At 45.8% G+C, this 115,343-nt stretch carries 81 protein-coding genes, 1 tRNA gene and 4 pseudogenes (2 of these 86 only partly in view); 47 read left to right on the top strand and 39 right to left on the bottom strand.

From position 1 onward, the window contains the following. The 4 genes from HUX74_RS05615 to HUX74_RS05600 all read right to left on the bottom strand — a co-directional run. Positions 1-341, bottom strand: the 5' portion of a protein-coding gene (locus tag HUX74_RS05615; RefSeq protein WP_061411439.1) for a ParB/RepB/Spo0J family partition protein. The gene continues 544 nt to the left of window position 1, outside the view; 341 of the gene's 885 nt are visible here — the first part of the coding sequence; it begins with the start codon at positions 339-341; its stop codon lies beyond the left edge, outside the window. A gap of 185 nt (positions 342-526) precedes the next feature. Next, positions 527-1,300, bottom strand: coding sequence for a ParA family protein (locus HUX74_RS05610; RefSeq protein WP_117964877.1), 774 nt, complete (start codon positions 1,298-1,300; stop codon positions 527-529). A gap of 421 nt (positions 1,301-1,721) precedes the next feature. After that, a complete protein-coding gene (locus tag HUX74_RS05605; protein ID WP_174646339.1) occupies positions 1,722-2,195 on the bottom strand; it encodes a DUF456 domain-containing protein in 474 nt (157 codons plus the stop codon). Between the two features lie 45 nt (positions 2,196-2,240). Continuing rightward, entirely contained in the window at positions 2,241-3,677 is a 1,437-nt protein-coding gene (locus HUX74_RS05600) for a DUF1080 domain-containing protein (protein ID WP_174646338.1), read from the bottom strand. A gap of 157 nt (positions 3,678-3,834) precedes the next feature. On the opposite strand from HUX74_RS05600, the gene surE reads away from it, so the two are divergent. The 3 genes from surE to HUX74_RS05585 all read left to right on the top strand — a co-directional run bounded on the left by surE (position 3,835) and on the right by HUX74_RS05585 (position 6,617). After that, positions 3,835-4,599 (top strand): 5'/3'-nucleotidase SurE, encoded by a 765-nt coding sequence (gene surE, locus HUX74_RS05595; protein ID WP_174646337.1) that lies wholly within the window; start codon positions 3,835-3,837, stop codon positions 4,597-4,599. 24 nt (positions 4,600-4,623) lie between these two features. After that, positions 4,624-5,769, top strand: coding sequence for a lipid-A-disaccharide synthase (gene lpxB / locus HUX74_RS05590; protein ID WP_117599301.1), 1,146 nt, complete (start codon positions 4,624-4,626; stop codon positions 5,767-5,769). Positions 5,770-5,867: 98 nt separating this feature from the next. Continuing rightward, positions 5,868-6,617 carry a NigD-like protein gene (locus tag HUX74_RS05585; RefSeq protein WP_174646336.1) on the top strand — a complete coding sequence of 250 codons (750 nt, stop codon included), beginning with the start codon at positions 5,868-5,870 and terminating at the stop codon, positions 6,615-6,617. A gap of 117 nt (positions 6,618-6,734) precedes the next feature. Here HUX74_RS05585 and HUX74_RS05580 read toward each other — a convergent pair whose 3' ends face one another. Genes HUX74_RS05580 through rsfS form a run of 3 tightly spaced genes read right to left on the bottom strand, consistent with a single transcriptional unit; the run spans position 6,735 to position 9,951 of the window. Beyond that, positions 6,735-7,577, bottom strand: a complete 843-nt coding sequence (locus HUX74_RS05580) for a phosphatidate cytidylyltransferase (RefSeq protein WP_174646335.1) — start codon at positions 7,575-7,577, stop codon at positions 6,735-6,737. Further along, on the bottom strand, positions 7,567-9,582 hold the full coding sequence (gene ftsH, locus HUX74_RS05575) for an ATP-dependent zinc metalloprotease FtsH (protein WP_016274133.1): 2,016 nt from the start codon (positions 9,580-9,582) through the stop codon (positions 7,567-7,569). Before ftsH ends, HUX74_RS05580 begins: the two co-directional genes overlap by 11 nt. A 9-nt stretch (positions 9,583-9,591) precedes the next feature. Continuing rightward, positions 9,592-9,951 (bottom strand): ribosome silencing factor, encoded by a 360-nt coding sequence (gene rsfS / locus HUX74_RS05570; RefSeq protein ID WP_117599304.1) that lies wholly within the window; start codon positions 9,949-9,951, stop codon positions 9,592-9,594. 217 nt (positions 9,952-10,168) lie between these two features. Between rsfS and HUX74_RS05565 the strand changes: the two genes are divergently transcribed. Both HUX74_RS05565 and HUX74_RS05560 read left to right on the top strand, forming a co-directional pair. Then, positions 10,169-10,239: transfer RNA gene (locus HUX74_RS05565), tRNA-Gln, on the top strand. A gap of 185 nt (positions 10,240-10,424) precedes the next feature. Beyond that, entirely contained in the window at positions 10,425-11,603 is a 1,179-nt protein-coding gene (locus tag HUX74_RS05560) for a phosphoribosylaminoimidazolecarboxamide formyltransferase (RefSeq protein WP_117599305.1), read from the top strand. 88 nt (positions 11,604-11,691) lie between these two features. Here the strand turns inward: HUX74_RS05560 and HUX74_RS05555 are convergent, their stop codons facing one another. The 3 genes from HUX74_RS05555 to rsmA form a co-directional block, all read right to left on the bottom strand. Further along, a complete protein-coding gene (locus tag HUX74_RS05555; protein ID WP_117599306.1) occupies positions 11,692-13,545 on the bottom strand; it encodes a DUF349 domain-containing protein in 1,854 nt (617 codons plus the stop codon). 117 nt (positions 13,546-13,662) lie between these two features. After that, entirely contained in the window at positions 13,663-15,009 is a 1,347-nt protein-coding gene (gene mgtE, locus HUX74_RS05550; RefSeq protein WP_165491386.1) for a magnesium transporter, read from the bottom strand. A gap of 26 nt (positions 15,010-15,035) precedes the next feature. Further along, complete coding sequence (gene rsmA, locus HUX74_RS05545) at positions 15,036-15,830, bottom strand: 16S rRNA (adenine(1518)-N(6)/adenine(1519)-N(6))-dimethyltransferase RsmA (protein WP_117599307.1); 795 nt, start codon at positions 15,828-15,830, stop codon at positions 15,036-15,038. A 135-nt stretch (positions 15,831-15,965) separates the two neighbouring features. On the opposite strand from rsmA, the gene HUX74_RS05540 reads away from it, so the two are divergent. From HUX74_RS05540 to HUX74_RS05510, 7 genes are all read left to right on the top strand, one after another. Beyond that, entirely contained in the window at positions 15,966-16,952 is a 987-nt protein-coding gene (locus HUX74_RS05540; protein ID WP_117599308.1) for a lysylphosphatidylglycerol synthase transmembrane domain-containing protein, read from the top strand. 337 nt (positions 16,953-17,289) lie between these two features. Continuing rightward, complete coding sequence (locus HUX74_RS05535; protein ID WP_117599309.1) at positions 17,290-18,747, top strand: aminoacyl-histidine dipeptidase; 1,458 nt, start codon at positions 17,290-17,292, stop codon at positions 18,745-18,747. 700 nt (positions 18,748-19,447) lie between these two features. Next, positions 19,448-25,333: an alpha-2-macroglobulin family protein gene (locus HUX74_RS05530; protein ID WP_174646334.1), complete on the top strand. Its 5,886-nt coding sequence runs from the start codon at positions 19,448-19,450 to the stop codon at positions 25,331-25,333. Positions 25,334-25,952: 619 nt separating this feature from the next. After that, positions 25,953-26,102 carry a hypothetical protein gene (locus tag HUX74_RS05525; protein ID WP_172726709.1) on the top strand — a complete coding sequence of 50 codons (150 nt, stop codon included), beginning with the start codon at positions 25,953-25,955 and terminating at the stop codon, positions 26,100-26,102. 51 nt (positions 26,103-26,153) lie between these two features. After that, positions 26,154-26,321, top strand: coding sequence for a hypothetical protein (locus HUX74_RS20675; protein ID WP_242496963.1), 168 nt, complete (start codon positions 26,154-26,156; stop codon positions 26,319-26,321). A 669-nt stretch (positions 26,322-26,990) separates the two neighbouring features. Beyond that, complete coding sequence (locus HUX74_RS05515) at positions 26,991-27,581, top strand: RNA polymerase sigma-70 factor (RefSeq protein WP_117599311.1); 591 nt, start codon at positions 26,991-26,993, stop codon at positions 27,579-27,581. Positions 27,582-27,705: 124 nt separating this feature from the next. After that, complete coding sequence (locus HUX74_RS05510) at positions 27,706-28,650, top strand: FecR family protein (RefSeq protein ID WP_117599447.1); 945 nt, start codon at positions 27,706-27,708, stop codon at positions 28,648-28,650. Between the two features lie 113 nt (positions 28,651-28,763). Here the strand turns inward: HUX74_RS05510 and HUX74_RS05505 are convergent. Beyond that, positions 28,764-28,976: pseudogene (locus HUX74_RS05505) on the bottom strand (transposase); the annotation flags it as partial. A gap of 334 nt (positions 28,977-29,310) precedes the next feature. Here HUX74_RS05505 and HUX74_RS05500 point away from each other — a divergent pair. From HUX74_RS05500 to HUX74_RS05460, 9 genes are all read left to right on the top strand, one after another. Further along, positions 29,311-32,658: a TonB-dependent receptor gene (locus tag HUX74_RS05500; RefSeq protein ID WP_117599312.1), complete on the top strand. Its 3,348-nt coding sequence runs from the start codon at positions 29,311-29,313 to the stop codon at positions 32,656-32,658. A gap of 52 nt (positions 32,659-32,710) precedes the next feature. Next, positions 32,711-34,195, top strand: a complete 1,485-nt coding sequence (locus tag HUX74_RS05495; protein WP_117599313.1) for a RagB/SusD family nutrient uptake outer membrane protein — start codon at positions 32,711-32,713, stop codon at positions 34,193-34,195. 244 nt (positions 34,196-34,439) lie between these two features. Beyond that, entirely contained in the window at positions 34,440-37,730 is a 3,291-nt protein-coding gene (locus HUX74_RS05490; RefSeq protein WP_172726695.1) for a DUF5107 domain-containing protein, read from the top strand. A gap of 151 nt (positions 37,731-37,881) precedes the next feature. Continuing rightward, positions 37,882-39,831 carry a hypothetical protein gene (locus tag HUX74_RS05485; RefSeq protein WP_117599315.1) on the top strand — a complete coding sequence of 650 codons (1,950 nt, stop codon included), beginning with the start codon at positions 37,882-37,884 and terminating at the stop codon, positions 39,829-39,831. 62 nt (positions 39,832-39,893) lie between these two features. Continuing rightward, the gene (locus tag HUX74_RS05480) at positions 39,894-41,177 is read left to right on the top strand and encodes a hypothetical protein (protein ID WP_254592832.1); all 1,284 of its coding nucleotides are present in this window, start codon (positions 39,894-39,896) and stop codon (positions 41,175-41,177) included. Positions 41,178-41,506: 329 nt separating this feature from the next. Beyond that, entirely contained in the window at positions 41,507-44,464 is a 2,958-nt protein-coding gene (locus tag HUX74_RS05475) for a glycosyl hydrolase family 28-related protein (protein ID WP_371808674.1), read from the top strand. A 725-nt stretch (positions 44,465-45,189) separates the two neighbouring features. Next, entirely contained in the window at positions 45,190-46,254 is a 1,065-nt protein-coding gene (locus HUX74_RS05470) for a DUF1573 domain-containing protein (RefSeq protein ID WP_117599317.1), read from the top strand. Between the two features lie 130 nt (positions 46,255-46,384). Then, positions 46,385-47,488, top strand: coding sequence for a methylmalonyl Co-A mutase-associated GTPase MeaB (meaB, locus tag HUX74_RS05465; RefSeq protein ID WP_119961792.1), 1,104 nt, complete (start codon positions 46,385-46,387; stop codon positions 47,486-47,488). 24 nt (positions 47,489-47,512) lie between these two features. After that, positions 47,513-48,097, top strand: a complete 585-nt coding sequence (locus HUX74_RS05460; RefSeq protein ID WP_005824006.1) for a Crp/Fnr family transcriptional regulator — start codon at positions 47,513-47,515, stop codon at positions 48,095-48,097. Between the two features lie 16 nt (positions 48,098-48,113). Here HUX74_RS05460 and HUX74_RS05455 read toward each other — a convergent pair whose 3' ends face one another. After that, a complete protein-coding gene (locus HUX74_RS05455; protein WP_119961793.1) occupies positions 48,114-49,025 on the bottom strand; it encodes a DMT family transporter in 912 nt (303 codons plus the stop codon). A 139-nt stretch (positions 49,026-49,164) separates the two neighbouring features. Between HUX74_RS05455 and HUX74_RS05450 the strand changes: the two genes are divergently transcribed. From HUX74_RS05450 to HUX74_RS05435, 4 genes are all read left to right on the top strand, one after another. Then, on the top strand, positions 49,165-49,995 hold the full coding sequence (locus tag HUX74_RS05450) for an AAA family ATPase (protein ID WP_119961794.1): 831 nt from the start codon (positions 49,165-49,167) through the stop codon (positions 49,993-49,995). 11 nt (positions 49,996-50,006) lie between these two features. Further along, positions 50,007-51,020, top strand: a complete 1,014-nt coding sequence (locus HUX74_RS05445; RefSeq protein WP_119961795.1) for a DUF4435 domain-containing protein — start codon at positions 50,007-50,009, stop codon at positions 51,018-51,020. Positions 51,021-51,047: 27 nt separating this feature from the next. Next, positions 51,048-52,325, top strand: coding sequence for a mechanosensitive ion channel family protein (locus HUX74_RS05440; RefSeq protein ID WP_165853602.1), 1,278 nt, complete (start codon positions 51,048-51,050; stop codon positions 52,323-52,325). 335 nt (positions 52,326-52,660) lie between these two features. Further along, the gene (locus tag HUX74_RS05435) at positions 52,661-53,086 is read left to right on the top strand and encodes a DNA-binding protein (protein ID WP_087332919.1); all 426 of its coding nucleotides are present in this window, start codon (positions 52,661-52,663) and stop codon (positions 53,084-53,086) included. Positions 53,087-53,206: 120 nt separating this feature from the next. Here HUX74_RS05435 and HUX74_RS05430 read toward each other — a convergent pair whose 3' ends face one another. Both HUX74_RS05430 and HUX74_RS05425 read right to left on the bottom strand, forming a co-directional pair. Next, a complete protein-coding gene (locus HUX74_RS05430; RefSeq protein ID WP_119961796.1) occupies positions 53,207-54,379 on the bottom strand; it encodes a hypothetical protein in 1,173 nt (390 codons plus the stop codon). A 120-nt stretch (positions 54,380-54,499) separates the two neighbouring features. Next, the gene (locus tag HUX74_RS05425) at positions 54,500-57,205 is read right to left on the bottom strand and encodes a TonB-dependent receptor (RefSeq protein WP_174646332.1); all 2,706 of its coding nucleotides are present in this window, start codon (positions 57,203-57,205) and stop codon (positions 54,500-54,502) included. Positions 57,206-57,440: 235 nt separating this feature from the next. On the opposite strand from HUX74_RS05425, the gene HUX74_RS05420 reads away from it, so the two are divergent. Continuing rightward, the gene (locus HUX74_RS05420) at positions 57,441-60,224 is read left to right on the top strand and encodes an ATP-binding protein (protein WP_117599322.1); all 2,784 of its coding nucleotides are present in this window, start codon (positions 57,441-57,443) and stop codon (positions 60,222-60,224) included. 135 nt (positions 60,225-60,359) lie between these two features. Here the strand turns inward: HUX74_RS05420 and HUX74_RS05415 are convergent, their stop codons facing one another. The 14 genes from HUX74_RS05415 to dxs form a co-directional block, all read right to left on the bottom strand. Beyond that, on the bottom strand, positions 60,360-61,799 hold the full coding sequence (locus HUX74_RS05415) for an NADH-quinone oxidoreductase subunit N (protein ID WP_117599323.1): 1,440 nt from the start codon (positions 61,797-61,799) through the stop codon (positions 60,360-60,362). Positions 61,800-61,838: 39 nt separating this feature from the next. Beyond that, the gene (locus HUX74_RS05410; protein ID WP_174646331.1) at positions 61,839-63,317 is read right to left on the bottom strand and encodes a NuoM family protein; all 1,479 of its coding nucleotides are present in this window, start codon (positions 63,315-63,317) and stop codon (positions 61,839-61,841) included. A 51-nt stretch (positions 63,318-63,368) separates the two neighbouring features. Continuing rightward, positions 63,369-65,282 (bottom strand): NADH-quinone oxidoreductase subunit L, encoded by a 1,914-nt coding sequence (nuoL, locus tag HUX74_RS05405; RefSeq protein WP_174646330.1) that lies wholly within the window; start codon positions 65,280-65,282, stop codon positions 63,369-63,371. 58 nt (positions 65,283-65,340) lie between these two features. Continuing rightward, positions 65,341-65,649 (bottom strand): NADH-quinone oxidoreductase subunit NuoK, encoded by a 309-nt coding sequence (nuoK, locus tag HUX74_RS05400; RefSeq protein ID WP_005823972.1) that lies wholly within the window; start codon positions 65,647-65,649, stop codon positions 65,341-65,343. A gap of 5 nt (positions 65,650-65,654) precedes the next feature. Further along, positions 65,655-66,167 (bottom strand): NADH-quinone oxidoreductase subunit J, encoded by a 513-nt coding sequence (locus tag HUX74_RS05395; RefSeq protein ID WP_005823970.1) that lies wholly within the window; start codon positions 66,165-66,167, stop codon positions 65,655-65,657. 30 nt (positions 66,168-66,197) lie between these two features. Next, a complete protein-coding gene (locus HUX74_RS05390; protein WP_117599326.1) occupies positions 66,198-66,701 on the bottom strand; it encodes a 4Fe-4S binding protein in 504 nt (167 codons plus the stop codon). 57 nt (positions 66,702-66,758) lie between these two features. Continuing rightward, positions 66,759-67,835: an NADH-quinone oxidoreductase subunit NuoH gene (gene nuoH, locus HUX74_RS05385; RefSeq protein WP_009037156.1), complete on the bottom strand. Its 1,077-nt coding sequence runs from the start codon at positions 67,833-67,835 to the stop codon at positions 66,759-66,761. Positions 67,836-67,968: 133 nt separating this feature from the next. Beyond that, entirely contained in the window at positions 67,969-69,558 is a 1,590-nt protein-coding gene (locus HUX74_RS05380) for an NADH-quinone oxidoreductase subunit D (protein ID WP_174646329.1), read from the bottom strand. 15 nt (positions 69,559-69,573) lie between these two features. Beyond that, on the bottom strand, positions 69,574-70,155 hold the full coding sequence (locus tag HUX74_RS05375; RefSeq protein WP_005823959.1) for an NADH-quinone oxidoreductase subunit B: 582 nt from the start codon (positions 70,153-70,155) through the stop codon (positions 69,574-69,576). Further along, positions 70,146-70,496 (bottom strand): NADH-quinone oxidoreductase subunit A, encoded by a 351-nt coding sequence (locus HUX74_RS05370; RefSeq protein WP_005823956.1) that lies wholly within the window; start codon positions 70,494-70,496, stop codon positions 70,146-70,148. Before HUX74_RS05370 ends, HUX74_RS05375 begins: the two co-directional genes overlap by 10 nt. A 112-nt stretch (positions 70,497-70,608) precedes the next feature. Further along, positions 70,609-70,980, bottom strand: coding sequence for a hypothetical protein (locus HUX74_RS05365; RefSeq protein WP_117599328.1), 372 nt, complete (start codon positions 70,978-70,980; stop codon positions 70,609-70,611). A 102-nt stretch (positions 70,981-71,082) separates the two neighbouring features. Next, positions 71,083-72,534: a TrkH family potassium uptake protein gene (locus tag HUX74_RS05360; protein ID WP_117599329.1), complete on the bottom strand. Its 1,452-nt coding sequence runs from the start codon at positions 72,532-72,534 to the stop codon at positions 71,083-71,085. Positions 72,535-72,555: 21 nt separating this feature from the next. Beyond that, positions 72,556-73,896 carry a Trk system potassium transporter TrkA gene (gene trkA / locus HUX74_RS05355; RefSeq protein ID WP_005823949.1) on the bottom strand — a complete coding sequence of 447 codons (1,341 nt, stop codon included), beginning with the start codon at positions 73,894-73,896 and terminating at the stop codon, positions 72,556-72,558. Positions 73,897-73,962: 66 nt separating this feature from the next. Beyond that, positions 73,963-75,867 carry a 1-deoxy-D-xylulose-5-phosphate synthase gene (dxs, locus tag HUX74_RS05350; protein ID WP_034525360.1) on the bottom strand — a complete coding sequence of 635 codons (1,905 nt, stop codon included), beginning with the start codon at positions 75,865-75,867 and terminating at the stop codon, positions 73,963-73,965. Between the two features lie 566 nt (positions 75,868-76,433). Between dxs and HUX74_RS05345 the strand changes: the two genes are divergently transcribed. From HUX74_RS05345 to HUX74_RS05320, 6 genes are all read left to right on the top strand, one after another. Next, complete coding sequence (locus tag HUX74_RS05345; RefSeq protein ID WP_034525358.1) at positions 76,434-77,531, top strand: hypothetical protein; 1,098 nt, start codon at positions 76,434-76,436, stop codon at positions 77,529-77,531. A 162-nt stretch (positions 77,532-77,693) separates the two neighbouring features. Further along, positions 77,694-78,683: a GSCFA domain-containing protein gene (locus HUX74_RS05340; RefSeq protein ID WP_117599331.1), complete on the top strand. Its 990-nt coding sequence runs from the start codon at positions 77,694-77,696 to the stop codon at positions 78,681-78,683. Continuing rightward, positions 78,659-81,184: a bifunctional UDP-N-acetylmuramoyl-tripeptide:D-alanyl-D-alanine ligase/alanine racemase gene (locus HUX74_RS05335; protein ID WP_117599332.1), complete on the top strand. Its 2,526-nt coding sequence runs from the start codon at positions 78,659-78,661 to the stop codon at positions 81,182-81,184. The genes HUX74_RS05340 and HUX74_RS05335 overlap by 25 nt, the downstream gene beginning before the upstream one ends. Before the next feature lie 111 nt (positions 81,185-81,295). Further along, positions 81,296-81,511 carry a twin-arginine translocase TatA/TatE family subunit gene (locus HUX74_RS05330; protein ID WP_005823939.1) on the top strand — a complete coding sequence of 72 codons (216 nt, stop codon included), beginning with the start codon at positions 81,296-81,298 and terminating at the stop codon, positions 81,509-81,511. A 137-nt stretch (positions 81,512-81,648) separates the two neighbouring features. Then, on the top strand, positions 81,649-82,470 hold the full coding sequence (tatC, locus tag HUX74_RS05325; RefSeq protein ID WP_005823936.1) for a twin-arginine translocase subunit TatC: 822 nt from the start codon (positions 81,649-81,651) through the stop codon (positions 82,468-82,470). Then, complete coding sequence (locus tag HUX74_RS05320) at positions 82,467-85,931, top strand: DEAD/DEAH box helicase (protein WP_174646328.1); 3,465 nt, start codon at positions 82,467-82,469, stop codon at positions 85,929-85,931. Before tatC ends, HUX74_RS05320 begins: the two co-directional genes overlap by 4 nt. Positions 85,932-86,251: 320 nt before the next feature. On the opposite strand, the gene HUX74_RS05315 is transcribed toward HUX74_RS05320, so the two are convergent. From HUX74_RS05315 to HUX74_RS05300, 4 genes are all read right to left on the bottom strand, one after another. Further along, on the bottom strand, positions 86,252-87,736 hold the full coding sequence (locus HUX74_RS05315; protein WP_174646327.1) for an MFS transporter: 1,485 nt from the start codon (positions 87,734-87,736) through the stop codon (positions 86,252-86,254). A 140-nt stretch (positions 87,737-87,876) separates the two neighbouring features. Further along, positions 87,877-88,833: a 5-dehydro-4-deoxy-D-glucuronate isomerase gene (gene kduI / locus HUX74_RS05310; RefSeq protein ID WP_005823932.1), complete on the bottom strand. Its 957-nt coding sequence runs from the start codon at positions 88,831-88,833 to the stop codon at positions 87,877-87,879. A 20-nt stretch (positions 88,834-88,853) separates the two neighbouring features. Next, on the bottom strand, positions 88,854-90,245 hold the full coding sequence (locus tag HUX74_RS05305; protein WP_174646326.1) for a PTS galactitol transporter subunit IIC: 1,392 nt from the start codon (positions 90,243-90,245) through the stop codon (positions 88,854-88,856). Positions 90,246-90,972: 727 nt separating this feature from the next. Then, on the bottom strand, positions 90,973-91,626 hold the full coding sequence (locus HUX74_RS05300) for an HAD family hydrolase (RefSeq protein WP_119961803.1): 654 nt from the start codon (positions 91,624-91,626) through the stop codon (positions 90,973-90,975). A 338-nt stretch (positions 91,627-91,964) separates the two neighbouring features. Between HUX74_RS05300 and HUX74_RS05295 the strand changes: the two genes are divergently transcribed. Then, on the top strand, positions 91,965-92,822 hold the full coding sequence (locus HUX74_RS05295) for an enoyl-ACP reductase (RefSeq protein ID WP_117964839.1): 858 nt from the start codon (positions 91,965-91,967) through the stop codon (positions 92,820-92,822). Continuing rightward, positions 92,822-93,526, top strand: coding sequence for an SAM-dependent methyltransferase (locus HUX74_RS05290; protein WP_117964837.1), 705 nt, complete (start codon positions 92,822-92,824; stop codon positions 93,524-93,526). Before HUX74_RS05295 ends, HUX74_RS05290 begins: the two co-directional genes overlap by 1 nt. Here the strand turns inward: HUX74_RS05290 and HUX74_RS05285 are convergent. The 6 genes from HUX74_RS05285 to HUX74_RS05260 all read right to left on the bottom strand — a co-directional run bounded on the left by HUX74_RS05285 (position 93,492) and on the right by HUX74_RS05260 (position 100,849). Next, the gene (locus HUX74_RS05285) at positions 93,492-94,610 is read right to left on the bottom strand and encodes a hypothetical protein (protein ID WP_117599450.1); all 1,119 of its coding nucleotides are present in this window, start codon (positions 94,608-94,610) and stop codon (positions 93,492-93,494) included. The two genes, HUX74_RS05290 and HUX74_RS05285, sit on opposite strands and share 35 nt — an antisense overlap. 46 nt (positions 94,611-94,656) lie before the next feature. Beyond that, positions 94,657-95,538 carry a lipoyl synthase gene (lipA, locus tag HUX74_RS05280; protein ID WP_117599338.1) on the bottom strand — a complete coding sequence of 294 codons (882 nt, stop codon included), beginning with the start codon at positions 95,536-95,538 and terminating at the stop codon, positions 94,657-94,659. After that, positions 95,538-97,751 carry a S9 family peptidase gene (locus HUX74_RS05275; protein ID WP_117599339.1) on the bottom strand — a complete coding sequence of 738 codons (2,214 nt, stop codon included), beginning with the start codon at positions 97,749-97,751 and terminating at the stop codon, positions 95,538-95,540. The genes lipA and HUX74_RS05275 overlap by 1 nt, the downstream gene beginning before the upstream one ends. 201 nt (positions 97,752-97,952) lie before the next feature. Further along, positions 97,953-98,714 carry a sugar isomerase domain-containing protein gene (locus HUX74_RS05270; RefSeq protein ID WP_005823892.1) on the bottom strand — a complete coding sequence of 254 codons (762 nt, stop codon included), beginning with the start codon at positions 98,712-98,714 and terminating at the stop codon, positions 97,953-97,955. A 31-nt stretch (positions 98,715-98,745) separates the two neighbouring features. After that, entirely contained in the window at positions 98,746-99,897 is a 1,152-nt protein-coding gene (locus HUX74_RS05265; RefSeq protein ID WP_174646325.1) for a sugar MFS transporter, read from the bottom strand. Then, a complete protein-coding gene (locus HUX74_RS05260; RefSeq protein WP_117599342.1) occupies positions 99,890-100,849 on the bottom strand; it encodes an ROK family protein in 960 nt (319 codons plus the stop codon). The genes HUX74_RS05265 and HUX74_RS05260 overlap by 8 nt, the downstream gene beginning before the upstream one ends. A gap of 315 nt (positions 100,850-101,164) precedes the next feature. Here HUX74_RS05260 and HUX74_RS05255 point away from each other — a divergent pair, with 315 nt between their 5' ends. From HUX74_RS05255 to nagB, 3 genes are all read left to right on the top strand, one after another. Next, positions 101,165-102,094 carry a TIGR01212 family radical SAM protein gene (locus HUX74_RS05255; protein WP_016274105.1) on the top strand — a complete coding sequence of 310 codons (930 nt, stop codon included), beginning with the start codon at positions 101,165-101,167 and terminating at the stop codon, positions 102,092-102,094. Between the two features lie 61 nt (positions 102,095-102,155). Beyond that, on the top strand, positions 102,156-103,355 hold the full coding sequence (locus HUX74_RS05250; protein WP_117713608.1) for an FprA family A-type flavoprotein: 1,200 nt from the start codon (positions 102,156-102,158) through the stop codon (positions 103,353-103,355). 78 nt (positions 103,356-103,433) lie between these two features. Next, on the top strand, positions 103,434-104,246 hold the full coding sequence (nagB, locus tag HUX74_RS05245) for a glucosamine-6-phosphate deaminase (protein WP_174646324.1): 813 nt from the start codon (positions 103,434-103,436) through the stop codon (positions 104,244-104,246). An 88-nt stretch (positions 104,247-104,334) separates the two neighbouring features. Here the strand turns inward: nagB and HUX74_RS20670 are convergent. Beyond that, positions 104,335-106,089 (bottom strand): annotated as a pseudogene (locus HUX74_RS20670) (AAA family ATPase). Between the two features lie 60 nt (positions 106,090-106,149). Between HUX74_RS20670 and HUX74_RS05225 the strand changes: the two are divergent. From HUX74_RS05225 to HUX74_RS05180, 10 genes and pseudogenes are all read left to right on the top strand, one after another. Further along, positions 106,150-106,869 (top strand): annotated as a pseudogene (locus HUX74_RS05225) (AAA family ATPase); the annotation flags it as partial. 171 nt (positions 106,870-107,040) lie between these two features. Then, positions 107,041-108,033, top strand: a complete 993-nt coding sequence (locus tag HUX74_RS05220) for a DNA-binding response regulator (RefSeq protein WP_254592831.1) — start codon at positions 107,041-107,043, stop codon at positions 108,031-108,033. Positions 108,034-108,171: 138 nt separating this feature from the next. Beyond that, positions 108,172-108,408, top strand: a complete 237-nt coding sequence (locus HUX74_RS05215) for an NVEALA domain-containing protein (RefSeq protein WP_034525331.1) — start codon at positions 108,172-108,174, stop codon at positions 108,406-108,408. Continuing rightward, the gene (locus tag HUX74_RS05210) at positions 108,377-109,444 is read left to right on the top strand and encodes a BF3164 family lipoprotein (protein ID WP_174646322.1); all 1,068 of its coding nucleotides are present in this window, start codon (positions 108,377-108,379) and stop codon (positions 109,442-109,444) included. Before HUX74_RS05215 ends, HUX74_RS05210 begins: the two co-directional genes overlap by 32 nt. Positions 109,445-109,712: 268 nt before the next feature. Next, the gene (locus HUX74_RS05205) at positions 109,713-109,946 is read left to right on the top strand and encodes an NVEALA domain-containing protein (RefSeq protein WP_009037139.1); all 234 of its coding nucleotides are present in this window, start codon (positions 109,713-109,715) and stop codon (positions 109,944-109,946) included. Positions 109,947-110,249: 303 nt separating this feature from the next. Beyond that, complete coding sequence (locus HUX74_RS05200; RefSeq protein ID WP_117652466.1) at positions 110,250-111,317, top strand: BF3164 family lipoprotein; 1,068 nt, start codon at positions 110,250-110,252, stop codon at positions 111,315-111,317. Positions 111,318-111,361: 44 nt separating this feature from the next. Next, positions 111,362-112,248: pseudogene (locus HUX74_RS05195) on the top strand (DUF1573 domain-containing protein). Positions 112,249-112,260: 12 nt separating this feature from the next. Further along, on the top strand, positions 112,261-113,151 hold the full coding sequence (gene lepB, locus HUX74_RS05190) for a signal peptidase I (protein WP_117599349.1): 891 nt from the start codon (positions 112,261-112,263) through the stop codon (positions 113,149-113,151). A 1-nt stretch (position 113,152) separates the two neighbouring features. After that, positions 113,153-115,072, top strand: coding sequence for a hypothetical protein (locus HUX74_RS05185; protein ID WP_120137165.1), 1,920 nt, complete (start codon positions 113,153-113,155; stop codon positions 115,070-115,072). Positions 115,073-115,117: 45 nt separating this feature from the next. Continuing rightward, on the top strand, positions 115,118-115,343 hold the 5' portion of the coding sequence (locus tag HUX74_RS05180) for a transglutaminase domain-containing protein (RefSeq protein WP_174646321.1). Its footprint extends 1,733 nt past the window's final position; the window shows 226 of its 1,959 coding nt (coding positions 1-226); the start codon lies at positions 115,118-115,120; its stop codon lies off the right edge, out of view.

Here is a 115,343-nt window from a genome sequence, read left to right as displayed (position 1 = left end):
GCCATTTCCATGACGTTCTCATCGTCTGCAGTGCGGATATAGGCGGGGATGCTGGTCAGTCCGGCAAGCTGCGAAGCGCGGAAACGACGCTCGCCGGCGATAATCTGGTATTCGTCGTCGCTAAGCTTGCGCAGGGTGATGGGCTGTATGATGCCGATTTCGGAGATGGAATCAGCTAACTCCTGCAACGCAACCGGGTCGAATTCATGACGGGGCTGGTTGGGGTTGACCGTAATCTTCGACAACTCTATTTCATTGATAGAAGAGGAGCCTTCGGTCTTTACTTCATCCATGGAGAAGAGGGCGTCCAGCCCGCGTCCTAATGCATTTCTTTGTGCCATCTATTTATTTACTATTTATTCCCTACGGTCATGACACATTTCTTATCTTTGACACATAGGTACGTTGACGATTTACAATTTACTATTTAGCCATGCGGGGTGATTTTGTTGTGTATTGTAAATATGGTATTTATCACTACCCCCTAATCATTAATCACTAACTGCTTATTCCTTATCCCTAACCGCTAATCCCTTCTTTCGTTTCTGCTTATCAGCTCCTTGGCAAGTGCCATGTGGTTCTTGGCTCCGGTTGAGTCTGCGTCATAGAGAATGGTGGGCAGGCCGTAGCTGGGAGCTTCGCTCAGTTTCACATTACGCTGGATGACGGTGTTGAACACCAATTCCTGGAAGTGGCGTTTCACTTCATCGTAAATCTGGTTGGCTTGGCGCAGACGCGAGTCGTACATCGTCAGCAGGAAGCCTTCGATTTCGAGGGCAGGGTTCAGCTTGGACTTGATGATTTTAATGGTATTCAGCAATTTGCTGATGCCTTCTAGTGCAAAATATTCCGCTTGTACGGGGATGATTACTGAATCGGCGGCAGTCAGTGCGTTGACCGTAATCAGGCCCAAAGACGGGGAACAGTCTATCAAGATATAGTCAAATTCATTCTTCAGCGGAGCGAGTACCTCTTTCAGTATCTTTTCGCGGTTTTTCAGATTGAGCATCTCTATTTCGGCACCTACCAGATTGATGTGGGAGGAGATTACCTTCAGTGTGTCTATCTCCGTGTCATGAAGGGCTTCGCGTACGTCTGCACGGTCAATAATGCACTCGTAGATAGTACATTCCGACTGCTTGATGTCCACACCCAATCCTGAGGAGGCATTGGCCTGAGGGTCGGCATCCACAACGAGCACTTTCTTTTCAAGTGTGGCGAGTGAGGCTGCGAGGTTGATCGTCGTCGTAGTCTTGCCTACACCACCCTTTTGGTTAGCCATAGCAATTATTTTTCCCATAATCTCAATATTTATTGGCAGCGAAATAAGTGATAATTCCGGATAGCGCCTACAAATTTGGAGAAAGATTGCAAAAACGGTTGATAAGTCGGCTGTTTTGTTAATAACTCACAGACGTTTACCGCTGTTTTTCTTCCTGTAAATTACTCGTAAAGCGTTCTTTCTCTGTTTAGTGGGCAAATATACGTATTTATCTTGAAATGAAGCTGTTTTTTTGTCTCGCTTGCAGAAGATTAAGATTTGTAAACCAATGGAAGACATTGGCTTGGACTATTCTCTCTACTTGCATGAGATGTACATCTCGTGTTGTTTGAGACGGGCATCTCATGTTGCTCGAGATGCACATCTCATGCAGATGGACTACTGTGTGGATGGCGGTCGGCAGATAAGTTGTTCCCAGGCGGAAGGAGAGGAGATGGTGTCAGACCAAGGCTTTGACGAACTCCCAGCAGAAGTATGCACATATGACACATTTCACTACTGTGCCCAGCAAGAATCCAAGCAGCGAGCCCAGCCCCGATTTCAAGGTCTGGTCTGTCTTGCTGCCTCCCACCAGTTCGCCGGCAAAGGCTCCGAGAAAGGGGCCGAGGATGATGCCCCAAGGCATGAAGAACAACCCTACGATGGTGCCTATGAGGCAGCCGCGCGTTCCCCACCGACTGCCTCCGCTATATTTGCTGCCCAGCATCGGGACGAAATAATCCAGTATCTGTACAAGGACGACTGCTGCCAGCCATAGAAGTAACTGCGTGGTGGAAAACTGCGCCTTGTCCGTGAAATGTAGAAGCAACAAGCCTGCATAGGCTACGGGCGGTCCCGGAATCATAGGCAGGATGCAGCCTGCCAATCCGACAATCAGACAGAGGATGCCCAAGATGATGAGAAGAATGTCCATAGGTGTATCGTTTCTGTTGGTGAAGATGACAGCGGTTGTTCCCTGCTACTCGAATCGGTTGTATATGACAATGGGGCGGGAGCGGCGTGTGCTCATCGACGGGAACCATATATCGTCGGCTGTGAGGCCGCATTGCTTGATGGCTTCGGCGCAGTATTCCAGTCGTCCGAAGTCGGCATCGACATTGTTTGTACCGAATGTGAATTTGATTCCACGTGCTTTGGCGCGACGGATAATCTCGAAACTGGGAATCCGGTAGCGTGCATTGATTTCCAGAGCGATTCCATGTTGTTGCAATACATCCAATACGCGTTCAATGCGTCCGTCCGTCCAGTACTTGTCGTAATCATTCGCCATAGTGTCGGGCAAGAAGGTAGGGTTGGCATAAATGTCGGCAGGCTCGTTGGTCAGAATCAGGACTGTTTGGTCGACAAGGTGGTCCATATACCGTTCAAGCGTAATGTCATCAAAGAGTGCTTCTTCGGCCCGGTAGATGCGCGAATTACGTCCCTTGTGGTCTATGATGGTCATGGCGTCGGTAAACAGGTAATCGAAAATCCCCAAGGCTTCCTGCGAGAAAGTTGCCGTCCATTTGCGTCCCTCACCTTGTACACCGCACAGGAATGGCATCCCTTTTACTTCATTAAAATAGTCGTACACTTCTTTGTTATCGGCCAGCATACGTCCTACGCCTCCTTCTCCGGCATTGGGGGCGACACCATAGTTGATACCGTAATTCATGGACATGGCGTGTGCCGTTTCCTTCGTCAGCCCTCCTTTCAAGTGAACGTGGTAGTCTATAACTGGGAAATCGCGCTGCTGTAGCCTGATTATCTCATCCGTGCGCTCGTCTACCGGAGCAAGCGTGTCGGCTTCGTTGCGTGCTTCCTTGGCAAGCTGTTCGATGGCGAGATTCCGGAATGACACTTCGCCGTGTATGCCTTGCAAGGCTATGGAACCTTGACTCAACAGTTGCCGGGCGTGCTCCTCTGTGCGATATGGATGTTCGGGTTCGGTATAGCAGACAACTTCGGTTCCGTTAATGCAGACAATGATGTTTTGTCCGCGTACGGTTATCTCGAAGTCAAACCATTCTCCATCTTTTGCGAGTGAGCGATAGAGGTTGCGCACCGAGGCGAGTGAGCCGCTCTTGCGTGTGCCGTCGATGTCTCCGTTACGGAATATCACTTCATAACCGGACTCGCCGTCCGTATGAAAGAGGAGGCCTGCTTCGGAGCCGGGTTGTGTGAGGGCTTCTCCGGTGAGTCGGAAATTTTGGTATTCTTTGTCGTTGAAGAGCTTCCGGCCTTCTGCAATGACCGGGTCTGCCGTGTGAAGCGTAGATGTCCCGTCATTCCATTGGTCAAGTGGCTCGAGAGAACTGTTCCTGCCACAACTTGTCAGGGTTGTTAGAAACAGAATTATTGCGGCAGCTGCCGTCTCGATACGTGCAGCAATGGTAGGATGGCAAAAAGTGTTCATTATAGCATGGATTTTATGAATGATTATATTCCGATTATTGTCGGTACAAAGTTAGCCTTTTCTGAAAATATCTTTGAATACAAAAGAATTATTATCTTTGTAGTATTCAGTTTAAAGCCTTTTTAGCTACTTTTGCACGATAATAAAAAAGAAAGTTATGGAAAATCAGAGACCTTTGATATTGATTTCCAATGATGACGGCATCATTGCGAAAGGTATTAGCGAGTTAATCAAATTCCTCCGTCCGTTGGGTGAGATTGTGGTAATGGCGCCGGATGCACCCCGCTCTGGAAGTGCGTGTGCGCTGACAGTAACGGAACCTATCCACTACCAGCTGGTTCGTAAGGATGTTGGGCTGACGGTATACAAGTGTTCCGGTACGCCGACCGACTGTGTGAAGCTGGCTTTTCATACGGTGCTCGACCGCAAGCCCGACTTGGTGGTAGGCGGCATCAATCATGGCGACAATTCTTCCGTAAACCTGCATTATTCCGGTACGATGGGCGTTGTGATAGAGGGATGCCTGAAAGGAGTGCCTTCCATTGGATTCTCTCTTTGCAGCCATGAGCCGAACGCTGATTTTGAGTCTGCAGGTCCTTACATCCGAGAGATAACCCGGCTGGTATTGGAGAAAGGACTCCCTCCGTTGACGTGCCTCAATGTCAACTTCCCCGATACCAAAGAACTGAAGGGTGTGAAGATTTGCGAACAAACCAAAGGGCAATGGACTAATGAATGGGAAAACTTTGCCCATAGAGGAGATGCCCATTACTACTGGCTGACCGGTGAGTTTGAGAACAACGATGCTGAAAACGAGAAGAATGACCATTGGGCACTCGATAACGGTTATGTGGCAATCACCCCGACCACGGTGGATGCAACGGCATACGGCTTGATTGATGAACTGAAAACATGGTTCTGAATTAATTGACAATTATCAATTGATATGAAGTACTACTTGATTGCCGGTGAAGCTTCTGGTGACCTGCATGCTTCCCATCTGATGGCTGCATTGAAGGAGGAGGACTCGCAAGCGGAGTTCCGTTTCTTCGGAGGCGATCTCATGGCTGCAGTGGGTGGTGTGATGGTGAAGCATTACAAAGAGTTGGCATATATGGGGTTCATTCCCGTATTGCTGCATCTGCGCACCATTTTTGCCAATATGAAGCGCTGCAAGGAGGATATTGTTGCGTGGCAGCCGGATGTGCTGATTTTGGTGGACTATCCGGGCTTTAATCTGGATATAGCCAAGTTTGTCCATGCCAACACGAGGATTCCTGTCTTTTATTATATCTCTCCCAAGATTTGGGCATGGAAGGAATACCGCATCAAGAATATTAAACGGGATGTAGATGAGCTGTTCTCCATCCTACCGTTCGAAGTGGAGTTTTTTGAAGGGAAGCACGGGTATCCGATACGTTATGTCGGCAATCCGACAGTGGATGAAGTGACGGCTTTTCTTGCTTCCAGCTCAGAGACATTCGACGACTTTGTCCGGGCAAACGGACTTCCTACCAAACCCATTATTGCTCTGCTGGCTGGTAGCCGCAAACAGGAAATCAAGGACAATCTGCCCGACATGCTTCGTGCGGCAGCTTCTTTTCCCGATTATCAACTGGTGCTGGCCGGTGCTCCGGGTATTTCCCCCGAGTATTATAAACGTTATGTGGGTGGGGCGGACGTGAAGATTATCTTCAACAAGACATACCCTTTGTTGAGGCAGGCAGAGGCTGCACTGGTCACTTCGGGGACGGCAACGCTGGAAACAGCTCTGTTCCGTGTGCCGCAAGCGGTGTGCTACCATACTCCGATAGGAAAGGTTATCGCTTTCCTGAAACGGCATATACTGAAAGTGAAGTACATTTCCCTGGTCAATCTCATAGCCAACCGGGAGGTGGTGAAAGAGCTGGTTGCAGATACCATGACGGTAGAGCAGGTACGCTCGGAGCTGAACCGCATTTTGTACGATAAGGAATACCGCCGTCAGATGCTCGAGGGATATGAGTATATGGCATCCCGTCTGGGAGAGGCAGGAGCACCCAAACATACTGCCCGCGAGATGGTGGCATTACTGAGAAGGAGGGAAGAATAATCGAAAAATTAAGAATTTGTTAAAATGGGAAAAGCCGGTGCAGTAAATGCCCGGCTTTTGTATTTTCTATACAGAAACAAATGAAAAGGACTTTGATTATGAAAAAGCTACATTGGTTATTCATGGCAATATGTTTGGCAGTGATGCCCGCTTTGCAATCATGTGATGATAACGACGGATATTCTTTGGGTGATTTCACCCCGCCTTTGTGGGCTACTGTGCGTGTTACGGGAAATGCCTTTTATTTAAACTGCGATGTCTGGGGGACACTCTGGCCGGTGAATACGGACATTGGGTGGTATGATGCTGTGGATGGGCAGCGTGTGATTACCATGTTCAATCCTTTGTGGGACGACTATGCAGGGTATGACCATGCTGTGAAATTGTTACGCTTGCAGAATGTTCTGACGAAAGAGGTGGAGACGCTGACTCCCGAAACAGAAGAGGAGTTCGGCAATGATTCCGTACTTATATATAAAGGTGACATTACCATTAGCGGTGGCTATATGAACATTTTTTTCATGCAGAACCTGCCGTCTTCGGCTGATAATAAACATCGCATCAGTCTGGTACGTCCGCAAGAAGATGATGCTTTGTATGGTGAAGACGGATACATCCACTTGGAACTCCGCTATAACGACTATGATGACTTGACGGGTTATCGCAGCCCCGGTGCTGTTTCTTATAATCTGAACAGTCTGGACATTCCCTTTGAAACCAAAGGTATCAAGTTGAAACTCAATTCAGAGGAGAATGGAGAGGTGGAAGTAACCTTTGATTTGAAAACTGTGGGTACTAATGAAAAGTTGACTACTAATGTGGATTTGTCCAATATGCAGTTGAAGTAAGAAAGAGTTTGCGAGAGTATATAGTTAGAAAGAGCACCCGGGATTTTGATGTCATTCACCTTGCCCGGGTGCTCTTTTTATATTTGTTTTATGTAAGTTTGGTCATGTGAGTCGTCGTTAGAACATCGTCAAGGCATATAGATAAACAACTGCTGCAGGAATTGCCATCAGTGCACTGTCGAAACGGTCGAGCATCCCTCCATGCCCCGGCAGAATGTTACTGGAATCCTTTATGCCCAATTGGCGTTTCATGAGTGATTCGGTCAGATCGCCCCAAGTGCCGAAAATGACGACAACGATTGCCAGACCTACCCATTGCCATTCTGACATAAATGGAAAGAAGTGTGCAAAGCCAAGAGAGGAAGCGATGGAGAATATTCCGCCGCCGATGCTGCCCTCCCAAGATTTTTTAGGTGAGATACGTTCGAACAGACGGTTTTTGCCTATCAGCGAACCTACGCAATAGGCACCTGTATCGCTCAACCAGATAAATACGAAAATGGAAAGCGGTAGAATAGGGTTATAGGTTACACTGCCCGTTTCCGAGGAATTTTGAAAAGCAAGTACGTTCAGCAGGGCAAAGGGGAGTGCCACGTATAATTGGCTTAGCATGGAGTAGGCCCAGTTACCCGTCGGATTCTTTTTCTTGAGGTAAAGTTCCGTAATCATCATGTAGAGCAATAGTCCCAAATAAGGAAGGAATACCCGTGCTCCTACAGACTGCTGGGTACAGAAACTCATTAATGCAAGGAAAAGGTAGGCTCCCCCCAATGCAGTGATGGTTTTGTTAATGCTTACTTCGCCGCTTTTGCTGACTAATTGGGCAAACTCATGTACGCTCAGTGCGCTGATAATGGTGAACAGTATACCGAACGAAAGGGGGCTGTAAAGAATACAGCCCACCAATACTATGACGAATAACACGCCGGTAACGGCACGTTGGATAAAGTTATTTTTCATGCTTTTCTTCTTCTTCCTTGACTTCCTTTTCTGCTTCTATGGCTTTTTGCTCTTCTTCTTGCTCTGCTTTTTTTAGCTCGGCAGCAGTCTTGTTTGCACTGATTTCCTCCGAGCGGGAAGCCCATGGACGTTTCCCAAAGATGTGCTCAACGTCTTCGGCAAAGATTACTTCTTTGTCAATCAGCAGTTGTGCCAGCCGGTTGTGCCCTTCTTGGTTTTCGGACAATATTTTCTTGGCACGTTCGTACTGTTCGTTGACCATCTGCTTCACTTCTTCGTCAATCAGTTCCGCAGTCTTTTCGCTATACGGGCGGTTGAAGGAATATTCCTCATTATTATAGTAACAGAGATTGGGGAGTTTTTCGCTCATACCCAGATAGGCAATCATACCGTACGCCTGCTTGGTCACGCGTTCCAAGTCATTCATGGCTCCGGTGGATATTCTACCTAAGAATAGGTCTTCGGCAGCACGTCCTCCCAAGGTGGCACACATCTCATCAAGCATCTGTTCCTTGGTGGTGATTTGCCGTTCTTCCGGCAGATACCAAGCCGCGCCCAAAGCGCGTCCACGGGGTACAATGGTTACTTTAATCAGTGGATTGGCGTATTCCAGTAACCAGGAGATACTGGCATGGCCGGCTTCGTGTATGGCAATGGAACGGCGTTCGGCCTCGGTAGTGATTTTGGTTTTCTTTTCCAACCCACCCACAATACGGTCTACAGCGTCCAGGAAGTCTTGCTTTCCGACAAACTTTTTGCCGTGGCGGGCGGCTATCAAAGCTGCTTCGTTACATACATTGGCAATGTCTGCCCCCGAGAATCCGGGAGTCTGGCGTGCCAGAAGGTCTACATCCACACTATTGTCTATCTTGATGGGGCGCAGGTGTACACCGAATACTTCCTTACGCTCATTAAGGTCGGGTAGGTCTACATGTATTTGGCGGTCAAAACGTCCGGCACGCAACAATGCCTTATCCAAAACGTCCACACGGTTGGTGGCGGCTAAGATGATAACACCACTGTTGGAGCCGAAACCGTCCATCTCGGTCAGTAACTGGTTCAATGTGTTCTCGCGCTCGTCGTTGCCACCCATAGCGGCTGCTTTGGCACGGGCACGCCCTACAGCGTCAATCTCGTCGATAAACACGATACAAGGCGCTTTTTCCTTTGCTTGGCGGAACAAATCGCGGACACGGGAAGCTCCCACGCCGACAAACATTTCTACAAAGTCGGAACCTGCCAAAGAGAAGAAAGGTACGTTGGCTTCTCCGGCCACAGCCTTTGCAAGCAGGGTCTTTCCGGTTCCCGGAGGGCCTACTAGCAAAGCGCCTTTGGGTATCTTACCTCCCAAATCGGTATATTTCTGGGGCTCTTTCAAGAACTCGACAATTTCTTCTACCTCTTGCTTGGCTTCGGCAAGTCCTGCCACATCTTTGAATGTAATCTTGATGGGGGAACCTTTTTCAAACAATTGGGCCTTGGACTTTCCTACGCTGAAGATGCCTCCACCTCCACCCATGCCTCCACCACCGCTCATGCGGCGGGACATGAAAATCCAGAAACCGATAAGGAATGCAAAAGGGAGAATCTGCCATAGAATGGCACCGAAGTAGTTCCGTTTTTTTTCGTAGTTAATAGAACCGTCAAAGTGGGCGTCGTCTCTTTCCTTTTGCAGGAAATTGCCCAGGCTCTCGCGTGAAGGGGCCTCGGTCGTAATAAGCGGATTCTTACCTACGCGACTGGAGTCCTGACGAAATACGTTTCCTACGTGTTGCGGTTTGACGTATGCTTCGACAGAATTGTCGTCGTAGCCGATGACTTTGCTTATATAACCGTCTCGTACATATTGCTGGAATTCATCATAAGAAATATTTTTAGTTGCCGTACCACTTTCATTAGTCAGGTACAACCCCAGCAACATCATTGCTATAATCATATACAGCCAGTTCAGGTTGAACTTGGGCATATTCACTTTATTGGGTTTCTTGTTGGTATTATTGTCCATACGTTTTGATTAATCGAGGTCAGGAATTTGAGTTAATTTGGCGTCTGCCCAAAGGTGTTCCAGATTGTAGAATTCCCTTGTTTCAGGCAGGAAGACATGCACCAATATGTCCGGGTAGTCCATAGCTACCCATTCGGCATTGCGCAGCCCGTCTACGGCAAAGGGCTTGGTGTCGGCACCCTTGCGTGTGAAGTCCCTGATGGATTCTACAATGGCTGTCACTTGGCTGGGAGAGTTTCCTTGGCAGATGACGAAATAATTGCATATTGTATCGTCGATTTTTGTCAGATCTGCGATGACGATTTTTTTTCCTTTTTTATCTTGAATACCTTCTGTTATCTGTTGAATCAGTTTTTTCGTTTCGTTCATTATACAGTATTATATTAAAACTGTTGACAAATATACGTTGATTTCTCATATCAAACACGCAAAAGAGGAAAACTCTTTCAATTTTTGATTTTTTTTAGTTATATAATCCTTTGGATTACGGTATCTTATCAGTTTTTTGCGAAAAAAATACTCGTTTTTGTTTTGATTTATAGAAATCTTTGTATCTTTGCAACCGCAAAACGGAAATAACAATAATTGGGCTATGGTGTAATGGTAACACTACAGATTCTGGTCCTGTCATTCCTGGTTCGAATCCAGGTAGCCCAACTATCAAACAGCTTATTTAAGTCAAAAAACCACTAAAATCGCAAGTTTTAGTGGTTTTTTCGTTACTTTTCAATCATGTACGAAAATTTCAGTGTAGGCATTCGGTGGCAAATTCAGTGACAAGGCTTCTGTAAGCCGGAAATATTCTGTAAATTTGTAGCATTTCAACATTAAAGCAGAATTTTATGGCAAAAGAATTAGCACTGAAGTACGGCTGTAACCCTAACCAGAAGCCGGCTCGCATTTTCATGCAGGAGGGGGAATTACCTATTGAGGTTCTGAACGGACGTCCGGGGTATATTAATTTTATGGATGCCTTGAATGGATGGCAGTTGGTAAAGGAACTGAAAGAGGCGACCGGTATGCCTGCTGCAACTTCATTCAAGCACGTCAGTCCGGCGGGGGCCGCCATCGGTTTGGAACTCGACGAAATAATGAAGAAGATTTATTTTGTGGATAATCTTCCGCTCTCTCCGCTTGCTTGCGCATATGTGCGTGCCCGCGGTGCCGACCGTATGTCTTCTTATGGTGACTTTATCGCTTTGAGTGATGTGTGCGACGAGGCTACTGCACGTTTTATTAACCGCGAGGTCTCGGATGGCGTTATTGCTCCGGGGTATACGGACGAAGCACTGGCTATCTTGAGGGAAAAGCGTAAAGGAACTTACAATGTGATTCAGATAAGTCCCGGCTATAAGCCTGCCCCGATTGAACATAAGGATGTCTTTGGTATCACGTTTGAGCAGGGACGTAATGAGATAAAGCTGAATGGAGATGAACTCTTTGCGAATATTCCTACTCGGAATAAGAATTTCCCGGAAGCAGCGAAACGTGATTTGATGATAGCCCTTATCACTTTGAAATATACGCAGTCGAATTCTGTATGCTATGTGAAGGACGGTCAGGCTATCGGTATTGGTGCCGGCCAGCAGAGCCGTATCCACTGTACTCGCTTGGCGGGCAACAAGGCCGACATTTGGTATTTACGCCAGCATCCGAGGGTGTTGAATTTGCCATGGGTAGAGAAAATCCGCCGTGCCGACCGTGATAATACGATTGATGTCTATATCAGTGAAGACCATGACGATGTGCTGGCTGATGGCGTTTGGCAGCAGTTCTTTACGGAGAGACCTGAAGTGCTGACTCGTGAAGAAAAACGGGCTTGGTTGGATACATTGAAAGGTGTTTCTTTGGGTTCGGATGCATTCTTTCCTTTTGGAGACAATATTGAGCGTGCCCATAAGAGTGGAGTAGATTACATTGCCCAAGCGGGTGGTTCTGTACGCGATGACCATGTGATTGAAACTTGCGATAAATATGGCATTGCCATGACGTTCACGGGTATCCGTCTGTTCCATCATTGATAAGACTTAATAAAAAAGTAGACCCGCCCCTACAGCTATACAGCCGTGGGGGCGGGTCTACTTTTTTATTAAGTCTTATCTTGTTGCGTTATCCTTGATTTTTGATATTCTCGTCCACCACTTTTATCTTTTCTTTTACAAGTTCGATATCTGCTTTCAGCTTTTCCACCTTACGGTTGATTTCTGTCAGCAGACTGTTTCCCTTTTTGGAAGAAGTGGTTAGGAAACCGAGATTGTTTTCATATGTCTGAAGCTCGTTCTTCATATTGTCGAAGGCACGTACCAGCTTCTCACGTTCCCGGTAAAGGGCTTGTGGACTACCTTCCTGAATGGAGCTGATAGTCGACTTGAAGTTGCTTAGCTTCTTGTTGGAGGCGCTGATGTTGAAGCGTTCAAACAATTTGTCTACCTGGCTGTGGTATTGCTTATAGATTCGGTCTTTCTCTTTGAAAGGTACATGTCCTACGCCGTTCCACTCTTTCATGAGGTCGCGTACCAGTTGGGTAGCTTCCTCCGTATCCATTTGGTCATCGATAACATTCAGTTTCTCGATGATGGCTTTTTTCTTTTCCAGATTTTCCTGCTCTACGCTGCGCTGTGAAGAAGTGGCTTTGTTCTTTTGTTCGAAGAAGTAGTCACAAGCGGAGATGAAACGTTTCCATACGGCATCCGAATATTTTTTTGCTACCGGACCAATGGTTTTCCATTCTTTCTGAAGTTTGGTCAGTTCATCGGCGGTTGCTTTCCAGTCGGTACTGTCCTTCAGAGCTTCTGCTTTTTCGCACAAGGCACGCTTCTTTTCCAGGTTTTCGTTCATACCTTCCTTCAGGCTCTTGAAGAACTCTCCCTTTCTACGGAAGAACTCGTCGCACGCTTTGCGGAAACGTTCGAAAATCTTCACGTTCATTTTTTGCGGAGCGAAACCAATGGTTTTCCATTTGTTTTGAAGTGCGATGACTTCTTGCGTCTTGCTCTCCCAAGAAGCAAAGCTTGTCAGTTCTTTGTAGTCAATGGCTTCTATGATTTCGCAAATTACAGTCTTTTGGTCAAGATTGTGCTGTTCCACTTCCTTCAATGCTTCGAAATGTTGCTGGTGACGTCGGTTTACGGTTGTAGAGGCAGCTTTGAAACGTGCCCAGATTTCGTCGCGTAGTTCCTTGGCTACCGGCCCTGTATCACGAAATTCTTGATGTAGCTTCTGTAACTGATGGAAAGCTGAAACTACATCCTCTTCATCCGCCAGCTTTTCGGCAGCTTCACAGAGATGTGTCTTGATTTCCAAATTCTTCTTGAAATCGTATTCGCGGAATTCATTGTTCAGTTTCAGAAGGTCATAGAATTTCTCAACATACAATTGGTAGTTTTTCCAAAGCTCGTTGACCTTAGCTTGCGGAACGAGTTTAACTTCGTTCCATTGCTGCTGTAGTTTCTTGAACTCCGTATAGCTCTTGTTGGCGTCATCTGGAGATTCAACCAGCTCCTTCAGCTCTTCGATGATGGAAAGCTTTACCTGCAGGTTCATTTCCTTTTGCTTCTCCAGTTCGGCTGTGAGTGCACTTCTTTTTTCTTTGATGACGGACATGATATTCTTGAACTCTTCCTCCACACAGTCTGTTTGTGGAACAAAGTTCTCCGCGGCGCCTCCGTTTTCAATGAACAGTTTTCTGGCCGCATCCTGCTCAGCATTGTGCAGCTTGTAGAAAGATTGCTTCAAACCGTCTATTTCAGGTTTTGCCACGTTCTCCACGTCTGCAACCACCTCTTTGAGTTTGGCAAGTATTTCCTCTTTCGTGAGCTTCAGAACTGACTCTACCGGCTTTTTTGAAACGATTTCTTCAGCGGGAGTTTCTGTTGTTGCCGGTTCAGAAACCTCTGCTGTCTTCTTTTCTTCTTCTAATTCCACCGGCTTTTCGGGGAGATTAGTGTCATGAGTGTCCGTCATTGTATTTACTTTTTTAGAAACGGGTTCCTCCCGTTCGGGTTACATTAGGCTACAAATTAATGAAATAAAATGATTACTTCATACAATTTGCCTTGATTTTTTTCTATTTTCTTGTTTTTATGACAGTAAGACTGTGATACCCATGTACAGCATCATGCCTATAATGTCATTGGTGATGGAGATAAATGGGCCGGTGGCAATGGCCGGGTCAACCTTCAGCTTCTCTAAAGTCATGGGGACTAGCGTTCCGAAGATGGAGGCGAACATGACGACTGCAAAGAGGCTGATGGAGACGGAATAAGTGACCGTAGCCGTAGCTCCGAACCGGATAAAATTATAAATGTATACTAGCAGGGAAATGATGGTTGCATTGATAACCGCCACTACAGCTTCCTTAGCTACCTGTTTGAAGGTGTCTTTGGCATCCAGTGAGCTGTTGGCAAGGCCTTGTACGATGATGGCAGACGACTGGGTTCCCACGTTTCCCCCCGTACCGCCAATCAACGGAATATAAAGGGCCATTTCCGGGTGGGCGGCGAAAGTCGTGTCGAAGTTGCCCAATATCATGGAGTTGCCTATACCGCCCAGCATACCGATGAGTAGCCATGGAAGGCGGGCTGAAGTTTGGCGCATAACATTATCGTCCGTTTCTACATCTTGGGACAAACCGGATGCCAGCTGGTAATCACGTTCCGACTGTTCGCGGACTTCGTCCATGACGTCGTCTACGGTAATCTGGCCTACCAGGCGCCCGATGCTGTCTACAACAGGAACTGCCACTAAGTCATACTTTTCGATGATTTGCACCACTTCGTCAATGGGGGTATCTACATGGACGGAGATAGGATCTTTTCGCATCACATGCTTTACCTTGGAGACAGAAGGGGAAGTTATCATTTTCTTTAATGGGAATACTCCTTGCAGACGGTCTTCGTCGTCGATGACGTATACGTAGTAAATTTCATCCAGCTTTTCAGCTTGCAGGCGCATTTCCTTCAGACACTCCGGCATACTCCAGTTTTCATTGACAGTCACCATTTCCGTACCCATCAAACCACCGGCAGTGTCTTCATCATATTTCAGCAGGTCAACGATGTCACCGGCTTGTTCTATATCTTCGATGTGCGAAAGTATTTCCTCCTGCTTGTCTTCATCGAGTTCGCGCATCAGGTCTACGGCATCGTCCGTGTCCATATAATCCACGAAACGTTTGGCAATGGTCTCCGAAGGAAGAAGTTCCAGGAATTCTTTCCGGATGTCTTCGTCCATTTCAACCAGTACATCCGCTGCCGTTTCGTTGTCAAGGAGGCGGTAAACGAAGCGGGCTTCCTCCAAGCCGAGGTCATTGCATAGTTCTGCAATATCCGCCGGATGAAGGTCGGTCAAAAGTGTCTTGACGTTTTCCGCGTCTTTCTGTTCTATCAGGCTTTTGACTTTGTCTATATATTCTTCGTCTATTTCCATGATTATTCGTGTTTAATCACTAACCATTAATCATTAATTGTTCTCAATGCCTGCTCCACTTGGTTGGTCAGTTGAATAAATTCCTTTACGGACAGTTGTTCCGGGCGTTTATTAAATAATACGTCCTCCGTCAGTGGACAGTCTTTGCCGAGTATCGGTTTTATGGAGTTCCGCAGTGTCTTGCGTCGTTGGTTGAACGTGGTTTTCACTACTTGCTTGAACAATTTCTCGTCGCAGCCTAAATCGTGCGTTTCATTGCGCATCATGCGGATGACGGCACTTTTAACTTTTGGGGGCGGGTTGAAGACATGTTCGTGTACCGTAAACAAGTACTCCACTTTGTACCATGCTTGTATCAGTACACTTAGGATTCCGTATGTCTTGCTGCCCGGCCCAGCGGTTATGCGCTCGGCTACTTCCTTTTGTATCATACCCGTACAGCAGGGAATCAGATCCTTATATTCCAGCACTTTGAAGAATATCTGGCTGGAGATATTATAAGGATAGTTTCCCGTCAGCACAAAAGGTTGCCCGCCAAACAATCGTTGCAGATTCATTTTGAGGAAGTCGTCCTCAATGATGTTGTCTTCCAGTTGCGGATAGGCTTCCCGTAGGTAGGCCACTGACTCGTAGTCCAGTTCTACTACTTTGACGTTGCGTTCTTTGGGCAGAAGAAACTGGGTCAGCACTCCCATTCCCGGACCAACTTCGAGGATGGGAATTTCGGGACAGACATCTACCGTGTCGGCAATGTCTTGTGCCACTTTCAGGTCTTTCAGGAAGTGTTGCCCGAGAAACTTTTTAGGTTTAACTACTCTCATGTATCAACTAAATCATTACTTTTGCTCCGTAAACGTAGGCTGTAACGTGAACAACAACCTATCTTTACACGGAGCAAAGGTAGTTCTTTTCAATGAAGAATGAAGAATGAAGAATGAAGAATTTGGGAATATCGTATGAATAAGCTGCTAAAAAAGACGTTGAAAATCATCTTACCCATTTTATTGGGTGGTTTTATCTTCTATTGGGTATATCGTGATTTTGACTTTTCAAAGGCAGAAGAAGTTCTACTTCATCAGACGAACTGGTGGTGGATGTTGTTGTCCTTGTTCTTCGGTGTGATGAGCCATGTGTTGCGAGGCTGGCGTTGGAAGCAGACTTTGGAGCCTCTGGATGCTCATCCCAAAACAAGCGATTGCGTCGATGCCATTTTCGTATCTTATGCCACCAATCTGGTACTGCCCCGTGTGGGAGAGGTTTCACGTTGTGGAGTACTTGCCAAATATGATAATGTTTCCTTTGCGAAGTCCTTGGGGACGGTGGTGACAGAGCGGTTGGTAGATACGCTTTGCATTCTGTTGATTACGGGGATTACTTTTTTGGTGCAGATGCCCGTTTTTTTTCGTTTTTTTGAGGAGACGGGCACCAAGATTCCATCACTGATGCATCTTGTGACTTCTCCTTGGTTTTATGTGGCTCTTTTTTCTATTATTGGTGTTCTGGTACTTCTCTATTTTCTGTTGCGTATGCTCTCTTTTTTTGAAAAGGTGAAGGGGGTAGTCTTGAATATATGGGAAGGTGTGATGTCGCTTAAGAATGTGAAGAATGTGCCTTTGTTTGTTCTTTACACTTTACTTATTTGGCTATGCTATTTTTATCATTTCTATATAACTTTCTATTGCTTCCAGTTTACAGAGCACCTTAGTTTCCTTGCCGGAATGGTGATGTTTGTCGGAGGAACGTTTGCAGTCATTGTTCCTACGCCCAACGGGGCAGGTCCCTGGCACTTTGCTGTCATCACTATGATGATGCTTTATGGGGTAAATGCTACGGATGCGGGTATCTTTGCGCTGATAGTGCATGGCATACAGACGTTGCTGGTGATAGTGCTGGGCATCTACGGGGCGTTGCACCTGGTGTTGGCGAATAGGACAAAGAAATAGACGTTTCTTGTGGTGGGTTCCTATATTGTTATTTCTTATGTTAGAGGACAGAAACAGTTATTTATAGAGAACCACTGTAGTACTCCTTTAAAAGTACTGTAATACTTCTTTGCAATAACTTCGGCATTTCCTTATATGTACTGGAGTCGTAAAGGTTGTTGGAAGATTGGTTTCTTTAAACGATATTGTTGCTTGTATATGGAAGCGGGAGAAATTCCTAAATGATGTAAAAGCCATATTTAAGATAGCCGATGATTTAGTACTTTAGAAAAATCCCGGTTTATTGTACTTTCCGAGAATAAACCGTTATATTTGCGAAAACTAACTTTTTAGAATTATGAGTACAATCTTACAGTTAGCTCCACAGAATGTATGGAAGCACTTTTATTCACTGACCCAGATTCCCCGTCCGTCAGGACATATGGAGAAGATTACCAAATTCCTTATTGATTTTGGAAAAGGCTTGGGGTTGGAATCATTTGTCGACGAGGTCGGCAATGTTATTATTCGTAAGCCTGCCACTCCGGGTATGGAAAACCGCAAGGGCGTCATCCTTCAGGCGCATATGGACATGGTGCCCCAGAAGAACAACGATACTATCCACGATTTTACAACAGATCCCATTGAAACCTATGTTGACGGTGATTGGGTGAAAGCCAAAGGAACTACGCTGGGGGCAGATAATGGTTTGGGAGTGGCTGCTATTATGGCGGTACTTGAAGATAATAACTTGAAGCATGGTCCATTGGAAGCCCTGATTACCAAGGATGAAGAAACGGGAATGTATGGTGCATTCGGTTTGAAACCGGGAACTATGCAAGGGGAAATTCTGCTGAACCTTGACTCTGAGGACGAAGGAGAACTCTATATCGGCTGTGCCGGTGGTCTTGATATTACTGCTACTTTGGAATATAAGGAGGAGATGCCTATGGTCGATTTCGTTGCTCGTAAAATTACGTTGAAAGGTTTGCGTGGCGGTCATTCCGGTTTGGAAATCAATGAAGGGCGCGGTAATGCCAATAAATTGTTGGCACGCATCGTACATGATTTGCTGATTGAGTTTGACTCCCAGCTGGCAAGTTTTGAAGGTGGCAATATGCGTAATGCTATCCCCCGCGAAGCACATGCGGTATTGGTGTTCAATCCTGAGGATATGGACGGTTTGGAAGATTATATGAAGGAATACGAGGCACAACTGAATGACGAATATGCTCCGATTGAAAGTGGTATTACTCTGAGTGTAGAAGAGGTGACTCTACCTGCTGCCGTTGTTCCCTCAGAAATCCAGGATAATATGATTAACGTGTTGATGGCTTGCCAGAATGGTGTGATGCGTATGATTCCTACTGTTCCCGATACTGTAGAAACCTCCTCTAATTTGGCTATCGTAACCATTGCAGATGGTAAGGCCGAAGTTCGTATTTTGGCGCGTAGTTCTTGCGATACAATGAAGGATTTCCTGGCAGACAGCCTGACAGCTTGTTTCGCTATGGCAGGTATGAAGGTGGAATTGAGTGGTGGTTATTCCGGATGGCAGCCCAATGTGGATTCTCCTATACTGCATGCCATGAAGCTGTCCTATAAGCAGCAGTTTGGTGTGGAACCTGCCGTGAAGGTTATTCATGCAGGTCTGGAATGCGGTATTATTGGTGCCAATTGTCCAGGACTCGATATGATTTCTTTCGGTCCCACTTTGCGTTCTCCGCATTCACCGGACGAGCGTGCATTAATTCCTACTGTTTCCAAGTTCTATGATTTCTTGGTGGCTACATTGGAGCAGACTCCTGAAAAGTAGAGAATACTTTATGTTATGAATAGGGGCGGGGTGCTTTATAAGTATCCTGCCTTTTTTATCTGTGACAGTTTGTCCTCTTTCTGCCAGAATGTCTCGGACTTATTACAATGCATGTCAATATCCTTTCACTTTCTCCTTGAAAATTGACTTAAGTCAAGAAATGTGTTATAAAACATGTTTTCTATCCATTTTTTGCTTGCTATCTTGAACAAAGGCTCTATTTTTGTGTTGTAAAACATGAAAACAATAGAAAACTAGTAGATTTTTTAAGGATAACAAGATTGATTTTAGGAGGATAACAAAATGAAAGTGTTAAAGAGTTTTTTTAAGCATGTCGGCGAAGCCGATAAGAACATTTGGGGATATGTAATGCTTTAAGCATTCCTTCCCTTTCGTGAAGTATCGAATTTTAGTTTTCAGGTATTGGTTTAATTTTTTAAGATTATGAAAAAGAAGATTGCAAATTCATTTAAGCACATTCTTACCGCCGCTGGTAAGAATTGGATGGAGGCAATGAGATATTATAGCCTCCAAATGTGAGTACACTAACATTTAAGTATAGAACAAGGGATATGTTTGCAAACATATCCCTTGTTTTTTTGTAGGAGTAGAATAAGATTTTTTATATCTAAAAGTACATTTGTTTGAACTTTATTCACTTCCTTTGTTAATTAATACAAAGACTAACAAACGAATAATCATGAGAGTAATTCAAAGAATTTGTAGCATATTGTTGCTGCTGGTTACATTCGGGGTTTCGGCATTGTATGCGCAGACGTACGATAAGTTGTGGAAGCAGGTGGAGCAGGCTCAAAAGAAAAGCCTGCCTCAAACAGTGATAAAACTGGCTGATGAAATCTATCGGAAAGGTCGGCAAGAGAAGAATGCTCCGCAAATGTTGAAAGCCTACATTTGTAGGGAGACTTATCAAGGGGGGCTGACTCCGGACAGCCTTTACTCCAGTCTGAAATATATGGAATCTTGGGCACAATCGGAGAGGAATCCGGTGAACAAGGCTATTCTACATTCTTTGTTGGCATATGAATATGCTGACTTGATGCGGAAGAATCGCCGTGTCTTGCTGTCACGTACTCTACTGGCTGTTGACGAGGTCCCGGAAGATATCCGTGAGTGGAGTATCAGCCAGTTTGTGGATAAAATAGATAGGTGTAACCGTGCATCCTTGCAGGATTCCATCCGCTTGCTTGATACATCTGCAGAAAAATATGTGCCTTTTGTGGTGTTGGAAGACGGTAGCCGGTTCTATGGGCACGATATGTACCATCTATTGGTAAGCCGTGCTGTTGATGCTTATCGGCAGCTGGATGGTTTCAGTGTGGATTCTTTGGTACAGACCCGTATCGAAAGGATTTATCTGGATATGATGAATGCTTATCGCCATCGTGCCGGTTCGGAAGATGCTATGTTGCTCTGTTCTCTTGATTATTGGAGCTGGAAGCTGACCGGTGGTATCAGCCAGCAGCCTTATCCTACTTTCCGAATGCGTCAGGAAAAGGCTAATCGGGAATATCTTGAGGTTTTGGATAAATTGATAAAGGAATACGGTTCACGAGAGGTTTGTGCCGAGGTTTACATTCATAAAGCCAACCACCTGCGCCGTTTGGAACCGAAACGCGCTGATGAGGCTCTAAAAGTCTGTGAAGAAGGCTTGAAGCGCTATCCTGCGTATAAGCGTATCGATGAATTGAAAAATATCCGTGAACAGATTTTACAGCCTGAACTCATTCTGACTATGAATGAAAGCGGTTATCCCGGCGATTCGGTAAATATGAGACTGCATTATCGTAATGTCGGGGGCTTCACTCTCAACTTATATGCCACTACTTTAAGTGAAGTGCCTTGGATGGACCATGGTATAAATAAAGATACTTATAGAAAATATACCCGGAAGTTTTCTTCCACGCATTTTGGCTTAAAGCCGTTGCCAGGCAAGGATAAATTGCCTGAAGATGTCCCTTATCTTGCCTCGGACACTGTATTTAAGTTCATGATACCTCGGGAAACGGGAGTCTATATTCTTCAAATAGTACCTGATGCTGAAACGGCCCGTACAGATGATAAATTTTTGGTATCTACTCGCTTCAAGGTGCTGACATTGAATTTGGGTGACGACCGTATGGAAGTGGTTACATTGGATGCCCGTAGCGGACAGCCGATTGCTGATGCCAAGGTGAGTTTCTACTCTTCTTATGATGAGAAGAATAGAAAAGTGATGGCAGAGGTACTGACTGATGCCGGGGGGAAAGCTGTATTACCCTGGCAGAGCGGAATCCGAAGTTATGTGGCGCGTAAAGGCAGAGACACAGGTATGATGCCGCAGAATGTTTATATGAATCATTCTTATTACGGTATTAAGGATACAGATTGGAGGCAGATGGCATTGCTGACAGACCGTTCGCTTTATCGCCCCGGGCAGACCGTCCATGTAAAAGGAATAGCTTACAAACAGAACAGTGATAATGCCCAGGTGCTACAAGGAGTTGATTATGAGCTTGTCTTGTTGGATGCCAACCGAAAGGAACTTGCCACCAGGAAGGTGCAGACCAATGATTTCGGCTCTTTTGCTACGGAGTTTGTACTTCCGGCAGCTTGCCTGAATGGCATTTTCAGTATACGGACTAAAGAGCCTCAATCTACCGTCACTTTTAGGGTAGAGGAGTACAAGCGACCTACGTTTGAGATTGCCTTCACTCCGGTTTCGGAAGCTTACCGACTGGGGGGCAAGGTAGTGTTGAAAGGAAATGTCAAGGCTTTCAATGGCATGATGGTACAGGATGTGCCATTGGCATATACGGTGACTCGCCGGAATCCGAGACCTGGCTATTGGAGCAATGCTGATAAACCATTACTGTCTGACACCATACAATTGGATGCCAACGGGGATTTTTCCATACCCTTGACTTTAGAGGTTCCGGTTGTAGATACAGACGGGTATGGAAGTGTGTATACTTATCATGTGGAGGCGGTGGTGACGGATGAGGCTGGTGAAACGCAGTCCGCTTCGTATAACTTGCTGGCAGGCCCTAAGGCTTATTCCTTTGATGTCCGCCTGCCTCAATATGTTTGTAAGGAAGATAGCATGCTGTTCACTTTTAGAGTGAATAATATGATGAATGTTCCTCAAGATATGAAAGGCTCCTATTATCTGTATCCATTAACAGAACGGGATCGGGGGAGGAATATAGGAGACTCTGACCCTTTGACTGATGTAATATTAGAGGGGGACTTCATGGCCAATCGGCTCCAGGATTTTTCGGCTTGGAACAAGCTTCCTTCAGGTAACTATCGTTTGAAACTTTCCGTGCGTGATAGTTTGGGACGTGAAGAGAATAACGGGGCATATGGCAGTGACAGTTTCATGCTCTTTTCAAAGAGTGACAAGCGTCCGGCTGCGTTTACAGATTTCTTTTATTATAAAGAAAATGAGGAATTTGATGTACAGCACCCTGCCGCTTTTCTGTTGGGGACTTCTTATCGGGATGCATATGTGCTGATGGATGTATTTTGTGAGAGAAAACGCATTGAAAGCCGTGTGTTGCAGTTGAATGATACTATTATCCGTATGGAATTCCCTTATAAGGAAGCATATGGCAAGGGAATCACCGTTCTTTTCAGTTTTGTGAAAGATGGTGAGATGTATAGCCATCAGGTTGAACTGAAGAAGCGGCAGCTTGAACGTGCTCTCGGCATGAAATGGGAAGTGTTCCGTGACCGTTTGCATCCCGGACAAGAGGAAGAGTGGAAGCTCGTCATAAAGACGCCTCAAGGTATGCCTGCTGCGGCTGAAATGCTGGCTACGATGTACGACGCTTCACTGGATAAGATTTATAAGAGTAACCAGATACTACGGGTCTTCTATCCGGATAATCTGTATGGAGCATTCCGTGGTGCGAGCCGTTATAATAGCAATTACTTCTCCATTTATTTCCCGTTGAAGGCTTGGAGGGTTCCGGTGTGGTCGTTTGACCACTTCTGTTCTCCTTATATGGATGGAAGGATGCGGATAGTGATGGTGGAAGACAATGCGCTTTTGGAAGAAGTAAGTGTTGTGGGATATGGGACTACCCGGAATGGCTCTTTGACCGGTAATCTTAGAATACGTGGTGCCAACCAGCTAATGCTTGCTTCCAAAGCAGAATCTGGGAATGCCGTTGAAGTAAAATATGTTCCTGCACAAGTAGTGGAAGATGTTGTTTTTGAATCGGAAACGATACCGGTTGGCGAGGCCTTGCAACCTATTGAGGGACTTCGCACCAATTTTGCCGAAACAGCCTTTTTTTATCCTCAACTTCGTACCAACGAACAAGGGGAGCTTGCATTTTCCTTTACGATGCCGCAGAGTTTGACCCGTTGGAATTTCCGTGGTTACTCACATACTAAGGATATGCTGACTGGGATGTTGGATGCTTCTGTTGTAACTGCCAAGGAGTTTATGCTGACGCCGAATATGCCTCGGTTTGTCCGCGTAGGAGATAAAACACAGATAGCCGGAACAATAGCCAATCTGACGGGTAAAGCGGTGAAAGGAACAGCTGTATTCACACTGTTCGACCCTATGACAGAGAAAGTTATTGCTACTCAGCGTCAGAAATTCTCGGTAGAAGCAGGAAGAAATACTGCTGTCAACTTCCATTTCGATGTGTCCGACTGCTATGATTTGCTTGGTGTCCGTATGGTCGCTGATGGAGGCACGTTCAGCGATGGCGAGCAGCATCTGTTGCCCGTATTAAGTGATAAGGAGTATATTACGGAAACGCTTGCTATGCCTATTCGTGGCGAAGAGACCCGTACGTTCTCATTAGACAGCCTTTTCAATCATAATAGCCGTACAGCGACAGACCGTCGTCTAACTGTAGAATTTACAGGGAATCCGGCTTGGTATGCTGTACAAGCGTTGCCGGCATTGAGCCTGCCTGCCAATGATAATGCCATTTCTTGGGCTACAGCTTGGTATGCCAATAGTCTGGCAGGCTTCATTGCCAACAGCCAGCCCCGCATTAAGACTGTATTTGACAGTTGGAAGGCTGCCGGTGGCACGAAAGAAACCTTCCTCAGCCAGTTGGAGAAGAATCAGGATGTGAAGAATATCCTGCTCAGCGAGTCTCCGTGGGTACTGGAAGCTACTACTGAAGCCGAACAGCAGGCACGTATTGCCACGCTGTTTGATATCAACCAACTGAATAACCGCAATCTTTCCGCTTTTACCAAATTGAAAGAATTGCAGGGTGAAGACGGTGGATGGAGCTGGTATAAAGGAATGTCCGGTAGCCGCTATATAACTGGCTATATTACAGAATTACTTGTTCGTCTTCCTCTGCTGACGAAAAATGAACTGCCTGAAGAAGTTGCCGCCATGCGGCAGAAAGCTTTCGGCTATTTGAATCGGCAGGCTTTGGAAGAGTATCGCAATATCCGTAAAGCGGAAAAAAACGGTGCCAAGATTACTGCCAACTCCGAATCGACAATGACATATCTGTATCTGATAGCCCTTAGCGGCGAACAAGTGCCGGCAGACAATCAAGCGGCTTACTGCTATTTCCTATCAAAAGTAGGTGCTAATCTTAAAGATGGAACCATGAGCAGTAAGGCGCAGTCTGCCATCATCCTGAAAGCAGTAGGGCGTACAGCCGAGGCGAATGAATTCATCGCTTCCCTCAAGGAACATCTGGTACAGACGGATGAACTGGGTGCATACTTTGCTTTCCAAGCAAATCCGTATAACTGGGGTATGCTGCCCATCCCTGCCCATGTGGAAGTAATGGAAGCCCTGCGTATGGCAGGTGGCAACGATGCTTTGGTGGAGGAAATGAAACTCTGGCTGCTGAAACAGAAGCAGACTACCAGTTGGAATTCTCCGGTTGCAACGGCTGATGCTGTTTATGCATTGCTTTGTCAGGGTACTAATCTGCTGGAAAGCCGGGGAGACGTACGTATCACGTTAGGTAACAAAGTTTTGGAAACATTGTCGCCTGCAAAGACCATAATCCCGGGTTTGGGTTATGTCAAGGAAACCTTCGCTCAAGGAAGTCCGGAGCTGAAAGCTAAAACCGTCACGGTAGAGAAACGGGATGCAGGCATTGCCTGGGGAGCTGTTTATGCCCAGTATCTGTCACCCATATCTGATGTAAAGCAGCAGGGGGGTGAATTGAATGTAGAGAAGAAACTTTATGTAGAGCGTATATCGGCCGGTGGCAGCAAGTCCTTGCAACCGGTTACGGAAGGGACCGTATTATCCGTCGGTGATAAAATAGTGGCCCGTTTGACTATCCGCTTGGACCGTGCTATGGATTTTGTTCAGTTGAAAGACCAGCGGGGTGCCTGCTTTGAACCTATAGGCTCGCTTTCCGGTTATCGTTGGAGTAATGGCCTCGGTTATTATGCAGAAGTGGAAGATGCCGCAACCAATTTCTTCTTCGACCATTTGGGCAAAGGCGTTTATGTCTTGGAACACAGTTATCGTATAGCCCGTGGCGGAACATACGAAACGGGGCTGGCCACGATACAGTGTGCGTATGCTCCGGAGTATGCTTCGCATTCGGCGGGAGGGATAATTGCAATAAAGTAACAATAGAGTATGGGGCGGAGCGCAATTTGTACAAATTGCGCTCCGCTATTTTAGGTTGATGAGTATTATAGCAGGGAGTAGATTGGGAAATAAGGACTTACATCATCATTCTGGGAACTTTTCTTTTTATGCAATTTTTTCGGGTATTCAATTTGACCGATGGAGAGCAAACAGGACGCACACTTTTTTCTCTATAAAGCCTATTCTATTTAAGTAATATCTCTCATTTTTTACTAAAAAGTTGCATTCCTGATGTTTTATTTTTATTATTAGATGCAGGCTCACGCCGCTTGAGTGGGTATTACAATAGAATCAGTAGCATATGTATAATTAATTAGCCTCCGGTTTGCTGCCTAGTCATTGCCATACAACATCTCCTACAGTCTGCCTTAGCTTGAGTAACAGTCGGTATTTTTCCTGATAAGACATGTTGTATTTAAATCATCCGGTAATCCGGAACATTTATCAAACGGGTACAGGGAGATAATCTAAACAACCAAAAAAGGCGGTTGTGACGTTTCATATCTTTAATAAGAGAAAAGCACACGTCTATAGAAAAGGATTTGCTGTACCCTCTCAAGAACAATGACTTATAAACTAGTTTAAAGCTATCTTTAAAATGAAAGAAAAAATCGAGAATCAGAGAGGTATAAGGAAGACTATTCCATTATACCTGAGATTTGCAGAGTCGGCGAATGGTACCGGCAGGGATATAGGGTTTTATACTGTCAATAAAGAAAAGGAGGTCTGCCGTGCCGAACTGGGCTGATGTGGTATATAAATGTGTCGGTGACTCGAAGGAAGTGGGGCGCTGCACAAGATGTTGAAATATATAAACAATCGTAAGGCCACCATCATAAGGAACGGATTCGGCAAATGGTGGCTGAGGAATCTAGTTGGCAAACTTGGCGGGGACTGGATGACGCTCGACTGCCGTGGGGAGATAATCGGTTATGGGTTGGACGGAGATATACTTACAATTAACTAGTGTACGGCATGATGCGAGCAGTCCGGAGTCAGGGAAACAATAGAACGGGTAGTTCCGTTAATCAAGGTGTATTATCGTGAGCGCGAGCCGGGAATGAACATCTATTCCATCAATGATACGACCGGCAGGTATTTTCCGGAACCTTATTGCCTGGAGTCCTTTGACAACACACCGGAGTATTTTATGACTATCGAAGAAGCTGTCCGATATGTCTCTGGGATGGTGAGAAAAAGGGTATTTCTTAATATGAAGGCTATAAACAATGTCCTAAATGAATATATGAGATTGCTTGATAATCAGGATATGTTATATTCCTTCCATGAAATTAAGGTAGTGAAATAGAATTGATAAGATAATAAGAGAAAGTGGAGTAATACTTGATTTTTTTGTTTATTTTTTCAGGCAAGATAGAATTAAAGTATGGAAAGGCGATAAAGAAATATTATAAAGTTACTATATTTGCATTGACTGATGTCTTTCACTCGTCGGGAGTGCTGGTGCATTCTCTTGCCGTAAGGCGCTTCCTGACTGGAGAGATAGGTTAAACAAGAAAAAAGTGATACATCAACTTTACAAAAAAAGTGATGCTTTTAATTTTGCTTATTACACTTTTCTTTCGTTTTCTACAATATTTGGTTTATATTTGCCCAAAACTTACAAACGAATTTTATGTCTCTTCAAGTAGAACATATGCTGGCTTTCAACAAGCTCTACACGGAATATAGTCGTCGCTTTATCCGTTTCGCTCGCTCGTATGTGCAGACAGACGAGGAGGCAGAGGATATTGTGAACGACAGTTTCATGTATTACTGGGAAAACCGGGCTACGATTGACAACAGCAACCTGGCGGCTTACCTGCTGACCATGGTGAAACACCGCTGCCTCAATCACCTGAAGCGTCAGGTGTTGGAAGAACAGATCAAGTCTGATTTCTACTTTTTGGAGGAATGGGAGTTACAACTGAAGATAACTAGTTTGGAGGTGTGTAATCCTAACATGCTGATGTCGCACGAAATACAGGCGCTGGTGCAGCGTGCCTTGGCTGCTCTGCCGGTTCAGACACGCGAAGTATTGCTGCGGAGCCGTTATCACTCGCAGTCCAACAAGGAGATTGCCGCTGCGCTTGGTATCTCGGTCAAGGCTGTGGAGTATCATATAACGAAGGCCCTGCGGGTACTGAGGGTGGTGCTGAAGGATTACTTCCCGTTTTGGCTATTGATGTGTAGCTATTGGTTGGACGAAATGTCATGTTGGCACTGATAAAGAGCGCAGGTGTTTGACTTTCTTATTTTCCGTATTTATAATTTGTTAACATTATTATTTGCCTTTTCGTTTAGGGTTCTTTCGTTTTCGCTTGCTTATAACTATAGACAACGGAAAGAACATGGAAAAAATAACCTTACATAGATTTTTTGCGGGCGAAGCCTCGGACGCAGAGAAACGACAGATAAAGTCGTGGCTGGAAGAAGACGACAAGCACCAGCAACAGTTACTCGACGAGCGTGCTTTCTTCGATGCCATGCTGCTGGCCGACGACCGACAGGCTGCCTATCTTCGCCGTAGTGTGGCATACAGAACTTTGCGCTATGTGGGGCGTTACTCGGTGCAGTGGGTTGCCGTGTTTGCCATTGCTTTCCTATCGGCCTATTTTTGGATGACTGGACATTACGAAAAACAAGAAGAGGCCGTGAATGTAGTAAGCGTTCTTCAGGGACAGCGGGCCAACCTGACGCTGGCTGACGGAACCCGGGTGTGTCTGAATGCTGGCTCCACCTTGAGTTATCCGGCAGCGTTTGCCGGTGAAATCCGCAAGGTGGAGCTGGACGGCGAGGCCTACTTTGAGGTTAGTAAGAGCAAGAAAAAACCGTTTGTGGTACATACGCAGATGTGCGACGTGACAGTGTTGGGTACCAAGTTCAATGTAGATGCTTACTCGGACAAGAACACATTCTCGGCAGCCTTGATGGAAGGAAAGATAAAGGTAGATAACAATTACAGCCCTACAGACATAATTTACCTTTCGCCCAGCCAGCAGGTCAGTCTGAAAAACGGCAAGCTGGATGTGGCACCCATTGTAGACTACGACATCTATCGCTGGAGAGAGGGCCTAATCTGCTTTACGGACGTAAACTTTGTGGAATTGATGAAACGCATAGAGAAATACTACGGCGTGGATATGGAAGTGGAAAATACCGGTTTGGCCAGACATGTATTCAGCGGTAAGTTCCGCATATCGGATGGCATAGACAATCTGCTGCGTGTCTTGCAGAAAGATGTATATTTTGATTTTGAACGCTCTGAAGACGGAAATACGATATATATACGTTGAAATATTAACCCTTAAATTAATCTTTAATGCCTATGAATATAACTTGAAAAATATTTATTCTTCTATAACCAATTGTTATATTGTGTTAATAGTTTGCTGAAAAATGGCCAAACCTAAGTGGTTTTGGCGGTAAATAAAATGAGTTCTTTGAAAAGTTTGTCAGTAACTTGTGGGTCTGGGTTAATCCCAAACACGCCAATAAATCGTTCAAGCATATAAGCGTTGTGTATGGCTGCCTTGCATGTGAATATAGAAAATGTAATTCCAAACCTCTTGCATGCCGCTTTGGCCAAGTTGATAGCCGCAAGCGATGCATTGAAATGATATGCCATATTACTTTTTAAAGACATTTACTGAATATCCCTCTTTAGTTATACTTAGAAGAGCTAGAAGATTTGTAATTTATTAAAAACAGTGAGTTGTATAGTGCTTATCTTTCTTGTTATCAACGGGCTATCTTCTTTTTGTCTACAATTCTTATTGCTTAACCATTCGTTTCTGACAATATTTCAATGATCTCTTGTATGTTTATATAACCAGCTTTAGCCGGTTATATGTTTAACTTTTAAAATCTCGGTAAATAATTACCAATGTATTGTGTTTGGTAACGCTTTGTTTAAAAACCTTTTACTTATAACCTTTTTTATAATATTTAATTGTATGAGAACACATTTAATGAAAAAAAATTTTGTGTCCAAAGCTTATCATGTCTCTGTCGTATTCAGATCATTGGCTATGTTTTGTTTCTTGCTATTTGTATGTGTGTATAATTTGTATGCTATAGGAGCACAATCTTTAAATTCTTTGATAACTATTAATCAGAATAATGCGGAGTTGCTCCACATTATGGGGGATATTGAAAAACAGTCAAATTATCTGTTCGTTTATAATAAGGATGTAGATGTTCATCGTAGCGTTTCCCTCCATGTAGTAAATAAACCATTGAATACAGTCTTGACAGATTTGTTTGGAAATTCTGATGTCCGTTTTGCTATAGAAAGCTCTTATATTGTTTTGTCTGCAGCGAAAAACAGTGAGCGTTCGCAAAACACTGATCAAAGTGATATTAACGTTTCAGGTCGTGTCGTGGACGTCTTTGGTGAACCGATTCCAGGTGTTACTGTACAGGTTGAAGGTACCACAGTCGGTGCTATTACAGATCTTAACGGTAACTATAAATTAGCAGTTCCTTCAGAAAACAGCGTGCTTGTCTTTTCATTTATCGGATACCAGTCAGTGAAAGCTACTGTAGGTTCTCAACGGACTATCAACATTACCTTGAAAGAAGATACTCAAGCATTGGATGAAGTTGTGGTTATTGGTTATGGTACCGCACGTAAAAGCGATTTGACGGGTTCTTTATCATCAGTTAGCAGCGATTCTTATGAGCACCAGAATGTAACTCGTATTGATGAGGCTTTGCAAGGACGTGCTGCCGGTTTACAGATTTCTAACACAGTAGGTGCCCCTGGTGGTGATGTACGTATCCGTATCCGTGGTGCAAATTCTGTATTGGGAGATAATAGCCCTCTGTTCGTAATTGATGGTTTTGTTGGAGCTGACTTTAATTTGCTCAATCCTAATGACATTAAATCTATTGAAGTATTGAAAGATGCTTCTTCAACGACTATTTATGGTTCTCGTGGTGCCAATGGTGTGATTTTAGTTACTACTAAAAGTGGTAGTAAAGACGGTAAGGTATCGGTTAGCTATCAGGGAAGTGTATCAATATCTAATCAGATAAAGAAATATGAGATGTTGAGCGCAGGTGACTTTGCTACAACTGTTAATGAGCATGACAAGGCCATGGGTGTGGAGAATCTGAAGTTTACACCTGAGCAGATTGAAGAATACTATCGTACAGGTGGTTTTGATTATAATGATGCAGTGTTTCAGACAGCAATTTCTACTCAGCATCAGTTAAGTATATCAGGCGGTACAGAAAAAACTCAATATCGCGTTTCTGGAAACTTTTTGAGCATGGATGGTATTGTGCGTGAATCGGGCTTTGACCGCTATACAATCAGAGCTAATGTTAATACCAAAGTTAATAAGAAGCTATCTTTCCGTTTCAATGCTAACGGAACATACGCTTCAGGAAAGAATAATCATGGCCGTACGGGCGCAGGTAATCCTGTAGTTCAGGCTTTGGCATGGGCTCCTACTACAAATCCTTATGATGGAAATGGTGGATATGTTATTTCAGACCCTGTAGGTTCTATTAAAACCAATCCGCTTGCTATGATTTATGATACGGAGAATTTGCGTTCACGTACATTTGTCAATGTTATAGGAGGTGCTCGTTATGAGATTATTCCGGGATTGAGTGCTGATTTCCAAGCCGCAGCTGATTTGGGCTTCTATAATAACAAAACTTGGAGTGGTAACTATGCTTCTAATAATTCTCCTAGTGCATCGAAGGCTAACAATCAAGCGGTAACTCTTCAGACAACAACACAAATTTCTTATGATAAGGTATTTAAAGATATACATCATATCAATGCTGTTGTAGCTTTGGAAACTCAGAAATATGATTGGGAATCGTTGAATGGAAGTGCGTCTAATTTGAAATTCGCAGAATTGAAATACGATAACTTGGCACAAGCTGCATCTAACTCTGTTGGTTCTGATTATTCTATGTGGGCATTGTTATCTTATTTGGGACGTATTAACTATACATTGATGGACAAATATTTATTCTCTGTATCGGTACGTCGTGATGGTTCTTCTAAATTTGCTGACGGTCATAAGTTCAGTACTTTTCCTGCTATGGCTATTGCTTGGAATCTGGGAAATGAAGAGTTTATTAAGAAACTTAATATTTTTGATAAATTGAAATTGCGTGCAAGCTGGGGATTGACAGGTAGTCAGGCTATATCTCCTTATGCGACGCTGGCTACTTATAATACTTCTGTTTATTATGCCTTTACAACAGGTGGACGTACAAATGGCATTCAGATGGGTAACCCTGGCAATACAGATTTGAAGTGGGAAACTACTGAGCAATTAGATTTCGGTCTTGAACTCGGATTCTTTAATAACCGTTTGAATGTTGAATTGGATTATTTCCAGAAGCATACTCGTGATTTGCTGTTGAACAAATCCGTGCCTTATTTCTTGGGTGGTGGTAGTATTGTTTCCAATGTGGGTGACATTGAAAATAAGGGTGTTGAATTAAATATTACTGCTAAGATTATTTCGACTAAAGATTGGGGTTGGGAAAGTACATTTAATTTCTCTTCTGTTAGAAACGAAGTAACAAACCTTGGTGATGAGACGCGTATTTTTGATAATACGGATGTAATAGGCTTGAACGGTCAACCAGCTTTTGTTTATCAGGTTGGTAAACCATTAGGTTCATTGTGGGGATTGAAGTATCTAGGTCCTTGGAAAAAGGATCAAGCAGAGGAAGCAGCTAAATATGGTTGCAAACCTGGTGATGCAAGATATGAAGACTTGGATGGTAATTATGCAATTGATGGTTCTGACTATCAGATTATTGGTTGTGGTATGCCGAAATATTCTTTAGGATGGAATAACACAGTGACTTATAAAGGCTTTACTTTGAATGCATTCTTCCAGGGTTCGTTTGGAGCTGATAAACTGAACTTTACAAGAGGTTTGCACCTGATGGGTGACCGTGATGCACGCCAAGCTACATTGGCAGAGATTAAAGAACGCTATATACCTGGTATGAATGAGAACGCTTGGTTGCCGGCATGGAGTCCGACAAGTAAATGGGAGACTCAATCAACATTGTTCTTGGAAAATGCTAATTATTTACGTTTGAAAAACTTGAGTGTAAGCTATGACTTCAAAGTGAAAAAATTTGCTGATTTCAGAATATCTTTGAGTGCTACCAATTTGTTTACAATAACTAAGTATAAAGGTATTGATCCGGAGTCAAGTAATGTAGGAGGTGGAACAACGGACGTTCAGCAGGGTATTGATTATGGTGCATATCCTAACTCAAAGACTTATACATTGGGTCTGAATATTACATTCTAAATAATGATAACAGTTTTTGTCTTATTGTAATTAGTTTAAATGTTAATAGATTATGAGAAATAATATAGCAAAATATGTATTGGCAGGTTTGATCTTGTGTGGACAAACAGCTTGTTCGGATTTTTTGGAAGAAGATACGAGAGGAAAGGTTTTTGATGATGTGTTGACATCTCAAAATGGACTGGAATCTGCTTTGATTGGAGCATACAGAGGCTGGGCCAATTGCTGGACATACGGTTTTACGAATGGATGGGCAACAGAAATGACACTTGGTGGCGATGATTTGACTTGTCCTCCAGGTACGGGTAATACTCAGGAGTATGACAGATATGATGTGAAAAATACGAACTCAAGTTCTCCTGCCGTTTATTGGGGATGCTATAAAGCTATTCAGGGAGCCAATAATGTACTGGAAAATTATGAGGCATGTGTTGGTGATGCTGAGGTGATTAAGCAAATTGTAGGAGAGGCTTTTTTTATTCGTGCAGCCAGTTATTATTGGTTGGTGAGGTGCCATGGTGAGGTTCCTCTGGTACTAACTTCTGTGTTTAATGTGGATGATATATCCAAGGAACCTGCTTTGGTGAGAGATGTATATACGCAGATTGAACAAGATTTGGGCGAAGCTATATCCCGTTTGTCAGATAGCCGTCGGAATGGTGAACCGGGACGTCCCAACAAGGGTTCGGCATTGGCTATGTTGGCCGAAGTATATCTTTCAGAAGCAGGATGGCCTTTGAAAGAAACTGATAAGTATAAGCTGGCCGCTTCGACAGCTAAACAAGTTTTGGATGATAGAGCCAAATATGGTTTTGATTTTGAGGATTCTTATGCAGTCTTGTTTGAAAATGATGAAACAAATTCAGGAATTAATAAAGAGGATATCTTTACTATTCCTTGCAACAAATCCAATGGTAATACTATCAATGCCATGTATGGTTTCTGGGCCTATCCTGGAGAGTTGGGTGGCTGGGATGTAGTCTTTTCAGAATTAACTTTCTATAACGAGTTCCCCAAAGGTCCTCGCAAGGATGCTACTTTTGCAACAGAATTTGTTACTCAAGACGGAGTTCACTATAATTGGCAGGAACTGAAAAATCCAAGGCCATACTTTAAAAAATTGATGAAAAGTGAGAGCGCTCCCAATTATTATGCATTTGATTCTTCCATACCTATGCGTATGCTGCGTTTTAGCCAAACAGCTTTGACGTATGCTGAGGCTAAAGCTCGTTCTGGTGAGGGTGTTGATGCACTGGCTTATGAGTGTTTGAATACGATTAGAGAGCGTGCTGGTCTAGAAGCATACAGCGGTTTGTCTGCTGCAGAATTTGCAGATAAATGTGTGCAAGAGCGCGCTTGGGAATTATGTGGTGAGCGTGTGCGCTGGTTTGATTTAGTTCGTTTGGAAATTCTTAAGGATGTAGTTGCCAAGAAGGATCCTGCGGATAATCAGCCTTTACATGAAATTACAGAAGCTGATTATTTATTCCCGATCCCTCAGCATGATGAATTGCTTAATCCGAATTTGAATAAATAAGGCTATTAATGAAGGGTCTTTTCTTGTTGTGAGTGATGTTTAAGCGGTATGACAAAGAAAGGACCTTTCTTTTAAAATTCATGAAATGTAAAAAGCTCTTTACAAATTCATTTCGTTTTAGGCCTATTATGGCATTTTATATGAGGATTTTATTTGATAGACTTGTGAGAAGACGGATGCTTAATGCTGTCCTGGGAAAGGGAGGTGTTGCATGCTGTCTAACCACTTAATTTATTTATATACCATGATAAATAGACGTTTTTTAGCAGTTTCTTTCTGGGGATGTTGTGCCATTATGGCTTATTCCCAACAAATCGGTGAAGTAAAACTGGAGGAAAAAGTATATAACATTCCTTCATATCAACAGAATCCTCCCAATGTAATGCCCCGTTTCTATGAGGGTAAAAGTCATCAGGGAGTGCAACGCAGAATTTATCCTTATCCGTTTGATGATGGACTGACTGCAAATAAAAGAGATATGGAACATCCTATGATTCATATTGAGAATGATTATATTGATTTGGCTATAAGTACGGAATTGGGTGGACGTATTTATTATGCGGACGACAAGACAAATCAATATAATTATTTGTATCACAATCATGTAGTAAAACCCTCTTTGATTGGTATGCAAGGAAATTGGATATCGGGTAGCCTGGCATGGGGATATCCTCATCACCATGGTTCTAATACGGTGGAAAAGATGGCTTATCAGATAGAAGAGAAGGAAGATGGCAGTAAGACTGTCTGGATACGTAGTTGGGATAGGCTACATAGAATGGAGGTTGTTATAGGTTATACAGTGTATCCTGGTTCTTCTATAATAGAGATGACAATTCATCCAAAGAACAGAACGGCTATTTCTAATTCTTTTTTGTTTTGGGCTAATCCTGCTGTACATTGTGATTCTGCCTATCAGGTTATTTTCCCACCTTCGGTTAAATATGTAACTTTTCATGGGAAAAATCAGATGACTTCATGGCCTATTGCTGACAGTTGGTTTAATGGTTATGATTTTGCAGGTATGGATATCAGTTACTGGAAAAACACCCATGTACCTTCTTCTTTCTTTTCTTGGAATCCGCAGGAAGATTATTTCTGTGGTTATGACCATAATAAAGAAGCAGGAACTGCATGGATAGGTAATCATTATATATGTCCGGGAATGAAGTATTGGGCAGATGGCAATAATCCGAACGGTCTAAAAACGAATGAGGGGTTAACAGATGTTGATGGGCGATATATCGAATTGATGGCAGGATTCTATACGGATAATCAGCCGGATTATAGTTGGTTGCAACCCTATGAAACCAAAATAGGTAAAATGGTGTGGTTCCCTATTCGTGAGTTGGGTGGTTTGAAGTATGCTAACCGGAAAGGAGCGTTGAATTATTTTATAAAAGGTGATTTACTTGATTTAAGATTGAATTCTACAGAGTTGGTGAAAGATGCTGAGGTGATTGTTGTTGCTTCAGGGAAAGATATTTATCGTAAAAAAGTAACAATTAGTCCTGCTATCCCACAAAAAATCGAGTGCTCATTACCAGAAGGTATTGGAGAACTTGATTTGAAAATGAGTCTATGTAATAGTCAGGGAAGGGTGTTGCTGGAGTATGAGCCTGCTGCATATATGACAGTAGACGAGAAACGTCCGGAACCTTTGAAGCCTTTTGCTAAACCTAAAGAAATGAAATCGGTAGAGGAATTGTATTTGGCTGGTTTGCGTTTGGAACAGTTCTATAATGCTTCAGTTGACCCGATGCCTTATTATGAAGAGGCTTTGGCACGCGATCCCGAAAATTATGATGTGAACACTCAACTTGGCATTCGCTGTATAAAACGTTATGATAGGGAAGGGGCAGAGCGATATCTGAGGACAGCAGTGAAGCGGATAACATCAAATTATACGCGTCCTAAAGATGGAGAAGCTTTGTATTATTTGGGTGTTGTGTTGCGTGCACAAGGGAAAAATAAAGAAGCTTACGATTGTTTTTACAGAGCTTCCTGGTCTTCGGCATGGCATACGGCTTCTTATTTTCAGTTGGCTTCTTTGGATTGTATGAATAAAGACTATAAGACGGCTCTGTATCATTTGGATCTTTCCATCTCAACAAATGTGGATAATATGCGTGCCATTGACTTAAAGGCATATGTATTGCGCTTACTGGGACAGAGAAATGATGCCAAGTCATTGTTGGTACAAGCTTTGGATACGTGTAAGATAGATTTGATGGCTCAAAATGAGTTGTATAATATTGATGGTGAGATTTCTGCTTTAGATAAATTGGATAAGTGGTTATTGGATGACGTACAATTGTATACAGAGTTGTCACTTGAGTATGCTCAGATTTCTGCTTATAAGGAGGCTGCTGATATATTGAAGCGTTTGGAGCAAAAAGGTAATACATATCCGATGTTATACTATACCTTAGGCTATTATGCAGAAAAGCAAAACAACAAGCAGGAAGCTTTAAGCTATTATAAGAAAGCGGAGAGTATGCCTTCTGATTATTGTTATCCGTTCCGTTGGGAAGAAATTCCGATATTGGAATCGGCTATGAGAATGAATGCTGATGATGCAAAGGCGGCTTATTATTTAGGAAATCTTTATTTTGAATATCAGCCTCAAAAGGCAATAGCTTTATGGGAAGAGTCCTTAAAGAAGGATTCGGAATTTTATATTGCATGGCGTAATTTGGCATTAGCATATCAGAAATACGGTAAAGATGATGCAAAAGCATTGGTATATATGAAAAATGCTTTTGAACGGAATAAAAAAGATGCACGTCTTTTATTTGAATTGGATGAATTGAATGATGCCAATAAGCTCTGTACAAAAGAAAAGTATGAGTTGTTGAAGAAGAATTTCTCTGTTGGCAAACAACGCCCTGAAACGGTGCTTAGAATGGCTACGCGAGCTATGGAGAATGGTAATTATAAAGAGGCTCTGAAAATTATGGATGAGAACTTTATCATTGAATCGGAAGGTGCTCGTGAGCAACAGGATAATTATTTGAACAGTTACCTTATTTTGGCTATGCAGTGTTCTGCAAAGGGGCGTTATAAGGAAGCTAACAGTTATTTGGATAAAGCATTGAATTACCCAATAGGACTTTATGGGCGTTCGGTATATGCCAAAATATATTATATTGCAGGTTCTGTTTATGAACAACAGAGATTGATGGATAAGGCTAAAGTGATGTATGATAAGGTGATGGATGTTAATGTAGAGAAAGATACAGAGGCTATTTATTATAAAGCAATGGCTTTACAGAAACAAGGTGAAGAAGTAAATGCAAATACGTTGCTAAATGATATATTGAAGAATTTGGATAAGGAAACTAACAGTTTCTTTTCTCAGTTTGGTGAAAGCAATGTAAAGGTAGATAAAAGAAAATCTGCAAGACTCTATTACGAAGGTTTAGCCTATGAAGGTTTGGGTAAGAAGGATATGGCTATCCGCAAATATAAAGAAGCTTTACTCATGAACCCTGCGAATGTCTGGAGTAAGGTACATTTGAATTTTATGGATTGACTGTTATAGTTGACTAATGGTCTGCTTTATATGGGACTCTGAATAGAGAGGAATAAACTGTTTAGTGTATTTTAATTATGGAAATTCAGTATGGTCGTTTAAGGCAGGCTAATATTTATCATTGTATGGCATAATGTTAAAATTTTAAAAGATGAAAAAGATATTAGGTAAAGTATTGATGATAATAGGTTCTGTATATTTATGTGCTTGTGGACAAACGAAACCTGATTTTTGTGTTCAATTTGATAGTACAAAGGAGGTATCGGGACAGAAATTTGCTTTAAAGGATTTGAATTCGGACCTTCCTGCTGATTGGGATGGATATAACTATGTAGTGGTAGAATTTAAAAGTAGTACAGCACAACGTTTTCAGTTAGGCTTTACCACTGAAACTGGATATAATGAACTTCGTATAATGTCGTATGTTCCGAATGCTTGGAATAAATTAGCAATTCCATTAAAGTTCTTTACAGATTTGCCTGATCCTAGAGTAGATTTAGCTGCTACAAATAATTATGCTCGTTATACAGGTTGGATAAATTTGGGTGGTAAGCGCGGCCCTCTGCATCAGGTAGATTCAATAGGATTGCGTATGAGAAAGTCTATAGGTAATCCTACGATAGAATTACGTTCTATTTCTTTATCAGTAGAAGATCCTGGTGATGTGTATATGGATGAAAAACCTGCAGTGGATGAATTTGGGCAATCCAATCTTATGGATTGGCCAGGAAAGATACATTCTTTGGATGAACTACAACGTGCTTGGAAAGAAGAAGAACGTAATATGAAAGGCTGTTTATATGACTACTCAAAATACGGGGGATATATGTCTCAACGCATTAAAGGAACAGGATTCTTTCGGACGGAGAATATAGATGGTCGTTGGTGGTTAGTTGACCCTGAAGGTTATTTGTTCCTTTCTGTAGGTGTTGATTGTGTAGGTATTGGAAATGGCTTGCATGTTCGTGATTATAATAAGCGTTCTGCCATGTATAAAGAATTACCTCCTGAAGACCTTATGCGTAAAATGGGTAATGTTGACAGAAATGGAGAGGTGTCGTATTCGTATGGCTTATGGAATCTATATCGCCGGTATGGTGACGATTTTAAAGAAAAGTCTATTGATATGGTATTTAAACGTATGGATAAATGGGGAATTAATACTATCGCAAATTGGTCAAGTCGTGATATTATGTTGAAAAACAAGAAGGCGTTCCTGGTTCCGTTATCAGGTGTTGGAATCGCAGATGATTTGATGGGTTTATGTGATATATATGATCCCTCCTATACGAAAGCTTTGGATGAAAATCTGAAGAAATTCGTTAAACCTTTTGTCGGTAATCCTTGGCTGATAGGCTATTTTATTGGTAATGAACCTGCTTGGTTGGATGAAGAAGGTAGACTGTGTGAGATTATTCTGCAAGGAAAGGACAGACCTATAAAAAGAGAATTGGAGGTTTATTTACAGAAGATGGGAGACACAATGGATAGTAGGACGGCTTTTATCATTGATACATTTAGTAAGTTTTTGAAGTTGACTGATGAGTTTTTGAAGAAGCATGATCCGCAACATCTGAATCTAGGAATCCGTTTTGGTAATATAATGAAATTGGATGAGCGGATATTGAGAGCTTGTGGTGAGGTCTTTGATGTGTTTAGTTTCAATTGCTATGATCTTCGTCCTAATCCTGACATGTTAAATCGTGCCAGTACATTAACAGGTCTTCCTTTATTGATAGGAGAATATCATTTTGGTACAGTAGATAGAGGAATGGCTCAGTCATTGTGGCAGGTAGACTCTCAAGAACAGCGTGGAGTGGCTTATCGCTATTATACAGAGAATGCCTATGCACATCCAGCATTGGTTGGCACCGGATATTTTCAGTGGTGTGACCAAGACCTGACAGGAAGAAGAGATGGTGAAAACTATAATTGCGGTTTAATAGATGTAACAGATCGCCCTTATGAGGGACAGGTTCAGGCTATGATGGAAACTGCTAAGTATTTATATAAGATACATAAAGGCGAAAGAATGCCTTTTGATAAGATTCCTAATAATGCTTGTGGCCATGAATTGATTCCTGATTTATGGAATGAATAAATTAAAGGTCAACTATGTTTAATTGTATATAATATTATTTGCTTATTAAAAAGAAAAACGATATGAAAGCATTTTTATATGGTGTTATGTGTATGGCCGCATTAACGGCATGCAGTGGAACATCGAATAAGGATGGAGTTGCTGTGAAAGGATCAGCAATAGGTTGGAATGTATGCATAAATGGACGTACGACTTATATAAATGGTGTTGGTGGTACGAATCGGTTAGATATTGCATCTGCCAGTGGTGCAAATGCATTTCGGACATGGGGGGGAGATATTGAGTCTATTCAAAAGGATTTGGAATTGGCACGTAAGAATCACATGTATGTTATGCAGGGGATTAGTTTACCTAAAGATTCAACTAAATATTCTGATGCAGACTTTAGACAAAAGAAAATAGAGGAAGTGCGATTACTGGCACAGACTTTTAAGAATGATACTAGTATTTTTGCATGGGGTATCGGTAATGAAATAGAATTAGATAATGCTGCTAATACCCCTACTGCATGGGAATTTGTAGGTATTTTGGCAAAAGAGATAAAATCTATAGATTCCAGACATTTGGTCTCAACAGTGATATCTCATCATCCAGCAGCATTGGAATTAATAGCTCAATACGCTCCAAATCTAGATTTTATTGGAATTAATAGCTATGGTGATATTTTGAATGTGAAAAAGGTGTTTGCAGAATCATCTTATAAAGGTCCGTATCTGATTACAGAATGGGGACCTACAGGATGGTGGGAGACAAAATTGACAGATTGGAAGGCGCCTATTGAACAATCAAGTGAAGAAAAAAGAATTGTGTATGAAGAACGTTATAAGAATGCAATAGCTAGTGATCCTCGTTGTATGGGTTCATTTGTATTCTTGTGGGGACAGAAGGAGGAACGTACACCGACCTGGTTTTGTATGTTTGTAGAAGACGATGTGGAGGGACTTCCTTTGAAAGGTGAGAAGACTCCAATGGTAGAGGCTATGGAAAGGGTATGGACAAAAGCAGAACCGAAGCAGACAGCTCCTATTATTAAGAATATGACAATAAATGATATCTCATTTAATCCTTATGTAAAAGCTAATCAGCCTTTTGATGGGAAAGTGGATGTGTCGGATAGAGAAGGTGATAAGCTGACTTATGTATGGGAAGTATTGAAAGAGGCAACAATTACCGCTACGGGTGGTGCGTACGAGCCTCGTCCTGACAGAGTGGGAGAAGTTAAGGTTACTGATATCAACTTATTGCAGTTGTCTATGTCAGAGAAAGGTTATTATCGTTTATATGTATATGTATTGGATAATGCAGGTTTTGTGGCAACCGCAAATATTCCTTTTGCAGTTCGATAAGAAATTGTTTTTTAGGAATTTGACCTATTGATAGTAAGATTGGCTTGAGCAGAAAAGTGGCAATATATTAATATTTTTATGATGAATGGACTTATAAAAGATTCAAAAGTCCATTCATCATGTATATTAAGAGACACAGATACAATATTATATATTGGATGATGTCACTAGAGAATTTTTGAGAATAGTATATTGGGATAGTTTGAATATTGATATCTTTTCTCTTGAGATTATTTGTTTGAAATGGAAATAGTTTTGCACTGTACGAGTTATGGATAGTTATGAAAAAAATATTATTATTTAATATCTGTATGTTGGTGGTAACTGTTATGAAAGTTACTGCTATCGAAAGTAAATCTGTTTATGAATTATGTCCGAAGGATCCTGAGGCTGTATATTTTACTCCTGAAAATTATGGTATTAAATCTGATGGTAGCATGGATGTGAGTGATGCTTTGCAGAATGCTATAAATGAGGTGAAAAAGAAATATAATTTTGGAATTGTATTTCTTCCTGAGGGTAAGTATAAGATAACAAAGACAGTCTATATCCCAAAGGCAGTTCGTCTGATTGGGTATGGTAAGAAGCGACCTATTGTTTTTCTGGCAAAGAATTCTCCAGGCTATCAGCAGGAGGTGATTGATGATAAAGGAAAGGCTCGTTATATGTTCTGGTTTACCGACAATTTAGTTAATGAGAGTGAAAAGCCTCGTGATGCCGGTGCCGGTACCTTCTACAGTGCTATATCTAATATAGATTTGCGTATAGAGGATGGCAACCCGCATGCAGTGGCTTTGCGCACTCATTTCGCCCAGCATAGTTTTGTTTCTCATGTTGACATATATATTGGTAAGGGAAAGGCCGGTCTGTTTGATGTAGGTAATGAGATGGAGGATGTTCGATTCTTTGGAGGTGAGTATGGTATTTATACAACCAAGACATCGCCAAGCTGGCAGATGATGATATTGAATACGTATTTTGAGGGACAGCGTAAAGCCGCTATCCGTACACAAGAGGGCGGTCTGACAATTGTACGCCTGCAAGTTCGTAATGTGCCTACTGTGATTGAGGTTAATCCTAGTCGTTCTGATAAGATTTATATGGAGGATTGTGTGTTTGATAAGGTGAAGAAGGCTGCCATTGTGTTGGGTAATGAAGGATTGAGCCCTAATCAGCTTAGCATGCGCAATATTGTATGTAATAGGGTGCCTATATTTGTATCTTATAGAGAATCAGGTAATCAAGTTGCTGGTAAATCCGATATTTATTCTGTAAAGGATTTCTCTTACGGTATTCATGTGGCTGATATGGCTTCACTTCCCAAGTATGAGATTGTAGTTGAGATGGAGGCTTTAACCAAAATGCCTGCTCCTTTTAAGGATGATATTAAATCAATGCCACCGATGAAAGAGTGGGTGAATATAAGAGATTTGGGAGCTAAAGGCGACGGAGTGACCGATGATACGGATGTTTTTCAGAAAGCGATAAAACAATATCGGGTTATCTATGTTCCTCAGGGATGGTATATCGTATCAGAAAGTATTGTATTGAAGCCTAGTACGAAATTAATAGGTTTAAATCCTATATCGACTCAATTGAAATTGAAAGAGAGTACTCCAGCCTTTAGTGGTTTTGGAGCGCCTATTCCTTTATTGGAAACTCCTCAGGGAGGAGATAATATTGTTTCAGGAATTGGTCTGAATACAGGAGCATATAATTATCGGGCAGTAGGATGTAAGTGGATGGCCGGACAAGACTCGTATATGAATGATGTGAAGTTTCTTGGAGTACATGGAACGATGGAGAAGGGTACTATCTCATCTCAGAAAAAGCAATATTCACAGCCACAGATTAGTACGCCAGAAGTACCAGTTGTCTATTCCGGGATGGATAAGGCCTGGGATAATCAGCATTGGAGTTTGTGGATAACAAATGGAGGTGGTGGAGTATTTAAGGATATCTGGAGTGCCAGTACTTATGCTACCAATGGCTTGTATGTCAGTAATACACAGACTCCGGGACGTATTTATGCGATGTCTGTCGAACATCATGTACGGAATGAAGTACATTTTAAGAATGTTTCCAATTGGCAGGTTTATGCTCTTCAGTTGGAGGAGGAGTCCCGTGAGAGTCTTGATTGCCAGCAGATTGAGTTGCAGAACTGTTCTGATATTTTATTCGCTAATCTGTATCTTTTTCGGGTTATTCGAATCAATACTCCTTTTCCTTATGCCGTGCGTATCTGGAATTGTAGAGATATTGAGTTCTATAATGTACACAACTTTACTCAGATGCGTTTTACGACGGATTTGTTATGTTATGATATGAACACAGGGCAGGATGTGCGTCCTTGGGAACTTACACGGTTGACAATTACAGGTGATGAACCTCGTCGGACTTCTTTGCATACTTGTCCGGGTGAAATAGAGAAACTGGCTACAGGATTTGAGTATGTCGAAGGTATGGCTCGTGACAGCAAGGGAAATATATATTTTAGCGAACAGCGTATGAGGCGTATTTATAAATGGGATGTAGACACAGAACGGCTTTCATTGGTTGCAGATTTTCCGTGGCAACCGCTATCGTTGGCATGTGATACACAGGATAATTTGTTGGTCTTTTTTAAATATATCCCACAGCCCGGCTATCTGATAAATGGACAGCAGGAGACAGTAGCAGAGTTGCCTGATGCCGCCAATACAACCTTTAGTCATTGGGGAAATTCAGGTTTTGCTACTTGGGTTTATACTATAGATACGCAGAAACCTGAAGAAACGATACGCTTGTTGGAACGGAAACCGATAAGTGAGTTGAAGGAGGTGACTAAAGCCATTTATCCGTCGCACAGATGGCGGGATCTGCATGATTTTGACGAGATATCGTTGTGGAGACCGGAATATTGTTTTGTGGCACCTGATGAAGAGACTGTTGTTCCGGAATATTATGACTTTGCACGCTCTTCATCGGTGCAGACTGCTATTCCCGGACAACCACTCTATGCGTCGGATGAATATAATCACAGATTGGTGAGGATGGATGTAAATGCAGATGGCAGTACCTCTAATCTGACACATTTTGCCAATGTGGGAGAGTTCGGTATTGCTGTTGATAGGAATGCTCGGGTATATGTGGCAGATGGATATATTTATGTATATACCAAAACTGGCGAGTTAGAAAAAATAATAGATGTTCCTGAGAGGCCTACTTCGTTGGTTGTGGGTGGAAAAGAGGATAATATACTGTTTATTACGGCTCGTTCCTCTTTGTATAGGTATGTTATTCAATGACGAAGTTGAATGATTGTATTCTCATTGATAACTGAATTTACGATGTAGCTTCATGGAAGTTTAAAGTTTCTCACCTTCAATAAAATAGGTGGGAAATAGCAGCCAATTCATTATGGTGACTATTTACGACAATACCCTAACTAATTTTGCTAATAATACCGTTCAGGACAAAAGTCTTGGGCGGTATTTTTCTATTTGCAGATAGTTGTTTGGAGCAACCGGATTTCTACCAAAGTTATATATACCAAACATAGTAAAGTTTGGTAATATGAATATTGGTAATTTTAATTCCTTATATGGCCTTTTGGGAGTATTTCCTACGGAGGGAAGCCATATCAAGTATCTGGAACAGTAAGGCTGGGTAGACGGTGTTCCTGTTTTTTCCTATGCCCCTACGTCCAAAGTATATACTCGTGGCGATATAATGTACCGTTGTAAGAATACGAACAAGAACTCCAACGTCAGAATAGGAACGATGTTTGAAGGCTCTAAATTACCATTGATAAAAAACTGTGCATTCATAAGGCGGTTTTTTAGATTCGTTCTTTTTCACATTCTTAAATTCCGTTCTTTTAAAGCACCCAGTAACGAATTTGATTAATTCATAGACCTCTGAGAATATATCAGAATAAAACTTTTCATTCTCGAACAAAACTCCTATTTTTGTCCGATAAATATTGAATGAGAGTGGCAGAATTAGGAAACCTTGATATTAAGAAAAATAGATGAAGCGGATATTGATAACTTTATATGTGCTTGCAAGTGTGGTATTGACTGCCGTAGCGCAAGCTCGTTTTACCTCGAATACAGAGATGTACAGTTTCGGCCAGATAGAATGGAAGCATCCCGTGACTGTGCAATATACCATCACCAATACGGGTGACCGGCCTTTAGTGCTTACAGAAGTAGAGCCGGATTGCGCCTGCTCCGTAGCCCAGTGGACAAAAACGCCTATTGCTCCGGGGGCAAAAGGAACGGTGAATGTGACTTTTGACGCCAAGGCATTGGGGCATTTCCAGAAATCCGTGGCTATTTACAGCAATGCGCAACCCAATCTGGTCTATTTGAAGTTCAATGGTGAAGTAGTACAGGAAATCAAGGACTTTACCAAGACGCACCCTTATCTTATCGGCCAGATACGTATTGACAAGAACAGCCTCGACTTTCCCGATATTCAGCATGGTGAGCAGCCGGTGATTCATATCGGCGTGGTCAATCTTTCCGACCGTCCTTATGAACCGGTACTGATGCATCTACCCCCTTATTTGCAGACAAAAGTAGAACCTAATGTATTGCAAAAGGGAGAAAAAGGAGTGATTACACTTACATTGAATTCGGAAAGACTGACTGACCTCGGACTGACTCAAGCGTCGGTCTATCTTTCTCGTTTCTCCGGTGACAAGGTGGGCGATGAAAACGAAATTCCCGTTTCTGCCATTCTTTTACCGGATTTCTCCGGAATGACGGAAGTGGAGAAGGAAAATGCTCCTGCCATCCACCTTTCTACTAAAGAAGTTGATATGAGTGCGATATTGGCCAAGAAGTCAAAAGCACGTCAAGATATTACCATTACCAATACCGGGCGTTCTCCTTTACAGATAAACAAGCTCCAGGTATTCCACCCGGCAGTGGGAGTTAACCTCAAGAAGAGCGTATTGCAACCCGGCGAAAGCACCCGCCTGCGGGTAACGGTAGTGAAGAAGAATATAGGCAAGAAGCGTCGTCATCTGCGTCTGCTGATGATTACCAATGACCCGATGCAGCCGAAAGTTGAAATCAACATCAAGTAATGTTCTAATGTGAGGAATGTGCCAATATGCTAATGGAGATAGTAGAGATTGTCATAAAAGCCTATTAATATATTCAGCACATTCCTCATATTAGCACATTAGCATATTAACCATATTAGCACATTAAACCATGGAACATCCCGAAAATAATGAAGCATATAAAGGCTTGGTTGTCAATGCAGGCATTGAGCAACCTTCATCGGTCAATCCTTACTTGAAGAACCGTCCCAGGCGGAAGAAACGCGAGCTTTCTGTATCAGACTATGTGGAGGGCATAGTGAAAGGTGATGTTACGGTACTCAGCCAGGCTGTGACGCTGGTGGAAAGTGTGAAACCGGAGCACCAGACTGTGGCGCAGGAGGTGATAGAGAAGTGTTTGCCCTATTCAGGTAACTCTGTTCGTGTGGGCATCAGTGGTGTGCCCGGTGCTGGTAAAAGTACCTCTATTGATGTATTTGGCTTGCATGTACTGGAGGAACACGGAGGCAAGTTGGCCGTTCTTGCCATTGACCCGAGCAGCGAACGCAGCAAAGGCAGTATTCTCGGTGATAAGACGCGTATGGAGAAGCTCTCCGTTCATCCCAAGTCCTTCATACGTCCCAGTCCCTCTGCCGGTTCGTTGGGTGGTGTGGCACGCAAGACGCGTGAGACGATTGTGCTTTGTGAGGCTGCCGGTTTCGACAAGATATTTGTAGAGACGGTAGGGGTGGGGCAGAGTGAGACTGCCGTACATTCCATGGTAGACTTCTTCCTGCTGATACAGCTGGCGGGTACGGGCGATGAGTTGCAAGGTATCAAACGCGGCATCATGGAAATGGCCGATGGCATTGTCATTAATAAGGCTGATGGCGACAATCTGGAGCGGGCCAGGCTGGCAGCAACGCAGTTCCGTAATGCGCTGCACCTCTTCCCGGCTCCGGAGAGCGGTTGGACACCCCAAGTGCTGACTTATTCCGGGTTCTATAATCTTGGTGTAAAAGAAGTGTGGGATATGGTCTACAAATACATTGATTTTGTGAAAGACAACGGCTACTTTGAATACCGCCGCAACGAGCAAAGCAAATACTGGATGTACGAGACCATTAACGAACAGCTGCGTGACAGCTTCTACCACAATCCGCAGATTGAAGCGATGCTGACTGGCAAGGAAAACCAAGTGCTACAAGGCAACTTGACTTCTTTTGTGGCTGCCAAGAACTTGCTGGACACCTATTTTGCAGAACTGAAGAAATAAGGGCATATCCCTTTCTCTATATCGATGACTAAGGAAAACAACATGGAAGTGGCGCGGCGGTTTACCCGCCGCCTTCATGAACTCCCTTCTGAGGAGCTGGAGCTCATTGCCGGTTTGTTTGTACGCCGTGAGGTGCACAAAGGAGAACTGTTGATTAGTGAGAAAGATATAGCCAGGGATATTGTTTTCGTAGAGAAAGGACTGCTTCGCCAGTTCTATTTCAAAGAAGGCCGGGACATTACAGAGAACTTTGCCTGCGATGGTGACGGCGCCATGTGTATCGTCAGCCTTTTCACCGGACGCCGTAATTGCCTTCAGTTGGAATCCCTGGAGGAAGGCGTCATCTGGAGCATTTCGTATGCAGGACTGGTCGAACTCTCTGAGCGCTATCTGCATATAGCCCGTCTGCTTCGTCATTTGTTGGAGGGGTCTTTAATGCTTTCCCAATATAAGGCAGACTCTTGGCGTTTCGAAACCTCACGCGAACGGTATGCGCGTTTCGTCAGGGATTATCCGGAGATAGCCCGGCGTGCCTCAGTCAACCACATAGCATCTTATCTGTTAATGACTCCCGAATCTCTGAGCCGGGTACGTGCCGGTGTGCTGTGACGGCGGAATGGCTGTCCTATACGGCTTTCCCTTCTTTCTCAAAGTCCTTGCGTGACTTGCTTTGTGTCACGATGTACACTCCCAGGAATACCAGGGCTATGGCTATCCCCTTTTCCAAATTGAACACTCCCAAGCCTAAGATGATGGCAACGGTTGAGGCCACGATGGGCTGCATGTAGTTGTACATGCTCACCACAGTGGGGCGCAACAGTCTCTGCGCACTCATTATGAAGATATAGGCAAGGAAGCTTCCACCCACAACCACATATCCCGCTTGCAGCAGGGCGGCTGTGGAGATGCTGCTCCACTGTATGGAAGCCACGTCGTGGTAAGAGAACGGGATGTAGCACATGGAGGCATAGACAAACATCCATTTGTTCAGGGTGATGGGAGAGTATTTCTGCGACAACCCCTTGAATACGGTCAGATAAATGGAGAAGCTGATTTGGGCGAGCAGGCAGAGAAGGTCTCCGATAAGGTTGCCATTGCCGGCACCGGTGGTCTGGCTGCTCATGATGAGTATAAATGCTCCCATAGCCCCTACAAAGATACCCAGCACTTTCTTGTTGGTGACCGGTTCTTTCAGATAGATTGCAGCCACTATCATGGTGACGATAGGCAGCGTGGTTGTAACGATGGAGGCGTCTATGGGCGAAGTCATGGAGAGGCCGAAGATATAGACACCCTGATTGAATACCAGGGCGAAGAGTGCGGCGAAGAATATCTTCAGCATGTCCCGGTGGTCCACCTGTTCGCGTTTGCAGAACAAGGAAAGGAGCCAGAAGCAGGCGGCTGCGCCTACCATGCGGAATGTGGTTACTGACAACGCGGAAAACTCCACCAGAGCCGACTTGCCTATAGGTGCCATCAAGCCCCATAAGATATTTGCGGTAAGGGCGAACAGATGCCCTTGAATGTTCTTGTTCATACTCTTTTGTTTTTTGCGGGTGCAAAAGAACAACTATTTTCTGAAAAGAGAAAATCTTTCATTATATGATTTTTCTGGTTCGTGGGCGTAGAAATAAGAGATTATCGTGTATATTTGCTTTTAATTAAAGCAAGAAACCATGGAAGTACAAGCCAATTACATCAAGCGTATCGAAATACACGAATTGTGGCATCGGTACGATATTGCCTGGGACCTGCGTCCTGACGTCAATATACTTTCCGGCATCAACGGAGTGGGGAAGACCACTATCCTGAACCGTTCGGTCAACTATCTGGAACAGACATCGGGTGAAGTGAAGAGTGACGAGAAGAACGGCGTACACGTCTACTTCGACAACCCCGCAGCCACCTTTATCCCTTATGATGTAATCCGTAGTTACGACCGCCCCCTTATCATGGGCGACTTTACGGCACGCATGGCCGATGCCAACGTGAAGTCGGAACTGGACTGGCAGCTCTATCTGCTCCAGCGCCGTTATCTGGACTACCAAGTGAACATCGGCAATAAGATGATAGAGCTGCTCAGTGGTGATGAAGAGCAGCGCAGCCTAGCTCCCTCCCTTTCCCTCCCGAAGCGGAAGTTCCAGGATATGATTGACGAGCTTTTTAGCTATACCCATAAGACGATAGACCGCAAAAGCAACGACATCGTTTTCTATCAGAACGGCGAGCGCCTATTGCCTTACAAATTGTCTTCGGGCGAGAAGCAGATGCTCGTCATCCTGCTGACCGTGTTGGTGCGTGACGATGACCACTGCGTACTCTTCATGGATGAGCCGGAAGCCTCCCTGCACATCGAATGGCAGCAGAAGCTCATCGGCATGATACGCAACCTGAATCCCAATGTGCAGCTTATTCTCACCACCCATTCGCCTGCCGTCATCATGGAAGGCTGGCTGGATGCCGTGACCGAAGTGAGCGAGATTTCATCCCTAATCCCTAATCCTTAATCCCTGGATGCGTGGCTACTTCCCTAAGACATAACCTTACTTCCTCCTATCTGGATGCCGCCCGCAAGTTGTCTCCCAAGAGGGCACGCAGGCGCATAGTGGCGTATGTGGAAAGCTATGATGACATCGCTTTCTGGCGGACGCTGTTGTCCGAGTTCGAGAACGAGGAACGTTATTTTCAAGTGATGCTTCCCTCGGCCACCTCTCTGGCAAAGGGCAAGAAAATGGTACTGATGAACACGCTGAATACGGCAGAGCTGGGCCGCAGCCTGATAGCTTGTGTAGACAGCGACTACGACTTCCTGCTGCAAGGTGCCACCAAGGTGTCGCATAAGATAAACAAGAATCCCTATATCTTTCAGACTTATGGCTATGCCATCGAGAACTTCCACTGCTTTGCCGACAGTCTGCATGAAGTCTGTGTGCAGGCCACGCTGAACGACCGGCATATCCTGGACTTCCCTGCTTTTCTGAAGCGTTATTCTCAGATTGCCTATCCGCTGTTTCTGTGGAATGTCTGGTTCTACCGCCAGCACGACACACACACTTTCCCGATGTACGACTTCAACGCCTGCGTGCGTTTGCAGGAGATAAGCCTGCGTCATCCTTACCGTAGTCTGGACGAGATGCAAAAGACGGTGTCGGCAAAGCTGTCCGAACTGCAAGCCCGTTTCCCCCACTACATCGACCGGGTGGAACAGCTGGGCACGGAGTTGGAACGTTTGGGACTGACTCCGGACAATACCTATCTTTATATCCAGGGACACCATATCATGGATTGTGTAGTGCTGAAAATCCTTATCCCGGTATGTACCGTCTTGCGTCGCGAGCGCGAGCAGGAGATAAAGCGCCTGGCAGAGCATAACGAACAGTTCCGCAACGAACTGACGGGGTATGAGAACAGTCAGGTCAATGTATCCGTGATGCTGAAAAAAAACAGCGGCTACAAGAACCTTTATCTTTATCAGTGGTTGAAAGAAGATATCATGGAGTTCCTTGAGCGGGAGGAGCAGTCGCGTAGATAAGATTGCCGTTATGATAAACATATGATTATGGAGATATTGAAGAAGATAGACGACCTTTTAATCGGGTGGGGCATATCCCCTTCCCGTGCCGACATGTTCGACCAGTTCATAGCCTTCGCACTGATACTTGCCGTTGCTTTTCTGGCGGATGCCCTATGCCGGAAAATTCTGCTGAAAGTAGTGGCACAACTGGTGAAGAAGACCAAAGCTACATGGGACGACATCGTATTCGACCGCAAAGTGATGGTGCACCTCAGCCGCATGGTGGCTCCCGTCATCATCTATCTGTTTGTCCCATTGGCATTTGTCGAAGTCGGTTCATCGGCAATGGATTTTATCCGGCGTATCTGCCTTATTTACATTATCATTACTTTCCTGAGCTTCGTCAACTCCTTCCTGAAAGCCGTTTATAGCGTATACAGCGAGAGGGAGCAGTTCCGCGACCGCCCTTTAAAGGGGATGTTGCAGACCATGCAGGTCATTCTGTGGCTGGTGGGTGGCATTGTGGTTGTGGGTGAGCTGATAGGCCGCGACCCGCTTTCGCTGCTTGCCGGATTGGGTGCTTCGGCAGCCATCCTGATGCTGGTGTTCAAGGATTCCATTATGGGCTTTGTCTCCGGGGTGCAGCTTTCGGCGAACGACATGCTGAAGGTGGGCGATTGGATTGCCATGCCCAAGTATGGCGCCGACGGCACGGTGATAGAAGTGACACTGAACACCGTAAAAGTGCGCAACTGGGACAATACCATTACCACCATCCCTCCTTACCTGCTTGTCAGCGACTCCTTCCAGAACTGGCGCGGCATGCGCGAGAGCGGTGGGCGGCGAGTGAAGCGCAGCATCAATATCGACATGACCAGCGTCCGTTTCTGCACCCCGGAGATGCTGGCAAAATATCGCAAGATACAACTGCTGAAAGATTATGTGGAGCAGACGGAGGAAGTGATTGAAAAGTACAATGCAGAAAACGGCATCGATAACTCCATCCTCGTCAACGGACGCCGCCAGACCAATCTGGGTGTGTTCCGGGCGTATCTGACGGCTTATTTGAAAAGTCTTCCCGATGTAAATCAGGAACTGACCTGCATGGTGCGCCAACTCCAGCCTACCGACCGCGGTATCCCGATAGAGCTTTATTTCTTCTGTGCGCTGAAGGATTGGGTGCCCTATGAAGGGGTGCAGGCGGATGTGTTCGACCATGTGCTGGCAATTATCCCCGAATTCGATTTGCAGGTATTCCAGTCTCCGTCCGGCAGAGATTTCCAGCGGATACTGCCTGTTGCTTCCGAAGAAAAAGGAGCTTGATTCCGACCATCAAAAAGACCTATATCTATTGTATTTCTCATAGGGAGTCATTACCTTTGAACCCTATACTGAAAGGTCAGAACATCCCTATCTTTTCTCCCAAAACATCCCCATGTTTTGGGGTATTACATCCGGGTGTTTTGGGTGAAAACATCCCCATGTTTTGGGGCAATACATCCGGGTGTTTTAGGTATTCAGTTATATAGTGAAAGGTATTCGGTCACGGAGTCTTTACCGTAAGGTATAGGCTTTGTGCGCGTAGGCTGTAGATGTGTTTCACGCCGGGTGGGAATATCTTTCGTTTTTTTGCTAACCTAATTAAAAGAAAGATTGGTATGTCAATGAATTATGTGGTCCGCAAGAAGGTGGACAAGAGTGGAGACAAGGAAGTGGTGCGCTACTATGCGGCATCAAAAGTGCTTCAGCCTGAACCGGTGAGCAACGATGAACTTGCCAAGAGACTGGCTTTTGTCAGCTCCCTGCAGGTGGGCGATGCCCAGTCCGTGCTGGTGCAACTGCCGGATATTATAGCGGACTATCTGGCCAGTGGACGCACGGTGAACATCAAGGGACTTGGAAATTTTTTCCCCTCCATCACCAGCGAACCGGTGGAACGGATAGAGGACTGCACGGCAGATAAAGTGCGCATTTCGCGTATCTGCTTCAGGGCGGCAGGCAGTTTCATGCAGCGCGTTTGCCGTCGTCTGGACTTGTTCAGCTTTCAGGTTCAAGAATTGAAGAAGGAGCTGAAGAAGAAGTAAACGGTATTTTTAGTTTCTTTCTTGAAACAGCACGTACCCCTTGAAGCAGGAAAGGCATTCGAGGGGCACGCTGTTGAAGAAGTTGTGTGTTTTTTTATAGTCTTGCGAGTGCTTCTTTTTTTACTTCACCCAGCTTCCGTTCATCCAGCTGCATTCTTTCCTGATGTCCTCGAAAGAGCTGTAGCTCAGGTTGGCGTTCACCTTGTTGCTTGTCACGGCGATGAAGTCGGCATGGGTGTAGATGCCTTCTTTGCTGCTCAGCTCGGCGGTGAGGGTGATGTTGGTCAGCTTGGAAGTGCCGTTCTTTAGGGCGTTTTCGGTAAGGGCGGTTTCCACGGTCAGGGGTTGGCCTTTGCCGCAGATCTTGGCGTTGTCTATTTCCACTTCCGTGCCGGCACGCAGACGGATGCCTTGCTTGCTGCCGCCGTTGCCGACGAGGATGAGGTTCTTCAATACGGGGTGGGCAACGGGAGTGGCGGCGTTGTTGCTGCCGTTGTTGTCGCACTCCATCAGGCAGTCGCAGTCGTAGCCCAGTGTGGATTCGGCTTCTTGGTAAGCCACGAGGTTGGTGCCTTTGCCGTTCCAGCCTTCGGTCCAGTCGAAGGAGTCGTCGCTACAGCTTACGGCTACGAGGTTGCTCACGTTTACCGAGCCGCCGAAGAACTCAAAGCCGTCGTCGGAACCTTTGTAGGCTTGGCAGTGGTCCACGATGGTACCGTTGCCTACGCCGTAGAAAGAGATACCGTTGGCTTCATGCTCTTCATCGAAGGCAAAGCCGGTGTATTCCAGACGAATGTATTGCAGCGTGCCCGAGTTGTCGGCATCATCGTTGCCGCCGTAAACGGCGCCACCTATTTCAGAACTTCCCTTGCCGCCTTCGGCATTGGTGTGGGCGCGTCCGCAGATGTGGATGCCTCCCCATGCGCCCGGTTCTTCTTTTTCGCTGGTCATTACGATGGGTTTGTCCGGCGTGCCTACGGCGTTGATTTTACCGCCCTGTTTCACGAGGATGTAGTCTGCGATGTCATCGTAGACGGCGATAATCTTCACGCCTTCCTCTATGTGGAGCGTGGCGCCTTCTTCTACGATGTATTCGCCGCTCAGCTTGTAGGTGTTTCCGGCAGCCAGGGTCACGTCGGAGGTGATGGTACCTTTCAGTATCGTACCGTTTTCGATTTCATTGCCGTTTCCGTTGCCGTCATTGTCGTTGTTGTCGTCGCTGCTGCAAGCGGTGAGGATAGACATTCCGGCTACAAAGGCCAGAGAGTAGAATTTCCATTTCATTGTTTTCATAATTCAATTGTTTTAGTTGTTATATCCAATTCATCTGTCTGTCATTCAGATTGATTCTCTTAAATCAGCTTGTTTGTCAAAGAGTGTTCTCCGTTCCCTTCAGGGGGAGGGTGGTAGACTTTATAGGTTATAGCTTATTCCCACCTCAAAGTTCGTTCCCTTGCGGTAGCGTTCCACTTCCATCTCCTGCCCCGTGGTGGGCACATCTTGCTTGAAGATGACATCGCGGTTCAGCAGGTCGTTCACTTGCAGCTTCAGGTTGAAGTGTTTGTTCAGGCTATATCCGGCGCTGAAGTTCAACGTGTGCAGCGTCTGTTGCCTGACATCGCCCAGACCCGACACGCCTACTGCATGGATGCGGCTGCCTTGCAGGTTGTAGAGCAGGGCGAGGTTGAGTTGCCTGTCTTCACCGAAGCGTGTCGAGTAGGTGAGGTCGGCATTGGCAAGGATGGGCGATGCACCTTGCAGCGAACGTTCCTTGTTGGTGTAGGCACCGCCTTGGGGCAGCTTCACGTTGGTGTACATGTAGCTGATGTTGGCACCCAGGTGCAGGTCTTTGACGAGCCGTTTGCGCATCTCCAGCTCCACGCCGGCAGCCATGCCGTTGTCGGCATTCTTGAAACTGTGCAGCGTGGCGCCGCCTTGCAGGTCTTGGATGCGTTCGATGGGGCTGTCGAGGTATTTGAAGTAGCCTGTCACGGAGAGCATGTCGCCGTCCTTGCCGAAGCGTTCGTAACGTAGGTCGAAGTTGTAGTTGTAACCGTTCTGCAACTCTTCGTTACCGCGGATTTGTGCCGAACCGTAGGACTCTTGGTAGAGGAAGGGTGCCATCTCGATGAACGAGGGGCGGGTGACGGTGCGCGAGGCAGAGAAGCGGATGCTGTTGGCGGGGTTCACCGCATATTTCAGGTTCAGGGCGGGGAAGAGGTCGTTCTTGTCTAAATTGCGTCGACGGGAGTACCAGTCGCCGCCGTCGCTGGCGTAGCGCACCCATTGCTTGCTCATTTCGTAGCGCAGGCCGAGGTTCACCAAGAGGGCTTCGGTGGGATAGAAATCGGTCAGCAGGTAGGTGGAGTAGATTTCGTTTCCGGCACGGTAGCTGTCTTTGGGCTGCATCACACGCTGTACCACGATTTGTCCGTCGGCAATGTTCTGCTGGTTGAGGAAGCCGTCGGTGTTGTAGATGTCGGTGATGACGGGGTTCAGTTTGTTCAGGTTGTAGTAGAAGCGGGTAGCGCTATAGTCGCGGTTCTTGTCCTTGTAGTTGAAGCCGAGCTTGAGGTGGCTGGTGTCGTTCCACTTCCAGCGCATGGCGAGGTTGGCGTTCCACTCTTCTTCGTCCAGGCTGCCGAAGTAGCGCATGGTCTCTTGGCGGTTCAGCTTGAAGAGCCTGAGGCTGCCGTCGTTGTCCCTGACGTACATCACTTGGCGGCGGTCGGGCTCTTCACTGCCGGTCTTGCTGTACGAGCCTCCCCAAGTCAGTTGCCACCTGTCGCTCTCGCCGAAGTTATGGATTCCGTTCAGTTGATGGTTTTGCAGGGTGTATATGTGCATGATGTTGTTGCTGCCGGTCAGCTCGTGTCCTTCGGCATCAGTACCTTCGCGGCGCTGGTAGGTGTCGATGGCGTTGCGGGCGTAGAAGAAAGTGTAGCCTATGCGGTCGCTCCGGCGCAGGGTATAGCCCAGGTAGCCGAGGGCGGCGAGCTTCAGTTCCTGCGCAAAGCTGTCGTAGGAGAAGTCGTCCTGCACGGTGCCGGTGGCTTCGAGTGTCTTGTAGAAGGCATCTTCCATGTTCTGGTAGCCGTTGCTGGCGCTGAAGGAGGCAAGCAGGCTGAGTGTCTGGTTGCCTATACCGAAGTTCTTGCCGAAACCGAGGTTTCCGCCCAGTTCGGGCAACGAACTCTTCTTGCTGGCGGCAAAGGAGGTATCGAAGATATTGTGGGTCTTCACGTATTTGTCAAACTCCATCAAGGGCATGTCGAGGGCGGCCGCGTCTACGCCGGGTGTCTTCAGGAGCGAGCCGCTGCGGTCCATCTGATAGCGGTCTTTGCCTAAGGTGTTGAACTTCCCACCCGTGTTGAGGCTCAGTTGGAAGAAATCTTCCGGTATGTTTTCTTTGGTGCTGATGTTGATGTGCGCACCGCTGTAGTCGGCAAAGGCGGCTGCGTCATACACTTTACTGACAGTGATGTTCTGTACGGTGGACGAGGGGAACAGGTCGAGTGGCACCAGCTTGTTGTCCGGGTTGGGCGAGGCGATGGGCAGTCCGTTCAGCGTGGTGGTGCTGTAGCGGTCACCCAGTCCGCGGACGATAAGCTGTCCGGCGCTGGCGATGGAGATACCCGTTATTTTCTTTACTCCTTCTTCCACATTGCCGATACCTTTGAGGGACATCTCTTTGGAACCGAGGTTTTCGATGGCGAGGGTCGCTTTTTGCCGTTCCATTTGCAAGGCGCGTTCGCCTTCGAGGTTCTTCTTGGCGGTAACCTGCACTTCGCCTAGGGTTTGCGTGTCCGGCTCCATGTCGAAGTTAAGCACGGTTTCACCCTTTATCTCTACGGCTTTTATCGTCATGTCTTTGTAGCCGATGTAACGGACGGTGAGGGTATAGGTCCCGTTTTTCAGCTCCAGTGTATAGTTACCATCCAAATCGGCGACGGCGCCTTGTACCGTTCCGCTCACTTGCACGGTGGCTCCCGTCAGCGGTTCTTTGGTTTGTCGGTCGGTGATTGTCCCTTTGATGGTTCCCGCCGTGGCAGCCATGACGGAAAGTGTGAGGAATAAAATAAGGAAGAAAATCTTTCCCAAGTCTAATTTCATGCTCATCTCTTTTCTTTGTACGTTTTTTTAATCCGCTGCAAAGATGAGGCAATGACGTTACACCGGTGATACATGGAACATACGTTTCATTTTCAAATCTATTACGATTCGGTTACCGCACATTTTTCCGGATTGTTTGTTATCCTTATATATAGGCTGCTTGGGACGAAAAAAGTTTCTAATGGTTGCTTATTAGAGTTTTATGGCTATTTTTGTATCTCAAACCAATATTGATAAATATATGGCTGTTCATCGTGACGATAGTGAACGTTTCCGGCGTCTTTCCATCCTTGGCCGGATAGGTTGGTGGGAGGCTGATTTTTCTTCAAGGCAGTATCTCTGTTCCGAATATGTCTGTAAGTTGTTAGGCTTGGAAGGGGAATACCTGAGCTTTGAGGATTTCGGTAAAATGATACGCGAAGACTATCGGGCGCGTATCAGCCGGGAGTTCCTTGCCATTCAGAATATGGAGGTCTATGAACAGACGTTTCCCATCTATTCTACCGAAGGAGTGGTCTGGGTCTATTCGCGCGTGGGATACAAGGAGTATTTGCCGGATGGTACGTTGAAGGCTTTCGGAGTGTTGCAGCGCGTAGAGATGCCGAAGGAGGAGGCTGCGAAGCAGGCTTTGCAAAGAGTGAACGATTTGCTTTATCGGCAGACCTCAATATCCCATTCCCTATTCCGCTTCCTGAAAGACGAGGATATAAGCGCGGGCATTTACGACATATTGAAAGATATTCTTGATTTCTTTCGCGGCGGACGTGTCTATATATTCCAATACGATGAGATGTGCCGGTACCAGAGCTGCACATACGAGGTGGTGGCTCCAGGAGTGGCTCCTGAGAAAGAAATGCTTCAGGGAGTCCAAGCCGACAGCCTGCCGTGGTGGACGTCACAGATTATGGCACAAAAGCCCGTTCTGCTGGAAACACTGGGGCAACTGCCGGAGCACGCCTATGCCGAATATGAAATTCTGGCGAAACAGAATATAAAGTCCTTGATGGTAACTCCGCTGGTTGCCAATGACCAGGTATGGGGATATATGGGCATTGATTTGGTAGACCGTATCCGAATGTGGACTAACGAGGATTACCAATGGTTTAGTTCGTTGGCAAATGTCATCAGCATTTGCATAGAGTTGCGCAAAACGAAGGATGAGGCTGTGCGCGAACGTACTTTCCTCAGCAACTTGTTCCGCTATATGCCTTTGGGGTATGTGCGGATGTCCATTGTCTGTGATGAAAAGGACAACCCCTACGGGTATTATGTGACAGATGCGAATTCTATCTTTGCCGATTTTCTGGGAAAACCCGCGTCGGCGTTTATCGGCAAGACTGCCTCGTCTTTTTCAAGGGAGGCGGCCCCCAGACTGGAATATCTGCTTGAGATAGTGAACACCGGGACACATAAGGAAATGGACATGTGTTTTGAGCTCACCAACAAGCACTGCCATGTGGTGATATACTCTCCGGAAAAGAATGAAGTGGTGGCGTTATTCCTCGATACGACAGACTCGGTACAGACTCATCTGGCTTTGGACCATAGCGAAAAACTGTTCAAGAATATCTTTGCCAATATACCAGCCGGAGTGGAAATCTATGACAAAGACGGATTCCTGGTAGACATCAACAATAAGGATATGGAGATATTCGGGGTCCGTGACAAACAGGATGTCATTGGAGTGAACTTATTCGAGAACCCGAATGTGTCCGCCCAATTGGCAGAACGTATACAGACCGAGGATATGGTCGACTTCCGCCTGAATTATGCTTTCGACCGGACTGAAGGGTATTACTCCACTTCCAAACAGCCGAAGGATGTGATACATCTTTATACGAAAGTGAGCAAGGTGTATGACAGTAAAGGTAACTTTACCGGCTATGCCATGATTAACATTGACAATACGGAACGGATTGATGCCATGAGCCGTATCTGTGATTTCGAGAATTTCTTCTTGCTTATATCGGATTATGCGAAGGTAGGTTATGCCAAGCTGAACTTGCTTGACCGGAAAGGCTATGCCATCAAGCAATGGTATAAGAATATGGGAGAGGACGAGAATACCCAGTTGGCGGATATTGTGGGGATATATAGCAAGATGTACCCCAGCGACCGCAGAAGGATGCTCGATTTCTTCTGTAAGGCCCGTGTGGGTGAAGCCAAACATTTTCAGGGAGAGATGCGTATTGAGCGTCCGGGCGAGAAGGGGAAATGGAATTGGGTACGTACCAATGTGGTCGTCAATCTGTTTGAACCGGAGAACGGACAAATAGAACTGATAGGAGTCAACTATGATATTACGGAATTGAAGGAGACGGAAGCTATGTTGATTGAAGCCAAAGAGAAGGCAGAAACCGCCGATCGTTTGAAGAGTGCCTTCCTTGCCAATATGAGTCATGAGATACGTACGCCTCTGAATGCGATTGTCGGTTTCTCCAGTCTGATGGGAGAGACCGGGGACATGGAGGAAAAAAGGCGGTATATGGCGATTATCGAAGAAAACAATGACTTGTTGTTGCAGCTGATTTCCGATATACTGGATTTGTCCAAGATAGAGGCCGGGACATTTGACTTTGTGAAAAAAGAGCTGGACGTGAACGTGCTGTGTGAGGACATCGTGCGCTTCATGAAGATGAAGGCTAAACCGGGGGTGGAAGTTCTTTTCGACCGTCATCTGCCGGAATGCCGGATTGTCAGTGACCGTAACCGTTTGAATCAGGTCATAGCCAACTTTGTCAACAATGCCATCAAGTTCACCACTGCGGGAAGTATCTGTGTAGGATATGACAAGGTAGATGAAACTCGTTTACGTTTTTATGTGGCCGATACGGGCATTGGCATCGAGCCGGAAATGCAGGATCAGATATTCGGTCGTTTTATAAAGCTGAATACGTTTGTACATGGTACGGGTCTGGGGCTTTCTATCAGCAAGAGTATTATAGAACAGTTGGGTGGCACAATCGGTGTGGACAGTGAGCCGGGGAAAGGCTCATGCTTTTGGTTTATGCTGCCGGTTGTATAGTATGAAAATATGCCCAAATACACACTCACCACAGATTATGCAGATTAATATAACTCAAAGCTCTTGATTATCAGAACTTCTAAAGATAATTTGTGTCAATCTGCGTAATCTGTGGTGAGTGATGATACCCTCCGGTTATAATCCGAATGAGAACTTATCGATGGATTGATATACCACACTTGCAATGCTCAGTACCACAATACCCAGCGTGCAAATGGCCAGGCTGGCACGTGTATAGTTGTCGCTGCGGAATGCTGCAATCGGTTCGTCGCTCTTGTTGATGTACATTGCCTTTACAATCTTCAGATAGTAATAAAGCGAGATGATTGTATTGATAAGGGCAATGAATACCAGCAGATGGAAGCCGCCTTCGAAAGCTGCCGCAAAGATGAAGAACTTCGAGAAGAAGCCCGCAAACGGCGGGATGCCTGCCAGAGAGAACAGTGCCAGCGTCATCAGGAACGCCAACTTCGGATTAGTGGTATACAGCCCGTTATAGTCTTCAAGTGTGAACTTGCCTGCCCGCAGTGCCACAATCGTGATAACGGTAAATACGGCAAGATTGGCGAACATATATATCAGCACGTAGTATACCAGCGACGTCATACCTTGTGCGCTTCCGCTGATGACACCCAGCATGATGTAACCTGCTTGCGAGATACTGGAGAAAGCCATCAACCGCTTCAGGTTCTGCTGGCGCAGGGCGAAGAGGTTGGCGATTGTGATGGAGGCGATGATAACCCAGTACAGCACTTCCTGCCATTGCTCCACCATCGGAGCGAATACCTTGATGAGGATAGTCATCAGTACGAAAGCGGCAGAGCCTTTAGAGATGACACTCAGATAGGCTGTCACCGTGCTTGGAGCACCTTCGTAAACGTCTGCTGTCCAAAGATGGAAAGGCACCAGTGATATTTTGAATCCCATGCCAGAGAAGAAGAATACGAATGCCATAATCTGCAACGGGTCACCGGTGAGGCGTGCCGGTATGTCGGCAAAGTAGAGAGTGCCTACCGTACCGTAAATCAAAGATAATCCGTATAGCAGCAATCCGCTGGAGAACAGTGCCGTGAGAATATATTTGGCACCTGCCTCGGCAGAGTGATGGCGGTATTTGTCGAAGGCAACCAATGCTGCCATTGGGATACTTGCCGTTTCCAGGCCGATAAAGAACATCAGGAAGTGGCCGGCGGAAATCATGAAGTACATACCCAGCAGGGTGGAAAGTGTCAGAATGTAGAACTCACCTTGTTTGATGGCAGTGTCCGGACGGCGCATCCATTCGTGGGCCATCAGGAATACAATCAGTGTACCTATACTGAGGATGGATTTCACGATGCTTTGTATAGGCTGGTTGTGGTACATGCCGCCAAAGGCATCGGCCATAGGACCGGGAACGATGGTGATAAGTGTATGTATGGTCAGCAGAACAACTGGCAGCATTGTGTTCAGCACCGGTTTGCCGTCATTCTTGTGTGCATCCGGACTCATGAAGAGGTCGGCGACAAAAAGGATGACGATGACCAATATCAGCGAAAGCTCTTCTTTGAGCAGGAGGAATTGAGAATAATCCATGACTATGTATTTATTGTTTTACAATTTTCTATTTACAATTTACAGTGCATTAACTATCGGCAATACGCTGTCTCCAATCATGCCGCTAATCCACCATGGTGCCATACCAAGGGCGGCAACGCATGCTATGAGGATAATGACCGCTGTGCGTTCATCCCAGGTAGCGTCGCTCAAAGTGAGGTGATGTTTGTTAGTGCAGGTGCCATAGAGAATCTTTCCTACCAGTCGCAGGATATAGACTGCTGTAATCACGATGGAACTGCATGCAATGACTGTCCACACGCGGTGGAACGTATCGGGATGCTGGAACGAACCGGTGAAGATGGTCATTTCGGCAATGAAACCGCTGAGTCCGGGTAATCCCAGATTGGCAAGACCGGCGATTACATAGCAGACAGCCAGGAAAGGCATAATCTTCATCAGACCGGAGAGTTCGCGGACGTCACGCGTATGGGTACGTCCGTATATCATACCGATAAGGGCGAAGAACAAGGCTGTCATCAGTCCGTGAGAGAGCATCTGCAGAACAGCACCCGTGCAAGCTGTTTGGTTCATCATCAGAATGGCGAACAACACCAGACCGCAATGGCTGACGGAAGAGTAGGCGTTGATATACTTCAAGTCGGTTTGTACACAAGCGGAGAATGCGCCGTATACTACGGAGATTCCGGTAAGAATCAGGAATATCCATCCCAGTTCCTGTGCAGCTGCGGGCATCAGGTACATGGCTATGCGGAAACAACCGTAACCTCCCAGCTTCATCAATACACCGGCATGGAGCATGGATACGGCAGTCGGTGCGGAGGCGTGACCGTCGGGGCTCCATGTGTGGAACGGGAACAGAGCGCCCAGCACACCGAAACCGAGGAAAGTGAGCGGGAACCAGATACGTTGCTGTTCGATGGGAATATTGTGCATCTGTGCTATTTCCAATAGATTCATAGAGGTGGCTCCGGCACCGTAGTAGATACCCAGGATACCGATAAGCAGGAAGGCGGAGCCGCCCATCAGCATCAGTGTCAGCTTCATGGCAGAGTACTCCTTGCGTCCCGACCCCCATACACCGATAAGCAGATACATGGGAATGAGGGCTACCTCGTAGAACATGAACATGGTGAACAAGTCTATTGAGATGAAGAACCCGAACACACCGATGGAAAGGAAGGTGAACCAAAGGAAATATTCTTTAGTCAGCGGTTGCAGCCTCCAGGAGGCGAATGTTCCGGTAAAGACAATGATGGCCGAAAGCAGCAGCATGGCTACCGAAATACCGTCTACTCCTACCGAATAGTGGATGTTGAGTGCAGGATACCAGGCCATGTCGGCACGGAACAGCATTTCATCCGTGGCACCGGCGTGGCGTGCATTGAGGTACATTACGGTCAATGCTGCAGAAAGAACCAGCAGAGCCGATGCACCGGTCACCATCACCGCACGTATTTGTGCGATGTTGCGGCTGAGCCAAAGACCCAGCAACATCAGCAAGGGGATGAGTACAAATAATGATAAAAAGTTCATCTTTATATTTACGATTTAACGATTTACGATTTACGATTGAAAGATCTCGGGTTATAGCAATAGCAACAGTATCAATGCCAGCGTGCCCAGCAGGAATACAAATGTATATTGCTGGATGCGTCCGCTCTGCAGACCGCGTATCTCGTCACTGGTAGCCTCGGCACTCCAGGCAAGGAAGTTGAAGAAGCCGTCGACCACGTGGCGGTCCCACCAGGCGATGGGGCGGCAGATGCAGCCGAAGATGATGCGGTGGGTGATGAACTGGTAAACTTCATCCAGGTAGAAGCGGTGGTAAGCTGCTGTCCATAGGCCTTTGAAACGGCGTGCCAGTGCGTTGGCAACGGGCTGCCGGCTACCTGCATAGATGTAGGTGGCAATGGCTATGGCAACCACTGCTACGACGATACTTGTACCTGCCACACTCCAATCAAGATGGATGCTATATGCTTCACCGTTGGAACTGATGAAGTGTCCGAAAGGAATGAAACCGGCAACTATCGTAACAACAGCCAGGAGCATCAGGGGCAGGGTCATCGCCAGTGGACTCTCGTGGGGGTGAGGCACGTGGCTGTCGCCCCCATCACTTGCCGACTTTTGTCCCGGCTCTGAGCCAGCCCAAAAGATACCATAATAAAGACGGAACATATAGAATGCTGTCATACCTGCAATCACTGTCATAATCCATCCCATAGTGGGGCTGAACTGGAAGCATGCCGTCAGGATTTCATCTTTGGAGAAGAATCCGGAGAACGGCGGGATACCTGCAATGGCAAGGCAGGCGATGAGGAACGTGATATGCGTAATGGGCATATACTTCCGCAGTCCGCCCATGGCAGACATCTCGTTACTGTGTACGGCATGGATGATGCTACCCGCTCCGAGGAACAGCAATGCCTTGAACATGGCATGTGTGAACAAGTGGAACATGCCTGCCATGTAGCCCAGTCCCCCTTCGTGCGGGTCGGCTGATGTACATACACCCAGCGCCACCATCATGAAACCGATTTGGGAGATGGTGGAGAATGCCAGTACACGTTTGATATCACTCTGCACACATGCCACACTGGCGGCATAGAATGCCGTGAAAGCTCCTACGTATGCCACGATGTGCAGCACGCTGGGAGCATACTCTATGAACAACGGGAACATGCGTGCCACCAGATAGACCCCTGCAACCACCATCGTGGCGGCATGAATCAGTGCACTGACTGGCGTAGGACCTTCCATGGCATCGGGCAGCCAGATGTGCAACGGGAACATGGCACTCTTTCCGGCGCCACCGATGAACATCAGTCCCAAGGCAAGCGGAATCATGGCCGCACCGCCCTTTGCCAGCGCCATCTCATTGGGGCTGAAGGTGTATGTGCCGGCATAATATCCATAGACAAGGATACCTATAAGGAAACCTAGGTCAGCAAAACGGGTAACGATAAATGCTTTCTTCGAAGCAGCAATAGCTGCGGGTTTCGTATAGTAGAAACCAATCAGCAGATAGGAGGACACGCCCACCAACTCCCAGAAAAGATACATCTGGAAGATATTCGTAGCCACTACCAGTCCGAGCATGGACATGGTGAAGAGCGACAAGAAGGCGTAGTAGCGCTGGAAACCGCGTTCGCCCTTCATGTAACCGAAAGAGTATATGTGTACTAGCAGCGAAACGGTGCTGATGACTACGAGCATCATGACCGAAATCGGGTCAAGCAGAATGCCCATGTCGATACTGAGGCTTTCTGTGAAGGGCAGCCATTTGAAGTTATAGGACATCAGCGTCTCGTACGTACCGTCAGCAAGGCGGGGAGCGCTGAAGTACATTCCTGCGGTGAGATAGGAAAGCACTGCGACCAGGCCCAGTACTGCAGTTCCGATAAGGCCGGCAATGCGGTGCGACATCCATTTACCTCCAAGTCCCAGGGCGAGGAAAGAGAGGAAAGGGAGCAGAAGGATTAATATTGTATATTCCATATATACTATGTTTATCAATTATTACTATTCAAGAAACATCGTTTGGCGATTTTGGCTCTTACCATTTCATCTCATCCAGTTTGTTCACCTGGATGCTGCGGATGTTACGGTAGATGTTGATCATGATGGCAATGGCTACAGCCGTTTCGGCCGCCGAGATGGCAATGGAGAATAAAGAGAAGAAATATCCTTCCAGTCCTCCAGGGAATAAGAAACGGTTGAACACCGCAAAGTTGATGTCCGTGGCATTCAGAATCAGCTCGATGCTGATAAGTATCGCCAGTGTGTTGCGGCGGGTAAAGAACCCATAGATGCCTGCGAAGAACATGATAGCCGAAACTATCAGATAATATTCCATGTGTATCATAATTCTTATCTTTTACGTGCTATTAATAATCCGCCTACGATACATGCCAATAATAAAATGCTGACAGCTTCGAAGGGAAGCAGATAACCATACTTGTCACCGCTCAGCATGTGGTGACCGATGGTCTTGATGTTGACTTCCAAAGGCTCCACGTCGGTAGTGGCAATGAACTTATGCTTTAAAGTGATGAATACTACGATGATGGCACCGCCCACGGTGGCACCCAGTCCGGCAAGGAATCTGCTACGCTTTAACTTCTCGATGACATCGCCTTCGCCACTGGTAAGCAGTATGGAGAAGACGTAGAGTACCACGATACCGCCGGCATAGACCATAATCTGCACGGAACCGAGGAAGGTGTAACCCAGCAGAAAGTAGATGCCTGCCGTACCGAAAAGCACGAACAGCAGGTAGGTGGCCGAGCGCACCATGCGGTGGGTCGTTACCGTCAAGATGGAAAATACGGTGATAAAGGCCGCAAGGAAGTAGAATACTACTGTTTCAAGAGTTATTTCCATGTTGTTTAATTACAAGTTACTATTAACGAATTACTTTGTTGTCTCTTCTTTGGGAGCAGCGGGTTTCTTTTTTTCTTCTACATGGCTGCCCGGACGGTTCAGCGTCATGACCAGTTTCGTGCGGTCGAACACAGCATGCTCAAAATCCTGGTCGAACGTGATGGCATCGTGAGGGCAGGCATTCACACAGAGTTGGCAGAACATGCACGAACCGAGGTCGTACTCGTACTTAGCCAATATCTTCTTTTTCTTGCCGTCTTCCGTTTCAATCATCTCGCCGGTCACCTTGATGGTGTCGTTGGGACAAGCCATCTGGCACAAGCCGCAAGCCACGCACCGATGTTCATTTTTGTCATTATGGGGCATGGTCAGCGTGCCACGGAAACGGTCGGAGAGTTTCAATGTCGAGCGGTTTTCCGGATATTGTTCGGTAGTCTTTCGTCGGCAGAATACGGTCATGGTTGTCTTCATACCCGTCAGCAGAGAAGTGACGCCGTGTATGAGTCCGCCGATATAAGAGTTCTTTTCTTTCATTACTTTTGCCTTTATTAAAATTATCCGCAAGGAAATCTTGCTCCGGCGCTACGCCGGTTAGAAATGCAATTTAAATACTACAATTAATACCATCAAAATCAAGTTCACCATAGAGATGGGTACCAGGTACTTCCACTCCAGATTCAGAATCTGGTCAATACGCAGGCGGGGGAAAGTCCACTTTATCCACATCAGCAGGAAGACTACGAAGAAGGCCTTTCCGAAGAACCATACAAAGCCCGGAATGTAATCCATCACTGCGTTGAAGCCGTCCAGACCTACGATGTGTAGCGGCATCCAGCCTCCCAGGAAGATGGTGGCTGCCACGGAGGCTACGATAAACAGATTCAAATATTCCGCCAGATAGAAGAATCCGAAGCCCATACCGCTGTACTCCGTATGGTATCCGGCAGTCAACTCGCTTTCGGCTTCGGGCAAGTCGAAGGGACCACGGTTGGTTTCCGCATTTCCGGCAATGAGGTAGATGATGAAGGCTATCAATGCAGGGATATGTCCCTTGAAGATGAACCAGCCGTCAGCTTGTCCTTCTACTATTTCGGAGAATTGCATGGTTCCCATCAACACTACCATTGTCAGTATGCTCAATCCGCAGGACAACTCGTAGCTGATAATCTGCGCACCGCTTCGCATGGCTCCAATCAGCGAGAATTTATTGTTGGAGCTCCAGCCTGCCAGCAGGATACCCACTACGCCGATACTCGATGCAGCCAGCAGGAAGAACACTCCTACATTGAAGTCCAATACCTCCAATCCCTTGTTGATGGGCAGGCAGGCAAATGTCAGGAAAGAAGCGATGATTACCATGAACGGTGCCAGATTGTAGAGGAACCGGTCAGAAAATTTCAAATCAATGATTTCCTTCGTCAACATCTTGATGACGTCGCAGGGCACTTGGAGCAATCCCCATTTCCCCACGCGCATCGGACCGAGGCGGCATTGGAAGAAGGCGCATATTTTACGCTCCATGTAAATCAGGATGATGGCAAGCACGGCATACATCAAGATGATGCATACGCCAATCACCACGCATTCGAGGAATATTGCCAGACCTTCCGGCATCAGGGAAGTCAGCATCTGGTGTATCCAGTTGGTTACTATACTAAAGTCAAACACGTTGTTCATTTACTATTTACTATTTACAATGTACAATTTACGAGGCGCTTTTTGATTTACAATGTACAATTTACAATTTGGCTGCGCTGTAATTCCGCATGGTAAATTGTGAATTGTCAAATCGTAAATTCTTTTATCTATCAATATCTGGTACTACATAATCTAATGTTCCGCCAATGGCAATAAGGTCGGCGATTTTAGCTCCGCGGCAAATCGTGTTTACGGTCGATACCAATGGCAAACCCGTACTGCGGAAGTGCAGGCGGTAAGGCGTTTTGTCACCGTGGCTTTCGAGGAAGACGCCGAATTCACCGCGGCTACCTTCTACGGCTGCATAATAAGTGCCTTCCGGTACGCGGATAATAGGTTTCATCTTTTCCTGGTAGGCTCCTTCCGGGATGTTGTCTATCAGTTGCTCGATAATCTTCAGGCTCTCCAAAATTTCATCCATACGGATAAGGTAGCGTGCCCATGAATCACCTTCGGTGCGGATGACTTCTTTAAAGTCCACCTTGTCATATACGGCATACGGCATACGCTTACGCACGTCGCAGGCCCATCCGCTGGCGCGTCCGGTGCCTCCGGTAGCTCCAAAGGCGATGGTATCTTCCCGTGAGAGTATACCCACACCTTTCAGACGTTGCTGGGCAATGATGTTTCCGGTGAATACGTCGTGATATTCGTGTAGGATACCGCGGAGGTAGGGGATGAACTCCTTCACTTTCTTTACGAAGCCGGGAGCAATGTCCGCCTGCACGCCACCGATGGTGTTGTAGTTCATGATGAGGCGTCCGCCACAAGTTTCCTCAAAGATGTCGAGTATCTTTTCGCGGTCGCGGAAACCGTAGAAGAAGGCCGTTAATGCACCCAAGTCCATAGCAAGACAAGAGTAGAACAGCAGATGAGAGTCTATTCGCTGCAACTCGTCCATAATGGTACGTATGTACTGCACGCGTTCACTAACTTCCACGCCCATTGCCTTTTCGATACACATGCACAAGGCATGGCGGCTCTGGTGTGCCCCCCGATAGTCCAGACGGTCGGGCAGAGCCAAAGTCTGCGGATAGGTCAGGCTTTCGCACATCTTCTCGATACCCCGGTGGATGTAGCCGCAGTTGGCATCAATCTTGTCGATGACTTCACCCTCCAATGATACACGGAAGCGCATTACGCCGTGGGTGGCCGGATGTTGGGGACCGATGTTCACCACATATTCTTCATCACCAAAAAGTTGCATCTCCTTATTTTTGATGCTACCGTCGGGATTCAGCTCCAACTCCATGGTGGTGTCTACCGTTTCTTCGTTGTCCATACGTAACGGATTATCTTTTTCCGGTTCATTGTCCTTACGCATGGGATAGCCTACCCAGTCATTGCGCAGATAGAGTCGGCGCATATCCGGGTGACCGATGAAAACGATACCGTAAAAGTCGTAGACTTCGCGTTCGTTGAAATCCGCAGCTTTCCAGATATCGCTGACGGAAGGGAGTTCGGGATGTTCCCGGTTTAGAGTGGCGGTACGTACCGCTATCCGTTCGCCGGTAACGGTAGATTCCAACAGATAGACTACACCGAGTCCGCGGGGAGTGTCCGGTGTGTCTTTCTCGTCGGGTATTCCCCAATCCATACCGCTGAGGCATTCCAGAAAGTCCATCTGTTTCTCTTTCCGCAGACGCAGCATTTCGTCGTGCAGGGCTGAGGGCTCTATGTATTTTATTTCCATATATTTAAGTGCTGATTAGTGGTTTTCTTCTTTTCTGTTTACTCCACCGAAGTATTTTTCTATTTTCACTTTACGCTGCAATTGCATCATGCCGTAGTAGAATGCTTCCGGACGCGGAGGGCAACCGGGAATGTAGACATCCACCGGCAGAATCTTGTCCACACCGTTCACCACATGATAGGATTTCTTGAACGGGCCTCCGCTGACGGCACAGCCGCCTACGGCTACTACATATTTTGGATCGGCCATCTGGTCGTAAAGACGTTTCAGAACGGGAGCCATCTTGTTGGTTATTGTCCCGCAAACCATAATCATATCTGCCTGGCGCGGACTGGCACGGGCTACTTCGAACCCGAAGCGCGCCATATCATAGCGGGCTGCGCCGAGGGCCATGAATTCGATACCGCAACAGCTGGTTGCAAACGTAAGAGGCCACAGTGAGTTGCTGCGTCCCCAATTGACGAAATCGTCCAGTACGCCAAGGGCAACATTGGCGCCTCCGGCATTAAGTTCCCGAACCAGTTTCTCCAACGTTTCGTTGTCTGTAAACTCCTCATAAGGGATAGATTTAATTTTCGGCTTCTTTGTTACTTCCATTCCAAAGCTCCTTTCCTCCAGGCATAAGCAAGACCCAGAATCAATATAATCAGGAAAAATAAAACACTGAAAAGTCCTGCCACGCCAAGTTCGCGGGTGATGACTGCCCAAGGGAACAGAAATACCGTTTCCACTTCGAACATCAGGAACAAGATGGCAAACAGATAGTAACCTACCCGGAATTGCATCCACGATTTACCGCGGGTAGGGATGCCACACTCGTACGGTTCCATCTTCTGTGCATTGTACGAACGGGGTGCTATCGCATTGGAGAGCGCGATGACGATACCCACGAAAGCGATTGCCGTCAATAAGACGACCACTAACAAAGTAAAGTTCATAAACCTGATAAGATTTTAGATATATAATAATAGATACATCGTACCAGAGGACAAAAAACTGAATGTTGTCCGGGGCGAGGTCAAGGGGCAAGCATTTGCGCTTGCAGGCCTTCTAAATGATAATCTTTCTTAGTCCGAACACATAATAGTTTGCGTCGGGTACGGGATGAGGAGACAGATTTAACAAACGGTCGCATTCCGGTGCATAAGCATACTGCTGCATCTTGTAGATGTACATGCGCAGGAGTACGTTTTTATTGGTTGGTACTTGCGTATGATCCACATGCTCTATGCAGAGGGAGTTTGGTGAAAACAAGTCGTAGAACTTCTGGACTACTTGTTGGGTGGTAGGAGCTTGTGACAGCGTACAGCATTCTGCTTGTCGGGTGGCAGGAACACACAAAATGTCCGCAACTCCTATTGCACTGTCGTGCAATAGGGCTGCAAAGATAATGATTAAACAGTATTTGATGCATTGCTTCATACCACAAATCTCTCTTTCAAGGGCGCAAAGATATAATAAGTCTTGCTCATTTTGCTATCCCCGCATAACAAAAATGGTTATTTTTACACTTTTTATCCTAAATCAATTTCGTTTCCAGAAATCAGGTGTGAAAAGCAGTAGTACGGTGAATAACTCAAGACGTCCCAGAAGCATTAAAAGGGATAATAGCCATTTAGCTGCATCGGGCAGGGCATTCCACGAATAGGCAGGTCCGGTTTCACCCAATCCGGGTCCCATATTACCGATGCTGGAAATAACGCAGCCTATTGACTCTTCAGCTCCGACTCCCATAGTCATCATAAGCAGTGTGCTGATAACTATAATGGTGATATAAATAAAGCAAAAAGCCAGTACGGTGGAGACAATGGAGGAAGATATGACTTGCTTGTTTATTCGTACCGGAAGTATGGCATTGGGGTGTAGGATGTGTTTGAATTCGTTCCGTGATACTTTGGTAAGAATTACCATACGTATGCATTTCAAGCCTCCGGTGGTACTGCCTGCACACGCTCCCATCAGCATGATGATGGTAAGCAGGCCCCATAGGACGGGCGACCATTGCATGTAGTCATCCGTTGCAAAGCCGGTGGACGTATGAAGGGAAATTACCTGGAACAAGGATTTGCGGAAGGATTCTTCCATCCCCATGGGACTGGTATAATAGAGCGCGATGGCTATGACTGCAGTGAAAAATACGACTGAGCTGAAATAGAATTTCAGCTCGGCGTTGCTGATGAATTTCTTGAATTTCCGGTTGACGAACAATAATACTAAAGTGAAGTTGATACCGGAGATAAACATGAAGATGGAGATGACATATTCTATATAAGGAGAATTATAGTAGGCAACGCTGGCCTGCTTGGTAGAGAATCCACCGGTGCCGGTAGTGGCAAATGCATGGCAGATGCTGTCGAACCAGTCCATGCCTCCAAGCATCAGCAGGCAGACAAGTAAAGTGGTTATGCCGGTATAGATGCTCCAAATCCACTTGGCGGTGATACCGATACGCGGATGAACCTTGTCATGTGTGGGGCCGCTTGCTTCGGCTGCGAATACCTGCAGACCACTGACTCCGAAGATAGGAAGCACTGCAATGGTGAACATGATGATTCCCAAGCCGCCAATCCACTGTGTCATGCTGCGCCAGAACAGTATTCCATGAGGAAGTGACTCGATGTCGTCCAAAATAGTGGCACCCGTACTGCTGAAACCGGACATGGTCTCGAAGAATGCATCGGCAATGTCGGGTATGTATCCGCCTATATAGAAAGGCAGCATTCCGAAAAGAGAGAATGCCACCCAGGCAAAGCTGACCAGTACATATCCGTCACGGCGCGTCAGTTGCCGTTCACCTCCTTTACCGAGAGCTGCCAGCAATAAGCCTATCCCTGCTGTGATACCTCCTGCTTTCCAGAAATCGAGCATATCGCTTTCTCTGTAGTAGAAAGACACGCTCGAACAGACCAGAAACATGACTGTTTCCAGCAATAGCAGAATACCGATAATCCGTATGATTGTCTTGAAGTTAATCATTTACCAACGACTCATTCTCTATTAGTTAAAGTATTTTTCGATTTTCTTAATCATCATGTTTAGACAGAATACCACCACATGGTCACCCGGTTGTATCAAGGTATTACCCATAACCACGACGCCTTCCCCCTGACGGATAAGTCCGCCGATGGTGGTTCCTTTCGGGAGGCCGAGGTCTTTTACCGGATGTTTGGTAATCTTTGAGCCGGCCTTAACGGTAAATTCCGCTACATCGGCATTGGCAAAGGTCAGGCATTTCACATTGCTGACGTCCGCATCCAGCATCATCTGATAAATGTGGCTGGCGGCAATCATCTTTTTGTTGATGACAGTGCCGATGTCAAGGCTTTCAGCCATGCCTATGTAGTCTATATTCTCCACTTCTGCTACGGTTTTGCTGACTCCCATGCGTTTGGCGGCAAGGCAGGCTAGAATATTGGTCTCCGAATTGCCGGTCAAGGCAACGAAGGCTTCCGTGTTTTTCAGTCCCTCTTCCACAAGTAAGTCCATATCCCGCCCGTCGCCATTGATAATCATGGTGCGGTCGTCAAGCAACTCGGTCAGACGGTTGCAGCGGTTCAAGTCGTTGTCCACGATTTTCACCTGCATGTAGTCCGGGACGTATTGGGCGGTGCGTACGGCAATTCGGCTTCCACCCATAATCATTACGTTGCGCACATCAGCATAATCTTCCTTGCCAGCTATTTTGCGGATGTAGGGGACGTATTTCCTGATGGTGGTAAAGTATACGATGTCATGTAGCTTGATGGTATCGTCACCGCGGGGAATCAGTGTCTCGCTTCCCCGTTTGATGGCTACCACGTGATAGGGCAGCTCCGGTCCGCCCAGTTTGTGGAGAGGGATGTCCAGTATCTCGGCTTTTTCGCGTATTTTGGTGCCTATCAGTATCAAGGCGCCTCCGCAGAATTCCCACCATTGGCGTACCCAGCTCATGCGGATGGAGGATACGATCTCTTTGGCGGCAAGCATTTCCGGGTAGATGAGTGAATCGACACCCAGCTTCTGGAAAAATTCCTTGTTTTTGGGCAGCAGGTATTCGTAGTTGTCAATGCGGGCTACGGTCTTCTGTGCTCCCAGATTGTTTGCCAGCATGCATGCGGTCATGTTCCGGCTTTCATCAGGGGTGACGGCTATGAACAAGTCGGCTTCTCTCACTCCCACTTCTTTCAAGCCTTTTATGGATGTAGGGGAGGCCGTAGCCGTCATTAAGTCAAAGTTGGAGTTTAGGGTGCTCAACTTTTCTTCGTTGTCGTCCATCAGAATGATGTCCTGCTTCTCGCGGGACAGCAATTTAGCCAAGTGTGTGCCTACTGCGCCGGCACCTGCAATAATTATTTTCACTTTTAATTAGTTGATAGTTGATAATTAATAGTTGACATATGGGGTAGATACTTAAACGGTCAATTTTCAACTATCAATTATCAATTGATTATAGATTCCTTCTTCGTCCATTCCGCAAAGATGATGCAACTCTTGTATGGTGCCGTGCTCTATGAAGGCATCGGGTACACCGATACGTCTGATATGGGGGATATAGTCATTGTCTGCCATGAACTCCAGTATGGCACTGCCCATTCCTCCTTTTTTGACACCGTCTTCTATGGTGACGACATGCTGGAAGTTGAGTCCTACCTCGTGCAGCAAGGCTTCGTCGAGCGGTTTGAGAAAACGCAGGTCGTAATGGGCTATGGAGATCCCTTTGTCTTTCTCTGCGCGCTCTATGGCACGTGCGGCTACGTTGCCTATGGGACCGAGGGTGATGACTGCCAGGTCTTTACCTTCCTTCAGTTTACGCCCTTTACCTACGGGGATTTCTTCCAGCGGACATTTCCAGTCCAGTAATACGCCGCGTCCGCGGGGATAGCGGATGACGAACGGACCTTTGTCTGACAATTGTGCCGTGTACATCAGGCGGCGCAATTCATGTTCGTCCATCGGTGAAGATATGGTCAGGTTGGGAATCGGACGGAAATAGGCCAGGTCGAAAACTCCGTGGTGGGTCGGTCCGTCTTCTCCCACCAGTCCGGCGCGGTCCAGACAAAGTACGACGGGGAGGCGGAGCAGGGCGATGTCATGGATGACATTATCGTATGCCCGCTGCATGAAGGAGGAGTAGATGTTGCAGAAAGGTTGCATTCCTTCTTTTGCCATACCGCCCGAGAAAGTGGCTGCATGTCCTTCGGCAATACCCACATCGAAGGCACGGTCGGGCATGGTGTCCATCAGCTTGTTCATAGAGCAGCCAGTGGGCATGGCGGGGGTTACTCCGACGATTCTCGGATTTTCCTTTGCCAGTTCTACCAGTGTTTCCCCAAACACGTCCTGGTAAAGCGGAGGCAGGTTGCTGGTATCTGCCTTGAGGCGTTTTCCGGTTTTCGGATCGAACTTGCCCGGTGCATGCCAGATATCGGGATTCTTCTCGGCAGGTTCGAATCCTTTTCCTTTTACAGTGTGCAGATGCAGTATTTTCGGTCCCTGCATATCTTTGATGTCCCGCAGGACACGGGCTATGTTTTTCACATCGTGTCCATTGATAGGACCGAAGTAGCGGATGTTCATCCCTTCAAAGATATTCTGCTGCTGGGCGGCCATTGATTTCAGACTGTTGGCAAAGCGAATCAGCGCTTTGCGGCGGTCCTCGTTCAAAAGTCCCATTTTGAATAGCAGTCTGGAAGTTTTGAAGCGCAGCTGGTTATAGCGGTTGCTGGTAGTTAGGTTGAAAAGATACTGCTTCATGCCACCTACACTTCTGTCTATCGACATATCATTGTCGTTGAGAATGATAAGAAGGTTGTTTGGGGTGGACGAAGCGTTGTTCAGTCCTTCAAAAGCTAAGCCGCCGCTCATGCTTCCGTCGCCGATGATGGCCACTACATGGCGGTCCTTCTCGCCTTTTTCGGCAGCGGCAACAGCCATGCCAAGGGCGGCGGAGATTGAATTTGATGCATGTCCGCAGGTGAATGTGTCATAATCGCTTTCCTCTGGTGAGGGAAAAGGACGAACTCCCTTGAATTTACGGTTGGTGGAGAATGCTTCACGGCGTCCGGTCAGTATCTTGTGCCCGTATGCCTGATGGCCTACATCCCAGACTATGCGGTCGTACGGAGTATTGAATACGTAGTGCAAGGCAACGGTCAGCTCTACCGTGCCCAGACTGGCTGCGAAATGTCCGGGGTTACACGAAACCTCCTTTATAATGTCTTGCCTCAATTCTTTACAGACTTCAGGAAGCTCTTCTACGCTGAGTTGGCGTAAATCCTCGGGAAATGTAATGGTGCTAAGCAAGTTATATGTTGTTGGTTCTGTTCTCATTTCTAATCTGAAGATTACAAAATGCAAAAATAGCAAAAGAAAACGGATGACGGGAAGTTTTAGAAGGAAAAAAAGCCTCTTTTGTTCACTTCTGTTTTTACTTTCTCTGTATAAATTGCATTTCTTGTTCTGCCTATAATTAAGGAAAAAGATGCCTGATGGTAAATCGTTCCTCCATGGAGAAAATATTGTTCCATCATGGTAGAAAAATCGTTCCACCATGGTGGAACGATTTTTTCTCCATATAGGAATGATTTAGTTTTGGCAAGCAAAGATATTAATCCTTTCAAAGATTGACTTGTACTCTCGTATGTGTGCATCTATGATAAGAGATGCTTTAAACTTAACACTTATTGAAAAATGCAACTTTGCAAACTATTTATTGCAACTTTTTTAGGAGCTTGGACTGTTGTTAATATAATATTATCTATATTTGCAAAGTAGAATATGTCCTATTTATCAATATGTTATACGATTATGAATTGTACATGATGGCATTCTTAGTTGTAATATGTGCCGGAATGGGGCGTAACCACGAATTGCTAAATGAATAAACAATGAATGATATGAAGAAAAAGTTTAACTTTGGAATTTTGGCTATTGTGAGCGTAGTGTTTTTTTCCGCTTGCGGTTCTGATAGCGATCTGTTCGACCCGGAAAAGGCGGTGGCTAAGAAAGAGGCACAGTATGCATCGGCTTTCGTGCGGAAGTATGGAAAAATTGCAGTTAATCAGGATTGGGGATTTGGGGTAACACCGACAACGCGTGTTGCTAACACTAATAGCAATCAATGGAGAGATTTTGCGGAAGTACCGGGGAGTGTTACGGCTATAGAAAAAGAAGTGGTTACGAAATGGTTTGAAACACATCAGAATCCACAATCCATTGGTGTGGATTGGACCGACTTTTTTGTTCAACATGTAAGTGGCTCACGCTCTGATATGGATTTTTTGGTTGCGGCATCAGATGATCATATCAATAATTTTAATGCTGCTGAGGGAGCTATAATGCTAATGCAGAATAGTGGGACGTCTTCTTTTGGCTATAGGGCTTCTCTGGATAGTAAAATGCACTATAATTATACTATACAATATATTGAGGGTGCTTATTATGTGGGATTTGACTTTGAAGCTACCGGCCAGAACCCAAATCAACAAGTAGCTGCAGATGGGTATTATAGTGATTGGATTGTAAAGATCTCTCCGGCCGTATATACAAATGCGTACAGAATCATAGCGGAAGACCTTGGAGACAGTGACGATTTTGATTTCAACGATGTCGTGTTTGATGTAGCGACCAATGGAGGAACAACTATCATTACCCTGCAGGCTGCGGGTGGTACTTTGCCTTTGTATATTGAGGTAGGCGGTGATAGTCGTGAAGTTCATGAGATCTTTAGTGTTTCTAGTACTACAATGATAAATACGGGTGCTGGAGCAACTAAGGCTCCGGTGATGTATAGAGTTAACGGTACTGGTGCCGTAAATATCAAAGTGGAAGGTCAAAATGCTGAAGTATATACACTGAAAGCGGAGGTAGGCAAAGCTCCGCAGAAGATACGTGTAGAGACAAGATATGACTGGACTTCTGAGCGTCAGGCTATTAATAATAAATATCCAGATTTTGCAAATTGGGTGGCTGATCCTACGGTTAATTGGTATTAATGGAATATATAGTATTTAAGGTAGGTGATATAATGGAAGGTTATATTACCTGCCTTTTTTATGTTTCGACCGTTATATATTGAAATTTACTATCTTTGTGGCGTAGCAAGTAGGTTGGTACATCCTTTTTCCCGAATGTGAATGTTTTTTTATTCCGAGCTTATGAATCTTTATACGCCTGTAGAAGTAGTTTCCGGTATGCCCCTTCTTTCGCAAGAGAATAATCTGTTGCTGATGGGTTCTTGTTTTGCATCCGAGATGGGACAAAGGCTGGCGGATGCCAAGTTCTGTTGTGACGTCAATCCTTATGGTGTGCTTTATAATCCTTTTTCCATTTCTGTGGCATTGCGTGAAATCATTGCGGGCAAATGCTACAATGAAAACGACATTTTCCTCTTTCATGGACTTTGGCACAGTGCCATGCATCATGGTAGCTTCTCCTCAGTCTCTGCAGAGGAAACATTGGCAGGTATTAACGGACGTTTGAAAAGCGCCCATGAAAGATTGGATCGGTTGGATTGTCTGCTACTGACTTTCGGCTCTGCTTGGGTATATGAAAATAAAAAGACGGGAACTATAGTTGCCAACTGCCATAAGCAACCTGAGTCTTGCTTTACTCGTCACATGCTTTCCGTCAGTGAAATAGTGTCTGACTACACCTCTTTGCTTTCCGGTTTGCTGGCGCGGATTCCCCGGCTGAAAATATTGTTTACCGTCAGCCCCATCCGCCACGTGCGTGACGGAATGCATGCCAACCAGCTCAGTAAAGCTACCTTGCTGCTTGCCGTGAATCAGTTGCAAGCCACTTTCCCAAAACATGTTTTCTATTTTCCGGCATACGAGCTGTTGCTCGACGAGCTTCGTGACTATCGCTTCTATGCAGAAGACATGGTGCATCCTTCTGAAATAGCCATTCGCTATATCTGGGAAAGGTTTATTCGGTCGTGCATCTCTGCCGATGCGTTACGGATTATGGAAGAAAGTGAAAATATCCGTAAGATGTTGTCGCATAAGCCATTTTATCCTGCTTCAGAAGAGTATAAGCGTTTTTTAGGACAAATTGTGTTAAAAATAGACCAACTTAACGGAAAATACCCGTACTTAGATTTCCAAAAAGAGAGAGAAATATGTCGTATTCGATTGAAAGCATAACCGAAAGTATTGGCGCACGGCGTGTGGGAAACGTGCCGGCTACCATAGACTGGCTGCTCACAGACAGCCGTTCCCTGAATTTTCCTGAGGAAACATTATTCTTTGCCTTGACCACCAAGAGAAATGACGGTGCGCGCTATATCGCAGATTTATATGCCCGTGGAGTACGTAATTTTGTGCTTAGCGAAGAAAGCTTTAGATTAATTGAGCATGGAGAATTGAAAATTGATAATGATGCGCAGCAACCCGCTATCCATTTTCAATCTTCCACTGTCAACTACCTTATTGTTTCCAATCCGCTGAAAGCCCTGCAAAAACTGGCAGAACAGCATAGGAACCGGTTCCAGATACCAGTCATCGGTATTACGGGAAGCAACGGAAAGACAGTTGTGAAGGAATGGCTGCACCAGTTGCTCAGTCCGGAACGTGCCATTATCCGTTCTCCCCGTAGTTATAACTCCCAGATTGGAGTACCTTTGTCTGTGTGGCAGATGAACGAACAGTCTGAACTTGCTATTTTTGAAGCCGGTATTTCCGAACCGGGGGAAATGCGCGCTTTGCAGAACATCATTAAGCCTACCATAGGCATCCTGACCAATATAGGAGGGGCTCACCAGGAAAATTTCTTCTCGTTACAGGAGAAGTGTATGGAGAAGTTGATGCTTTTCAAGAATTGTGATGTAGTGATTTATAATGGTGACGATGAGTTCGTCAGCAACTGTGTGGCGAAGTCCATGCTTTCTGCACGTGAGATTGCGTGGAGCCGGAAGGATATGGAACGTCCTTTATATATAAGTAAAGTGGAGAAACAGGATGACTGTACTGTCATTTCCTATCGTTATCTGGATATGGACAATACGTTTACCTTGCCGTTCATAGATGATGCTTCCATCGAGAACTCGCTGAACTGTCTGGCCGCATGCCTCTATCTGATGCTTCCTGCCGAACGGATTACGGAACGTATGGCAAAGCTGGAACCCATCGCCATGCGTTTGGAAGTCAAGGAGGGAAAAAACAACTGTCTGTTGATTAACGACAGTTATAATTCTGACCTTGGCTCATTGGATATTGCACTCGATTTTCTTTACCGCCGTTCGCAAAGTAAGGGATTGAGGCGGACCTTGATTCTTTCGGATATATTGGAGACCGGTCAGAATACGCCGACACTTTACCGACAAGTGGCACAGCTGGTAAACAGCCGCGGCATTGAACGCATCATAGGTGTAGGAAATGAAATCTCTTCCTGCGCTGCACGCTTTAATATAGAGAAGACCTTTTATCCGGATACGGCAGCTTTGATACGCACTATCCAGCGTGGGGAACTGCGCCTTGAAAACGAAATTATTCTGATTAAGGGTGCACGTAAGTTCGGTTTTGACTCCTTGACGGAAGTATTGGAGAAGAAGGTGCACGAAACTATCCTGGAGGTTAATCTTGGAGCGATGATTGCCAATCTGAACTATTATCGTGGCAAGTTGAAGCCGGAAACAAAGATGGTCTGCATGGTGAAAGCCTCCGCTTACGGTGCAGGTTCTTATGAGATAGCCAAGACTTTGCAGGAACATCATGTCGATTATCTTGCTGTGGCAGTTGCCGACGAAGGCTCCGAACTCCGCAAAGCGGGTATCACAGCGAACATCATTATCATGAATCCTGAGATGACTGCTTTCAAGACCATGTTCGATTACAAGCTGGAGCCCGAAGTATATAGCTTCCATCTGCTGGACGCTTTGATTAAAGAAGCGGAAAAGGAAGGTATCACAAACTTCCCCATCCACATAAAGCTGGATACCGGTATGCACCGCCTGGGGTTTGCTCCGGAGGATATGCCCCGGCTGATAGAACGGCTGAAGGGACAGAATGCCGTGATTGCCCGTTCCGTCTTCTCACATTTGGTAGGGAGCGATTCGCAGCAATTCGACAGTTTTACACGCCGGCAGATAGAAATGTTCGAAAAAGCGTCCATGGAATTGCAGGGAGCTTTTCCGCATAAGATACTTCGCCATATCTGCAATTCTGCAGGTATCGAGCGTTTCCCGGGGGCGCAATTCGATATGGTGCGTCTGGGTATCGGTCTTTATGGTGTCAATCCCATAGACAATTCCATTATGAATAATGTGAGCACGTTAAAGACTACCATCCTCCAAATACGTGATGTTCCTGAAGAGGATACGGTTGGGTATAGCCGGAAAGGGCATCTCACCCGTCCGTCACGTATAGCGGCTCTTCCCATTGGTTATGCCGACGGTCTGAATCGCCATCTTGGAAACGGACATGCCTATTGTCTTGTAAACGGCCAACGGGCTGTCTATGTAGGGAATATCTGCATGGATGTCTGTATGATTGATGTAACGGACATCGATTGCAAGGAGGGTGACAGTGTGGAAATTTTTGGTAATCATCTGCCTATAACCGTTCTTTCCGATGCGCTTGCAACTATTCCTTATGAGGTGTTGACAAGCGTTTCTACGCGGGTAAAACGTGTTTATTATCAAGACTGAAGATAGGGGGCAGGGATTAGGGGATGGAGATTACAATAAAATTAATCCTTAATCCTTAATCCCTAATCCTTAATTTTTCTATCTTTGCATTATAATTAATCAGATATAACTATGACAAACTTACTTTTATTAGGCTTTCTGCCCAGCGGCTCCGAATGGATAATTATTGCATTGGTCATCTTACTATTGTTTGGCGGTAAGAAAATTCCCGAATTGATGCGTGGTTTGGGCAAAGGAGTGAAGAGCTTCAAGGATGGTGTGAATGAAGCCAAAGAAGAGATAAACAAGGCTCAGGAAGATTTGGATAAACCAGCTGAAAAGAAATAAAAGGATTTACTATTTGACTATTTACGATTTACTATTTGATACTCTGCAAATTGCAGAAGTATGGGTAGACTTGTTATCTTTCATTCCACTGCGTAGCCCAAATAGTAAATCGTAAAATAGTAAATGCATTGGTGTTTATGGCAGAAAAAGAGCTAACCTTTTGGGATCACTTGGACGAGTTGCGCCGGGTACTGTTTCGTGTGCTTGGTGTGTGGTTTGTATTGGCTATCGGTTATTTTATTGCCATGCCTTATCTGTTTGACAACGTGATACTGGCTCCTTGCCATAACGACTTTGTTTTCTATGACCTGCTCCGTTGGATAGGGCAGAAATTGGATTTGAAGGATGAATTCTTTACTCAAGAGTTTCATGTGAAACTCATCAATATCAATCTTGCCGCACCGTTCTTTGTCCACATGTCTACCGCTTTCTGGATGTCGGTGGTTACGGCTGCTCCTTATATATTCTATGAAATCTGGCGCTTTGTAAGCCCTGCCCTTTATCCAAACGAGCGTAAAGGGGTGAGGAAAGCGCTGGGTATAGGTACGGTGATGTTTTTCATCGGTGTGTCGCTGGGGTATTTTATGGTCTATCCACTGACTTTGCGTTTCCTTTCTACTTATCAATTGAGTGCAGCCATCGAGAATCAAATTTCCCTGAACTCGTACATTGACAATTTCATGATGCTGGTGCTTTGCATGGGGCTGGCATTCGAACTGCCGCTGGTGACATGGCTGCTTTCCCTGCTGGGACTGGTGCACAAGACCTTTTTGCGGAAATACCGCCGTCATGCTGTTGTCATCATTGTTATTGCCTCGGCCATCATTACTCCGACCGGTGACCCGTTTACCTTGACAGTAGTGGCGGTGCCGCTTTATCTGCTCTATGAGTTGAGTATCCTGATGATAAAGGATAAAAAAACTGATGATGAAGCGGAAGAAGTGGAGACAGAGGAATGACGGATTGTGAAGTAAAAGAATATTTTAGTATATTGCAGGAAGCCTGCCACGTTGAGGAAAGCTCCCTGGATGTGGCCTATCGGCAATTGCGCGAATTGCTGGAGCGTTTGTGCCGTACACAGATGCCCGACGGAAGCTTGCAGATGACGGACCTTTCTGCACGTATCAGTTTCGTGGCTTCGAAGGCCGGACTTTCCACCGTGGAACAGAACCGTCTGCATACCTTCCGGCTGACCTCCAATGCTATTCTGAACCGCCAGACGGAACCGCAACGTGAACAGTTGTTGCGTGATGCCAAGACACTGGCATTCTTTGTCAAGCGCTTGACGGGGAAGGAGATACCTGCCGGGCTTTATCGCCTGCTGCCCCGTGCGGATGCCACCTATATAGTGGCACCGCCCGCCAAAGAGCAGATAAAGCGCATGCGCGTCTGTTTTCAGTATGCCGATGATACTTACTTATATGTACTGCCCGTAGACACTGTGGCCGATGAACCATTGCGTGTCCGTTACAATGTACCTCAGATTAATGAAGAGTTTGCAGAAACCTGCCGGATTCTGTGGCGGCATGCCCAGGTCAATCTGCTGGATGTTACGGTGGACGAAGCCGGCATACTTACTCCCTCCTTTATTATACTTGAGCCCGATTACTTGATAGACATCAGTTCGCTTGCCGAATGCTTTAAGGATTACGGACATCATCCTGCCAACTATATCCTGGCACGGCTCCAGTCGCCGGACAATACCCGTCCGTTACTGCTGGGTAATATTGCCAACCTCTTTCTGGACGAGTGGATTCATGCTAAGGAGGCACTCGATTATTTGGCATGCATGAAGAAGGCCTTCCGTTCTTATCCCATTGAGCTGGCAGCATGTGCCGACCTGCGCGACCGGGAGAAGGAAGCCGAATTCTTTTCCGATTGCAAGCGCCATTTCGACAATATCCGCCGGACGGTGACAGAAACATTCCGTGCATCCGGCTATGAACTCGATAGGACTGATGCCGTGCTGGAACCCTCTTACATCTGTGAAGCATTGGGTTTGCAAGGGCGTCTGGACTACATGCAGCGGGATATGACCTCGTTCATTGAAATGAAGTCCGGTAAGGCGGACGAGTATTCCATCCGTGGTAAGGTGGAGCCTAAAGAAAACAATAAGGTACAGATGTTGCTCTATCAGGCTGTGTTGGAGTATTCTATGGGAATGGACCATCGACGTGTAAAGGCCTACCTGCTCTATACCCGTTATCCGTTGCTTTATCCGGCACGTCCTTCGTGGGCAATGGTGCGCCGTGTGATGGATGTGCGTAACCGGATTGTAGCCAATGAATATGGCATCCAGTTACGGAACAGCCCGCAGTATACGGCAGAGCGCCTGAAAGACATTCATCCGGACACCTTGAACGAGCGCGGTTTGGACAATACCTTGTGGAAACGTTTCCTTTACCCTTCCATCGATGCCGTAGCGCAACGCATCCGTTCGCTTTCGTCGTTGGAACAAAGCTATTTTTATACGCTCTATAATTTTATAACCAAGGAACTCTATACCTCCAAATCTGGAGATGTGGATTATGAAGGACGTACCGGCGCTGCCGCCCTCTGGCTTTCCACACTGGCTGAGAAATGTGAGGCAGGTGAAATTCTGTACGATTTGGCTATTTGCGAGAATCATGCGGCAGATGCGCATAAACCGTATTTAAGCCTCTCCCCCCGTACCCCCTCCCCGGTAGGGAGGGGGAGGGAATACTCCGCGGAGCCGGGAGTAGGGGGGAGTTTGCCCAATTTCCGTCAGGGTGATGCGGTGGTTCTTTACGAACGGAATACGGATACCGACAACGTTACCAACAAGATGGTATTCAAAGGTAATATAGAGCGCATATCCGATGACGAAGTCTGCATCCGTCTTCGTGCCACTCAGCAGAATGCGGGTGTATTGCCTGCTGCTAGCCTTTATGCCATAGAGCACGACTATATGGACACCTCCTTTCGTAGCATGTATCTGGGACTTTCCGCTTTTCTTTCTGCCACCCAAAGACGACGTGACTTGTTGTTGGGGCAGCGCCCTCCCGAATTCGATGCTTCTTTGGATGCCGCTATTGCGACCGCTCCGGATGATTTTTCGCGGATTACTCTGAAAGCGCAGGCTGCCCGCGACTATTTCCTTTTAATCGGTCCTCCGGGTACCGGTAAGACCTCCCGCGCGCTACGGGGCATGGTAGAAGCCTTTTACCGGGAGGGGAAACAGATTTTGCTGCTTTCGTATACCAATCGTGCCGTAGATGAAATCAGTAAGGCGCTGACCTCCATTGAGCCTGAAATAGACTTTATCCGTTTAGGCAGTGAGTTGTCTTGTGATGAGTCATTCCGCCCGTATCTGATTGAGAATGTGCTGGAACCTTGTGCCACTCGGCGGCAGGTGCAAGAGCGCATTGCCCGTTGCCGTGTTTTTGTCGGTACGGTTGCCACGCTTTCTTCCAAGACCGAGCTTTTCCGGTTGAAGACTTTTGATGTAGCGATTGTGGATGAGGCTACTCAAATTTTGGAACCACAACTGCTGGGATTACTCTGTACCCGTAATCCTGCAGGCGCGGATGCCATCGGCAAATTTATTTTGATAGGTGACCATAAGCAGCTGCCCGCAGTGGTCTTGCAATCGTCCGAGCAGTCGGAAGTGTGTGACGAAGCTTTGCAGGCCATCGGATTGTATAATTTGAAAGATTCCCTTTTCGAACGCCTTTATAGAAACCTCTCCAGGGAGAGCGCCAATCGCCAGACATCAACCTCTCATCCTTCATCCCTTATCCCTCATCCCTCCTATGACATGCTCTGTCGTCAGGGACGCATGAATATCGAGGTAGCTTTGTTTCCTAATCGTGCTTTTTACGGTGGTCTGCTGGAGCCGGTTGGCTTGCCGCACCAGCAGGGTGAGCTGACCCTTGCTCCTGAATTGTGTGATTGTGAGTTTGCCGGCTTGCTCACTCGTCGTGTCGCTTTTCTGCCTTCCGCAGTCGAACCGCCGGCACAGTCGGCCAAGATGAACCATTCGGAGGCGCGGATTGTGGCACGGTTGGCAGCGGCTATCTATCGGCAGTATGCGGCTGTTTCCGGTTTCAACCCGGCTGTCACTTTAGGTGTCATCACTCCTTATCGCAGTCAGATAGCCTTGATTAAGAAAGAGATTGCCGCTTTGGGTATTGCTCCTTTGGAGGATATATTGGTAGACACCGTGGAGCGCTTCCAAGGTAGCGAACGGGATGTCATTATCTACTCTTTCTGTGTGAACCGGGCTTATCAGTTGAAGTTTCTGGCAAATATGACGGAGGAAAACGGTACTCGGATTGACCGGAAATTGAATGTTGCCCTTACTCGTGCCCGCAAGCAGATGTTTATGACAGGAGTGCCGCAACTATTGAAACTTAACCCTATTTATGCCGAGCTCTTGTCTGTAGTTTGCCATTCGTAACCGTCTTATTAGTAAATCTTAAATATTCTCTGCTTCTTTATAGAGTTTATTAATAACGCTGTGTGGGATAAACCATTATCTTTGCATTACGTTTTTTTCATAGAGATTTAGATTTAAGGTTAGAAGAATTGTGGAAGTCGTGAGACTTCCCTTTTTTTCATCTTAAATTGTGTTCCATTTACAGTTTTTTGTTTTTGACTGTAATTGAACAAAGAAAAGCCATTTCGTGAGAAAGGGCTTTTTTTGTGCGGAGTTTGCAAGGCATGTAATGCAGTTTGCAAACTCCGCATGATTTTGAATATCTATAAAGAGACTTCTGATTAGTCCACTATAATCGGTTTGTACTTCGGAACCAGTGCCTTCATGATGCACCAGCCTATCAGGTAGGACACTGCACATACACAGAAGATGATGAAATATCCGGCAGGCTTGCCCTGAAATCCGAGAAATACCATTTGTGTCTTGTCGGCATAGTCGAACAGCAAACCGGAACTCATGTTGATGAGGAATGAGCTGATACCGCCTGCCATACCTCCGATTCCCACAATGGTGGCAATGGTGCTCTTGGGAAACATATCACCTACCACAGAATAGATGTTGGCCGACCAGGACTGATGGGCAGCGCCTGCAATACCTATGATGATAATCGGGAACCAATAGGCTTGTTCGCCAAATACTTCCTTGTTGCCCAATGGCTGTGCAAACAATGACAATAGCGGGAACAGTGCGAAGATGAACATGGCCTGCATGCGTGCGGCGTAGGGGTTCTTGCCGGTCTTGTTGATAATGATGGTGGGCAATTTTCCGCCATAGACGGACAACATCGTGATGGCATAGAGCACAAAAATAAGCATCTGTGCCGTGGGAGTATCTGAAGAGAATCCGTAAACGTCTGAAATGTATGCGGGTGCCCAGAAGAGGAAGAACCACCATACACCGTCAGTCATGAATTTGCCGAAAAATACAGCCCAAGTCTGCGGATATTTGAAACATTGCAGGAAAGAAATGCTCTTTTCGTCCTTGGCTGCCGGAGTAGTCGCCTTTTTATCCTCCTCTTTGTCTTGTTCTATATATGCCAGCTCAGCTGCGTTTACGTGTGGATTTTCATCAGGTTTCTTGTACATGAACATCCATAGTCCCATCCAGATGAAACCCAATCCGCCGATAACGATAAAAGCCATTTCCCAGCCGTTGCCCACGCCCATGCGTTGGAAGTAGCGGGCCAGGGTAGGGATACACAATGGGGCTATCAGTGCTCCGATGGTAGAGCCGGCATTGAAGATGGAAGTGGAGAAGGCACGGTCTTTCTTGGGAAAATATTCGGCGGTAACCTTGATGGCGGCAGGAAAGTTTCCTGCTTCACCGATGCCCAGTATGATACGGGCGGCAATGAAGTAGTAAACACTGGTGATGGCTATGGTAGAGGCCAATGCACCGGTAGCGCTAATCATGTTGGCGGCATTTTCAATGCCGAGGGTCACTTCTGTGGCAAGTCCGCAAAGGGCGTGTATACAGGCGCCGGTGGACCATACGGCGATGGCCCATAAATATCCTTTCTTCGTTCCCATCCAGTCGATGAAACGTCCGGCAAACAGATTGCCTAAGGCATAGACGATGGAAAAGATTGCCGTGATGTAGCCGTAGTGTGTATCGGTCCAGTGGAATTCGGGGGAGATAAAATCTTTCCAGGTCAATGAAAGAACCTGGCGGTCGAGGTAGTTGACGGTTGTCGCGAAGAATAGCATGGCGCAGATAATCCAACGGTAATTGGTCATCCGCCCTGCGGTGTTTTGAAATGTACTCATGATAATAGATTTATATTTTGATACAAATGTAGGTTTGTGTGTTGTTCGAGGTGTAATATTGGGTAAATTAGGATGCTGAAAATGACAAAAATAGGCATGGATTATTTAAGTCCATGCCTATCGGGCGCTACAGGGCAACTTTATTTCATATCGATGTATTTGATTTCGTCTTTGTCGCTGTATTTCAGGTTTTCACCGCCCATACCCCAAATGAAAGTATAGTTGCTGGTTCCGGCAGCAGCGTGGATAGACCATTCGGGAGAAGTGATGGCTTGTTCGTTGTGCAGCCATATCAGACGTTCTTCCTGCGGTTCGCCCATCAAGTGACAGATAGCGTTGCCGGGTTTCAGGTTGAAGTAGTAGTAAGCTTCCATGCGGCGAGTGTGTGTGTGGGCAGGCATGGTATTCCATACAGAACCGGGAGCCAGTTCCGTGAGTCCCATCTGCAACTGGTTGGTACCACCGTCTTTCACTCTTTCCAGTACATCTTTCACAATCAGCTGGTTTACGATGCGGTCGTTACTGTCCTCCATTTTTCCATAATGGTCGGAGATGCCCAGTGCATATTTCTTGGGGTTGGCTTTCTGAAGCTTGGCATCGGTAGTAATCAGCTGAGTAACATAGGGCTTGTAGGCCGGAGCCGAGTTGATGTAGAACTTGGCGGGATTGGTAGCGTCGTTGCTCTTGAAGGTTACTTCCTTATTTCCGCAGCCTACGTAAAGGGCTTCCTTATACTTCATGGGGTATTCCTTGCCGTCTACAGTAACCACTCCGTCACCGCCGGTATTGATGACACCCAGTTCGCGGCGTTCGAGGAAGTAAGTGATTTCCGGACCCAGTTCACGGAACACTTCCAATTTCAATGTCTTGTTCACCGGCATGGCGCCACCGTAAATCAACCGGTCGTAGAGGGTGTAGGTTACGTTGATTTCATCCGGAGCCATGACTTTGTCCATCATGAATCTGCTGCGTAGAAGTTCCGTGTCATAATGCTTCACGTCCTGCGGATGGCAGGCGGTCTGCACTTTGTAATTCACTTGGGCATTGGCTGCCATGGCAGCTGCTCCCATCATAAATGCAAGTACTAACTTTTTCATAATCCGTTACTATTTAACTTTTAATTTTTGATTGATTTCTGGTATTTGATAATGGCACGACGGTTCATAATCATCAGGAACAATGTGCATAATACAAGGATACCGGAGCCTATCCATTTCAACGAGTAGGTCAGGTGGAAAATGACCCAAGCGAAGGGGCTGGATGCAAAGTCCAGTGCGCCGCCTTCAAAGCCGGCAGGGATATTCACGGCAGCGTCTTGTGTCTTCTCGTATACATCGTGGGCTGCTTGTGTGAAATAGGGGGCAAGGTCTGTTACGAAATAAAGACCGATGGTCAGTACAACGAGTCCGATGATGAATGTCTTTACTACATTTCCTTTCGTGATGGGCAGTACCAGCGGGAAGAGGTAGAACATTCCGGCCAGCGACGCCAAAGGCAGGAACTGGTTACCCGGCAGGATGACAGCCAGTAGTATGGTTACGGGAATCAGCAGCAGGGAAACCACCAGCGTTGCAGGATGGCCGATAACCAATGCGGGGCTCATACCGATGTTTAAGCCGACAGCACCTTTGAATTTTTGGGCAATCAGCTCGCGGGTAGCATCGGAAATAGGTTTCAAGCCTTCGATGAACAAAGCGGTGATACGCGGAATCAGCTCCATTACGGCGCCCATCTTGATACCCAAACCTAATATATAAGGTATCTTGTCTACCAGTTCCTGGCTGTTCTTGCAAGACAAGGCACCGATACCGCAACCAACCAGAATACCCAAGAACAGAGGCTCACCCAGCAAACCGAATTTCTTCTTCATGCCTTCCGCATCGATGTTCAATTTGTCAAAACCGGGGATTTTGTCCAATGCTTTATTGATGACTACGGCAAATGGTACGAAACCTGCGCAGAAAGGCTGGGGAATGGAGATACCCTCCATCTTGTCGTAGAATCCTTGGAATTTGTCGGCGGTATAGTCGGCCATAATCAGGGTAATGATGTAGCAGATGATAGCGGCGAAGAAGCCCCACCAGATATTGTCGCTGGCAAAATAAACGACTGCGCCGATAAATGCGAAATGCCAGTAGTTCCAAAGGTCGATATTGACCGTACGGGTCGTTTTCGTTAATAACATCAGAAGATTTACTCCCAAACATACCGGAATGATGAATGCACCTACCGATGTGTTATAGGCTACAGTAGCAGCTGCTGGCCATCCCATGTCGAATACTTTCAGCTGAAGACCATAAATTTCAACGACTTGGCTCAGAGCAGGACCGAGGCTGCTGGTCAACAATGCAGTGACAACTGACAGACCTACGAACCCGACACCTACCAGCAGACCGCTCTTTAATGCCTTACTGAATTTAATACCGATGCATACTCCCAAAATTGTAAAGATTATAGGCATCATCACTGCTGCTCCTAAGCCGATGATATAGCCGAAAACTTGTTCCATTCTCTTGTGATTTAATTAGGTAATTGAGCTTGTTTTTGCAATAGTATGAATTAAAAACCGGGTCAAAAATAAGACCTTTTCTCAATTAATCAAACTTGAAAAGCATAATTATTAGTAAATGGAACAATTTTGGACGAAATTGGTCGTTATCGTGCACAAAATTGCTCGTTTTCGTACACGAAAACCAAATAACACATCTTCTACGTTGAAAACTACATATCCGTTTGGAAAGAAAGCATTACTTTTGTTTTGGGAAATAAAACTGTTCTAATACAAAAAATGAATGATTGCATGAAGAAAGATTCGATTTGTAAATTTATTGTATCTGCATGTATTTCGATTAAGAGAGTCGGGGGAGGAAACTAATCCTCGTGTACGTGCCTTTTTCTCCAAATTCGGGTGGAGTGAACTTTCATACCGTTCGCAGTGTTATTATAAAACATTGAAACAAACCGGACTATAATGATATATTTGATTTTTTTATTGGCAATAGGACTATTGGTCGGATGGAGCTTATGGAAAGCTCCATCTGATATTGATTTATGGGGAAAAGATGTGGAGGATTGATAGTTATATTGGTTATATTCTGAAAATTTACGGGCATGCCTATCTTGTGATGGGGGGAGATAAAGGTGTGATGTGGGAATTGTTCTGACCCTACATATCTTGGGTGATAGTTGTTGTCATCACTTCCTGTTCCTTATCACCTCGGGGAGGGAGTGCCCTCTCAAAGAGCGGAGATAACGGCAATGTCCGTAGCATTGTCTACGATATGTGCCGGATGAAACTCTTCCAGTTCTGTACGGGGACGGAATCCCCAAGTGACTCCGCAGGCGGTGACTCCGGCATTGGCGGCCGTCTGCATATCCACTCCGGAGTCTCCTACATATAGTACGTCTTCACGGGATATCCGGGTGATGTCCAGAATGTCATGCACCACTGTTGGGTCGGGCTTCACGTTGACCCCTTCCCGCTGTCCGAAGACGGCGGTAAAATGTATATTGGGGAAATAATGTGAAATCAATTTTACGGTAGCCGATTGATATTTGTTGGAAGCCACTGCCAATACCATACCTTTCTTTTGTAACTGTTCCAGCAGTTCGGGGATGCCGGGGTAAGGGCGGCTTTTATCTGCATTGTGCACGTCATAATAAGGCACAAACTCCTTGCGGACACGCAGGACGTTTTCTTCGCTCTTTTCCCCTTCCGGGAGGGCGCGCTCGAACAGTTTGTTGATTCCGTTGCCAACCATGAAGTTATAGGCCGATTCCGGGTGGGTGGGATAGCCGAGCGCTTGCAGGGCATGGTTTGTACTTTGTGCCAAATCGGCTATTGTATTCAGTAAAGTTCCGTCCAGGTCAAATATAATCAACTTCTTCATTGCTTTCTCTATTTTTTAGTTTGCTGCAAATATAGGGCTTTTTGCGCTCATGTTCAAATGCTGTCTCGGGTTTCATCAGGTATTTGCAGAATAGCAAGCCCTGGGCTGATAATCAGTGCATTATTACTGCATTCCTGCTGTATGCGCTTTGCAGTAGTACTGCAGATGGGGTGCAGCGTGACTGCAACAGTATTGCAGTGGCACTGCACAAGTGTTGCAGTAGTTTTGCAGTGGGTGATTGCTGTATTTTTTGCCGTTCTTCCCTTTTCTTTGCACACTTTCGGGCTTTTTATGCAAAAACTTCCTATCTTTGCAGCCGAATTTTACTAAAAATAGGTATGAATTACAATTTGTTGAAAGGAAAAAGAGGCATTATTTTCGGTGCTCTGAATGAGCAGTCCATTGCCTGGAAAGTAGCAGAAAAAGCAGTAGAAGAAGGTGCAACCATCACTTTGTCGAATACGCCGGTTGCCGTACGTATGGGCGAAGTGTCCGCTCTTTCGGAGAAACTGAACTGCGAGGTGATTCCCGCAGATGCTACAAGTGTAGAAGATTTGGAAAATGTATTCAAACGCTCTATGGAAGTATTGGGTGGCCCGGTCGACTTCGTGCTGCACTCCATTGGTATGTCTCCTAATGTGCGTAAGAAACGTACATATGATGATTTGGATTACGATATGTTGGAAAAGACGCTGGATATTTCCGCTGTCTCTTTCCACAAGATGATACAAGCTGCCAAGAAGCTCAACGCCATTGCCGACTACGGTTCAATCCTGGCTCTGAGTTATGTGGCTGCGCAACGTACGTTTTACGGTTACAACGATATGGCAGATGCCAAGGCACTGCTGGAATCTATCGCCCGCAGTTTCGGTTACATCTACGGACGCGAACACCATGTACGTGTCAACACCATTTCCCAGTCTCCTACGATGACCACTGCCGGTTCCGGTGTGAAAGGTATGGACAAGCTGTTCGACTTCGCCAACCGCATGTCTCCGCTTGGTAATGCTTCTGCCGATGAATGTGCCGACTACTGTATCGTCATGTTTTCCGACCTCACCCGCAAGGTTACCATGCAGAACTTGTTCCACGATGGAGGTTTTTCTAGCGTAGGTATGAGTCTTCGCGCCATGGCTACCTATGAGAAGGGTTTGGATGAGTATAAGGACGAAAACGGAAATATCATCTACGGCTAATGGAAATCGCACTTTATCTTTTGCCTGTCACCTTGGGCGATACGCCTATTGAAACGGTGTTGCCTCCTTATAATGAGGAGATAATACTGGGAATCCGCCATTTCATCGTGGAGGATGTGCGTTCGGCACGCCGGTTTCTGAAGAAGGTGGACAAGGGAATAGATATTGATGCGCTGACATTCTATACGTTGAACAAGCATACGTCGCCCGAAGACATCTCCGGCTATCTGAAGCCGCTGGTGGAGGGGCAGCCGATGGGCGTAATCTCCGAAGCCGGTTGTCCGGCTGTGGCCGATCCGGGAGCGGACGTGGTGGCTATTGCACAACGGAAAAACTTGAGAGTGGTCCCCTTGGTGGGACCCTCTTCTATTATCCTCTCTGTTATGGGTTCCGGTTTCAACGGTCAGAGCTTTGCCTTCCACGGTTATCTTCCCATTGAACCGGCAGAGCGTGCCAAAAAGCTGAAAATGCTGGAACAACGCGTCTATAATGAACATCAGACCCAGCTTTTCATTGAAACGCCTTACCGCAATAATAAGATGATAGAGGATATTCTTCATAACTGCCGTCCGCAGACCAAGCTCTGCATTGCGGCGAACATTACTTGTGAAGGGGAGTATATCAAAACCAAGACAGTGAGGGAGTGGCAGGGAAAGACTCCCGACCTTTCTAAGATTCCTTGTATTTTTCTCTTGTATAAATAATAGCTTCCAGGTGCTCGAATTCATATTCCAGGCAACTGCTGAAGAAGTTCCGTCCCAGGTTGTGTTCCATTTGCTGGAACGTCCATAGCTTTCCACCCTTGAAATTCTTATTGCATAAGATGGAGTCATCGTCCAGGTCTAGCGTGAAGAGATAGACCAGGCGGTCGGTGGCTTCATTCTCAAAATGATACATGAAGTTGAAGTGCAAATGGTCTAATGGGGCGGTGGGAAGCGTTTGCCGTAAAATTCTGTGTGCGCCTTGTTCCAATGTTTCTCCATATATCAGGTAACCCTCCATCAGTAAGTCGATTTTGTCTTTCTCGAAAACGTTGCATTTGGGGCGGGGGAGGAGAAACAGCATGCCGTGTGAGGCAACGGCAATCCGGATGACCGGATTGATATAGTCGTTTTTCCGGTTGATGGCTTCTGAAGCGATGGCTTTCCCCATGACATCTCCTTTGGTGTTGACTATCGGTACGAAAACCGTGTGGTTCATCACTATATTGAAATAGAAGATACCGAATTGGTTGAACAGAATGCCTAATATAAAGACGAGGGGAGGCGCCACATAAAACAGAATGTGGCGGGTAGTGTCTCCCAAAGGGTAACTGACCAGAATCGCCAAGGAGATAATCAGAAAATGCAGCAGGCTTATGATAAGGATTACGCGTGAGGATACGATGGCGGCTTCTGCCCCTTGTGCAAAAAGCTGCTTGCAGCATTTCTGTGTCTGAGACATGTGGTAGTCCAGAAATTTTCTCCTATTGAGGTAGATGACGAATGGGGGAATAATAGCGCTGATTTCCAGTGTGAACGGAAGCATAAAACGTGGACAGTAGTTTACGAGGAATAGGGTTGTTACCGATAATAGCAGTAACATTCCGGTAGTGCAGTAAAGTATGATTTGTGGAACATGAGTCCCTCTATGCCTCACCGAATAGATGCTAAAGAAGAGTCCTACACCTGTACCGATGTAGATGGACATGTCCTGCGTTATAAACTCGCATAATATGATGGATATTATAACGGGGATGAATCCCAGCGACATATTGAATCTTGATGATAGAATTCTTTGATGATTCATTATCCGTATTATGATTTTGTCGTTTACATCATAACAACTGGGAGATTTAAATGTTTCCTGTTTTACTTCTTTTTTGTATAAAATGAATCTGTTTTTCTGCATGATAGGAGGAGCGTACCAATGGGGCGCTTTCCACTTGCTGAAACCCTTTTTCCAATCCTTTCTCTTTGTAGAGTGCAAATTGTTCGGGAGTAATATATGCCGCTACCGGATAATGTTTGTGTGTGGGTTGAAGGTATTGCCCTATGGTCAGTATGTGACAGCCCACTTGGCGAAGGTCGTCCATCAGTTCTTCCACTTCTTCCGGAGTCTCGCCCAATCCCACCATAATGCCGGACTTGGTGGTGGTATTGCTTTCTGCAATCTGCCGCAACACTTCCAGGCTTGTCTCATACTTGGCGGCACTGCGCACGAGGGGGCTGATGCGGCGGACAGTCTCCATGTTGTGCGAAATGATTTCCGGTTGTGCATCGATAACTTGTGCCACGAGCTCCTTTCTTCCCTGGAAGTCGGGAATCAGCACTTCGACGGTGGTGTCCGGATTGAGCCGCTTGATTTCCCGGATGGTACGTACCCAGTGCGATGCGCCTAAGTCGGGCAGGTCGTCACGGTCTACAGAGGTGACGACTGCATGGGAGAGTTTCATCAAGGCGATGGATTCTGCCACATGTGTAGGCTCATCGGCATCCAGCGGCAAGGGCTTCCCGCTTGCTGTGTTGCAGAACTTACAGCACCGGGTGCAGATATTTCCCCCAATCATGAAGGTTGCGGTGCCTTTCCCCCAACATTCCCCCATATTGGGGCAACGGCCGCTGCTGCAGATGGTATGGAGGCAATGCGACTCGACAATGCGTTTGGTTTCGGTATAGCGCTCGTTGGCACCGATGCTTATTTTGAGCCATTCAGGCTTACGTACTCTTTCAGGCATTATTTCAATTCTTTGTTGAAGAAGTTGGTCAACCGCGTATATAGGTGTAACCGGGTATTTCCTCCGTAGATACTGTGGTTGCGGTTGGTGTAAACCTGCATATCGAACTGTTTGCCGAGCTGTACCAGTTGTTCGGCATATTCGGCACAGTTCTGGAAGTGTACATTGTCGTCTGCCATGCCGTGTACTAGCAGCAGGTTGCCGTGCAACTTGTCGGCACGGGTAAAGGCGGAACTGGCCTTATAGCCTTCGGCGTTTTCTTTCGGTGTGCGCATAAAGCGTTCGCCGTAAACGGTGTCGTAGTAGTTCCAGTCGGTAACGGCAGCTACGGCTACTCCGGCCTTGAATACCGGTGTTCCTTCACTCATACTCATAATGGTCATGTATCCACCGTAACTCCATCCCCAGATTCCGATGCGGTTTTTGTCCACATAAGGCTGGTTGCCCATGTAGAGGGCGGTTTCCACCTGGTCTTTGGCTTCCTTGATACCCAGGTTCAGATAGGTGCATTTGGCGAATTCGGCACCACGTCCTCCGGTGCCACGCCCGTCTACGCAAACCACGATATAGCCTTGCGATGCCATGTAGGTTTCCCAGCTTACACTGAACTTGTCAAGCACTTGCTGTGAACCGGGGCCGCTGTACTGGTACATCAGTACCGGGTATTTCTTGCCGGCGGAGAAGTCGGCAGGTTTCATCATCCAGCCATTCAATGTGGTTCCGTCGGAAGTCTGGAAAGTGAAGAATTCCTTTCGTGGCATGTCATAGCCACTGATTTCCTGCTTCAATGCCGCATTGTCCATCAGGGTGGCAAGAGTCTTGCCCGTATTGTCGTTCAGTGTAATGACGGTCGGAGTATCCAGATTGGAATAACGGTTCATATAGTACTTCATGTTCGTACTGAACTGCGCACTGTTTGTTCCGGCTTGTGACGATAGCCTGGTCTTTTTGCCTTTCCGGTCAATCTTGTAGATGGCACTGCGCATGGGGCTTTCCTCGTTGCTGCTGAAGTAGAAGCTTCCTTCTTCGGGGTCATAACCCAGGAACTCCTGCACTTCATATGGTCCGGCTGTCACTTGTTTCAGCAGATTGCCACCTATGCTATACCAGTACAGATGGTTGTATCCGCTCTTTTCGCTGACAAAGCTGAAATTTTCCGGATAGAAGACGATGTTGTCGAATACATTCTCGCGGATATAGGTATCGCTTTCATCACGCAGAGCCAGTTTGGCTACCGTGCTGCGAGGGTCGGCAAAGTATAGGTCGAACCGGTTCTGATGGCGGTTCAGTGTCATGACGGCAAGCTTGTTGGGGTCTTGGGTAAAGCGGATGCGGGGAATATAGCCGTCTGCATCTACCGGCACGTTTATCTTGCGGGTCACTTTCGACTTGATATCGAAGGTGTGTACGGACACTTTGGAATTTACTTCTCCCGTTTTAGGATATTTGTAAGTATACTCTCCCGGATACTTCTCGAAAGGGGTGAAGTGGGGGGCTTGTCCGGCAAAAAGAGGGAAAGAGTAGGAGGGAACATCTTTCTCGTCGAAGCGGATGAAAGCCAGCATCTGGCTGTCGGCACTGAATTCCAGCGCACGGTTGAAGGAGAACTCCTCTTCGTAAACCCAATCGGGGATGCCGTTCAGCACCTCGTTCTGTTTTCCGTCTTCCGTCACCTGGCTTTCGCTGTTGCCATAGAGCAGTTTCACAAGGAAGATATTGTTGTCGCGTACAAAAGCCACCTGGTTGCCGTCCGGTGAAAATACGGGCACCTGCTGCGGGCCGCCGTCCGAAAGTTTTTCCACAATATTGTTGATTTTACCGTCCAGATTGCGCTTCAGGCTGTAGATGTAATGCACAGCCGTATAGGAATGGCGGTAGATGGGAGTTGTTTCGGTGGCAATGAGCAGTTTGCTGCCGTCCGGAGCAAAGCTGTAGCTGTCAAATGTCTTGAACGTGCATTCGCGTGCGGTAGCGGCATCAAACAGCACTTCCACGGGTTTTCCCGTTTTGAAGGAGTATTTGATGATTTGTGTCCTGTCCGCATTCATTTGCGAATAATGTTCTCCGTCTCCCGGGATGGGGATAACGCCGGAAATGTTCTTCGGAGTGAACTTGCCCGATATGATTTCTTTCAAATCGAGCGCCTTGCCACCTTGGGCGAAACCTGCCAGCGTACAGAGGCAGAGGAGAAGTGCGATGCTTATCTGTTTCATATCTATCTTTTATGCTTATCTGTTTCCATCTTTTTTCTGGGGAACAAATATACAACAAAGGGAAGATTTATCGAAGCAGTGGGCCGATTTTATTCTTTTTGAACAGAAAAAGCCCGTCCTGCTCCTTGGGGGCGAAGCAGGGACGGACGTCCGTCACTCATAGATGATGATTGGATGAGATGATGATTGGAATATCTTTCGTTACAAGCACTTGACTTTTCTTTGATATTCTGCAATGGCTGCATCCAGTCGTTCGTGGGCGGTTGTGTCACCCGGAACGTTGTGCGACGGATGGATGTACAAGTGTACGCCACGGTCGGCAAGGATTTCGGCAACGGTAGTGATGGTCATCCATACCATGGTGACGAAACTCAATGTAGACAACGGACCTACCTTGTCGAAGTGGTTCTTCAAAGGTACGGAGGCGTCTACCAGGGGAACGCAGGAATCCACTACGATATCTGCCAACTGGAAGAGGTTCTTTCCGCTGGAGTGGCGGCTGGCCTTGTCGCCCGTTTCGCTGGCCGAACCGTATACAATAACTTTCATGCCGCGCTTCTTGGCTTCCAATGCCATGTCTATATTGACGGCATTGATACCGGTATGTGAGAAAATCCACATACAGTCTTTGGAATCAAAATCATAGTTCTTCATAATTTCCTGGCCGTAGCCTTCTGCCCGTTCCAGGAAGAGGAACTGATGAATACCCATCTGGCCGATAATCTGCGTGAAGAATGTCAGAGGCAATTCGCAAAGCGGGTGGAATCCTACAAAGCTGCCGATACGCGGATACATTTCTTCTACGGGAATCGTTGCGTGGCCGCAACCAAACGTGTGGACCCAACGACCGGCTTCGATGGAGTCTGCCATAACAGTGGCTGCTTTTTTGATGTTTTCCAACTGGGTAGCTTCCAGCTTTTCCATAATGCCATGGGCATTCTTTAACCATTCGAGTGCTAACATAACTTTTTTGTTTTTTAAGAAGTTAATAAATTTATTTGAGTGAGCGTTTATACAAAAGGAGCATGACGGCAAGTGAGGTAATCATCAGATAAGGATAAAGCCCGATGCCATTGGTGTATTGGGAAACCATTCCCATCAGGCCATTCATTGCAGTCTGGCCAATGAGGGCTATGGCAAGCGCCACGCTGAATGCTGTTCCCGATAAGGACGGGTACCGGCTTCCAAGAATGCTGAGTATCACGGGATACGTGGCCGACAGCCCCATACCTACCAGCACCATGCCGACTGCTGCGCGTGCAAAACCCGGCGAGAACATAAGGAAACAGAATCCTATGGCAGTGAGCGTAAGGCTGTAGGGCAGTACGGTTTCCGGTTTTATCTTCTTGAATATCGCAACCTGCACCATACGTGCCACGGTCAGTCCCGCTACCATGCAGGTCAGTGCAATCAATGCCTGATTGGCCGGAATATCCGTCATCTGCCCAAAGTAACTTGTGGACCAATTGTTGCAGACACCCTCAATGCCGCTTTGGAAAAAAAGAATGAAGCTGAGTAGCAGTAAGCTGCTTTCTTTCAGCAGTCCCAATCCCTCTTTTACCGGGAAACCTTGTGCCTGCTTAGGGGCGGGGAAGCGTACGGGGATGCAGAATATAATGCCCGCAAGCATCACTACACCAATTCCCAGCAAGATGGTTTCGAATGAATAATGCTTGGAAAGGGAGCCCAGCAACATCGGTATGCCCAATGCGCCCAGTCCGTAGAACATGCCCAGAAAGCTGAGACGCGACCCTTTCTCGGATTCTCCCGAGATATCGGATACCAATGCATTGGTTTCTCCGTTGAGGATGCCTCCGCCCAAGCCGATGCCGACGATGGAAGCTTGCAGTAATGGCACACTTTCAAAGAAGGCAAGTCCTTCCATCCCCAGCAGTACGATGATGCAGCTGGGCACCAGCAGGGCTTTATGTCCGAACCGGTCTACGATGGGACCGAAAATCAGGGAACCGGCCAGCATGCCCAGCGGCAGGAAAGTGGCCAGTGAGGTTGTCTGCAACCCGCTCAGATTCAGCTTGGCTATGAGGGATGGCAACACTGCTCCCAATGTAATCATGGAGACTCCGAAGAAACACATCCCGATGCACGCTGCCGTGAATACGAGATTCTTGTGATAACTGTTACTCATACAAGTGATTTTTGATGGCAAGAAACGCTGCTCCTATCAGTCCGGCATTACCGGACAACTGAGAAGGTACAAATTCCACCTGCTTGATGCTGAGCGGTTGCGCCCATTTGCAGGCTTCCTTGTAAATGTCATCTATAAAGATACCGGCAGGGCCGAAGACGCCTCCGCCCCAAATTATCTTCTGCGGGTTGAGCAGGCTGACCAGATTTGCGGAAGCCATGCCCCACATCTCGACGGCTTTGTGCAATACGGAGATGGCGATAGGGTCTTTTTCATTATAGGCACTGAACACATCATAGGCCGATATGCGGCAGATGGGTTTCTGGCGCAGTTTCCCTTTGTATGCCTTGTTGGCGCGTACGGCATCGCGTACCCGTGCCCCGATACCATTGCCGGAAGCGTAATATTCGAAACATCCGCATGCGTCATACTCTTCCCGATAGGGAGGTTGCAGGGCCATCCAGCCGGTGGCGCCGATAATGTCGTTGGCTCCGTGCAACACGTGTCCGTCGATGATGATGCCGGCACCGATACCGGTTCCCACAGCAATGAATATGGCACTGTGACATTCTTTGGCGGCACCTTGCCACATCTCTCCATACATATAGCAGGTACGGTCGCTGTCGATGTATATTTCGATGCCCGGAGGCGTTACACTGCGCAGCTCCTCATAGAGGGGGTAGTTATCCCAGCCCGGTATGTTGGGGGCCCATACCCGGTTGGTTTGGGAGTAAACGATACCGGGGATGCAGACACCTATTCCGTCGATGTGTATACGGCTTCTGCGTGCTACGGTAAGAAGTTTGGCGAGGATATCCGCGGCGAGCTTGCCCACTTCGTGACCGGTTCTTCCTTTCAGGAGCCGTTTGCGGTTAAACATCATGCTTCCGTCCGGAAAGAAAATGGCGCTGGCTATTTTTGTGCCGCCTATGTCCAATGCGATTGTTGCCATGGTGTTATAGTATTTATAGGTTGATTCATTAAGGTTGTATGCAAAGCTATGAATTTATTTCATTCTTGAGGAGTATAAACTGAGGAAATTGTGTGTAAAAAGAGTGTCTAATCACTAAATTGTGTTTAATGTAATTGAGCTTGGATGTACTCTTTCTCAATTAATTAGTTATATATCAGTAGATGAAACATTTTTTAGTGCAGGCGGAAATTCTTTGTTTTATGTTCGTTAACAAATTAAGTGGAAAGTATTCTTGTTTTTGCAGGTTCATCCCACGGAAAAATCCTATATTTGTCACTTACATAAGGAATATGTATGGAAACCAAATCTACGCTCTATAATGAGTTCCCTCTTTTTCTGAAGCGATATTTTCCCTATAAGGTACAGAAAATATCGCTGAATGCCGGTTTTACGTGCCCCAACCGGGATGGAAACAAAGGAGTCGGCGGTTGCACCTATTGCAACAACCAGACCTTCAACCCCGATTATTGCCGTACGGAGAAATCCATTACCCGCCAGCTGGAAGAGGGCAAGCAGTTCTTTGCACACAAATATCCGGAGATGAAGTATCTCGCCTATTTCCAGGCCTATACCAACACGTATGGCGAATTGGAAGACCTGAAGCGGAAATACGAGGAGGCCTTGTCGGCAGACGGAGTGGTGGGCCTGGTTATCGGCACCCGTCCGGACTGTATGCCCGACAGCCTGCTGGACTATCTGGAGGAGATGAACCGGCATACATTCCTCTTAGTGGAGTACGGCATAGAGAGTACCGACGACAAGACACTTTGCCGCATCAACCGCGGGCATACTTTTCATGCCGCCGCCGATGCGGTGGAAAGAACCGCTTCACGCGGAATCCTGACCGGTGGGCATGTCATCCTCGGACTGCCGGGCGAGACGCACGAAAGCATCGTGGCACAAGCCGGTGTATTGTCCCGCCTGCCACTCACTACCTTGAAGATGCACCAGTTGCAACTGATAAGGGGTACCCGCATGGCTCTGGAGTACCGGCAGCATCCTGAAGATTTTCATCTGTTCGGTGTGGAGGAATATATCGACCTCGTGATAGACTATATCGAGCATCTGCGGCCGGACTTGGTGCTGGAGCGTTTCGTCTCCCAGTCTCCTAAGGAACTGCTCATTGCACCTGACTGGGGACTGAAAAATTATGAATTTAATCATCGGGTTCAAAAAAGAATGAAAGAACTCGGTGCATATCAGGGAAAGAAGTATGAAATGTGAGAAAAAAGAATTATTTTTGCCGCAACTTTAAATATGGAATCAATCTAAATAAAGAATAATTATGAACCCAAAAACAGTGATAAAAGGAAAAATCCACTACGTGGGAGTGAATGACCGCAATAAGCATTTGTTTGAAGGTATGTGGCCGTTGCCGTATGGGGTTTCCTACAACTCTTACCTGATAGACGACGAAATGGTCGCTTTGGTCGATACGGTAGACATCTGCTATTTCGAGGTGTATCTGCGCAAGATAAAGAATATCATCGGCGAGCGCCCCATCCAATATCTCATCATCAACCATATGGAACCGGACCATTCGGGTTCTATTCGTCTGATAAAGCAGCATTATCCCGACATTATCATCGTGGGCAACAAGCAGACTTTCGGCATGATAGAGGGCTTTTATGGCGTGACGGGCGAACAATACATGGTGAAAGACGAGGATTTTCTGGCTTTGGGACATCATAAGCTCCGTTTCTATATGACCCCGATGGTGCACTGGCCCGAGACGATGATGACTTTTGACGAAACAGAAGGAGTTCTTTTCGCCGGTGACGGTTTCGGCTGTTTCGGCACGTTGGACGGAGGGTTCCTGGATACCCGCATCAATCTGGACAGATACTGGGATGAGATGGTTCGCTACTATTCTAACATCGTAGGCAAGTACGGCTCTCCGGTGCAGAAGGCGTTGGCTAAGCTGGGCGGTCTGCCCATTTCTACCATCTGCTCTACACACGGACCGGTGTGGACGGAAAACATAGCCAAGGTTATCGGTATCTACGACAAGTTGAGCCGCTACGCCGCTGACGAAGGTGTGGTCATTGCTTACGGTTCCATGTACGGCAACACGGAACAGATGGCGGAAGCCATTGCGGCGGAACTTTCTGCACAAGGCATCAAGAACATCGTGATGCACAATGTGAGCAAGAGCAATCCTTCTTATATCATTGCCGATATCTTCAAGTATCGCGGACTTATCATCGGCAGCCCCACCTACAGCAACCAGATTTATCCTGAGATAGAATCCTTGCTTTCCAAGATTCTGGTACGCGAAGTGAAGGGACGTTATCTGGGATACTTCGGCTCCTTCTGCTGGGCGGGTGCCGCCGTGAAGCGCATGGGCGAGTTTGCCGAAAAGAGCAAGTTCGAGATTGTGGGCGACCCGGTAGAGATGAAGCAGGCCATGAAGGACATTACTTACGAACAATGCGAAAACCTGGCACGTGCCATGGCAGAGCGTTTGAAGAAGGATAGGAAGTAGTTGAAAATTAAGAATTAAAGAATTAAGAATTGAAGTTGAAAATTACCCCTAATTTATTAACCTAATAAAACAATCACAATGAGACTAATCATTCAACCGGATTATCAATCCGTATCAAAGTGGGCGGCACATTATGTGGCTGCCAAGATCAAGGCCGCTCATCCGACACCTGAAAAACCGTTTGTATTGGGATGCCCCACTGGTTCTTCTCCGTTGGGTATGTACAAGGAACTTATCGACCTGAACAAGAAAGGCATCGTGTCTTTCCAGAACGTAGTGACTTTCAATATGGACGAGTATGTAGGTTTGCCCAAGGAACATCCCGAAAGCTACTATTCCTTTATGTGGAACAACTTCTTCAGCCATATAGACATCAAGCCGGAGAACACCAATATCCTGAACGGCAACGCTGCCGACCTGGATGCCGAGTGTACACGCTATGAAGAGAAAATCAAGTCCTACGGCGGCATCGACCTCTTCATGGGCGGTATCGGCCCCGACGGACATATTGCTTTCAACGAGCCAGGTTCTTCCCTTGCGTCACGCACCCGCCAGAAGACATTGACTACCGATACCATCATTGCCAACTCCCGTTTCTTTGACAACGACGTGAACAAGGTTCCCAAGACTGCCCTGACCGTCGGTGTGGGTACTGTGCTTAGCGCCCGCGAGGTAATGATTATCGTAAACGGACACAACAAGGCACGTGCCCTCTATCATGCAGTCGAGGGTCCCGTGATGCAGATGTGGACCATCAGCGCCTTGCAGATGCACGAAAAGGGTATCATCGTTTGTGACGATGCGGCTACCGAAGAATTGAAGGTGGGTACTTACCGCTACTTCAAGGATATTGAGGCGGAGCACCTGGATGCGGAAAGTTTGCTGAAGTAAGCAGATAATAGTACTATATAAAAAAAGCGTAGCTTGTTGAATGATGAACAACAAGTTGCGCTTTCTTTTTGGGGGGGATAAATTCCGGCTACACCTCCTCGCACATCACCATCTCCATCTCCATCCCCCGATATACCACCACAATCTTGTGCAGCGTGGTGTGCTTCACGGCGTCCCGCACCATTTCGCTGTCGGCATACCGGTTGGTTTGGGCGATGCCTGCTTGGCGGAGCTTTTCCACCGCTTCGTCACTCTCTTTTCCTTTGGCATATTTCAGTTCGACGATGTAGCTGTGCTTCATGTCCTTATAGATGTCGGTAAGGGGCATGAGGAAGAGGTCGGTATATCCCTCTTGGGTGTCTTGCTCGGACACGGGGCGATAGAAGCGGTTTGGGGCAGTCATGGCGAGGGTGAAACTATGTACGAAAGATTCTCATTTCTGCTTGTCCCGTTGGGAGGCATAGCGGTGCAGGCAGTCGGCGATGTAGCCGAAGTAGGGATGTCATTCGCCGAGGTAGGCGAGGCGGGAGGCCAGTTCATCCTTTTGGTAGCTGTCAAAGCTTAAATCGTTTTCGTGGTAAGTGTCCAGCAGGTAGGCAAACAATTGCTCGCGCACCACTTGGTTAGGAATGGTGAGCTTGGTTTTTCCCATGTAGGTTCCACTGACGGTGAGCATCCCGAAGTAGAACAGCAGGCTGACGAAGTTGTCGGGGGCTGTAATCTGTTCGGCGGGAAAGCCCGTTTTCAGGTTCCCCGTCACATAGCCTTGTTGCACGAGGGGCTGGATGACAGAGGCATCGTGCGCAAACTCCTTGTCCTTGCGGATGAGCATACGTAGCTTGTTGTAGTCCACACGGATGTTCTCTTCAATCATGTTGCGAGGCAGATTACCACCGTTTCGGATATAGTTGTCAATGAAATAGAGTACCATGTTAGAGTTGAACATGGATGTCCGTCCGTATGTCTCTTCTGCAAAGCAATAGTTGTCGTACCACGGTTTCATCAGTTCAATCAGTTCATCCACCGTGTGATGGAACTCGCAGGTGGTGGAATAATACGCCAGCATCTCGCGCACGTCCTCTTCCGTGAATCCGGTCAGCTCGTTGAATTCGGGGGAGAGGGAGTAGTTGGTGCCGATGTTGAATCCGCTGGTCAGGTCGTCCATCGTTACGGGGCTTACACCGGTGACGAAACACCGCTTGATGGAGGAGTAGGTACCCGCCTTCACGGTGTCGAAGAAGCTGCGCAGATAGCCCGTACCGTGCGTTTCGCTCTTGTAGCCGTCCAGGCAGGCGGGTTCGGACAGTATCTTGTTGGTGAAGTGGTCGTACTCGTCGATGAAGAGGAAGATTTGCTGACCTGCTTTATAGCACTCCTTGTAGAGGTAGTCCAATTGCTCCACGGCTCCCTGCTTCTCGTTCATCTTCTCCTTGATGTCTTTGGGCAGATACTCGGCATATACGTCACAGAAGAAGTCGAATTCGGTGTTGTAATGCGCGTCGAGCGATTGGCGGTAGCTGTGCAGCTCGGCATTCACTACGGCGAAGTTCAGGTAAATCACGAGGTAGGAGTTTCGCTCCTCCGTGGGATGCTCGCCGATGTAGAGTCCGCCGTACTATTTTTCGAAATTCGCCTTGTCGCGCACGTCATAGTAGTGGTGCAGCATGGAGATGGTGAGACTTTTGCCGAACCGCCGTGGACGGATGTAGAAGAAGTACTTGTTGGCATCCTCTATCATGGGGATAAAACGGGTTTTGTCCACGTAGTAACAATTGTCTTCGCGGACATCGATAAAGTTCATCATTCCGTAGGGAATACGCTTGCGCTTGGGCCTTTCGTACATGGCAATCAGGGTTTTGATTGGCACAAATGTACGAATTTAATTTGATTTTCCCAATTGCTTGCTTCTCTGCTTGACAGTAATTCCGATGCCCTTTTGCAACAACAGCTTCGCAACGAGATGCGCAAGTTCTTCAGTCCTCTCAAGGGATTGGGGCAATATCTCCGTTTTCTCTTCATCACGGGCATCAGCAAGTTCAGCCAGCTGAGCATCTTCAGCGAACTGAATAATCTGAAGAATATCAGTATGCGCGACGATTTCAGTGCACTTTGCGGCATTACCGAGCAAGAACTGCTGACACAGTTGAAACCCGATATTGAGCGGATGGCTGAGGCCAATGACAAGCTGGCTTACCCCAATAATGAGGTACGTTATGGTTTTACGGAGTCCCTGCTTCCTTCATACGTTCATCGTTTTCCCCGTGAAAACACGTTCTACGTCGTCTCTTTCCTTCGCGACTTGATGAAGGGTGATTTGGATAACAAGACCGAAAAGCATTATCAGACCATTTTCTATTTGTTGTTCCGGTTGATGGGGCAATATGTGGAGTCGGAAGTGAAGAGTTCCGTAGGCCGTGCGGATGTGGTGGTGAAGTTGCAGGATGCCGTTTATGTCTTCGAGTTCAAATACGACGGTACCCCGGAAGAGGCGTTGGCGCAGATTGACAGCAAGCAGTATGCCATCCCTTACCGGGCAGACGGCAGGCGTGTGGTAAAAATTGGCGTGAATTTTGACAGTTCCACGCGGACGATTGGCGGGTGGAAAATAGCTAAAGCAGATTAGAAGAAGAAACTGTTTTGATTTTATATCCTTCTTTCTCAAGTCATTTTCCTTTTTTCTTTATATTATTGTTTAACTTTGGCGCTATTAAGCGGATGCCTCTTCGAGTGCATGGGTAGAAATGAATAAGCAACAGAAAGGAAGGAGTAGATGAAACGCTATAAGAAGATTCTTATGATATGGATATGTGCCATTGTAGTGGTGGCAGTGTCTGTGATAGTAGCATTATATGATAATGCCAACCAGGGACAAGACGTGGCTAAGGAGGTTGCTGTAGAAACTCTGCGGAAGGTTGCGGAACGGGTCGTGAATCGGGAATTTGATGGGCTGGGGATGTTCTATGCATTTGGGTCTGATAGTGGTAAGAAGCATACCAAAAGGAAAGCGATATCAGAAAATGGTGAATTTGAAGTGATAATAGATTCATTGAAAGAGGCACAAGGACTATTCCCGTTGGATCTCGTAGGGTTTAAAGCCGATATGTTGAATTATTATGGAAAATTTCCATTGGAAGAGATTTGTCTTGAGTGGAAAGCTGAGATGAATGATAGGTATGGCGGAGCCATGTGTGCTCTTTTTCTGAAGGTTAATCCGATGGGAAAGGGCATTGTGCAAGAATTATCTACTGGAGATGAAACTATAATTGCTTCACAGAATGATTTAGGCACTTACTATTTGGACGGTATGTACACAATGAGGTTGACAGCTTATATGTTGCCTGATTTTGGGCACTGTGTGGATTGGGCAGACCATGTGCTGCAGATACTATCCTGCATTTTGTGCATTCTGCTATTGGGACTGGCGGTTTATATAGGAGGGCAACAGTATAGAAAGAGAAAAACGGCTGATACGTTGACAAAGAGCACTTACCGGTTCGGGAAGTATATATTTGATTCCGTCAACCATACACTGACTTATGAAGGTGAAAAAGTATCTTGTACGCCACAAGCCGCGAAGTTATTACTTGGTTTTGCCAAGTCGCCCGAACTTTTCCTGACGAACGATGAAATAGCGGAAATTTGCGGTTGGCCATTGAGTGATTTGAATTTAGGCAGCCGCCGCAGAAAAGCAATAAGCTTATTGGGTAAACTCTTTGAGGCGGACGATTCCGTTCAGATTCTTCTTCTGCTGGAAAGGAAGGGGTATCAAATTGTTATCTCCAAGTAGATGAAATGTTAACCCATATTGGTGTGTTGGGTGTGAACTTTTTTTCACGTCCCAACTTTGGGCGTTTTCCGAATAAAGACTGGCAAAAGCCAAAATAATCCTTTTATCTTTGCTTGTGTAACAAAAAACAAAAACACTATGAAAAGCAAGGTGAAGTTATTAGGAGCTTTGGCAATTAGTGCCATTTCGGTTTTAAGCTATGTTCAAATTAGTCATTCGGAAAAGCTAGATGATTTGCTATTGGAAAATATAGAGGCATTGGCTGCTGGTGAGAGTGGGGATGATAGCAAATGTTTTGGGAGTGGTTCAATAGTTTGTCCTTTAACAAATCAAGGAGTAGCTCATGTGCAAATTTATTATAGCCTGCCTCATTAGCCTATCCGCACTGTCCTTTTCCTCTTGTACGCAGAAAAAAGTAGCAACTTCTGTTGCCTACATGGATTTTCCACAAACAATCGAGCTGAAAGCGAGGGTGCAGCCATTGGACACCGCTTTGTTCCGTTATCCGTTCCGCGTTCGGGTGCAGGGTGATAAGGCTGTGGTAATGGATTTGCATGGCACGGACTACTTTTGCCATGTTTTCCACTATCCGGGTTTCCGCTATTTTGCTTCGTTCGGCAAGCGGGGCGAGGCTCCCGAAGAGATGCTTTCTGCTGAAAATATCCGATGGCATGGTCAATCTCTGTGGGGACTTGATGCTGGTAAGTCCGTATTAACCAAGTATGATTTTACTTCGTCGGGTTGCTCAATCGTTCCTCAGAAAGTGATAAATATGGATGCTGACATGCTTCGCGTTTTAGACTTTGTGATGGTTGACGACTTTACCTTCATTGTTCCGGACGGATCTGGCAGTAGCCGCTTTTGCTGGGTAAACTATCAAGGGAAATTATTGCGCAGAACCGGTCAAATACCGTCAGCCAACGTGGAGGCTTTGCAGAATGCCCGTCCTGCATTGGCTCAGGCATGGCGTAGCTTCATCGACTATAATCCCCGAAATGGAGTGCTGGCAGCAGTTACCCAGTTGGGCGAAGTACTTGAAGTCTTTAATTTGAAAGATAGTACGCATGTGGTACGCATTGGTCCGCACGGTGAACCGGAGTTTAAGATTTCTCAGGGTTATGGTATTCCTACGGGTATCATGGGATTTAGCGATGTCCAAGTGACAGACAGTGCTATCTATGCGGTTTTTCATGGGCGCTCTTTTAAGGAAATTGCGCAAAATGTACAGCAAGGTGTCTATTTGCCGGATGGAGGACGGTATATCTATGTTTTTAGTCTGACCGGCGAACCTCTCTGCAGGTATGTGTTAGACCATTATGTTTATGGCATATCGGTAGATGAACAAAAAGGAATAATCTTGGCAACGGATGTGAATAAAGATGATCCGATAATAGAGTATAGTATGAAATAAAGTAAACTATAATATGGATGGAGAGGAACGGACGGTTCACGTTTTGTTGGTGCATCTCGTACCGTCCGTTCCGTAACCCACCAAGAAAGGAGGTCGAGGCAAAGATAGTAATTTGAATTGAAACAGAGTGTGTTTTCTGCTATTTCGATAGATATGGTAAGAAATGAATTCTCCAAGATTTTTATATCTTGATTCTGGTACGCAAGCATTATGCTTGTGGTAAATGATAAAAAAGAATAATCTTATACTAATAAAATTGAAGAATAGTATGAAGAAAATGATTAAGATAGCTTTTGTTGCAGCATTTGTAGCGATTGCAGGATATGGTGTTTATACAAATCAGAAATCGGAGACATTGTCTGATTTAACATTGGCTAATGTGGAAGCATTGGCTGGTGGTGAAAGTGGAGGGTATTATTGCTGCAGTCCATATAGTTATGAGTGTTATCGCATTGTAGGTGGTGGTATTGTGCATGGACTGAGACTTCCTTTGCCTTGTTAATAGAATAAAAACAAGTTCGATTAGAGAAATATATTTTCCTATAATTTCTCTTCTAAATCTACTAGTTAGATACTGATTTTATAGTATATATTCTTTTGAAATTAGAACTATAGTAGAGGATTTGTCTGGAATCTAATCCCATGTCATTCATGATGCTACAATACAATAAGTGTGCTTTGAGCCTTTTTGGGGGTCTCTAACTTAGTTGGGGATATATACAAAATCTTGAAGAATAATTATACTTTAGTTAAATGATGGCATGGGGTTGAAAATTCAGACACTAATATATTAAAAATAAACTATATGAATAAAATGAATAGATTCTTTTGGGGAGTATTGTACATCGTGTTTTTAAGTGCTTGCAATAATAAACCACCTCAAACAATTGGGGAATTATTTCCTGAAACGTTTTCCTTGAATCAAAGAAAAGAATGTCTAATCAGTGAAGATTCCTTAGGTCGTGTAGAAGGTATTGCATGTGACGAGGAAAATCTGGTTGTTTTTGATACACGTTCCAATCAATGTTTTACATTGTTCGATCAACAGTCGGGTAGACAGATTGGTCGTTTTGGAAATATAGGGCAGGGTCCTTTGGAAATAATGTTTGGTAGTAGTGGCTATTTAGAAAAAAAGTGTCTAGTGACATATAATGACCAAAGTAGAATAGTGATGAAATATAGCCTTGATTCTTTGCGGAGTGGTGTGGTTGATGGTGCTCCTACACGTCTGACGAAGCATAAAATATCGAATGCTCTAATATCGAGGCTTATTACTATTAATGATTCTATTTTTGTAGTAGGAGGAATGTATGAAGCGCGTTATCAGCATTTAATATTTGATGCAAACAATCGTGTGTTAGATTATGGTATAGATGTTTATAATGCTGCTGATAGTAGTTTCAATGCTATAACTAGATATCTTTCCAATCAAGGATGTATGGCAAAGCATCCGTATAAAAATGAGTTTGCCTATTCTGTTAATTTTTCGTCTAACTTGGATTTCTTTGAAATAGTTGATAATAAAATTAAACTTAAAAAAACGATGCGTTTAGGGAATCCTATATGTGAATCTGTAGTAGAGGATGGTGGGCAATTGTTTAGTACACGTCTAACCAAAGAAAGTATTCATGGTTTTATTGAAGTGTGCCCAACACCTAAGTATCTGTATGCTTTATATTCGGCTGGGAAAATATATGAAGTTCAAAGAAAATCGAAAACTGTATTTGTCTTTGATTGGGATGGTAATCCCATAAAAGAACTTCTACTTGATATGGATGTGTTTCATATTGCAGTTAATGAAAAAGATAAAAAGATGTTTGCTGTTGTAAAAAATGAAGAGGGTGGGTTTAATATTATATGTTATGTATTATAAATCTTTCAATGGTGTATGAACTGAAAAAATAAATTTCCATAGAGATGAAAAAAGGGTTTGTATTTACAATGTATATTATGGTATTACTGATTCTGTTCTCCTCTTGTCAGAACAAAACAAAGAATCATGTTATACAATTAGTGAGAGAGTGGGAAGGAAAGAAATACAATTCCCTCCTAATTCTGTGTTTACTATTCAAGGGAAAGACACTATAAAGCATTCAGGAGATAACTGTGATTACAAAATAGTAACTTATATTGATTCTATAGGTTGCACGAGCTGTAAATTGCAGTTGCAAAATTGGAAAGATTTTATACTTAAGATGGATTCTCTAAACCATGATAAAGTATCATTCCTTTTTTACTTTTATCCTAAAGATAAGTCTGAACTACGTTTTATATTTCAACGTGACAGTTTTGAGTATCCGATTTGTTTGGATGAGAATGATAGTTTTAATAAGCTAAATCATTTTCCTTCAGATATGACTTTTCAAACTTTTCTATTGAATCGGAATAATAAAGTACTTGCTATCGGTAATCCTATTCATAATCCTAAAATAAGAGAGTTGTATGTTAAGATAATTCGAGGTGAGAGTATAGCAATAGAGAATGAAAGTAAGGATATTAAAACAGAAGTTGCCACGGACAAAGTTTCCATCTTGTTAGGTGTTTTTGATTGGCAGAAAGAACAAAAGGCAATTTTTACTTTGAAGAATATCGGAGATAACCCATTGGTTATACAAGATGTTACTACTTCTTGTGGTTGTACTACCGTAGCTTATTCAAAGGAACCGGCATTACCGGGTAAGGAAATAGATTTGGAAGTGGTTTATAAAGCTGAACATCCGGAGCACTTTGACAAGACGATAACGGTATATTGCAATGCAGAAACTTCTCCGTTGGTATTGAAGATTAGCGGGGATGCAAAATAACTGATTGATGGGATGAAGGAGCGGCTGCAATTGAAAAAATGGTTGAATGGAATAACAAACGTATTATTCTGTCTGTGCCTGCTTGTTGTGATACTGATAGTATTGCAGGTGTTTGTGGTGACCTCCTTCAAGATACCGTCGGACTCGATGGAACCGTCGTTGCTGGCGGGTGATTGTATTCTGGTGGATAAATGTTCGGGTGGAGCACGCCTATTCAATGTGCTTGATGCCGTGGAGAAAAAGGAGGTGAAGATACAACGTATGTCCGGATGGAGAAATTATCAGCGGAATGATGTGTTGGTGTTCAATTTTCCTTATCCGGGCAGGTGGGACAGCATTGCGCTGGACGTGATGTTGTATTACGTGAAGCGCTGTATCGCCGTGCCGGGTGATACGTTGGAGATAAGGAATACACATTATCGTGTGTCCGGATTTGATGGTATCGCAGGAAATGTGCAGGCGCAGGAGGAATTAGGTAAATTGATATCTTCGGGCATGACGGAGGAGCGGGGCCTTGTTCTTAAGAGCTTTCCCGATGGTGGCTGTAATGGGTGGACTATCAGCGAGTTTGGGCCTCTTTATATACCGGCCAAAGGCAGCGTGGTAGGAATGAATCCGGAAACACGGTTGCTGTATCGGAACGTGATAGAGTGGGAACAGAAAAAGAAACTGACATTGCATGGAGATTCGGTTCTGCTGGGGGACAGTGTGATACACAATTACCGCTTCTGTGAGAACTATTATTTCGTTTCGGGTGACAAGATGGTGAATTCAAAAGATTCCCGCTACTGGGGATTACTGCCGGAACCATTTATAGTGGGAAGGGCATGGCTGGTATGGAAGTCCGTCAGCCCGAATACTGGAAAAATGAGATGGAAACGTATCTTTAAAAGAATAGACTAAGATGAAAGTTCTGTTTAAATTGCTCTGGATATTATTGATTGCCGGGATATTGGAGGCTTGCAATGCTTCCGGCAGATTGGAGTACGCACTGGAGTGTGCTGCAACCAACAAAGGCGAACTGGAAAAGGTACTGGAACATTATAAAGATGAGCCTGAAAAATATAAAGCCGCTTGTTTCTTGATAGAAAATATGCCTTATCACTATGCCCTTGAAGGTGAAGAACTGGATTCTTTGAAAACAGTGCTGGCTTCGGCAGATGCTTATGGGGTGATGCTGAAGGATACTGCCGTACCGGATTGGGATTATTATACCCCTTCCGGATTGCAGAGAAAACCGGATGTACTGAATATAAGGGCTGAATTCTTGATAAATAACATTGATTTGGCTTTTGATGGTTGGAAAAAGCGTCCGTGGAATGCTTCCCTTTCTTTTGCAGATTTCTGTGAATGGCTGCTTCCCTATCGTATCGGAAATGAGACTCCGGACAACTGGCGGCAGATATACCATGACCGTTATTCCTTTTTGCTGGACGAGGTTTATACGGGTATCGATGTAGTGGAGGCGATTAGCGTAGTTTGGGAGTATTTGCAGAAGGAAGACCCTTACCGGTTTACATGGGTCTTTAACTATCCGCATTTGGGAGGAGAGTACCTGCTGCATAATCGTATCGGCAAGTGTCAGGATGCTTGTGATTTTATGATTTATGTGATGCGGGCCATCGGCGTCCCGGTAGCCTATGATTTCTATACTTTCAATGCGGAAACACGGAAAGGGCATGTGTGGAATGTGGTGAGGGATGTAACGGGTGTCTGCCTTCCTTTTACTTTCCCTTCCCGGAAGCCGGAACGGGGAAGTTTCTATATTGACAGTCGGCGCCCGAGCGTGGTTTACCGCCGGTGTTTTGGCAGACAATGGGACATGGATGGCGATTTTATGCGGAACCGGTCCGTACCGGCTGCTTTTAAGGATGTGTTTGCAAGAAAAGTGTCGGATAATTATTTTGATTCGAATCTGGAACTGCCGGTAGAAGGGATGGACGGGAATTATGTTTATGTGGGGTTGTTCAGTGCTTATGGGTGGCGGGGAATAGATTTTACTAAGGTAGAAAGTGGAAAAGCGCTTTTCAGAAATTTGGCTTCGAGGCAGGTTTATATATTGTTGGCATTCGCAAACGGGCAGTATCGCCCTATTGGAAATCCTTTTTATTTTGATGGCAAGGATATACATCCTTATGTTGCAGATACCTCCAAGTGCTATTCTGCTGAATTGTATCGGAAATACCCTCTTTCGGAACGTATCAGGAACTATATGGGAGGGATAAAAGACGGGCATTTTGAGGCGGCTTGTGATAAGGATTTTAAAAATGCGGAGTTGTTGTGTACTGTGAAAGATACGCCCGGTATCAATTATAATCACGTTATTCTTGAGAAACCGGTAAGGGGTCGCTATGCCCGTTTTTGTTCTTCGGCAGAGGGATATGCGGAAGTTGCCGAAATGCATTTTTATAAAGGAGAGGAAGAGATTGTCCCTATAGACAGTTGGGGAGATGCTCCAGCCACAGCAAATACTTTTGCCTATCAGGTCTATGATAATGAACCGTTGTCGTATTTCATTTCATCAAAACCCGGTGCAAGTGTAACGGTGGATTTTGGAAAGGTTGTTACTATAGACAATTTTATGTATATGCCCCGTAACGATGATAACTTTGTCAGGATAGGGGATTATTATGAACTCTTCTATTGGGGAGAGGGCTGTTGGAACTCATTGGGGAAGAAAATGGCAGAAAAACCTTTTCTACCATATGACGGGATACCATCGGGAGCTTTGCTCTATTTGCATGACAGTACCCGTGGAGAAGAAGAACTGATATTTCATATGGAAGATGGTAAGCAGGTATTTGTATCGGATTGTAAGGATTGATTGGATTGTCTTTCAGATTGGAATAGAAAAAAATGGAATAGTGATATGAAACATTGGTGTGTATGGGTATGGTTTACAGCAGGTCTGTTTATGGCTTGTTCTTCGGAAAATCAGTGGTTGGACACAGCTTTGAATCTTGCCGGTGATAACCGTGCGGAGTTGCAAAAGGTACTGGACCGTTACAAGGAAGAGGACGGTGACAAATATCGTGCTGCTTGTTTTCTGATAGAGAATATGCCTTTTCATGGTGCTTACGAGGGAAAGGCCTTGG

Source organism: Bacteroides sp. Marseille-P8574, from assembly GCF_902825465.1.
Classification (GTDB): domain Bacteria; phylum Bacteroidota; class Bacteroidia; order Bacteroidales; family Bacteroidaceae; genus Bacteroides; species Bacteroides uniformis.
This window is presented reverse-complemented; position numbering and strand designations above follow the sequence as displayed.

Excerpts from the sequence above, each read along its gene's own strand:
- HUX74_RS05300 (WP_119961803.1), bottom strand. The coding sequence starts at position 91,626 with ATGAAGAAGTTGATTATATTTGACCTGGACGGAACTTTACTGAATACA.
- HUX74_RS05285 (WP_117599450.1), bottom strand. The coding sequence starts at position 94,610 with ATGAATCATCAAAGAATTCTATCATCAAGATTCAATATGTCGCTGGGA.
- HUX74_RS05475 (WP_371808674.1), top strand. The coding sequence starts at position 41,507 with ATGAAAGTTACTGCTATCGAAAGTAAATCTGTTTATGAATTATGTCCG.
- HUX74_RS05390 (WP_117599326.1), bottom strand. The coding sequence starts at position 66,701 with ATGAAAGAAAAGAACTCTTATATCGGCGGACTCATACACGGCGTCACT.
- HUX74_RS05305 (WP_174646326.1), bottom strand. The coding sequence starts at position 90,245 with ATGGAACAAGTTTTCGGCTATATCATCGGCTTAGGAGCAGCAGTGATG.
- nuoK (WP_005823972.1), bottom strand. The coding sequence starts at position 65,649 with ATGATACACATGGAATATTATCTGATAGTTTCGGCTATCATGTTCTTC.
- meaB (WP_119961792.1), top strand. The coding sequence starts at position 46,385 with ATGGAACATCCCGAAAATAATGAAGCATATAAAGGCTTGGTTGTCAAT.
- HUX74_RS05255 (WP_016274105.1), top strand. The coding sequence starts at position 101,165 with ATGGAAACCAAATCTACGCTCTATAATGAGTTCCCTCTTTTTCTGAAG.
- HUX74_RS05455 (WP_119961793.1), bottom strand. The coding sequence starts at position 49,025 with ATGAACAAGAACATTCAAGGGCATCTGTTCGCCCTTACCGCAAATATC.
- HUX74_RS05185 (WP_120137165.1), top strand. The coding sequence starts at position 113,153 with ATGAAAGTTCTGTTTAAATTGCTCTGGATATTATTGATTGCCGGGATA.
- lepB (WP_117599349.1), top strand. The coding sequence starts at position 112,261 with ATGAAGGAGCGGCTGCAATTGAAAAAATGGTTGAATGGAATAACAAAC.
- HUX74_RS05460 (WP_005824006.1), top strand. The coding sequence starts at position 47,513 with ATGACTAAGGAAAACAACATGGAAGTGGCGCGGCGGTTTACCCGCCGC.
- rsfS (WP_117599304.1), bottom strand. The coding sequence starts at position 9,951 with ATGAACGAAACGAAAAAACTGATTCAACAGATAACAGAAGGTATTCAA.
- HUX74_RS05335 (WP_117599332.1), top strand. The coding sequence starts at position 78,659 with ATGTCGTATTCGATTGAAAGCATAACCGAAAGTATTGGCGCACGGCGT.
- HUX74_RS05600 (WP_174646338.1), bottom strand. The coding sequence starts at position 3,677 with ATGAACACTTTTTGCCATCCTACCATTGCTGCACGTATCGAGACGGCA.
- HUX74_RS05500 (WP_117599312.1), top strand. The coding sequence starts at position 29,311 with ATGAGAACACATTTAATGAAAAAAAATTTTGTGTCCAAAGCTTATCAT.
- HUX74_RS05490 (WP_172726695.1), top strand. The coding sequence starts at position 34,440 with ATGATAAATAGACGTTTTTTAGCAGTTTCTTTCTGGGGATGTTGTGCC.
- nagB (WP_174646324.1), top strand. The coding sequence starts at position 103,434 with ATGAGACTAATCATTCAACCGGATTATCAATCCGTATCAAAGTGGGCG.
- HUX74_RS05275 (WP_117599339.1), bottom strand. The coding sequence starts at position 97,751 with ATGAAACAGATAAGCATCGCACTTCTCCTCTGCCTCTGTACGCTGGCA.
- HUX74_RS05485 (WP_117599315.1), top strand. The coding sequence starts at position 37,882 with ATGAAAAAGATATTAGGTAAAGTATTGATGATAATAGGTTCTGTATAT.
- HUX74_RS05320 (WP_174646328.1), top strand. The coding sequence starts at position 82,467 with ATGACGGATTGTGAAGTAAAAGAATATTTTAGTATATTGCAGGAAGCC.
- HUX74_RS05220 (WP_254592831.1), top strand. The coding sequence starts at position 107,041 with ATGATATGGATATGTGCCATTGTAGTGGTGGCAGTGTCTGTGATAGTA.
- HUX74_RS05535 (WP_117599309.1), top strand. The coding sequence starts at position 17,290 with ATGAGTACAATCTTACAGTTAGCTCCACAGAATGTATGGAAGCACTTT.
- HUX74_RS05375 (WP_005823959.1), bottom strand. The coding sequence starts at position 70,155 with ATGGAAGTAACAAAGAAGCCGAAAATTAAATCTATCCCTTATGAGGAG.
- HUX74_RS05580 (WP_174646335.1), bottom strand. The coding sequence starts at position 7,577 with ATGAAAAATAACTTTATCCAACGTGCCGTTACCGGCGTGTTATTCGTC.
- HUX74_RS05605 (WP_174646339.1), bottom strand. The coding sequence starts at position 2,195 with ATGGACATTCTTCTCATCATCTTGGGCATCCTCTGTCTGATTGTCGGA.
- tatC (WP_005823936.1), top strand. The coding sequence starts at position 81,649 with ATGGCAGAAAAAGAGCTAACCTTTTGGGATCACTTGGACGAGTTGCGC.
- surE (WP_174646337.1), top strand. The coding sequence starts at position 3,835 with ATGGAAAATCAGAGACCTTTGATATTGATTTCCAATGATGACGGCATC.
- HUX74_RS05345 (WP_034525358.1), top strand. The coding sequence starts at position 76,434 with ATGAAGAAAAAGTTTAACTTTGGAATTTTGGCTATTGTGAGCGTAGTG.
- HUX74_RS05340 (WP_117599331.1), top strand. The coding sequence starts at position 77,694 with ATGAATCTTTATACGCCTGTAGAAGTAGTTTCCGGTATGCCCCTTCTT.
- HUX74_RS05380 (WP_174646329.1), bottom strand. The coding sequence starts at position 69,558 with ATGGAAATAAAATACATAGAGCCCTCAGCCCTGCACGACGAAATGCTG.
- HUX74_RS05430 (WP_119961796.1), bottom strand. The coding sequence starts at position 54,379 with ATGAAAACAATGAAATGGAAATTCTACTCTCTGGCCTTTGTAGCCGGA.
- ftsH (WP_016274133.1), bottom strand. The coding sequence starts at position 9,582 with ATGGACAATAATACCAACAAGAAACCCAATAAAGTGAATATGCCCAAG.
- HUX74_RS05410 (WP_174646331.1), bottom strand. The coding sequence starts at position 63,317 with ATGAACTTTTTATCATTATTTGTACTCATCCCCTTGCTGATGTTGCTG.
- HUX74_RS05330 (WP_005823939.1), top strand. The coding sequence starts at position 81,296 with ATGACAAACTTACTTTTATTAGGCTTTCTGCCCAGCGGCTCCGAATGG.
- HUX74_RS05540 (WP_117599308.1), top strand. The coding sequence starts at position 15,966 with ATGAATAAGCTGCTAAAAAAGACGTTGAAAATCATCTTACCCATTTTA.
- HUX74_RS05365 (WP_117599328.1), bottom strand. The coding sequence starts at position 70,980 with ATGAAGCAATGCATCAAATACTGTTTAATCATTATCTTTGCAGCCCTA.
- HUX74_RS05435 (WP_087332919.1), top strand. The coding sequence starts at position 52,661 with ATGTCAATGAATTATGTGGTCCGCAAGAAGGTGGACAAGAGTGGAGAC.
- HUX74_RS05205 (WP_009037139.1), top strand. The coding sequence starts at position 109,713 with ATGAAGAAAATGATTAAGATAGCTTTTGTTGCAGCATTTGTAGCGATT.
- HUX74_RS05290 (WP_117964837.1), top strand. The coding sequence starts at position 92,822 with ATGGAAATCGCACTTTATCTTTTGCCTGTCACCTTGGGCGATACGCCT.
- HUX74_RS05315 (WP_174646327.1), bottom strand. The coding sequence starts at position 87,736 with ATGAGTACATTTCAAAACACCGCAGGGCGGATGACCAATTACCGTTGG.
- HUX74_RS05395 (WP_005823970.1), bottom strand. The coding sequence starts at position 66,167 with ATGGAAATAACTCTTGAAACAGTAGTATTCTACTTCCTTGCGGCCTTT.
- nuoL (WP_174646330.1), bottom strand. The coding sequence starts at position 65,282 with ATGGAATATACAATATTAATCCTTCTGCTCCCTTTCCTCTCTTTCCTC.
- HUX74_RS05495 (WP_117599313.1), top strand. The coding sequence starts at position 32,711 with ATGAGAAATAATATAGCAAAATATGTATTGGCAGGTTTGATCTTGTGT.
- HUX74_RS05440 (WP_165853602.1), top strand. The coding sequence starts at position 51,048 with ATGGAGATATTGAAGAAGATAGACGACCTTTTAATCGGGTGGGGCATA.
- HUX74_RS05265 (WP_174646325.1), bottom strand. The coding sequence starts at position 99,897 with ATGAGTAACAGTTATCACAAGAATCTCGTATTCACGGCAGCGTGCATC.
- lipA (WP_117599338.1), bottom strand. The coding sequence starts at position 95,538 with ATGCCTGAAAGAGTACGTAAGCCTGAATGGCTCAAAATAAGCATCGGT.
- HUX74_RS20675 (WP_242496963.1), top strand. The coding sequence starts at position 26,154 with ATGTTGAAATATATAAACAATCGTAAGGCCACCATCATAAGGAACGGA.
- HUX74_RS05525 (WP_172726709.1), top strand. The coding sequence starts at position 25,953 with ATGAAAGAAAAAATCGAGAATCAGAGAGGTATAAGGAAGACTATTCCA.
- lpxB (WP_117599301.1), top strand. The coding sequence starts at position 4,624 with ATGAAGTACTACTTGATTGCCGGTGAAGCTTCTGGTGACCTGCATGCT.
- HUX74_RS05450 (WP_119961794.1), top strand. The coding sequence starts at position 49,165 with ATGGAAGTACAAGCCAATTACATCAAGCGTATCGAAATACACGAATTG.
- HUX74_RS05470 (WP_117599317.1), top strand. The coding sequence starts at position 45,190 with ATGAAGCGGATATTGATAACTTTATATGTGCTTGCAAGTGTGGTATTG.
- HUX74_RS05295 (WP_117964839.1), top strand. The coding sequence starts at position 91,965 with ATGAATTACAATTTGTTGAAAGGAAAAAGAGGCATTATTTTCGGTGCT.
- HUX74_RS05425 (WP_174646332.1), bottom strand. The coding sequence starts at position 57,205 with ATGAGCATGAAATTAGACTTGGGAAAGATTTTCTTCCTTATTTTATTC.
- HUX74_RS05420 (WP_117599322.1), top strand. The coding sequence starts at position 57,441 with ATGGCTGTTCATCGTGACGATAGTGAACGTTTCCGGCGTCTTTCCATC.
- HUX74_RS05585 (WP_174646336.1), top strand. The coding sequence starts at position 5,868 with ATGAAAAAGCTACATTGGTTATTCATGGCAATATGTTTGGCAGTGATG.
- HUX74_RS05215 (WP_034525331.1), top strand. The coding sequence starts at position 108,172 with ATGAAAAGCAAGGTGAAGTTATTAGGAGCTTTGGCAATTAGTGCCATT.
- HUX74_RS05610 (WP_117964877.1), bottom strand. The coding sequence starts at position 1,300 with ATGGGAAAAATAATTGCTATGGCTAACCAAAAGGGTGGTGTAGGCAAG.
- HUX74_RS05270 (WP_005823892.1), bottom strand. The coding sequence starts at position 98,714 with ATGTTAGCACTCGAATGGTTAAAGAATGCCCATGGCATTATGGAAAAG.
- HUX74_RS05555 (WP_117599306.1), bottom strand. The coding sequence starts at position 13,545 with ATGACGGACACTCATGACACTAATCTCCCCGAAAAGCCGGTGGAATTA.
- kduI (WP_005823932.1), bottom strand. The coding sequence starts at position 88,833 with ATGAAAAAGTTAGTACTTGCATTTATGATGGGAGCAGCTGCCATGGCA.
- HUX74_RS05370 (WP_005823956.1), bottom strand. The coding sequence starts at position 70,496 with ATGAACTTTACTTTGTTAGTGGTCGTCTTATTGACGGCAATCGCTTTC.
- HUX74_RS05515 (WP_117599311.1), top strand. The coding sequence starts at position 26,991 with ATGTCTCTTCAAGTAGAACATATGCTGGCTTTCAACAAGCTCTACACG.
- HUX74_RS05210 (WP_174646322.1), top strand. The coding sequence starts at position 108,377 with ATGTGCAAATTTATTATAGCCTGCCTCATTAGCCTATCCGCACTGTCC.
- HUX74_RS05415 (WP_117599323.1), bottom strand. The coding sequence starts at position 61,799 with ATGGATTATTCTCAATTCCTCCTGCTCAAAGAAGAGCTTTCGCTGATA.
- HUX74_RS05560 (WP_117599305.1), top strand. The coding sequence starts at position 10,425 with ATGGCAAAAGAATTAGCACTGAAGTACGGCTGTAACCCTAACCAGAAG.
- HUX74_RS05480 (WP_254592832.1), top strand. The coding sequence starts at position 39,894 with ATGAAAGCATTTTTATATGGTGTTATGTGTATGGCCGCATTAACGGCA.
- HUX74_RS05510 (WP_117599447.1), top strand. The coding sequence starts at position 27,706 with ATGGAAAAAATAACCTTACATAGATTTTTTGCGGGCGAAGCCTCGGAC.
- HUX74_RS05250 (WP_117713608.1), top strand. The coding sequence starts at position 102,156 with ATGAACCCAAAAACAGTGATAAAAGGAAAAATCCACTACGTGGGAGTG.
- HUX74_RS05260 (WP_117599342.1), bottom strand. The coding sequence starts at position 100,849 with ATGGCAACAATCGCATTGGACATAGGCGGCACAAAAATAGCCAGCGCC.
- dxs (WP_034525360.1), bottom strand. The coding sequence starts at position 75,867 with ATGAGAACAGAACCAACAACATATAACTTGCTTAGCACCATTACATTT.
- HUX74_RS05200 (WP_117652466.1), top strand. The coding sequence starts at position 110,250 with ATGAATAAAATGAATAGATTCTTTTGGGGAGTATTGTACATCGTGTTT.
- rsmA (WP_117599307.1), bottom strand. The coding sequence starts at position 15,830 with ATGAGAGTAGTTAAACCTAAAAAGTTTCTCGGGCAACACTTCCTGAAA.
- HUX74_RS05530 (WP_174646334.1), top strand. The coding sequence starts at position 19,448 with ATGAGAGTAATTCAAAGAATTTGTAGCATATTGTTGCTGCTGGTTACA.
- mgtE (WP_165491386.1), bottom strand. The coding sequence starts at position 15,009 with ATGGAAATAGACGAAGAATATATAGACAAAGTCAAAAGCCTGATAGAA.
- HUX74_RS05360 (WP_117599329.1), bottom strand. The coding sequence starts at position 72,534 with ATGATTAACTTCAAGACAATCATACGGATTATCGGTATTCTGCTATTG.